The 114641-nt window shown below is 63.8% G+C and carries 104 protein-coding genes and 3 tRNA genes (1 of these 107 only partly in view); 75 read left to right on the top strand and 32 right to left on the bottom strand.

Features of this window, described 5'->3' with window-relative positions:
* The first annotated feature begins 71 nt into the window (after positions 1-71).
* From NYR54_RS09910 to recN, 7 genes are all read left to right on the top strand, one after another.
* Positions 72-998 carry a D-alanine--D-alanine ligase gene (locus NYR54_RS09910; RefSeq protein ID WP_261515481.1) on the top strand — a complete coding sequence of 309 codons (927 nt, stop codon included), beginning with the start codon at positions 72-74 and terminating at the stop codon, positions 996-998.
* Entirely contained in the window at positions 986-1885 is a 900-nt protein-coding gene (locus tag NYR54_RS09915; protein WP_261515482.1) for a cell division protein FtsQ/DivIB, read from the top strand. Before NYR54_RS09910 ends, NYR54_RS09915 begins: the two co-directional genes overlap by 13 nt.
* Positions 1882-3189, top strand: a complete 1308-nt coding sequence (ftsA, locus tag NYR54_RS09920; protein ID WP_261515483.1) for a cell division protein FtsA — start codon at positions 1882-1884, stop codon at positions 3187-3189. The genes NYR54_RS09915 and ftsA overlap by 4 nt, the downstream gene beginning before the upstream one ends.
* Before the next feature lie 53 nt (positions 3190-3242).
* Positions 3243-4976 (top strand): cell division protein FtsZ, encoded by a 1734-nt coding sequence (ftsZ, locus tag NYR54_RS09925; protein ID WP_261515484.1) that lies wholly within the window; start codon positions 3243-3245, stop codon positions 4974-4976.
* Positions 4977-5214: 238 nt separating this feature from the next.
* Positions 5215-6192: a UDP-3-O-acyl-N-acetylglucosamine deacetylase gene (lpxC, locus tag NYR54_RS09930; protein WP_261515631.1), complete on the top strand. Its 978-nt coding sequence runs from the start codon at positions 5215-5217 to the stop codon at positions 6190-6192.
* 137 nt (positions 6193-6329) lie between these two features.
* Entirely contained in the window at positions 6330-7205 is an 876-nt protein-coding gene (locus NYR54_RS09935; protein WP_261515485.1) for an outer membrane protein assembly factor BamD, read from the top strand.
* 6 nt (positions 7206-7211) lie between these two features.
* Entirely contained in the window at positions 7212-8885 is a 1674-nt protein-coding gene (recN, locus tag NYR54_RS09940) for a DNA repair protein RecN (RefSeq protein ID WP_261515486.1), read from the top strand.
* Positions 8886-8900: 15 nt separating this feature from the next.
* Here recN and NYR54_RS09945 read toward each other — a convergent pair whose 3' ends face one another.
* The 10 genes from NYR54_RS09945 to ehuB form a co-directional block, all read right to left on the bottom strand.
* On the bottom strand, positions 8901-10277 hold the full coding sequence (locus tag NYR54_RS09945; protein ID WP_261515487.1) for an aspartate aminotransferase family protein: 1377 nt from the start codon (positions 10275-10277) through the stop codon (positions 8901-8903).
* A gap of 9 nt (positions 10278-10286) precedes the next feature.
* Positions 10287-11501, bottom strand: a complete 1215-nt coding sequence (locus NYR54_RS09950; protein ID WP_261515488.1) for a M24 family metallopeptidase — start codon at positions 11499-11501, stop codon at positions 10287-10289.
* Between the two features lie 25 nt (positions 11502-11526).
* Positions 11527-13011: an NAD-dependent succinate-semialdehyde dehydrogenase gene (locus NYR54_RS09955; protein ID WP_261515489.1), complete on the bottom strand. Its 1485-nt coding sequence runs from the start codon at positions 13009-13011 to the stop codon at positions 11527-11529.
* Positions 13012-13141: 130 nt separating this feature from the next.
* Positions 13142-13642, bottom strand: a complete 501-nt coding sequence (locus NYR54_RS09960; protein ID WP_261515490.1) for an Lrp/AsnC family transcriptional regulator — start codon at positions 13640-13642, stop codon at positions 13142-13144.
* A 161-nt stretch (positions 13643-13803) separates the two neighbouring features.
* On the bottom strand, positions 13804-14793 hold the full coding sequence (locus NYR54_RS09965) for a cyclodeaminase (RefSeq protein WP_261515491.1): 990 nt from the start codon (positions 14791-14793) through the stop codon (positions 13804-13806).
* On the bottom strand, positions 14783-15796 hold the full coding sequence (gene eutB, locus NYR54_RS09970; RefSeq protein WP_261515492.1) for a hydroxyectoine utilization dehydratase EutB: 1014 nt from the start codon (positions 15794-15796) through the stop codon (positions 14783-14785). Before eutB ends, NYR54_RS09965 begins: the two co-directional genes overlap by 11 nt.
* Positions 15796-16572 (bottom strand): ectoine/hydroxyectoine ABC transporter ATP-binding protein EhuA, encoded by a 777-nt coding sequence (gene ehuA, locus NYR54_RS09975; RefSeq protein WP_279327481.1) that lies wholly within the window; start codon positions 16570-16572, stop codon positions 15796-15798. The genes eutB and ehuA overlap by 1 nt, the downstream gene beginning before the upstream one ends.
* The gene (ehuD, locus tag NYR54_RS09980; RefSeq protein ID WP_261515493.1) at positions 16569-17246 is read right to left on the bottom strand and encodes an ectoine/hydroxyectoine ABC transporter permease subunit EhuD; all 678 of its coding nucleotides are present in this window, start codon (positions 17244-17246) and stop codon (positions 16569-16571) included. Before ehuD ends, ehuA begins: the two co-directional genes overlap by 4 nt.
* 3 nt (positions 17247-17249) lie before the next feature.
* Entirely contained in the window at positions 17250-17972 is a 723-nt protein-coding gene (ehuC, locus tag NYR54_RS09985; protein ID WP_261515494.1) for an ectoine/hydroxyectoine ABC transporter permease subunit EhuC, read from the bottom strand.
* 82 nt (positions 17973-18054) lie between these two features.
* Positions 18055-18903 (bottom strand): ectoine/hydroxyectoine ABC transporter substrate-binding protein EhuB, encoded by an 849-nt coding sequence (ehuB, locus tag NYR54_RS09990; protein ID WP_261515495.1) that lies wholly within the window; start codon positions 18901-18903, stop codon positions 18055-18057.
* A 212-nt stretch (positions 18904-19115) separates the two neighbouring features.
* Between ehuB and doeA the strand changes: the two genes are divergently transcribed.
* Genes doeA through NYR54_RS10005 form a run of 3 tightly spaced genes read left to right on the top strand, consistent with a single transcriptional unit; the run spans position 19116 to position 22186 of the window.
* Positions 19116-20312 carry an ectoine hydrolase DoeA gene (gene doeA, locus NYR54_RS09995; protein WP_261515496.1) on the top strand — a complete coding sequence of 399 codons (1197 nt, stop codon included), beginning with the start codon at positions 19116-19118 and terminating at the stop codon, positions 20310-20312.
* Complete coding sequence (gene argE / locus NYR54_RS10000) at positions 20305-21462, top strand: acetylornithine deacetylase (RefSeq protein WP_261515497.1); 1158 nt, start codon at positions 20305-20307, stop codon at positions 21460-21462. The genes doeA and argE overlap by 8 nt, the downstream gene beginning before the upstream one ends.
* A 10-nt stretch (positions 21463-21472) precedes the next feature.
* A complete protein-coding gene (locus NYR54_RS10005; RefSeq protein ID WP_261515498.1) occupies positions 21473-22186 on the top strand; it encodes a GntR family transcriptional regulator in 714 nt (237 codons plus the stop codon).
* Positions 22187-22191: 5 nt separating this feature from the next.
* On the opposite strand, the gene NYR54_RS10010 is transcribed toward NYR54_RS10005, so the two are convergent.
* Both NYR54_RS10010 and deoC read right to left on the bottom strand, forming a co-directional pair.
* Complete coding sequence (locus NYR54_RS10010; RefSeq protein ID WP_261515499.1) at positions 22192-24561, bottom strand: aldehyde dehydrogenase family protein; 2370 nt, start codon at positions 24559-24561, stop codon at positions 22192-22194.
* A 299-nt stretch (positions 24562-24860) separates the two neighbouring features.
* Positions 24861-25919, bottom strand: a complete 1059-nt coding sequence (gene deoC / locus NYR54_RS10015; RefSeq protein WP_423738602.1) for a deoxyribose-phosphate aldolase — start codon at positions 25917-25919, stop codon at positions 24861-24863.
* A 290-nt stretch (positions 25920-26209) separates the two neighbouring features.
* Here deoC and NYR54_RS10020 point away from each other — a divergent pair, with 290 nt between their 5' ends.
* From NYR54_RS10020 to radC, 5 genes are all read left to right on the top strand, one after another.
* Positions 26210-26788, top strand: coding sequence for a sigma-70 family RNA polymerase sigma factor (locus tag NYR54_RS10020; RefSeq protein ID WP_261515500.1), 579 nt, complete (start codon positions 26210-26212; stop codon positions 26786-26788).
* A 105-nt stretch (positions 26789-26893) separates the two neighbouring features.
* Positions 26894-27406, top strand: coding sequence for a hydrolase (locus NYR54_RS10025; protein ID WP_261515501.1), 513 nt, complete (start codon positions 26894-26896; stop codon positions 27404-27406).
* A 155-nt stretch (positions 27407-27561) separates the two neighbouring features.
* A complete protein-coding gene (gene sfsA / locus NYR54_RS10030) occupies positions 27562-28263 on the top strand; it encodes a DNA/RNA nuclease SfsA (protein ID WP_261515502.1) in 702 nt (233 codons plus the stop codon).
* Positions 28264-29091: a type I methionyl aminopeptidase gene (gene map / locus NYR54_RS10035; protein ID WP_261515503.1), complete on the top strand. Its 828-nt coding sequence runs from the start codon at positions 28264-28266 to the stop codon at positions 29089-29091. It abuts the gene before it with no gap.
* 29 nt (positions 29092-29120) lie between these two features.
* A complete protein-coding gene (gene radC / locus NYR54_RS10040) occupies positions 29121-29882 on the top strand; it encodes a RadC family protein (protein WP_261515504.1) in 762 nt (253 codons plus the stop codon).
* Positions 29883-29962: 80 nt separating this feature from the next.
* Here radC and NYR54_RS10045 read toward each other — a convergent pair.
* From NYR54_RS10045 to NYR54_RS10055, 3 genes are all read right to left on the bottom strand, one after another.
* Positions 29963-30038 (bottom strand) — tRNA-Glu (locus tag NYR54_RS10045).
* Positions 30039-30173: 135 nt separating this feature from the next.
* The gene (locus NYR54_RS10050; RefSeq protein ID WP_261515505.1) at positions 30174-31226 is read right to left on the bottom strand and encodes a YcbK family protein; all 1053 of its coding nucleotides are present in this window, start codon (positions 31224-31226) and stop codon (positions 30174-30176) included.
* 429 nt (positions 31227-31655) lie between these two features.
* Positions 31656-33485, bottom strand: a complete 1830-nt coding sequence (locus NYR54_RS10055) for a PHA/PHB synthase family protein (RefSeq protein WP_261515506.1) — start codon at positions 33483-33485, stop codon at positions 31656-31658.
* Between the two features lie 72 nt (positions 33486-33557).
* Here NYR54_RS10055 and NYR54_RS10060 point away from each other — a divergent pair, with 72 nt between their 5' ends.
* The 6 genes from NYR54_RS10060 (at position 33558) to NYR54_RS10085 (ending at position 39937) form a co-directional block, all read left to right on the top strand.
* The gene (locus NYR54_RS10060; protein WP_261515507.1) at positions 33558-33887 is read left to right on the top strand and encodes a hypothetical protein; all 330 of its coding nucleotides are present in this window, start codon (positions 33558-33560) and stop codon (positions 33885-33887) included.
* Positions 33888-33969: 82 nt separating this feature from the next.
* Positions 33970-35187, top strand: coding sequence for an LL-diaminopimelate aminotransferase (locus NYR54_RS10065; protein ID WP_261515508.1), 1218 nt, complete (start codon positions 33970-33972; stop codon positions 35185-35187).
* Between the two features lie 108 nt (positions 35188-35295).
* Positions 35296-36606: a homoserine dehydrogenase gene (locus NYR54_RS10070; protein ID WP_261515509.1), complete on the top strand. Its 1311-nt coding sequence runs from the start codon at positions 35296-35298 to the stop codon at positions 36604-36606.
* A gap of 95 nt (positions 36607-36701) precedes the next feature.
* Complete coding sequence (gene ligA, locus NYR54_RS10075) at positions 36702-38813, top strand: NAD-dependent DNA ligase LigA (protein WP_261515510.1); 2112 nt, start codon at positions 36702-36704, stop codon at positions 38811-38813.
* 105 nt (positions 38814-38918) lie between these two features.
* The gene (locus NYR54_RS10080; RefSeq protein WP_261515512.1) at positions 38919-39644 is read left to right on the top strand and encodes an AzlC family ABC transporter permease; all 726 of its coding nucleotides are present in this window, start codon (positions 38919-38921) and stop codon (positions 39642-39644) included.
* Complete coding sequence (locus NYR54_RS10085; RefSeq protein WP_261515513.1) at positions 39641-39937, top strand: AzlD family protein; 297 nt, start codon at positions 39641-39643, stop codon at positions 39935-39937. The genes NYR54_RS10080 and NYR54_RS10085 overlap by 4 nt, the downstream gene beginning before the upstream one ends.
* On the opposite strand, the gene NYR54_RS10090 is transcribed toward NYR54_RS10085, so the two are convergent.
* Positions 39932-41755 (bottom strand): aminopeptidase P family protein, encoded by a 1824-nt coding sequence (locus NYR54_RS10090; RefSeq protein WP_261515515.1) that lies wholly within the window; start codon positions 41753-41755, stop codon positions 39932-39934. The two genes, NYR54_RS10085 and NYR54_RS10090, sit on opposite strands and share 6 nt — an antisense overlap.
* A 228-nt stretch (positions 41756-41983) precedes the next feature.
* On the opposite strand from NYR54_RS10090, the gene NYR54_RS10095 reads away from it, so the two are divergent.
* Positions 41984-42148, top strand: a complete 165-nt coding sequence (locus NYR54_RS10095) for a hypothetical protein (protein ID WP_261515516.1) — start codon at positions 41984-41986, stop codon at positions 42146-42148.
* A 116-nt stretch (positions 42149-42264) separates the two neighbouring features.
* On the opposite strand, the gene NYR54_RS10100 is transcribed toward NYR54_RS10095, so the two are convergent.
* Positions 42265-42573 carry a DUF1236 domain-containing protein gene (locus NYR54_RS10100; RefSeq protein ID WP_261515517.1) on the bottom strand — a complete coding sequence of 103 codons (309 nt, stop codon included), beginning with the start codon at positions 42571-42573 and terminating at the stop codon, positions 42265-42267.
* Positions 42574-42677: 104 nt separating this feature from the next.
* Positions 42678-43946, bottom strand: coding sequence for a winged helix-turn-helix domain-containing protein (locus tag NYR54_RS10105; protein ID WP_261515518.1), 1269 nt, complete (start codon positions 43944-43946; stop codon positions 42678-42680).
* A 357-nt stretch (positions 43947-44303) separates the two neighbouring features.
* Here NYR54_RS10105 and NYR54_RS10110 point away from each other — a divergent pair, with 357 nt between their 5' ends.
* The 22 genes from NYR54_RS10110 (at position 44304) to NYR54_RS10215 (ending at position 66769) form a co-directional block, all read left to right on the top strand.
* Positions 44304-44669 (top strand): NADH-quinone oxidoreductase subunit A, encoded by a 366-nt coding sequence (locus tag NYR54_RS10110; protein ID WP_261515519.1) that lies wholly within the window; start codon positions 44304-44306, stop codon positions 44667-44669.
* Positions 44660-45232: a NuoB/complex I 20 kDa subunit family protein gene (locus NYR54_RS10115; protein WP_261515520.1), complete on the top strand. Its 573-nt coding sequence runs from the start codon at positions 44660-44662 to the stop codon at positions 45230-45232. The genes NYR54_RS10110 and NYR54_RS10115 overlap by 10 nt, the downstream gene beginning before the upstream one ends.
* 10 nt (positions 45233-45242) lie before the next feature.
* A complete protein-coding gene (locus tag NYR54_RS10120; protein WP_261515521.1) occupies positions 45243-45845 on the top strand; it encodes an NADH-quinone oxidoreductase subunit C in 603 nt (200 codons plus the stop codon).
* Between the two features lie 14 nt (positions 45846-45859).
* Complete coding sequence (locus NYR54_RS10125) at positions 45860-46306, top strand: four helix bundle protein (RefSeq protein ID WP_261515522.1); 447 nt, start codon at positions 45860-45862, stop codon at positions 46304-46306.
* Positions 46307-46314: 8 nt separating this feature from the next.
* On the top strand, positions 46315-47505 hold the full coding sequence (locus NYR54_RS10130) for an NADH-quinone oxidoreductase subunit D (RefSeq protein ID WP_261515523.1): 1191 nt from the start codon (positions 46315-46317) through the stop codon (positions 47503-47505).
* The gene (locus NYR54_RS10135; protein ID WP_261515524.1) at positions 47505-48788 is read left to right on the top strand and encodes an NADH-quinone oxidoreductase subunit E; all 1284 of its coding nucleotides are present in this window, start codon (positions 47505-47507) and stop codon (positions 48786-48788) included. The genes NYR54_RS10130 and NYR54_RS10135 overlap by 1 nt, the downstream gene beginning before the upstream one ends.
* 10 nt (positions 48789-48798) lie before the next feature.
* Positions 48799-50103 carry an NADH-quinone oxidoreductase subunit NuoF gene (gene nuoF, locus NYR54_RS10140; protein WP_261515525.1) on the top strand — a complete coding sequence of 435 codons (1305 nt, stop codon included), beginning with the start codon at positions 48799-48801 and terminating at the stop codon, positions 50101-50103.
* A gap of 44 nt (positions 50104-50147) precedes the next feature.
* Positions 50148-52235, top strand: a complete 2088-nt coding sequence (gene nuoG, locus NYR54_RS10145; RefSeq protein WP_261515526.1) for an NADH-quinone oxidoreductase subunit NuoG — start codon at positions 50148-50150, stop codon at positions 52233-52235.
* A gap of 9 nt (positions 52236-52244) precedes the next feature.
* Entirely contained in the window at positions 52245-53288 is a 1044-nt protein-coding gene (gene nuoH, locus NYR54_RS10150; protein ID WP_261515527.1) for an NADH-quinone oxidoreductase subunit NuoH, read from the top strand.
* A 43-nt stretch (positions 53289-53331) separates the two neighbouring features.
* Positions 53332-53823: an NADH-quinone oxidoreductase subunit NuoI gene (nuoI, locus tag NYR54_RS10155; RefSeq protein ID WP_261515529.1), complete on the top strand. Its 492-nt coding sequence runs from the start codon at positions 53332-53334 to the stop codon at positions 53821-53823.
* A gap of 111 nt (positions 53824-53934) precedes the next feature.
* Positions 53935-54555, top strand: coding sequence for an NADH-quinone oxidoreductase subunit J (locus NYR54_RS10160; protein ID WP_261515530.1), 621 nt, complete (start codon positions 53935-53937; stop codon positions 54553-54555).
* 2 nt (positions 54556-54557) lie between these two features.
* Positions 54558-54866, top strand: coding sequence for an NADH-quinone oxidoreductase subunit NuoK (nuoK, locus tag NYR54_RS10165; protein ID WP_261515531.1), 309 nt, complete (start codon positions 54558-54560; stop codon positions 54864-54866).
* A gap of 12 nt (positions 54867-54878) precedes the next feature.
* The gene (gene nuoL / locus NYR54_RS10170) at positions 54879-56864 is read left to right on the top strand and encodes an NADH-quinone oxidoreductase subunit L (protein WP_261515532.1); all 1986 of its coding nucleotides are present in this window, start codon (positions 54879-54881) and stop codon (positions 56862-56864) included.
* 3 nt (positions 56865-56867) lie between these two features.
* Positions 56868-58373: an NADH-quinone oxidoreductase subunit M gene (locus tag NYR54_RS10175; protein WP_261515533.1), complete on the top strand. Its 1506-nt coding sequence runs from the start codon at positions 56868-56870 to the stop codon at positions 58371-58373.
* A gap of 15 nt (positions 58374-58388) precedes the next feature.
* Positions 58389-59825 (top strand): NADH-quinone oxidoreductase subunit NuoN, encoded by a 1437-nt coding sequence (nuoN, locus tag NYR54_RS10180; RefSeq protein ID WP_261515534.1) that lies wholly within the window; start codon positions 58389-58391, stop codon positions 59823-59825.
* Positions 59826-59829: 4 nt separating this feature from the next.
* Entirely contained in the window at positions 59830-60648 is an 819-nt protein-coding gene (locus tag NYR54_RS10185) for a biotin--[acetyl-CoA-carboxylase] ligase (protein ID WP_261515535.1), read from the top strand.
* Between the two features lie 75 nt (positions 60649-60723).
* Positions 60724-62331, top strand: a complete 1608-nt coding sequence (locus NYR54_RS10190) for a ribonuclease J (protein WP_261515634.1) — start codon at positions 60724-60726, stop codon at positions 62329-62331.
* Between the two features lie 5 nt (positions 62332-62336).
* A complete protein-coding gene (gene mce / locus NYR54_RS10195; protein ID WP_261515536.1) occupies positions 62337-62741 on the top strand; it encodes a methylmalonyl-CoA epimerase in 405 nt (134 codons plus the stop codon).
* Between the two features lie 78 nt (positions 62742-62819).
* A complete protein-coding gene (locus NYR54_RS10200) occupies positions 62820-63089 on the top strand; it encodes a DUF1467 family protein (RefSeq protein ID WP_261515537.1) in 270 nt (89 codons plus the stop codon).
* A 384-nt stretch (positions 63090-63473) separates the two neighbouring features.
* Complete coding sequence (gene proS / locus NYR54_RS10205) at positions 63474-64802, top strand: proline--tRNA ligase (protein WP_261515538.1); 1329 nt, start codon at positions 63474-63476, stop codon at positions 64800-64802.
* The gene (locus NYR54_RS10210; protein ID WP_261515539.1) at positions 64799-66082 is read left to right on the top strand and encodes a lipoprotein-releasing ABC transporter permease subunit; all 1284 of its coding nucleotides are present in this window, start codon (positions 64799-64801) and stop codon (positions 66080-66082) included. Before proS ends, NYR54_RS10210 begins: the two co-directional genes overlap by 4 nt.
* Entirely contained in the window at positions 66083-66769 is a 687-nt protein-coding gene (locus NYR54_RS10215; protein ID WP_261515540.1) for an ABC transporter ATP-binding protein, read from the top strand. It begins immediately after the preceding gene.
* A 30-nt stretch (positions 66770-66799) separates the two neighbouring features.
* On the opposite strand, the gene NYR54_RS10220 is transcribed toward NYR54_RS10215, so the two are convergent.
* Together NYR54_RS10220 and ald are read right to left on the bottom strand one after the other, a co-directional pair.
* Complete coding sequence (locus tag NYR54_RS10220; RefSeq protein ID WP_261515542.1) at positions 66800-67150, bottom strand: VOC family protein; 351 nt, start codon at positions 67148-67150, stop codon at positions 66800-66802.
* Positions 67151-67796: 646 nt separating this feature from the next.
* A complete protein-coding gene (ald, locus tag NYR54_RS10225) occupies positions 67797-68912 on the bottom strand; it encodes an alanine dehydrogenase (RefSeq protein WP_261515543.1) in 1116 nt (371 codons plus the stop codon).
* A gap of 142 nt (positions 68913-69054) precedes the next feature.
* Between ald and NYR54_RS10230 the strand changes: the two genes are divergently transcribed.
* Positions 69055-69528, top strand: coding sequence for an Lrp/AsnC family transcriptional regulator (locus NYR54_RS10230; protein WP_261515544.1), 474 nt, complete (start codon positions 69055-69057; stop codon positions 69526-69528).
* Between the two features lie 79 nt (positions 69529-69607).
* Positions 69608-69904: a Dabb family protein gene (locus tag NYR54_RS10235; protein WP_261515546.1), complete on the top strand. Its 297-nt coding sequence runs from the start codon at positions 69608-69610 to the stop codon at positions 69902-69904.
* 938 nt (positions 69905-70842) lie between these two features.
* Here NYR54_RS10235 and NYR54_RS10240 read toward each other — a convergent pair.
* A tRNA-Asn gene (locus tag NYR54_RS10240) sits at positions 70843-70917 on the bottom strand.
* Between the two features lie 172 nt (positions 70918-71089).
* Between NYR54_RS10240 and NYR54_RS10245 the strand changes: the two genes are divergently transcribed.
* The 4 genes from NYR54_RS10245 (at position 71090) to NYR54_RS10260 (ending at position 75790) form a co-directional block, all read left to right on the top strand.
* On the top strand, positions 71090-71437 hold the full coding sequence (locus NYR54_RS10245; protein ID WP_341484295.1) for a PGPGW domain-containing protein: 348 nt from the start codon (positions 71090-71092) through the stop codon (positions 71435-71437).
* Between the two features lie 886 nt (positions 71438-72323).
* On the top strand, positions 72324-74264 hold the full coding sequence (locus tag NYR54_RS10250) for an acyltransferase family protein (protein WP_261515547.1): 1941 nt from the start codon (positions 72324-72326) through the stop codon (positions 74262-74264).
* A gap of 72 nt (positions 74265-74336) precedes the next feature.
* Positions 74337-74603: a Rossmann-fold NAD(P)-binding domain-containing protein gene (locus NYR54_RS10255; RefSeq protein WP_261515548.1), complete on the top strand. Its 267-nt coding sequence runs from the start codon at positions 74337-74339 to the stop codon at positions 74601-74603.
* A 197-nt stretch (positions 74604-74800) separates the two neighbouring features.
* A complete protein-coding gene (locus tag NYR54_RS10260; RefSeq protein WP_261515549.1) occupies positions 74801-75790 on the top strand; it encodes a nucleoside recognition protein in 990 nt (329 codons plus the stop codon).
* A 353-nt stretch (positions 75791-76143) separates the two neighbouring features.
* On the opposite strand, the gene NYR54_RS10265 is transcribed toward NYR54_RS10260, so the two are convergent.
* The 7 genes from NYR54_RS10265 to NYR54_RS10295 all read right to left on the bottom strand — a co-directional run bounded on the left by NYR54_RS10265 (position 76144) and on the right by NYR54_RS10295 (position 83668).
* A complete protein-coding gene (locus tag NYR54_RS10265) occupies positions 76144-77154 on the bottom strand; it encodes an ABC transporter ATP-binding protein (protein WP_261515550.1) in 1011 nt (336 codons plus the stop codon).
* Entirely contained in the window at positions 77151-78239 is a 1089-nt protein-coding gene (locus NYR54_RS10270) for an ABC transporter ATP-binding protein (RefSeq protein ID WP_261515551.1), read from the bottom strand. Before NYR54_RS10270 ends, NYR54_RS10265 begins: the two co-directional genes overlap by 4 nt.
* The gene (locus NYR54_RS10275) at positions 78236-79003 is read right to left on the bottom strand and encodes an RraA family protein (RefSeq protein WP_261515552.1); all 768 of its coding nucleotides are present in this window, start codon (positions 79001-79003) and stop codon (positions 78236-78238) included. The genes NYR54_RS10270 and NYR54_RS10275 overlap by 4 nt, the downstream gene beginning before the upstream one ends.
* On the bottom strand, positions 79003-80208 hold the full coding sequence (locus NYR54_RS10280; RefSeq protein WP_261515553.1) for a mandelate racemase/muconate lactonizing enzyme family protein: 1206 nt from the start codon (positions 80206-80208) through the stop codon (positions 79003-79005). Before NYR54_RS10280 ends, NYR54_RS10275 begins: the two co-directional genes overlap by 1 nt.
* An 18-nt stretch (positions 80209-80226) precedes the next feature.
* Complete coding sequence (locus tag NYR54_RS10285) at positions 80227-81081, bottom strand: ABC transporter permease (RefSeq protein WP_261515554.1); 855 nt, start codon at positions 81079-81081, stop codon at positions 80227-80229.
* Positions 81074-82024 (bottom strand): ABC transporter permease, encoded by a 951-nt coding sequence (locus NYR54_RS10290; protein ID WP_261515555.1) that lies wholly within the window; start codon positions 82022-82024, stop codon positions 81074-81076. The genes NYR54_RS10285 and NYR54_RS10290 overlap by 8 nt, the downstream gene beginning before the upstream one ends.
* An 81-nt stretch (positions 82025-82105) precedes the next feature.
* Positions 82106-83668, bottom strand: a complete 1563-nt coding sequence (locus NYR54_RS10295; RefSeq protein ID WP_261515556.1) for an ABC transporter substrate-binding protein — start codon at positions 83666-83668, stop codon at positions 82106-82108.
* A gap of 110 nt (positions 83669-83778) precedes the next feature.
* Here NYR54_RS10295 and NYR54_RS10300 point away from each other — a divergent pair, with 110 nt between their 5' ends.
* The 4 genes from NYR54_RS10300 (at position 83779) to NYR54_RS10315 (ending at position 87711) form a co-directional block, all read left to right on the top strand.
* The gene (locus NYR54_RS10300) at positions 83779-85020 is read left to right on the top strand and encodes a citrate synthase (protein ID WP_261515557.1); all 1242 of its coding nucleotides are present in this window, start codon (positions 83779-83781) and stop codon (positions 85018-85020) included.
* 39 nt (positions 85021-85059) lie between these two features.
* The gene (locus tag NYR54_RS10305) at positions 85060-85782 is read left to right on the top strand and encodes a FadR/GntR family transcriptional regulator (RefSeq protein ID WP_261515558.1); all 723 of its coding nucleotides are present in this window, start codon (positions 85060-85062) and stop codon (positions 85780-85782) included.
* A 91-nt stretch (positions 85783-85873) separates the two neighbouring features.
* Positions 85874-87274, top strand: a complete 1401-nt coding sequence (locus tag NYR54_RS10310) for an FAD-dependent oxidoreductase (protein ID WP_261515559.1) — start codon at positions 85874-85876, stop codon at positions 87272-87274.
* A gap of 363 nt (positions 87275-87637) precedes the next feature.
* A tRNA-Cys gene (locus NYR54_RS10315) sits at positions 87638-87711 on the top strand.
* Between the two features lie 143 nt (positions 87712-87854).
* Here the strand turns inward: NYR54_RS10315 and NYR54_RS10320 are convergent.
* Positions 87855-88136, bottom strand: coding sequence for a DUF982 domain-containing protein (locus NYR54_RS10320; RefSeq protein WP_261515560.1), 282 nt, complete (start codon positions 88134-88136; stop codon positions 87855-87857).
* A gap of 282 nt (positions 88137-88418) precedes the next feature.
* Here NYR54_RS10320 and NYR54_RS10325 point away from each other — a divergent pair, with 282 nt between their 5' ends.
* The 7 genes from NYR54_RS10325 to NYR54_RS10360 all read left to right on the top strand — a co-directional run bounded on the left by NYR54_RS10325 (position 88419) and on the right by NYR54_RS10360 (position 98470).
* A complete protein-coding gene (locus NYR54_RS10325; protein ID WP_261515561.1) occupies positions 88419-89093 on the top strand; it encodes a protein-L-isoaspartate O-methyltransferase family protein in 675 nt (224 codons plus the stop codon).
* 203 nt (positions 89094-89296) lie between these two features.
* Positions 89297-90661: a TolC family outer membrane protein gene (locus NYR54_RS10330; RefSeq protein ID WP_261515562.1), complete on the top strand. Its 1365-nt coding sequence runs from the start codon at positions 89297-89299 to the stop codon at positions 90659-90661.
* A 135-nt stretch (positions 90662-90796) separates the two neighbouring features.
* The gene (locus NYR54_RS10340; protein ID WP_423738603.1) at positions 90797-91459 is read left to right on the top strand and encodes a PopZ family protein; all 663 of its coding nucleotides are present in this window, start codon (positions 90797-90799) and stop codon (positions 91457-91459) included.
* A 212-nt stretch (positions 91460-91671) separates the two neighbouring features.
* Entirely contained in the window at positions 91672-94452 is a 2781-nt protein-coding gene (locus tag NYR54_RS10345) for a valine--tRNA ligase (RefSeq protein WP_261515563.1), read from the top strand.
* Between the two features lie 258 nt (positions 94453-94710).
* Positions 94711-95820 (top strand): outer membrane protein transport protein, encoded by a 1110-nt coding sequence (locus NYR54_RS10350; protein ID WP_261515564.1) that lies wholly within the window; start codon positions 94711-94713, stop codon positions 95818-95820.
* Positions 95821-96050: 230 nt separating this feature from the next.
* Positions 96051-96986 (top strand): TerC family protein, encoded by a 936-nt coding sequence (locus NYR54_RS10355; RefSeq protein WP_261515565.1) that lies wholly within the window; start codon positions 96051-96053, stop codon positions 96984-96986.
* 686 nt (positions 96987-97672) lie between these two features.
* Positions 97673-98470: a tetratricopeptide repeat protein gene (locus tag NYR54_RS10360; protein WP_423738604.1), complete on the top strand. Its 798-nt coding sequence runs from the start codon at positions 97673-97675 to the stop codon at positions 98468-98470.
* Between the two features lie 50 nt (positions 98471-98520).
* Here the strand turns inward: NYR54_RS10360 and xth are convergent, their stop codons facing one another.
* Together xth and NYR54_RS10370 are read right to left on the bottom strand one after the other, a co-directional pair.
* Entirely contained in the window at positions 98521-99303 is a 783-nt protein-coding gene (xth, locus tag NYR54_RS10365; RefSeq protein ID WP_261515566.1) for an exodeoxyribonuclease III, read from the bottom strand.
* An 81-nt stretch (positions 99304-99384) separates the two neighbouring features.
* Positions 99385-100455: a polysaccharide deacetylase family protein gene (locus NYR54_RS10370; RefSeq protein ID WP_261515567.1), complete on the bottom strand. Its 1071-nt coding sequence runs from the start codon at positions 100453-100455 to the stop codon at positions 99385-99387.
* A gap of 202 nt (positions 100456-100657) precedes the next feature.
* Between NYR54_RS10370 and NYR54_RS10375 the strand changes: the two genes are divergently transcribed.
* From NYR54_RS10375 to NYR54_RS10390, 4 genes are all read left to right on the top strand, one after another.
* Entirely contained in the window at positions 100658-101038 is a 381-nt protein-coding gene (locus NYR54_RS10375) for a hypothetical protein (RefSeq protein ID WP_341484296.1), read from the top strand.
* A 7-nt stretch (positions 101039-101045) separates the two neighbouring features.
* Complete coding sequence (locus NYR54_RS10380; protein ID WP_261515568.1) at positions 101046-101255, top strand: hypothetical protein; 210 nt, start codon at positions 101046-101048, stop codon at positions 101253-101255.
* Between the two features lie 73 nt (positions 101256-101328).
* Entirely contained in the window at positions 101329-101637 is a 309-nt protein-coding gene (locus NYR54_RS10385) for a hypothetical protein (RefSeq protein ID WP_261515569.1), read from the top strand.
* Entirely contained in the window at positions 101634-102767 is a 1134-nt protein-coding gene (locus NYR54_RS10390) for an AI-2E family transporter (protein ID WP_261515570.1), read from the top strand. The genes NYR54_RS10385 and NYR54_RS10390 overlap by 4 nt, the downstream gene beginning before the upstream one ends.
* Positions 102768-102802: 35 nt before the next feature.
* On the opposite strand, the gene erpA is transcribed toward NYR54_RS10390, so the two are convergent.
* The gene (gene erpA / locus NYR54_RS10395) at positions 102803-103153 is read right to left on the bottom strand and encodes an iron-sulfur cluster insertion protein ErpA (protein WP_261515571.1); all 351 of its coding nucleotides are present in this window, start codon (positions 103151-103153) and stop codon (positions 102803-102805) included.
* A gap of 69 nt (positions 103154-103222) precedes the next feature.
* Between erpA and NYR54_RS10400 the strand changes: the two genes are divergently transcribed.
* The 10 genes from NYR54_RS10400 to tatC form a co-directional block, all read left to right on the top strand.
* Positions 103223-104443 carry a deoxyguanosinetriphosphate triphosphohydrolase gene (locus NYR54_RS10400; RefSeq protein ID WP_261515572.1) on the top strand — a complete coding sequence of 407 codons (1221 nt, stop codon included), beginning with the start codon at positions 103223-103225 and terminating at the stop codon, positions 104441-104443.
* A gap of 64 nt (positions 104444-104507) precedes the next feature.
* Entirely contained in the window at positions 104508-106265 is a 1758-nt protein-coding gene (argS, locus tag NYR54_RS10405) for an arginine--tRNA ligase (RefSeq protein ID WP_261515573.1), read from the top strand.
* 93 nt (positions 106266-106358) lie between these two features.
* On the top strand, positions 106359-109064 hold the full coding sequence (locus NYR54_RS10410; protein ID WP_261515575.1) for an SPOR domain-containing protein: 2706 nt from the start codon (positions 106359-106361) through the stop codon (positions 109062-109064).
* A 114-nt stretch (positions 109065-109178) separates the two neighbouring features.
* Positions 109179-110198, top strand: a complete 1020-nt coding sequence (nagZ, locus tag NYR54_RS10415) for a beta-N-acetylhexosaminidase (protein WP_261515576.1) — start codon at positions 109179-109181, stop codon at positions 110196-110198.
* Positions 110199-110271: 73 nt separating this feature from the next.
* Positions 110272-111072 carry a segregation and condensation protein A gene (locus tag NYR54_RS10420; protein WP_261515577.1) on the top strand — a complete coding sequence of 267 codons (801 nt, stop codon included), beginning with the start codon at positions 110272-110274 and terminating at the stop codon, positions 111070-111072.
* Positions 111069-111803 (top strand): SMC-Scp complex subunit ScpB, encoded by a 735-nt coding sequence (gene scpB / locus NYR54_RS10425; protein WP_261515578.1) that lies wholly within the window; start codon positions 111069-111071, stop codon positions 111801-111803. The genes NYR54_RS10420 and scpB overlap by 4 nt, the downstream gene beginning before the upstream one ends.
* A 49-nt stretch (positions 111804-111852) precedes the next feature.
* A complete protein-coding gene (locus tag NYR54_RS10430; RefSeq protein WP_261515579.1) occupies positions 111853-112956 on the top strand; it encodes an ABC transporter ATP-binding protein in 1104 nt (367 codons plus the stop codon).
* 40 nt (positions 112957-112996) lie between these two features.
* Positions 112997-113215, top strand: coding sequence for a twin-arginine translocase TatA/TatE family subunit (locus tag NYR54_RS10435; protein WP_261515580.1), 219 nt, complete (start codon positions 112997-112999; stop codon positions 113213-113215).
* A 36-nt stretch (positions 113216-113251) separates the two neighbouring features.
* Positions 113252-113821, top strand: a complete 570-nt coding sequence (gene tatB / locus NYR54_RS10440; RefSeq protein ID WP_261515581.1) for a Sec-independent protein translocase protein TatB — start codon at positions 113252-113254, stop codon at positions 113819-113821.
* A protein-coding gene (gene tatC / locus NYR54_RS10445) for a twin-arginine translocase subunit TatC (RefSeq protein WP_261515582.1) crosses the window boundary here: on the top strand, positions 113818-114641 show its 5' portion. 13 nt of this gene lie beyond the right edge of the window; 824 of the gene's 837 nt are visible here — the first part of the coding sequence; its start codon is at positions 113818-113820; its stop codon lies off the right edge, out of view. The genes tatB and tatC overlap by 4 nt, the downstream gene beginning before the upstream one ends.

The following is a 114641-nucleotide window of genomic DNA, read 5'->3' on the forward strand; positions in this document are numbered from 1 at the left end:
GCCTGAGTTCCCCTGCAGTAGTGATCGATGGTGAGGGCACCGCGCCAGATGCCGGAAAAGGGCACCGGTCAATGAAGGACAAACATGTAGCCGTGCTGATGGGCGGATTCTCGTCCGAGCGGCCGGTATCGCTCTCGTCCGGCAATGCCTGCGCCGATGCCCTGGAGGCGGAAGGCTATCGCGTCACGCGGGTGGATGTGGGCCGCGACATCGCGCAGGTTCTGGCGGAGCTAAGGCCCGACGTTGCTTTCAATGCGCTGCACGGCCCCTTCGGAGAGGATGGTGCCATCCAGGGCGTGCTCGAATATCTGGGTATTCCCTATACCCATTCCGGCGTGCTCGCTTCCGCGCTTGCCATGAACAAGGAGCTCGCCAAAACAGTGGCGGTCGCGGCCGGCGTGCCGGTGGCGCCTTCGCTGGTGATGAGCCGCTTCGACATCGGCGACGAGCATCCCATGGAGCCGCCCTATGTGATCAAGCCCGTGGCGGAAGGCTCCAGCTTTGGGGTCATCATCGTCCGGGAGGGGCAGTCGCATCCGCCGCAGATCCTGCGCTCGGAGGAATGGCGCTACGGCGACCGCGTCATGGTGGAGCGCTACATCGGTGGGCGGGAACTCACCTGCGCCGTCATGGGCGACCGAGTGCTGGGTGTATGCGAGATTGTGCCCGTTGGGCACGCCTTCTACGACTACGATTCGAAATACGTGCCGGGCGGATCAAAACACGTATGTCCGGCGCAAATTTCACCGAATATTTACCAAAAAACAGAGACACTGAGCCTTACGGCGCACCGAGCGATCGGCTGCCGGGGGGTCACCCGCTCGGACTTTCGCTATGACGAGCGGCTTCCGGGCGAGGAGGGACTCGTCTGGCTGGAGATCAACACGCAGCCCGGCATGACCCCGACGTCGCTTGTGCCCGATATCGCCGCCGCGGCCGGTATTCGGTTTGGGGAGCTGTTGAGTTGGATGGTGGAGGACGCGTCTTGTTCGCGCTGAGGTCGGATAGGGGCAGGGGCTCCGCCGATGGCGGTGTCGTGCTGCCGCGCTGGCTTCGCAAACCTGCGCGCATGCTGGGGCGTGTCCGGTTCGATGAGATAAGACCGCCGCGTTTCGCTGCGACCATGGCGACGGCTGCGCTTTTTGCGCTGACCGCCGTTTACGGTGTGGTGGAAGGCGGCCACAGCGAAGCTGTGCTTACGGCCGTAACGTCGCGGGTCGGCTTTGCGATCAACCATGTGGAGATCGCCGGCAACAACCACACGTCGGAAATCGACATCCTGCAGCAGATCGGCCTCGATGGCTGGACCTCCATGGTGGGCTTCGACGTGCGCTCGGCGCGCGAGCGCATTGCCGAGCTTCCCTGGGTGGAGAGCGTGGCCGTGCAGAAGGTCTATCCCGCCACGCTCGCCGTCACGATCGTGGAAAAGAAGCCCTTCGCGCTTTGGCAGCAGGGCAGCCAGTTGGCGGTGATCGAGGAAAACGGCGAGGTAATTGCGCCCTTCTCCGGCGGGCGGCTTGCCACCCTGCCTCTGGTGATCGGCATGGGTGCCAACGAGAAGGGACCAAAACTCGTCGCCCAGGTTCAGCAGGTGCGGGGGCTGCGCGGGCGCGTGAAGGCCTATATTCGCGTGGCCGATAGGCGCTGGGATTTGAGGCTGGACAATGGCCTGACGATCAAGCTGCCCGAGACGGATGTGGAGGCAGCGCTGGCCGAAGCCTCCCGGCTCGATGCCGAGTACCAGCTTTTCTCGCGCGACGTCACGTCCATCGACCTGCGCATTCCCGACCGGATGGCGGTGGCGCTCGGCCCGGACGCCATGAAGGCGCGAGAGGAAATGCTCAAAGAGATGAAGGCCGAACGCAGGAGGGGCGCCAGGATATGAGCTGGTTCCTCGGAAGCCGCAGCGTCGCCCAGCGTTCGGGCATCATGACCGTCCTCGACGTCGGGTCGAGCAAGGTGTGCTGCATCATCGCGCGCCTTCTGCCCAATGAGAACAGCCGGGCGCTTGCGCATCGCACCCACCGCATCAAGGTCATCGGTATCGGCCATCAGAAGTCCCAGGGCGTGAAGTCGGGCGTCATCGTCGATCTCGACGCGGCCGAGCAGGCAATCCGCCTGGCGGTGGATGCCGCAGAGCGGATGGCGGGGCTGACCGTCGACTCGCTGATCGTCAACGTTTCGGCCGGCAGGCTGAAGAGCGAGACCGCTTCCGCCACCATCAACCTCGGCGGGCACGAGGCGACCAAGGCGGACGTCAACCGCGTGCTGCTGGCCGGCGCGCGCCAGGCGCTGAAGGCCGAGCGCGAGGTGGTCCATTCCCTTGCCGTCGGCTTTTCGCTCGATCTGGAGCGGGGTATCCGCGACCCGCGGGGCATGGTGGGCGACACGCTTGGCGTGGACATGCACGTGGTGACGGCGGACGCCGTGCCGCTGAGAAATCTGGAGCTCACCATCAACCGCGCGCATCTGTCGGTCGAGCGCATGGTGGCGACCCCCTATGCCAGCGGGCTTGCCGCTCTCGTCGACGACGAGGCCGAGATGGGGGCGGCCTGCATCGATATGGGCGGCGGCACGACCACCATGTCCGTCTTCGTGGACGGCAAATTTGTGCATGCGGACGCGCTGCCGATCGGCGGCCGTCACGTGACCATGGACCTGGCGCGGGGATTGTCCACGCGGCTGGAAGATGCGGAGCGGCTCAAGGTGATGCACGGCTCGGCCCTGCCGGCCACGAGCGCCGACGAGCGCGATGTGGTCACGATCCAGCCCATGGGCGAGGAAGGCGAGCAGCCTTTACAGGTGCCGCGGGCGGTGATGACGCGTATCGTGCGTGCGCGAATCGAGGAGATTCTCGAGCTGGTGCGCGACCGGCTCAACCGCTCGGGCTATGGCAGCCTCGTGGGGCGCCGGGTCGTGCTGACGGGGGGCGCAAGCCAGCTTGCGGGGCTGCCCGAGGCCGCGCGGCGGCTGCTTGGCCGCAATGTGCGGCTCGGCCGGCCGCTGGGCGTGGCCGGATTGCCCGAAGCCGCCAAGGGGCCGGCATTCGCTGCGCCTGTCGGCCTGCTGATCTATCCGCAGGTGGCGGCATTCGAAAGCCGGGCAGCCAAGGGCGGCATTTTCACACGTGTCACGGGGACAGGCGGAAGATTCCAGCGTGTCGGCCAGTGGCTGAGAGACAGTTTTTGACCGGGGGATGGCCCCAGGCCGCGCGGCGGCGGAAAGGCGAAAGGACGAGGACCATGACCATCAATCTACAGAAGCCGGATATTACCGAGCTGAAGCCGAGGATCACGGTGTTCGGCGTCGGCGGCGGCGGGGGCAACGCCGTCAACAATATGATCACCGCAGGTCTGCGCGGTGTGGAGTTCGTCGTGGCGAACACCGACGCCCAGGCGCTCACCATGTCGAAGGCCGAGCGGCTGATCCAGCTCGGAGCCAACGTCACGGAGGGCCTTGGTGCGGGTTCGCAGCCTGAGGTGGGGCAGGCGGCGGCCGAGGAATGTATCGATGAGATCATGGACCACCTGTCTAACACGCATATGTGCTTCGTCACCGCCGGCATGGGCGGCGGCACGGGCACGGGTGCGGCGCCGGTCGTGGCCCGGGCGGCGCGCGAGAAGGGCATCCTGACGGTGGGGGTGGTCACCAAGCCGTTCCACTTCGAAGGCCAGCGGCGGATGAGAGTGGCCGATGCCGGTATCGAGGAACTGCAGAAGTGCGTCGATACGCTGATCGTCATTCCGAACCAGAACCTCTTCCGCATCGCCAACGAAAAAACCACCTTCGCCGACGCCTTCGCCATGGCCGACCAGGTGCTCTATTCGGGCGTGGCCTGCATCACGGACCTGATGGTGAAGGAGGGGCTGATCAACCTCGACTTCGCCGACGTGCGCTCGGTCATGCGCGAGATGGGCAAGGCCATGATGGGCACGGGCGAGGCTTCGGGTGAGGGCCGGGCGCTGGCCGCCGCGGAAGCCGCGATCGCCAATCCGCTGCTCGACGAGACCTCGATGAAGGGGGCCAAGGGCCTGCTCATTTCAATCACCGGCGGACGGGACCTGACGCTGTTCGAGGTGGACGAGGCTGCGACCCGCATCCGCGAAGAGGTCGATCCGGAGGCCAACATTATCCTTGGCGCGACCTTCGACGAGGAGCTCGAGGGCGTCATCCGCGTTTCCGTGGTTGCGACCGGCATCGACAAGTCGGCATCGGAAATCTCCGCGCCGCCGACGGCGATCCGGCAGCCGCTGCGGCCTGCCCAGCAGCAGCGGCCCGCCGCTGAAGCGCGTGTGCAGGCGCCGGCTGCGCCGGAAACCTCGGCCGGGGCTGCGCGCGCGGTCGAGCAGGACGCGGTTGCCGACGCCATTCGCGCCGCCGAGCATGATGCCGGGCAGCCCGCCGCATTCCAGCCGCAGAGCAAGCTCTTCCGGCCGGTGCCGGATCCCCAGCCGAGGCAGGTTGCCGTCGGCGGGGGGCTGCGTCCTCAGCCTCAGCCGCAGCTCCAGCAGCAGCCGCAGCCTCAGCTCCAGCAGCAGCCGCAGCCTCAGTTCCAGCAGCAGCCGCAGCCTCAGTTCCAGCAGCCGCAACAGCCGGTTCAGCAGGCGCCTGTTGAGCCTGCTCCTGCGCCTGCGCCGCGCATGCCGAAGGTGGAGGATTTTCCGCCGATCGTTCAGGCGGAGATTCAGGCCGGGGTAGCCGGGAAGTCCAGCGCCGAGCAGGAGGACCGTGGGCCGATGGGGCTTCTGAAGCGGCTTACGCATGGCCTTTCGCGCCGTGACGAGGAAAGCCATTCACAGCCGCCGGAACCGCGCCTGCGCCAGGCTGAACCGCGCCGTCTGGAAAGCGACGGGCAGCTCTACGCGCCGCGCCGCGGCCAGCTCGACGAGCATGGACGGGTGGTACAGCCCCCGCGGCAGATGCAGGAAGACGACCAACTGGAGATACCCGCCTTCCTGAGGCGGCAGGCGAACTAACCGTAACGCTTTGTAACGACTTGTTAATAAACGGGTGCTGCGGCACCCGTTTGTCATTCCGAAAAAACGCGTTAAAACAAGGCATTAATGTTTGGAGCTGAAATCGTTTATCGCGTAATGAGAGGTAAAAAAGCGTGATTTGGCGAGGGGCGGCTGGATCACTATCTTCGCTGGAGTTCGGGGGGAGTTATGGCGGGATTATCCCGCGCCGGTATCCAGAGCCGTCCGAATGAAACAGATGACACATGCCGAGCGGGCGGGCTTGTCGGGGGTTAAATTGTTCGAATATCAGTCGACGCTGAGGTCGCGCTGTTCGCTTGAAGGCGTGGGTGTGCACACGGGTGCTGCAGTTTCCATTCATTTCATGCCCGCCGAGCCCGATACGGGCATCGTGTTCCGGCGGGTGGATGAACAAGCGTCCGGCAAGGCGATCCGCGCTCTGGCGACCGAAGTCGGCGCCACAGACCTGTGCACCGGCCTTGGGAATCCCGCGGGCGATCATGTGGCGACCGTCGAGCATCTCATGGCCGCGCTCATGGCGATGGGCATCGACAATGTGGCGATCGAAATCGACGGGCCGGAAGTCCCAATCATGGACGGCAGCGCCAACGCTTTCGTGGAGGCGTTCAGGAATGCGGGCATCCGGCAGCTTTCCGAGAAGCGCCGCTATATCCGGATCGTCAAGCCCGTGCGCATCGACATCGGCAGTTCCTGGGCCGAGTTCCGCCCCTATGACGGCACGCGGTTTGAGATCGAGATCGATTTCGACAGCCCTGCGATCGGCCACCAGTTCCTCGCTGTTGACGTGACCCCCGAAAGCTTTGCGCGGGAGATCGGGCCTGCCCGCACATTCGGCTTCATCCGGGATGTGGAGCGGCTGTGGGCGGCCGGCTATGCGCTTGGCTCGTCGCTCGAGAATTCCGTGGTCATTGGTGACGATCACCGGGTCATCAATGCGGGCGGTTTACGTTTCGAAAACGAGTTCGTGCGTCACAAGATGCTCGACGCCGTGGGCGATCTGGCCTTGGCAGGTGCCCGCTTCATCGGCTGCTTCCGCTCGTATCGCGGCGGCCACAGGGTCAACGCCGCCGCCCTGCGCCATCTGCTTTCCGACCGTTCGGCCTTCGAGGTTGTCGAGACGACCCGGCGCGGTCCCGGCCGTGCGGCGGAGATGGTTGCCGTCAGTTCGGCGGTTCATGCCCCTTGGGTGATCTGAGGGCGGCGCATCGGCTGTCCTCCTGTTTGCCACAAAATTGCGCTAATAAGCCCGGATAGCGTTGCCGCGCGTTCGGTTTATAGATTATGACTGCCTGCGCATCTTCGTTTCGTCTTGCCAGGGGAAGCTTTCGCGAAATGCCTTTTTCCAGCGTTGCCAGCAATCCTCGCCGGGCACGGCCCCTGTTATTGGCGCTTACGGCTGTGGCCGTTTCCCTGCTGCTTGCCGGCTGCAATGCGGAGAAGGACATGGACCTGTCCGCGTTGACGGTGGAGGATCCGGAGCCGGCCGACGTTCTCTACAATCAGGGGTTGGCCAACCTGAACGCGGGCCGCATGAAGGAAGCAGTGGCGAAGTTCGAGGCCGTCGATCGGCAGCATCCCTATACGGAGTTTGCTCGCAAGGCGCTGCTGATGAAGACGTTCGCCCATTACCGGCGCGGCGAATACACCGAGGCGATCAGCGCTGGCCAGCGCTACCTGACGCTCTATCCTACGAGCGAGGACGCCGCCTATGCTCAGTATCTGATCGGGCTCAGCCACTTCAGGCAGATCAAGAACGTCACGCAGGACCAGAGGGACGCCCGGCTCACCATCGAGGCTATGCAGCAGCTGGTGGACCGATGGCCGGATTCGGAATATGTGGCCGACGCGGAAGCCAAGATACTCTTTGCCCGCGATCAGCTTGCCGGCAAGGAGATGCAGATCGGGCGCTATTATCTGGAGCGGCGTGAATATATCGCGGCGATTCGGCGCTTCCGCGGCGTGGTGGAGAATTACTCCGATACCCGGCATGTGGAGGAAGCTCTGGCGCGCCTCGTTGAGGCCTATTATGCCATGGGAATCGCATCGGAGGCGCAGACGGCGGCCGCCGTGCTGGGGCACAACTATCCCGATAGCCAGTGGTACAAGGATTCCTATGCGCTTCTGCAGTCGGGCGGGCTTGAACCGCGCGAGGACCGGGGCTCATGGATTTCCAAGGCCGCGAGCCTAATTACAGGGGCTGGCAGCTAGGCACCCATGCTGTCGCACCTTTCGATCCGCGATATCGTCCTGATCGAACGGCTCGACATCGACTTTTCCGCCGGGCTTTCCGTGCTGACGGGTGAGACCGGTGCGGGCAAGTCCATCCTGCTCGACGCGCTGTCGCTGGCGCTGGGCGCCAGGGGCGATGCGGCTCTGGTTCGCCACGGCGCTGCTCAGGGGCAGGTTACAGCCGTTTTCGATGTTCCCGCCGTGCATCCCGCACGGCGGATTCTGCGCGAAAACGCGCTGGATGACGACGGCGACATCATCCTGCGCCGCATACAGGCGGCCGACGGGCGAACCCGCGTGTTCATCAACGACCAGCCGGCCAGTGTCGCCCTGATGCGCGAGGTCGGCCGTGCGCTGGTGGAAATCCATGGGCAGCATGACGAGCGGGCGCTGGTGGACGTTGCCACGCACCGGAGCCTGCTCGATGCCTTTGGCGGGCTCAACGAACGGGTGGCCGGGGTGCGGCAGGCGTGGCGCGCCTGGCGCGACGCGGAGCTGGCGCTTTCCCGCCACAGGGCAAAGGTGGAGGCGGCTGCACGGGAGGCGGATTTCCTGCGCGCTTCCGTGGAGGAGCTCACAAAGCTCGATCCGCAGCCGGGCGAGGAAACGGCCCTTGCCGAGGAGCGCGCCGGGATGATGCGCGCCGAGAAGATCGCCGCGGACATCGCCGACGCGCAGGAAGTTCTTTCCGGTCATGCGTCGCCCGTGCCGCAGCTTGCGAGCCTTCTGCGGCGGTTGCAGCGCAAGGCGCAGGAGGCGCCGGGCCTTCTGGACGAGATCGTGACTTCGCTCGATGAGGCACTGATTTCCCTCGATGCAGCCCAGAGCGCCGTGGAGGCGGCGATGCGCGCGAGCGAATTCGACCCTGAGCGCCTGGAACAGACCGAGGAGCGGCTGTTTGCGCTGCGTGCGGCGGCACGCAAGCACAATGTCGCCGTCGATGATCTTGCCGCGCTGCGCGACAGGATGGATGCCGACCTTGCCGATCTCGATGCGGGCGAGGAAAGATTGGCCGCTTTGGAAAAGGAGGCTGCGGCGCTCCGCGCGGCCTATGACAGGGCGGCCAGCCTCTTGTCCGAAGAGCGGCGCCATGCCGCCGAGGCGCTGGTGAGCGCGGTGATGGCCGAACTTCCGGCGCTGAAGTTGGAGCGCGCCCAGTTCATCGTGAATGTGGACAGCGAGTCGGCGGACCGGTCCGAAGACGGGATCGACCGGGTGGAGTTCTGGGTCCAGACCAATCCGGGCACGCGGCCCGGGCCGATGATGAAGGTGGCTTCAGGCGGCGAGCTTTCCCGCTTTCTGCTGGCGCTCAAGGTGGCGCTTGCCGACCGGGGCTCGGCACCCACGCTTGTCTTTGACGAAATTGACACGGGTGTGGGCGGCGCGGTGGCCGATGCCATTGGCCATCGGCTGGCGCGGCTCGCGGAGCATATCCAGGTTCTGGCGGTCACCCACGCGCCTCAGGTGGCCGCGCGCGCGCATACCCATTACCTTATTGCCAAGAGCGGCCATGACCGGGTCACCACCGGCGTGACGGTGATGGATGCCGCGGCCCGTCAGGAGGAGATCGCAAGGATGCTTGCGGGCGCGACGATCACCGACGAGGCGCGCGCCGCCGCCCAGCGGCTTCTGAGCGGCAGCACGGTTATGGCGGGGTAGGGCGGCCGGCAGCCCTCAGGCGCCGAACACCTTTTGAACCGCCTTTACCGTCGCATCCACGATGCGGTCGGCTTCTTCACGTGTGAGGCAGAGCGGCGGAGCAAAGCCCAATATGTCGCCCTGCGGCATCGCGCGACCGATCACGCCTTCTTCGAGCAGGGCGGCAGCGATCTGCGGCCCGATTTTCTTGCCCGCGTCGAAGGCGCGGCGGCTTTCCTTGTCCTCCACGAATTCCAAGGCGCACAGCAGGCCTTCGCCGCGCACCTCGCCGACATGCCGGTGGCCGCCGACGGCTTCCTTCATAGCGTTCAGGAAGTGGCGTCCCGTCTCGGCGGCGTTCTTGACGAGCCCCAGACTGTCAACCAGCTTCAGATTGGCAACGCCCGCCGCCGCCCCGATGGGATGCGCCGAATAGGTCCAGCCATGGCCGATGGGGCCGTTCTCGTCCGTGCCGCGCTCCAGCACCTCCCAGACCTTCTTCGAGACGATCGATCCCGAAAGCGGCGCGTAGGCTGACGTCAGCCCCTTGGCGATGGTGATGATGTCCGGCTCGATCCCGTAATGGTCCGAACCGAACATGGAACCCAGCCGGCCGAAGCCGGTCACGACCTCGTCAGCGATCAGAAGGATGTCGTGCTTTTTCAGCACCTTCTGGATGGCATCCCAGTAGCCTGCCGGCGGCGGCACGATGCCGCCGGTTCCCAGTACCGGCTCGCCGATGAAGGCAGCGATGGTGTCGGCGCCCTCGCGCTCGATCAGCGCCTCCAGCTCTGCGGCGAGATAGGCGGTGAGATCCTCCTCGCTCATGGCTGAATCGGGCCGGCGGTAATAATAGGGCGCTTCGGTGTGCAGGATCGGCGCCAGCGGCAGGTCGAACTTGTTGTGGAACGTGGCGAGGCCGGTGAGCGACCCGGTCATCAGGCCCGAGCCGTGATAGCCGCGCCAGCGCGAGATGATCTTCTTCTTTTCGGGGCGGCCCAGGATGTTGTTGTAGTACCAGACGAGCTTGATGTTGGTTTCGTTGGCGTCAGAGCCGCCGAGGCCGAAATAGACCTTCGACATGTTTTTCGGCGCGCGCTCCAGGATCATCTTTGCGAGCGTGATGGACGCCTCGGTGCCGTGGCCGACATAGGCGTGGTAATAGGCGAGCTCCTTCGCCTGCGCGGCGATGGCCTCGGCAATCTCGGTGCGGCCGTAGCCGACATTGACGCAGTAGAGCCCGGCAAAGGCGTCGAGCAGCCGCCGCCCGTTGCGGTCCTCAATGTAGACGCCCGAGCCGCCGGTCACGATGCGATTGGGGCTTTCCCCGCGCGCATGCTGGGCGAGGTGGGTCGAGGGGTGGAAGAAGTATTCCCGGTCCCACTGGTCAAGCTGGTCGTTCTTCAAAAACATGGCAGTCTCCTATTTGATTGTGGGGCCGAGCGGCGTCTTCGTCAGCACTTCCGGGCCGTTAGGGCCGAGCAGAACCGCGTTGGAGACGAAGTAGTCGCCCTTGCCGGTGCCCATGAGCCAGGACAGGATGTGGAAGCTCATGCCCTCGCGGATTTCCATGTCGGAATCGTGCCGAAGGCCCGTGACGCGGTTGCCGCCCGTCCATGAGGGCGGGAAGCCGATGCCGACACAGTAGCCGCAATGATGGCGGCGGTAATGAGAAAGCCCCGCCTCATCCACGACGCCCTGCCAGGCGGCATAGACGTCCCGGGCGCGCGCGCCGCGCTTCAAGGCGCCAAGCACGGCGCGGAAGGCATTGGTGGCGACTTCGGCCATGCGCGCATCCTCGTCGCGGATCGAGCCGACATGGATGAGCCGCCCCAAGGGCGCATGATAGCGGCTCACGCAGCCCGAAAGCTCGATGAACACCGGCTCGCCGGCCCGGTAGGTGCCGTTTCCCCAGGTGGCATGCTCCTCGCCGAGCCGCTCGCCCGGGCGGATGAACGGGCCAAAACCGGGGGCATCGCCACCCGCGCGGATCATGGCGGCATGGCATTCCGCCACCACGTCACGTTCCGCCGCGCCGTCGCGGATGGCCTTGATGGCGGCCGCGGCCGCTGCGTCGGACACGATCGCCGCCTTGCGCATGAGCTGCTGCTCGGCGGGGGATTTCACGAGCCGCAGATCGTCCACAAGCCCGGTCACGTCCACCCAGTGGACGTTCGAGAGGCTTTCGCGCAACGCGTGGCCGAAACCGTAGGAATGGCCGGACGACCAGGTTTCCACGCCGATGCGCACGGCGCCTTCGGTGTGCTCCCCGATTTCGGCCACCACCTCCTTCAGAAGGGCGCGAGAGCGGTCCTTGGCGGCGAAGGAGTCTTTCAGGACGCGCACGGCGAGATCGGCCGCCGTCTCGTTGTCCTCATGGCCGCGGAAAAGGGCGTTGCGCACCTGCTTCTGGATGGAGACGCGCTCCATCTGGCGCGTGATGAGCAGCATGTCGCCGTCGCCCGGCACGATCAGCAGGTGGGGCGCGAAGTAGCCCCAGTGGTCGAGGCCGGTGAGATAGAAAATGTTTTCCGGCGTGGACAGGAGGATCATGTCCAGCCCGCGCGCGCTCATCACCTGCCGGACGGCTTCCAGCCTCCGGCCGAGTTCCTCATCGGTGAACGGGTTGTCGAACATTCGAGACTATCTTCAGCCCAGATTTTCAACGGGTATCGGCGCACACATATTTGACATTGGTGAATTCCTCCATGCCCATTCGCGATCCCTCGCGGCCAAGCCCCGCCTGCTTCGTGCCGCCGAAGGGGATGGGGGCACCGGTGATCTTGGTGCGGTTGACGGCCACCATGCCGAACTCCAGCAAACGAGTGAAACGGGCAATGCGCGCCGGGCTTTGCGTGTGCAGATAGGCGACCAGCCCGGTCTCGGTGTCGTTGGCCTGCTGCAGCACGTCGTCCTCACTGTCGAAGGGCGTGAAAGCCGCGATCGGCCCGAACGTCTCCTCGCGGAAAATCAGCGCATCCGGAGGCACGTCGGCGAGAACCGTGGGCAGGAAGAAATTGGGCCCGATGTTCGAGCGCTTGCCGCCGGTAAGGAGCCGCGCACCCCTCTTCAGCGCATCGGCCACATGCGCCTCCTGTTTCGCGACGGCGCGCGCATTGATGAGCGGGCCGATGTCGGGGTCTTCGAGACCCGGTCCGATCGAAAGCGCGCGCACCTTTTCGGCAAAGGCCTCCACAAAGGCGTCGTAGATCGGCTGCTCGATATAGAAGCGGTTTGCCGCGAGGCAGTCCTGGCCCGATGTGGCGAACTTCGCCGAAACTGCGCTTTCCACCGCGCGCTCAAAGTCGCAGTCGGCGAAGGCGATGAAGGGCGCATGCCCGCCGAGCTCCATGACCAGCTTTTTCACCGTCGGCGCGCACTGGCCATAGAGCAGCCGGCCGATCTCGGTCGAGCCCGTGAAGGAGAGCACGCGGACGTGAAGCGAAGCGGTCATGGCGCCGACCACCTCGGCTGCCTTGCCCGTCAGCACGTTAAGGACGCCGGCGGGGAAACCGGCGCGCTCGGCAAGCTCCGCCAGCGCGAGTGCGGAGAAGGGCGTTTCCGAAGAAGGGTGGGCCACGACTGTGCAGCCGGCGGCAAGCGCGGCCGCGGCCTTGCGCGTGAGCATGGCGGAGGGAAAATTCCACGGCGTGACAAGTCCCGCTACGCCTGCCGGTTCACGCGAGATCCGCATCTGCGCGTCGGGCAGGTGCGAGGTCACGCTTTCGATATTCAGCCGTTTTGCTTCCTCGGCATAGAATTCCACGAAGGAGGCGGCATAGTCGATCTCGCCGCACGCTTCCGAAAGCGGCTTGCCCTGTTCGATGACCATCAGCCGGGCGAGGTCTTCGCGCGCATTGACGATCAGGCCGTGCCAGCGGAGCAGGATCTGCGAGCGCTCCTGCGGCAGAAGCATGGACCATTCGCGAAAGGCGCGGTGGGCGGCGGAAATGGTCTCGTCCACCTGTGCGGCGCTCAGCGCGGGTACCGCGCCGACGCGCGTTCCGTCAGCCGGGTTTGTCACGTCGATCTCCGCTCCGTCGGGAGCAGCGATCCAGCGCCCGTCCGCATAGGCGTATTCGCGGAAGAGGCGCGGATCATGAAGGGCGGAAAGAGCGGTCTTTTCAAGTGCAGCAAGGGCTGACATCGGCTCACTCCCGGACTCGGATTTGCTCTTTGGGAACCTTGTGTCCGTTATGCTATGCGGGCAGCCAAAATTTCGTTGGGAAGCGCGCCGCGACCCCAAAGATTCTTCCGATTTTACGGGGGCTTGCCGCCTATTTTTTCTGCGTTCCGGCAGGTTCGGAAAGCAGGAGCTCGAGCGGCATGCCGCGCGGCTGCTTCACGGGTTTGGTGACGATGTAGGTGAAGTAGCGCTGCAGGCCGAGCCGCGCTTCAAGCAGGCCGTCCACGAGCCGCTGATAAGCATCGATGTCGCGGGTCACCACCTGCAGGATATAGTCGAAGCCGCCGCCGACGGCCCAGCAGCCGACGACCTCATCGATTTTCTGCACCGCACGCTCGAAGAGCTGGAAGTTCTCCGCCCGGTGCCCCTCGAGCTCGACGGCCATGAAGATGACCACATGCGGAGCGATGCGTGACAGCGCCACCTCCGCGCGGTAGCCGGTGATGACACCGGCTTCCTCGAGGCGCTTGAGGCGTTCCCAGCACGGCGCGGGCGTAAGGTTCACGCGCTCGGCCAGTGCCGTCTTGGAGATGCGGCCTTCCTTCTGCAGGATGGAGAGGATCCTCAGATCCCTGTCGTCGAGCTTGAGCATTCAGACATGTCCCTGCCGGGCAATCCACTTGCTTGCGGCTTCCGCCACCCGTATCGCAAATGCCGCGGGCCAAAGTGTCGAGACCGCTGCCTTTCCGCAAGAGGGAGACAAGCACTACCTTGGCGGAGGCTGCTTCCCTCTTGCTGGTAGGGTGCGCCCGCTTAGCTTTGGATGACCTTTCCTGCGCCCGCCTTCTTCGCTTCGCCCAGCGCAAAGGTGGCGATCGCTGTATCCTGCGCGCCGGTGCCCGTCAGATCGCAGATGGTTATCTGCTCCTCGCTCGTGCGGCCGGGCCTGCCATTCACGATCTCGCCGAGTTCCGGGGGTGTTCCGCCTTTCCACAGGCCGGCCGCTATGGCCGCGCGCAGCTCGCCCAGCCGCTCGCACTGGCTCACCCGGTCGGCCACATAGAGATCGGCCTTAATGAGAGCGCCTGGGGCGACCTCGTTCTTCTTCTCCTGGTCGGACCCCATAGCCGTGATGTGCAGGCCGGGATGCAGCCATTCGGCCTTGAGAACGGGCTCTTCGGCCGGCGTGGTCGTCACGACGAGCTGGCTTTCGGCCACGAGCCTAGCGGGATCGGCCTCCGCGCGCGCTTCGATCCCGAGCCTTTCGGCGATGTCCCGCGCACAGGCTTCGGCCTTGCTCGTGTCGCGGCCCCAGACGAGCACGCGGCGGAAGGGGCGAACCAGATGCGCCGCCTCGATCTGCAGGCGTGCCTGCACGCCGGTGCCCATGACGCCGGCCGTCCCCACTTCTCGCGGCGCAAGATGCTTCGCCGCCACCGCGCCGGCCGCGGCCGTGCGCACATCAGTCAGGTAACCGTTGTCGAGTAGCAGCGCCTCGACCAAACCGGTCTTCGCGGAAAACAGAATCATCAGGCCGTTGAGACTCGGCAGGCCCAGCTTCGGATTGTCGAAGAAGCCGGGGCTGACCTTGATGGCAAAGCCCTCGAAGCCCGGAATATAGGCCGTCTTCACGTCCACCTCGCCATGGGCCTCGGGAATGGCCATGGAGAGGATCGGTGGCATGATCACCTTGCCCGTGCCGAGCGCGGCGAAAGCCTGCTCGACCACGCGGACGGCGTTCATGTCGAGGCGGACCGATTTGCGCAGTTCCGCCTCGGTGAGGATGAAGATGTCATGCGGCATAGGGCGTCCCTTTGACGACAAGATCGCCGAGCTGCACATCCCGGCCGTTCACGATGTCGGTGAAGACCTTCATGTCCACGTTGCGGCCCGTCACGATGCTGGCAACGGGTCCTCTGACCCTGCCGAGCTTGCCTGCCATGAGCGCGGCCGCGCCCACGGCGCTCGCGCCCTCGCAGACGATGCGGTCCTCGAAATAATGAGCCTGCATGGCGCGGTAGATTTCCTCCTCCGAGACCAGCACCACATCGTCCAGGCAGTCCCGGCAGAGTGCGAAAGTGTGGCGGTTTTCGAGCCCGATGCCGCCGCCCAGGGAATCGGCAAGGCTCGGTACCTCCGTGATTCCCACCGGCCTGCCGGCCCGGAGTGCGGCGTGCATGGCCGCGCCGCGCTCCATGGTGATGCCGACGATGCGGATCGACGGCTTCAGCCTTTTGAGCGCAAAGGCGATGCCGCCGGCGAGCCCGCCGCCCGAGAGCGGGATGAGTAGGGTTTCGAGGTCTGGCCGCTGCTCGACGAGCTCAAGGCCGATGGTGCCCTGTCCGGCGATGACCGGCAGCGCGTCGAAGGGCGGGATTTCGGCGAGGCCTTCCTCGCGCGCCAGCCTTTCGCTTTCGGCCTGCGCCTCGTCCTGGCTGTTTCCGACGATGCGGACCTCGGCGCCGAGCGCTCGGATGCCCTCCACCTTGGCCTGCGGAACGAGGCTCGACATGCAGATGACGGCGCGCATTCCGCGTCCGGCGGCGGCGTAGGCTATGGCCCGGCCATGATTGCCGGTGGAGCAGCAGGTGACGCCGGCGTTGCCCTCCGGCAGGAGCGCGACCGCGTTAGCCGCGCCGCGCAGCTTGAAAGCCCCGGTCGGCTGGGCAAACTCCAGCTTCAGAAGCACCTCGCTGTCCGCAATGCGGCTCAGGAAAGGGGAGGGGACGAGCGGCGTATCAAGGGCGGCTATGCCTGCAATCCTCCGGCGCGCGGCGAGGATGTCGGCCAGCGAAAGCGCATTCACTAGCCAGCCTCCAGAACCGCGCTCAGGAACTGCCTGGTCCGCTCCTCCTTGGGATTGTTGAAGATTTCCTCGGGCGTGCCCTGTTCGGCAATCTTGCCGCCATAGAAGAAGCAGACGCGATCGGCGAATTCCTTCGCAAAACCCATCTGATGCGTGACCATCAGCATGGTCAGGTTATGCTCCTTGCCGAGCTTGCGGATGACGTTCAGCACCTCGCCGACCAGTTCCGGATCGAGCGCCGAGGTAACCTCGTCGAAGAGCATCACTTTGGGCCGCATCGCAAGCGCCCGGGCGATGGCCACGCGTTGCTGCTGGCCGCCCGAAAGCTGGTTCGGATAGTGATTCTTCTTGTCTGCGAGTCCCACCATGTCGAGCAGTTCGGCGGCGCGCTCCTCCGCCTCTTTCTTCGACAAGCCAAGCACATGGACCGGCGCCTCCATGCAGTTCTTCAGCGCCGTCATGTGCGGGAACAGGTTGAAGTGCTGGAATACCATGCCGATATTGCCGCGCACGCGGCGCAGGTGCTTCTCGTCCGCGGGCACCAGTTCGCCGTTCTTATGCATGTGGGTCAGCGGCTCACCGTCCACATAGATGACGCCGTCATTGATGCGCTCCAGCGTCATCAGCATGCGCAGCACTGTGGTTTTGCCGGAGCCGGAAGGCCCGATGATCGCGACCTTCTCGTTCGGCGCGATTTCCAGATTGAGAGAATCCAGAACGGTCAATGCGCCGTAACGCTTCGTCACGTTGTCGAATTTGACCATGGGCGTTGTCATCGGTCGCCTCCGGGGTTGCGCAGACTGCGGTTCAGCCATGTCTCCACCTGCCGGATCAGGGCCGCGGCGACGAGGCTCATGACGAGGAAGAAGGCGCCCACGAGCGTGATCGGCTCGATATAGCGGAAGCTCTGGGACCCCAGGATCTTTGCCGTCTGCATCAGTTCCAGGACGGCGATGGCCGAAAGGAGAGGGGTCTCCTTGAACAGCGCGACGAGATAGTTGCCGAGGGCGGGCACGATCGGCGGGATCGCCTGCGGAATGATGATGTCCCGGAAGGTGATGTAGGGGCTGAGGTTGAGCGCGGTCGAAGCCTCCCACTGGCCGCGCGGGACGTTTTCCAGTCCGGCCCTGTAAACCTCTGAACAGTAGGCTCCGTAGTGAAGGCCGAGCGCGATGACACCGGCCACCATGGCGGGCAGAACGATGCCGAACTCCGGAAAAACGAAGTAGATGAAGAAGATCTGGATCAGCACCGGCGTGGAGCGGATGAACTCGACGACGGCCGCGGTGGGCACCGAAATCCAACTCGTCTTCGACATGCGCAGGATGGCGAGCACCAGACCCAGAACGGCCGCCAGCAGGAAGCCCAGAAGCGTGGCCTCTATCGTGACCACCGAGGCCCGCAGAAGCTGGGGCATGATTTCCCAGACATAGTTCCAGTCCCAGAACATGGCCTATCTCCCCCTCGCCATGCCGCGCGCGGCCACCGTTTCAAGCGCCCGCATGCCGACGGTGATCAGGATGGAGATGGCCAGATACATGATCAGCACAATGGTGAAGATCTCGACGGTCCGGAACGTCGTCTGGTTCATCTGCTGGGCCTTGAAGGTCAGATCGGAGATGGTGATCAGCGACACCAGCGCCGTCGCCTTCAGAAGCTCAATGAAAAGATTGCCCCAGGGCGGGATCATCGCGATGAAGGCCTGCGGAAGGATGATGCGGCGCAGCGCGAGATTGCGCGGCATGTTGAGCGCCACCGAGGCTTCCCATTGGCCGCGCGGAACGGCGGCGACTGCGCCGCGCACCACCTCAGCGCCATAGGCACCCACATTGAGCCCGAGTGCAGCGATCGCCACCGTGAGCGGCTCGAGCAGGATGCCGAAATGCGGCAGCACGAAGAAAAGCCAGAAGAGCTGGACAAGCGCGGAGGTGCCTCGGAACACCTCGATATAGGCGATGGCCAGCCATCGCAGCGGCCAGGGGCCATACATCTTGGCTATCGCCGCCACCAGCGCCATGATCACGGCGAGGATGCAGCCGCCGATCGTGATCTGGATGGTGATCAGAGCGCCTTGCAGAAGGCCGGGGATGAATTCGCGGAAGCCTGCAAAGCTCGCAACCGCAAGGCCGGCCGTGAAGAACACGATCGCGCAGATCGTGAGCGACCGCAACTGCATCTCACCCCTCCGGCTGAATCGTGGTCCGGTAATTATTGTATAGCTGGGAAGCCGGCCGGAAAGGCCGGCATCCTTCGGCCGGTTACTGCCCGGCGGAGCAGAGCTCCTTGGTAGTGGCGGTGGGCAGGTAACCCTCGCCAAAGCCGAACTGGGAAACCAGTTCGATGTGCTCCGGCGTGCCGATAAACTCCTTCAGATGCTTGTTGAACTCGGCCAGAAGGTCCTCGTCCTCGGGGCGGAAGGCGAAACCGCCATGGCCCATGACGGACTCTCCGGCCACCTCGGCGAAGGGCGGAGTGGATTCGACACCCTCGTTGTTTTCGGCCATGCGCGCGATGGAAAGGGCCGTCAGCGCCGCGGCGTCCGCGCGGCCGGACTTCACGGCGCTCACAAGGCTTGCCTGGTCGGGCAGAACGACAAGCTGATCCTGCGGAATGCCGGCCTTGTCCGCATATTCGGCCTCGATGGCGCCGGCCATGACGGCAAGGGTGAGATCGCTGTTGTCGGCAATGCTGGAGTAGTCGACGATGTTCTTGGGATTGCCCTCGGCAACCAGCAGAGCCTGGCCGATGCCGTATGAGGGTTCGGAGAAGGCAACCTGCTGGCAGCGCTCCGGCGTGATGAACATGCCCGCCGCGATGATGTCGAAACGGCCGGCCTTCAGGCCCGGAATGAGGGAGCCGAATTCGGTGAGAACGCCGTCAACCTCCGGAATGCCCATGCGCGAGAGAATTTCCTTCGCGACCTCGGGGGATTCGCCGGTGAGCTCGCCGGCGGGCGTGGCGAAGCCGTAGGGAGCCTCATTGGCGAAGCCGACGCGGATGTAACCCTGCTCGCGCGCGCGTTCCAGCGTGCTCTGGGCAGCGGCTGCGCCGAGCGAGGCGGCGATGGCGACGAGCGCCACCATTCCCTTCAGAAAGCTTCGTCTCATGGTGTCTCCCCTTTAATAATTCAGATTGCCGGCTGATGAAGCCTGATGTACACATCATCACGTCGATCAAGCCCTTGTCAACGGTTTTGATCGCGAATCTCGGCCTTCCGAGGTTTCTGAGCATTTCAGTTCGTGATGAAATGTGCACAACTCGGGCCCATGCCGGAGAAACGCGTTGGGCAGCGAGGTTTGGCACGGCACCGGAGGTAGAATTGCCTGCGTCACACCTGCCCTTCAGTTTACAGGAATACGCCGATCGTCTTGAAAAGACCCGCCGTGCGATGGCGGAAAAGGGGATCGATGTTCTCTTTGTCGAGGACCCGTCCAACATGGCGTGGCTGACCGGTTACGACGGCTGGTCCTTCTACGTGCATCAGGGCGTGCTCGTGTTTCTCGACGAGGACCCCGTCTGGTGGGGCCGGCATCAGGACGGCAACGGCGCTCTGCGCACCTGCTACATGGCGGAGGATCGCGTGCTGCGCTATCCCGAGCACTACGTGCAGTCCACCGTCCGCCATCCCATGCAGCATCTGGCCGAAGTGCTCCGCAACCGCGGGTATGGCGGCAAGCGCATCGGAGTAGAGCTCGAGAACTACTATTTCTCCGCCAAAGCCTATCTGGTGCTGAAGGAGGAACTACCCAACGCCACCTTCGTGGATGCCACGGGCCTCGTGAACTGGCAGCGCGCCGTCAAATCCGCCGAGGAAATTGCATTCATGCGGCGCGCGGCGCGGATCACCGAAAAGATCATCGACGGCATCATCGAGCGCGTCGAGCCGGGCCTGAAGAAGAACGAGCTGGTGGCTGAGATTTATGCGGACGCCGTACGCGGCGTGGAGGAGGACTGGGGTGACTATCCGGCCATCGTGCCGCTTCTGCCTTCGGGCAAGGATGCCTCGGCGCCGCATCTGACCTGGGACGGCCGCCGCTTCGAGGAGGGCGAGGCGACCTTCTTCGAGATCGCCGGCTGCTATCGCCGCTATCACGTGCCGCTCTGCCGGACGGTTTTCCTCGGCACGCCGCCGCAATACATGCTCGACGCGGAGAAGGCGCTGGTCGAGGGGCTTGAGGCCGGCATGGAGGCCGCGCGGCCCGGCAACCGGGCAGGGGACGTGGCGGATGCGCTCTTCCGCTCCCTCGAAAAGGCCGGCATCAAGAAGGACGGGCGCTGCGGCTATCCGATCGGACTCTCCTATCCGCCGGACTGGGGCGAGCGCACCATCTCGTTCCGCCGCGAAGACGATACCATCCTGCAGCCGGGCATGACCTTCCATTTCATGCCGGGGCTGTGGATGGCCGACTGGGGGCTGGAAATAACGGAAAGCATCCTCATCAAGGAAAGCGGGCCTGCCGAGGCGCTGTGCAACCGCCCGCGCGAGCTGATCGTGAAGAACGGCCGCCATGCCTGACACTGCACGAACGCGGCAGATCCTCGCTCAGCTCGTCGCATTTCCCACCGTCTCAGCCGACTCCAATCTGGAGCTGATCGCCTATGCGGGCGAGCTCCTGAGCGAGGCGGGAGCGCGGCTGATGGTGAGCCGGGACGAAACCGGCACCAAGGCCAATCTTTTCGCCACGCTGGGGCCGGAAGGAGACGGCGGCATCGTGCTTTCCGGCCACACCGACGTTGTGCCGGTGGACGGGCAGGACTGGACGGGCGATCCCTTCACCCTGCGCGAGGCGGACGGGCGGCTTTACGGCCGCGGCACCTGCGACATGAAAGGCTTTATCGCCTGCTGCCTCGCCATGGCGCCGGTCTTCGCCGCCCGCGATCTGAAGCGGCCCTTGCACTTCGCCTTCACCTATGACGAAGAGGTGGGCTGTTTCGGCGCACGCGCGCTGATGGAGGAACTGAAGCGGGCGGATGTCCGCCCCTCCGCCGCCATCATCGGCGAGCCGACCATGATGCGGATCATCGAGGGGCATAAGGGCTGCTATGAATACACCACCGAGTTTCGCGGGCTGGAAGGGCACGGCTCGGAGCCGGAGAGGGGCGTCAACGCGGTCCACTATGCCGTGCGTTATGTGAGCCGGCTTCTGGAACTGGGCGAGGCGCTCAAGGCGCGGGCGCCGGAGGGAAGCCGCTTCCGGCCGCCGTGGACCACCCTTCAGGTCGGCCGCATCGAAGGCGGGGCCGCGCGGAACGTCATCGCCGGCCACTGCGCCGTGGAGTGGGAAATGCGGCCAGTGCAGACGGCGGACGCCGATTTCGTGAAGGAGCGCCTTGCGGCCTATGTGGACGAGGAACTGAAGCCCGCGATGCGCGCCCTCTCGCCCGACGCCGACATCGTGACCCATGTCGTCGGCGAGGTGGAGGGGCTGGAGCCGGTTGCAGAATCGGAAGCGCGGCGTATCGTGAGCGCTCTCACGGGGCTTGCGGAGGCGGAGGTGGTAGCTTTCGGCACGGAGGCGGGGCTGTTCCAGCGCGCGGGCATTTCCGCTGTCATTTGCGGGCCCGGTTCGATCGAACAGGCGCACAAGTCAGACGAGTTCGTTTCCATTGAGCAGCTTTCGGCATGTCTGGACATGCTGGACCGGCTTGCGGAGAAGCTCGAATGAAAGTGACGAGATGAGGGCAGGGGAGACTGCCGGCAGCGAGGCGCGCGCCCGCTACGAACGGATCTACCATACGCTGCGCGATCGCATCTGCCTGCTCGACTATCCGCCCGGGATGCGTTTGCGGGAGGAGGATCTGGCGGCCGAGTTCGCCACCAGCCGCACGCCCGTGCGCCGCGTGCTGGCGCGGCTGGAGGACGAGGGCCTGCTGCGCTCCGTGCATGGGGTGGGCACGATCGTCACCGACATCGAAATCGACGATCTGCAGCAAGTCTATCAGCTTCGCGTCGAGCTTGCCGAGCTGTTCGGAAGGGTTGCGCCGAACGTGCCGGGTCCGGAGGAGATGAGGCAGTACCGCAGCCTGCTTGCGCGCTGCGAGGAACTGGTGCGCAAGCCTGACGCGCGCGAGTTCGCCCGCCTCAACATGGAGTTCTTCCACCTCTTCACACAGCTCACCGCGAACGAGCCGCTACGGGCGATTTCCGAGCGGCTTTACTACCAGACCACGCGCATCTGGCTGAAGACCGCCTCGCGACTGGCCGCCTATGAGGACATGCTGCTGAACGAAATTCATGTCTTCCAGCGTGAGATGACGGACATCGTGGCGGCGATCGAGTGCGGCAATCTTCTGGCCGCCGGCCACATTCGTCGCGCGCACATCGCCATGAGCTTTGCACGGCTCTACGCGGCAGCACACCCCGAAGGGGCCTCTGCCGCTCCGATCTGACTTTCTCAGTCCCCGTACGGCACCCAGACGTTCTTGATCTCGACCGCACGGCGGAAGAAATCGTCCAGCAGGGCTGCATCGCCCGCCCAGTCCGGGGCAAGGCCGCCACTGGTCCACACCCGCTTGAGATTGGCGGCGGATTCACGCTCGACCGTTGCGCAGAGCTGGGTCTCGCCCACGCACCAGAGAGCGTCCACATCGTCGTGTTTCGCAAGCACCGCGGCGAGTTCCACGCTATCGCCCGTGACGATGTTGACGCTGCCTGCCGGCAGGTCCGAGGTTTCGATCACCTGATAGAGATCCGTGGCAACCAAGGGAAAGCGCGCCGAGGGCACGGCGACCACCGGATTACCCATGGCAAGGGCTGGGGCCATCATCGTCACCAGCGCAAGGAGCGGCGCATCGTCGGGCGACACGATCCCGAGCACGCCGACGGGCTCGTTGAGCGCAAGGGTGACCACGCGCGCGGGGGGCTGATGCACCCGGCCCTCATATTTGTCCGCGAGGCTGGCCGCCGCAAAAATCCGCTCGATGGACAGATCCACCTCGGCCGCGGCCTCCTTCGGCCTGATGCCCGTCAGGCTTGCAATGCGGCCGGTGAACTCCGCCGCGCGCACGGCCAGGTTCTCGGCCAGGAAATAGAGCACCTGCGCGCGGTTATAGGCTGTCGCCTGATGCCATTTGCTGGCGCGGGCGGTACTCACTGCGTCGCGGATGTCCTTGCGGTTGCCGGCGCCCACTTCGCCCATGATCCGGCCTTTGGGATCGGTGACGGGAAGGGCATAGTTGCCATCCGGTCGTACCTGTTTGCCGCCGATGAAGAGCTTGGGCGTGCGGTCGATGAGAGGCGTATTGCTGCCGGTATCGGGCTGCGGCTCTGGCCTCGGAGCGGGCTTGTAGACGGCCTTGCCGGCCGGCCGCTTCAGATATTCGTAGAGGCCTTCATGACCGCCCTCGCGCCCGAAGCCGCTCTCGCGATAGCCGCCAAAACCGGACGAGGCGTCGAATATGTTGGTGCCGTTGATCCAGACGACGCCCGCCTTGAGCTGCGGCGCCACATGGAGAGCGCGGCTGATGTTCTCGCTCCAGACGGAGGCCGCGAGCCCGTAGCGCGTGTTGTTGGCGAGCGCCACGCCTTCCTCCTGCGTGCGGAAGGTCATGGCGGCGAGCACTGGGCCGAAGACCTCCTCCTGAGCAAGAATGTTCGATGGCGCCACGGAGGTGGCCAGCGTCGGCAGATGGTAATAGCCCGTCTGCGGCAGGTCCGAGGCGGGCTGCCAGCATTCGGCACCCTGGCGCGCGCCCTCGGCGACCATGCTTTTCACGCGCTCGAGCTGAACCGGGGCGATCAGCGGGCCGATGTCCGTGTTCTTGTCGAGCGGGTCGCCGAGGCGCAGGTGTCCCATACGCGCCTTCACCTTGGCGAGCATGCGTTCGGCCACGCTTTCCTGAACGAGCAGGCGCGAGCCGGCGCAGCAGACCTGGCCCTGGTTGAACCAGATGCCGTCCACCAGGCCTTCCACGGCGCTGTCGAGGTCAGCATCCTCGAACACCATGAAAGCGGACTTTCCGCCGAGTTCCAGCGAAAGCTTCTTGCCGGTCCCGGCGGTTGCGCGGCGGATGATCTTGCCCACCTCCGAGGAGCCGGTGAAGGCGATCTTGTCGATGTCCGGATGCTCGACGATGGCAGCGCCCGTTTCGCCGCCACCCTGCACGATGTTGACCACACCCTTGGGTACGCCGGCGCGCGCGCAGATTTCGGCAAAGAGGATGGAGGTGAGCGGTGTGAATTCCGCCGGCTTCAGGACCACGGTGCAGCCTGCCGCGAGCGCCGGAGCGATCTTCCAGGCAAGCATCAGGAGCGGGAAGTTCCATGGGATGATCTGTCCGCAAACGCCCACGGGCTGGTGACCGGGATAGGCCTTCTCCAGCGTCTGCGCCCATCCCGCGTGATGGATGAAGTGGCGCACGGCGAGCGGCACGTCGATGTCGCGGCTTTCGCGGATCGGCTTGCCGTTGTCGATCGACTCCAGAACGGCAAAGAGGCGCCCATGCCGCTGCATCGCCCGCCCGATCGCGTAGAGGATGCGCGCGCGCTCATAGCCGCTGGTTTTCGACCAGGCGGGCAGGGCGCGGCGGGCGGCCCTCACGGCCGCGTTTACATCCTCGGGGCCAGCCTCCGACACCTCCGCCAGCGTCTCGCCGGTGGCGGGTTCGAGGACGGTGAAGGTCTTTCCCGACGCCGCCGCCTGCCACGTGCCGCCGATGAAAAGCGCTTTGGAGAAATCATGCGCGTTGAGCCACGCGTCGGCCTCCGTGCGCGATTCGGGCGCCGGGCCGTAGTCCATGGCCGCATAGCGTTCAAGGATAGTCACTAGGTTTCTCCGAAAATTACGGCGCGTTCATCTTCCATTGGAGCGCCCCCTCTCTTGTTCACTTGGCCTCCGTTTCACTGCGGCTGAGATGTTGAAATCGCGTTCTCCCCCACCAGGGGGAAGATGGGCGCTTATGCCGGCGTCTCTGCCAGCCACTAACCGGCGTGATTGACGACAAGGCCTATGCCGGTATCTCCCTCCTGGCGGGGGAGAAAGCAAATTCCTGGGTTTGGGCGGGAGCCCAAGTTCTTGGAATTTGCAAGAGAGGGGGTAGGAAATCCTGTCTGGCAAAACACTACCTAGGCCATGGCGTGATGATAGGCGGCGGAATAGCGCCCGGTCACGTGGTGCTCGAGCTGCCGCTCGATATCGGTGAGCAGACTCGACGCGCCGAAGCGGAAGAGGTCGGGCTCGAGCCAACGGCGTCCGAGTTCCTCGCGTATCAGGATCAGCCACTCAAGCGCCGCCTTGGCGGTGGAAATGCCTCCGGCGGGCTTGAAGCCGATGCGCACGCCCGTGCGTTCATGGTAGGCGCGGATGGCGCGTACCATGGCAAGGCCGACGGGCAGGGTGGCGTTGACGCTTTCCTTTCCCGTCGAGGTCTTGATGAAGTCGGCGCCGGCCATCATCGCCACCATGGAGGCGAGCGTGACGTTGCGCAGCGTGGAGAGGTCCCCCGTGCCGAGGATGACCTTTAGATGCGCATCGCCGCAGGCCTCGCGGAAACGAGCGATTTCGTCGTAAAGCTCCTCCCAGCGGGCGCCGAGCACCAGTCCGCGCGGGATCACGACGTCGATCTCGTCCGCGCCATCTTCGACCGAGGCATGGATTTCGCAGATGCGGGTCTCCAGCGGTGCAAGCCCATGCGGGAAGGCCGTCGAGACGGCGGCCACATGGATGCCCGTGCCCTTGAGCGCGTTCACGGCGGTCGAGACGAAGGGGTGGTAGACGCACACGGCAGCGGGGCGGATATCCGCGTCCTCGATGCCAAGCCCCTTCACCAGCTGAGGCGAGAGCGGGTTGCGCGCCTTGGCGCACAGCCGCCGCACCCTTTCATGCGTGTCGTCGCTCGAAAGGGTGGTAAGGTCCATGAGCGAGATGGCGCGCAGAAGCCATGCCGCCTGATTGTCCTTCTTGATGGAGCGGCGCTTCGTGAGCGTTGCCACGCGGCGCTCGATCGCGCTGCGGTTGACGTGGCGCATCGCCTCGAGCCAGCCGATGTCAAGCGGCATACCGGGATTGCGCGAAGCTGCAGCGGTTGCGGCCGAATCCGCCGGCCGCTGCCGGGCGAACGTGCCGGGCAGCGGATACACGCTGGCGCCGCCAGGAGAAAGGGTATCGCTGCTGTTGCTGGTCATCCGTATCGCTCAAAAGTGCCGCCACGGAGGGAGTAGCCGCGGAAAGGTCATCTGCGGCGTGCGCAGGGAACCGACCTTCGTTCTCCCCGTCGCCGAGCATATTCCATCAGATGGCGAGGCAAGACAAGCGGCCTGTGCACTCCGATGCCTTTCCGGCGCTTGCAGCCGCTTGGGAACTCCCTGAGCCATCGCGCATTAACCCGGCGAACCATCATTGGCGGACCGGCCTTACGAGCGGCGGCCGCCAATTCCCGACATGGGCTCAATACGGCAAAGGAAGGGATATCGGCATGGCACGATCCCAACGTCCGAAAGGCAGCGCCCCGCCGTCGCCCGGCTCCGAAATCGTCGAGCTCATTCCTGCGCTGCGCGCCTTTGCGAGGACCTTCTACCGTGACCCCAACGACGCCGACGATCTTGTGCAGGAGACGCTGACCAAGGGCCTCTCCCACCTGCATCAGTTCGAAGCAGGGACCAGCATGAAATCCTGGCTTTTCACCATCATGCGCAACACCTTCTACACCAAGATCAAGGTGTCGAAGCGCGAGGCGCCGGGCTCCGCCGATTGCGTGTCGGCCCGTCCGATGGTGGGGGCCACGCAGGAATGGTCCGCGCGCGGCCTGGAGATTCACAACGCCATCCAGCGCCTGCCCGAGCAGCAGCGCGAGGTGATGATGCTTATCGGCGTGCTGGGCATGAGCTACGAGGAGGCCGCGACGATCTGCAACTGCGCGATCGGAACGATCAAGAGCCGCCTCAACAGGGCGCGCCTGCGGCTTCTGGCCGAGCTCGGCGAAAAGTCCGGGGTCTCTGCGGTCGAGCGGGCGGATGCGAGTCCCGGCAACGACAACGGCATTTTCTACGCCTGATTGGGGTAGGCGACGCCGATTCTGCAGATGGCTGGCAGAGGCCATGCCGCCTGGTAACGATCGCATCGGCTTGCCCGGCGAGCATGAAAATTCTAGCCAGTCAGCATGATCTATTTCACCAGTGACACCCATTTCGGAGATCCGCGTGTCCTGCGGGTGGACCGGCGCCCCTTCCGTTCCGTGGCCGAGCATGACGAGGCGCTGATCCGTGCATGGAACGAGGTCGTCCTGCCTGAAGATACCGTCTGGCACCTTGGCGATTTCGCGCGCGGCGATGCGGAACGGGTAGAAGAACTGCTGTCCGCCCTGAACGGCGTCAAGCACCTCATCATCGGCAACAATGACGGCCCGGCGACGCTCGCAGCCGGCGGCTGGTCGAGCGTGCAGCACTATGCGGAGCTCGTTATCGCGGACCGGCTCCTGATCCTCTGCCACTTTCCGTTCCGGACCTGGAACCAGATGGGCAGGAAATCGATCAACCTGCACGGCCACTCCCACGGTCGCCTCACGCCCGCGCCGCGCCAGTTCGATGTCGGCGTGGATGCGCAAGAGCTGCGCCCGGTGACGCTGGAGCAAATCCTTGCCCGCAGGAGGCGAAGGGCAAGGAAAAGTGTGTGACAGGCCGAAGGAGCACGGACAACGGGCTGAACATGCGCTGACTGCGGGCAATTTGACGCAGGAGGGATTTCAGCGGTAAGCAGCCTTGTTGCCGGGCGATCGTTTCGCGCGGCGTTCCACCCCTTAGACGGCAGTTCCGAAGAACATTTCTCCGCATGAGATTTCCCGCTCCGCTGATCGAGGCGCGGCTAGTCCGCCGCTACAAGCGCTTCTTGGCCGATGTGGTGCTTGGCGACGGCACGGAGACCACCGTTTCGGTGCCGAACACTGGCTCAATGCTGGGGCTTACGGCGCCGGGATCACGCGTGCTGCTTTCGAGATGGGACGACGGCAAACGCAAATACCCTTACCGGCTCGAAATCGTGGAGGCGGACGGCACGCTGGTAGGGATCAACACCGGCCTGCCCAACCGGCTGGCCATCGAGGCGATCCGCGCCGGGCTGGTCGGCGACCTCGATACCTATCCCGTCATCAGGCCGGAGCAGCGCTATGGCGAACGCTCCCGCATAGATTTTCTTCTAGAACACCCCGAGCGCCCGCCCGCCTATGTGGAGGTGAAGAACGTCCACTTCATGCGCGAAAGCGGGGTGGCGGAGTTTCCCGATACGGCTACGGCGCGCGGCGCCCGGCATCTCGACGAGCTTGCCGCCATGTGCGCAGCCGGCGCGCGCGCCATCATGATCTATGTGGTGCAGCGGGGCGACTGCTCGCGCTTCCGGCTCTGCGCCGATCTCGACCCGGCCTATGTCACGGCCTTCGCCCGCGCCAGGCGTGCAGGGGTTGAAGCTTTTGTGATAGGGTGCCAAATCTCTGCCGATGCGATCGTTCCCGATCGCCTGATCGCGATGGATTTCTGAATGGTCACCTATCTCGACGCGGACACCGCTCCGCTCCGCAACACCGGGCAGATCCGCCTTTACGGTCCCGAGGCCTTCGAGGGCATGCGCAGGGCCTGCCGCCTCACGGCGCAGTGCCTCGATGAACTCGTCTCGATCGTGAAACCGGGGGTGACCACGAACGAGATCGACCGTTTCGTCTTCGAGTTCGGCATGGATCACGGTGCGATCCCCGCAACGCTCAACTATCGCGGCTACACCAAATCCACCTGCACTTCGATCAATCATGTGGTCTGCCACGGCGTTCCCGACGACAAACCGCTGCGGGAAGGGGACATCGTCAATATCGACGTGACCTATGTGCTGGACGGCTGGCACGGCGATTCGAGCCGCATGTATCCCGTCGGCCGGATCAAGCGCGCCGCCGAGCGGCTTCTCGAGGTCACGCATGAGTGCCTGATGCGCGGCGTGGCGGCGGTGAAGCCCGGGGCGCGCACCGGGGCCATCGGGGCGGCCATCCAGGCCCATGCGGAAAGCCAGCGCTGCTCCGTCGTGCGCGACTTCTGCGGCCACGGCGTCGGCCTTCTGTTCCACGATGCGCCGAACATCCTGCATTACGGCAGCCCTAACGAGGGGGTGGAGATGCGGCCGGGGATGATTTTCACCATCGAGCCGATGATCAATCTCGGGCGCCCCCATGTGAAGGTTCTGTCGGACGGCTGGACGGCGGTGACCCGCGACCGCTCGCTTTCGGCGCAGTACGAGCATTCCGTCGGAGTCACGGAGGACGGCTGCGAAATCTTCACCCTATCTCCCGCGGGACTCGACCGGCCGGGCCTTTCTTCATAAGATTCCGGCCTTGGGGGATTGGCGGGCCGATGATGAAGGAAGATCAGGGGGGCTTTTTCGCTGAGGGGCCGTTGCGGCCTGCGCCGGAACCGGCGGGCAAGGCCGCAAAGTCCCGGGTGAAGAAGCACTATGAGGGACACCGCGAGCGGCTGCGCGCGCGTTTCGACGAGGCCGGCGCCGACGCGCTCGCCGACTACGAGCTTCTCGAAATGCTGCTTTTCCGTTCCATTCCGCGGGCCGATACAAAGGGGCCTGCCAAGGAACTGCTCAGCCGTTTCGGCTCCATCGGCGAGGTTCTGGGCGCGCCTGAACACCGGCTGCGTGAGGTGCCGGGGATTGGAGAGACGGCCGCGCGCGACATCAAACTGGTCGCGGCGCTAACTCAGCGCATGCTGCGCGCGCAGGTGCAGGGCCGGCATGTCCTGTCGTCATGGACGCGGGTTCTCGACTATTGCCGCGCCGTCATGGCCTATGAGGATCGCGAACAGTTCCGCATTCTCTTCCTCGACAAGAAGAATGCGCTGATCCGCGACGAATGCCAGCAGGTGGGCACGGTGGACCACACGCCGGTCTATCCGCGCGAGGTGGTGCGCCGGGCGCTTGAACTTTCAGCCTGCGCCATCATCTTGGTGCACAACCACCCTTCCGGCGACCCTGCGCCTTCGCGCGCCGATATCGAGATGACCAAGACGATCATCGCCACGGCCGAGCCACTCGGGATCGTGGTCCATGATCACATCATCATCGGCAAGAACGGCCATGTCAGCATGAAGGGCATGCGGCTGATCTGAGCCAATGTACCTGCATGCGCAGAAACCTTGACGATGGCTCGTCAAACCTTCCGAAGGGTCAGCGAAGCTTTTGATCTTGATGGTACGCCCAAGGGGACTCGAACCCCTGTTTCCGCCGTGAAAGGGCGGCGTCCTAGACCGCTAGACGATGGGCGCGGAAGACGAGGGGCCTTATAGTGGCCTTCATCACAGGCGGCAAGCCGTCTTCGCAGGTGCGGCAAAAGATTTTTTCAGTGCCTGGGGATGATTGCAGAACCGGGAGCTCTGCAATCCGCAAATCAGGGCGACAAGCTAGCGCCGGCAGCGCCAATTCCAGTCGCGCTCCGGCCCGACGTCCACATGCACCGATTTCGTATGGCAGTAGGTGCCCACGCCGCCGCGGCCGGGGAGGGAGCGGACGAAGTTGGCCAGCTCCCACTTGCTCACGCCTTCCACCTGTATGTCGGCTGCCGCGCAGGCCATGTGCATGGATTTGGGCGCGCCATTCACGCGGCGGTTATGGGCGGGGCTGCGGTAGCCGGAGGTGACCAATATCCGCTTGCCGTATTTCCGTTCGATGACCTTCAGAAGTCGCACGAGCTGCGGCTTAAAGCAGGAAACGTTGACATCCTCGCGCTGCAACATCAGCCCGTGAGGCGCCAGGCGGGCGAGGCCGGCGGCGGAGGCGACCTGATAGCTGCCGTCCACCGATTCGTAGAGGTCGAGGCTCTCTTCGTCGATTTCAGTCCGACTCCTGATTTCGAAAAGCTGGTCGCGCTCGCGCACGCCCGGCAGAGCATCGGTGAACATCGCCGCCTGAGGCGCCGTGGCAGCGACCTTGATGACGGGCTTTTCGGGCTCGGTGGCGGCATCGTCGGCCGCTTCTTCTTCCGCGTCCGGCTCGCGGTCGGGGAAGGGTACCTTGGTCTGGGCGGGAGCAAAGAAGGCCGTAAGCAGGCCGCGCTTCTGCAAAGCGCCGGAGGCCTCGGGCGTGGCCGGCTGTGCTTCACTGGATGCGGCAGGAGATTGTCCGTCTGTCGTATCCGCGGCCGCTTTCTCCGCTGCCGGGGAAGCGGGCGTATCATGGGCTGACAGGCCCAAATCCGGAGCTGCCGCGGCCGCTTCCTCTTGGGCTTCTTTTGCAGGCGCTGAGGCTTGAGCCTCAGCCGGAGCGGCCGCAAAGAGGCCAGACAGGAGTGTGCGCTTTGGCTTGGCAGGTGCCGCGTCGCCTTCCGGCGCCGATTCGGTGGTCTCTGCCTGCTCGTCGCTGTCCTTGCGCGCCAGTATTTCCGTTTCGGCGGAACCGGATTCTGCCGTGGGAGCGGATTTCTCGGGAGGCTGCGGGGTGCCGCCCGATTCCGCCAAAAAGGCCTCATTGTCTCCTTGGGGGCGCAGAGCAGGCTCGGCGACTGGACCGCTTTCTTCCGTCAAGGCGGCTGATGCAACCGTGCTTTGCGTAACGGCAGGGCCGTCCGTCATGCCGGGGGCAAGGCTCAGCGAAGGTTCCGTTGCGGAGCAGGAAACCGCCAGGCCACATGCGAGCGAGACGCCGAGAAGCCGCCGCATCAAAGCATGATCAAATTCGGGTCTTCCGGCCGAGGCCGGGCCGCTGCGAGCCAACGAACGTCCTCTTCAGCAATCGTCGTGGAAATGTCCCCACGTGTGCGGCGCTCCTCGCTCCCCCGAGCAAGAAGCCTCATTCTCTGGTAACGAAAAAAAACCCATGTTACAAATGGATTATAGGTCCATTACAACAGACAATGTTTCAGTCTGTAAGAATTGTTGGGCGGGGTCTCAGGCCTGAATCAGCACATAGGTGCCCGGCGCATCACCGAGCATTTTTCTTCGCCGGTCGATCCTCCGCGCCGGCACCCGCGCGCTGTCCTGCCGCTCGATCCAGGCCTGCCAGTGCGGCCACCAGGAACCCGGGAAAATCTCTGCTTTGGCGAGCCACGCCTCCACGGTGTCGGCAAGGCCCTTTCCCGTCCAGTAGCGGTATTTGCCTGCCGAAGGCGGATTGATGACGCCCGCGATGTGACCGGAGCCCGCCAGCACAAATTCGACCGGACCGCCGAAGAGATGGCTGCCGAACAGAACGGATTGTGCCGGAGCGATGTGATCGTCCGCAGCGGCGAGATTATAGACCGGAATGCGGATGTCCGAGAGGCGGACGCGCTGCCCATGGATGATGGCGCACCCGCGCGCCAGATTGTTCTCCAGATAGCAGTTGCGCAGGTAGTAGGCGTGATTGGCCGCCGCCATGCGCGTGGAATCGGCGTTCCAGTAGAGCAGGTCGAAGGGCGGCGGCTCGCGGCCCAGAAGATAGTTGTTGACGACATAGGGCCACAGGAGATCGCGCGCCCGCAGCATGTTGAAGGCGGTCGCCATGCGGTTGCCTTCCAGAAAGCCCTTCTCGCGCATGGCTTTTTCCAGGGCGGCCACCTGCTCCTCGTCGGCGAAGACCTTCAGGTCGCCCGCATGGGTGAAGTCCACCTGCGTTGCGAGAAAGGTGGCCGAGGCCACCCGGTCGTCTCCATCCCGTGCCATTGCCGCAAGTGCGGCGGCAAGAAGCGTGCCGCCCACGCAATAGCCCACGGCGTTCACCTGCTTTTCGCCCGTGCGCCGGGCGGCAGTGTCGAGCGCAAGTTCGATGCCGTCACGGATGTAGTCGTCCCAACCCATCGCTGCGTGCCGCTCGTCGGGATTGACCCAGGAGATCACGAACACCGTATGCCCCTGTTCCACCGCCCAGCGGATGAAGGAGCGTTCGGGATTGAGGTCGAGCACGTAGAACTTGTTGATCCAGGGCGGCACGATGACGAGCGGTCTGCGCAGCACGGTTCTGGTCGTGGCCTGATACTGGATGATTTCGGCCAGATCGCTGCGCGCCACCACCTTGCCGGGCGTGGTGGCGATATTGCGGCCGAGTTCGAATCCGGACCGGTCGGTCTGGCGCAGGCGCAGCTCCCCGCCGCCGGCGGCGATGTCCTCGGCCAGCATGCGCATCCCGCGCATGAGATTCTCGCCATCCGAGCTGAAGGTTTCGCGCAGCGCCTGCGGATTGGTCATGAGGAAATTTGTCGGCGAAAGGGCTTCGCTGATCTGCCGGACGTAGAAGACCGCCTTGCGGCGCGTCTGTTCGTCTAGGCCTTCCGTATTCTCCACGAGCTCATTGGCCCAGCGGGCGGTGACGAGGAAGGCCTGCTTGAGGAAGTCAAAGAACGGGTTCTGCGACCATTCGGGATCGCTGAAGCGCTTGTCGCCCGGCTCCGGTGCGATCGGCTCGCTCTCGGGCTTTTCGCCCGTCATCCGGCGAATCGACCCGGCCCAGACCTCGATCAGGCCGGAGAGAAGCCGGGTCTGCGCTTCGAGCGAGCGGCCCGGATCAGAGAGCCAGTAGCCCGCGAGCTGCGAAAGCGTTTTGGCCATCTCCGCGTAAGGGGCAGGGATGTCGCGCCATTCGCCCGCCTCGCGCGGGCGCGCCCAGGCCGCGGCCGCCTTGCCGGCCTCCTCTATCGCGCGGGCGAGGTTGAGCGCGAAGCGCTCCGGATTCCTCACCACATAGGGGCCGGCCGCGTCGGGTTCGTTCCTCTTCTCTTTGTCGTGCTTGCCGGCGCCGGCCATCTTTCGCGCTGGCCTCCTCAAGATGCTGAATTATAATGGCGGGCATCGTAATATGATGTTTGAGCACTGCATATGAAAATCCCGGGCCGCTTACGACCGTTTTCGCCTGTTTTTCTTGCGGCCGCTTGTCTCACGCCGTGGCTTCTTGCGGCCTGCGCGAGCTCTTCGGAGCGGGCACCGGGCACGCAGCCTGACGGCTACCCTAATCTCAATATTTCGCCGGCGGCCGCCGCTCCTCAGCTGACCAATGAGGAGCGGCGCGCGCTCGTGCAGGAGCTTGCCAAGGGAAGGGAGTTGCCGAGCCAGGCTTCTCAGCCTTCCGCGGCTGAACTGGAGCGGCTGCGCCGGCTCGGCGAACTTCACGCCGAGGAGCGCCTGCGGGCGATCGAGGCAGGGGAGTAGGTCGATCCTCCGGCAATACTATCGACCCGCCCCGCGAACAGGTGTATGAGGGCGGCAGCCACCTCCTTCCCGGAAGATTGCCATGGAAGAATTTCACAAGGTCCGCCGGCTTCCGCCATATGTGTTCGAGCAGGTCAACAGGCTGAAGGCTTCGGCCCGAGCGCGCGGCGCGGATATCATCGATCTCGGCATGGGCAATCCGGACCTGCCGACGCCCAAGGCCATCGTGGACAAGCTGTGCGACGTGGTGCGTGATCCGCGAACCCATCGCTATTCGTCCTCGCGCGGCATTCCCGGGCTGCGCCGGGCGCAGGCCGCCTATTATGCGCGCCGCTTCGGCGTCAAGCTCGACCCTGAGACGCAGGTGATCGCCACGCTGGGCTCCAAAGAAGGCTTTGCCAATATGGCGCAGGCCATCACAGCGCCGGGCGACGTGGTGCTGTGTCCCAACCCGACATACCCGATCCACGCCTTCGGCTTCATCATGTCAGGCGGCGTGGTCCGCTCCATCCAGGCCGAGCCGGACGACAGGTTCATTCCGGCCCTGGAGCGGGCGGTGCGCCATTCGATCCCGAAGCCGCTGGCGCTGATTCTCAACTATCCGTCCAATCCGACGGCCTGCCTGGCCACGCTTGACTTCTACAAGGACGTGGTGGCGTTCGCCCGCAAGCACGAGATCATCATTCTGTCCGACCTGGCCTATGCGGAGATCTATTTCGACGGCAATCCGCCGCCCTCCGTGTTGCAGGTGCCGGGCGCGATGGATGTGACGGTGGAGTTCACATCCATGTCCAAGACGTTCTCCATGCCCGGCTGGCGCATGGGCTTCGCCGTCGGCAACGAGCGGCTGATCGCCGCCCTTTCCAGGGTGAAGTCCTATCTCGATTACGGCGCCTTCACACCCATCCAGGTGGCCGCCGCCGCCGCGCTCAATTCGGACGGCGCGGAGATCGAGGAGGTGCGCAGCGTCTATCGCCGCCGGCGCGACGTGCTGGTGGAGGCGTTCGGGCGTGCCGGCTGGGATGTGCCGCCGCCGCCTGCCACCATGTTCGCCTGGGCGCCCATTCCCGAGCCGTTCCGCAGCCTCGGTTCGCTGGAATTTTCCAAGCTGCTGGTCGAGAAGGCGGAGGTGGCGGTGGCGCCCGGCGTCGGCTTCGGCGAGCATGGCGACGATTATGTGCGCATCGCGCTGGTGGAGAACGAGCACCGCATCCGGCAAGCCGCGCGCAACATCAAGCGTTTCCTTTCGACGGCGCCGCAGATGCTCGACAACGTCATTCCGATGACCGCGCGGCGCTGACCGGAAGACGAGGGGCTGGGCGGAAATCGCGCCGCCCGGCGCTGTTCCGCCTCTCGTCGCTTCAGTAACAGTCGTCCGAATCTGATCAATTCTGGAGATGGCATAGTCATGGCCGAACCCTTGCGCATTGGAATTGCCGGTCTTGGAACCGTGGGAGCGAGCGTCGTCAGGATGCTCGGCCAGAAGGGGACGGAGCTGACTCGCCAGTGCGGCCGCGAGATCGTGCCGGTGGCCGTCTGCGCGCGCGATCGCAACCGGGATCGGGGCATCGATCTCGGCAATGCGCACTGGTTCGATGATCCGGTGGAGCTTGCGCGGTCTCCGGGGATCGACGTGTTCGTGGAGCTCATGGGCGGGGAGGGGGATCCGGCCTTGAGCTCCGTTCGTGCCGCTCTCGAATCGGGCCGCCATGTCGTGACGGCCAACAAGGCGCTGCTTTCGAGGCACGGCGTCGAGCTTGCCGCGATCGCGGAGAAGAAGGGCGTGCTGCTCAATTACGAGGCGGCAGTGGCCGGCGGCATCCCCGTCATTAAGACCCTGCGCGAGGCGCTGGTGGGGAACACGGTTTCCCGCGTCTTCGGCATCATGAACGGCACGGCCAACTATATCCTGACGCGCATGGAAGCCGAGGGCCTCAGCTTCGAGGAATGCCTGAAGGAGGCGCAGCGGCTCGGCTATGCCGAGGCAGACCCCACCTTCGACATCGAGGGCCATGACACGGCGCACAAGCTGTCGATCCTGACAAGCCTCGCCTTTGGGTGCCGCATCTCGGCGGACGACATCTATATGGAGGGAATCTCCAACATCACCCAAGCGGATATCCGCGCGGCCGCGGAGCTTGGCTATCGCATCAAGCTTCTCGGCGTGGCTCAGAAGACGGAAAGCGGCATCGAGCAGCGCGTGCATCCGACCATGGTGCCCACCAGCTCCGTGATCGCGCAGGTGCACGGGGTGACCAATGCCGTCGCCATCGAAACCGATATGCTGGGCGAGCTTCTGCTTTCCGGCCCCGGCGCCGGGGGCAACGCGACCGCATCGGCCGTCATCGGCGACATCGCGGACATTGCCAAGAGCAGGCCTGGCTTTCAGCACGGCCCCGTTTTCGGCCGGCCGGCGAAGGAGCTGCAGCCCTACAGGCGCGCGCGCATGCGGGCGCACGCAGGCGGCTACTTCATCCGCTTCACGGTGCACGACCGCATCGGCGTCTTCGCGGCAATCGCCAAGCGCATGGCCGACAACGACATTTCTCTGGAATCCATCGTCCAGCACGGTGAGGCGACGGATGACGCGCAAAAGACCGTGATCCTCGTCACCCACGAGACGACGGAGGCCGCCGTGCACAAGGCCGTGGAAGGGGTCACCCGGGACGGGCATCTGACCTCGCGGCCGCAGGTGATCCGCATCGAGCGCGCCGCATGAAGACAGGCTGTGGCAGCAGCCGCTCAGTCCGGTCTTGAGGCGGAAGGCCGAAAAGCCATATCTTGGCGGCCCGACCGAATCCGGAATTGTCACGCATGAGCACAGCGAACATCCCCGTCGAGGATCTGACGGAGGACCAGGCCCGCGAGGAGCTTGCGCGGCTTGCGCGGGAGATCGCCGAGCATGACCGGCGCTATTATTCGGAAGACGCGCCTACCATTTCGGACGCCGAATATGACGCGCTGCGCCGGCGCAATCTCGCTATCGAGCAGGCCTTCCCGCATCTCGTGCGCGAGGATTCGCCCTCGAAGCGCGTGGGCGCGCCGCCGGTCGAAAAGTTCGAGAAGGTGCGCCACCGCGTGCCTATGCTCTCGCTCGACAATGCCTTTTCGGACGAGGACGTTATCGATTTCGTGGCGCGCGTGCGCCGCTATCTCAAGATGGAGCCGCACGCGCCGATCGCCATGACGGCGGAGCCGAAGATCGACGGCCTGTCCCTGTCGCTGCGCTACGAGGGAGGGCGGCTGGTCTCGGCGGCAACGCGCGGCGACGGGCAGGTGGGCGAGAACGTGACCGCTAATGCGCGTGTCGTGGCCGACATTCCGCAGGTTCTTGCCGGCAATTTCCCGGACGTGCTGGAGGTGCGCGGCGAAATCTACATGACGCACCGCGACTTTCTGGCCCTGAACGAGCGCCAGAAGGCAGAAGGCAAACCCACTTACGTCAATCCGCGCAACACGGCGGCAGGTTCCCTGCGCCAGCTCGACCCCGCGCTGACGGCCTCCCGCCCGCTCCGGTTCTTCGCCTATGCCCTGGGTGAGGTGAGCGAGATGCCGGCCGATACGCAGATGGGCGTGGTGGAGGCGCTGAAGAGCTACGGCTTCCGGACCAACGAGATGATGTGCCTGTGCGAGACTGCGCGCGAACTGCTCGAGCACTATCGCGCCATTGAGGAGCAGCGGGCCACGCTCGGCTATGACATCGACGGCGTTGTCTACAAGGTGAATGACCTTAGTCTTCAGCAGCGCCTCGGCTTTGTCTCGCGCACGCCGCGGTGGGCGATCGCGCACAAGTTCCCTGCAGAAAAAGCCTTCACCATCCTGCGCGACATCGACATCCAGGTGGGCCGCACGGGCGCGCTGACGCCTGTGGCGCGGCTTGAGCCGGTCACGGTGGGCGGCGTGGTGGTCACCAATGCGACGCTGCACAACGCGGAGGAAATCGAACGCCTCGGCATCAAGCTCGGCGATACGGTGATCGTGCAGCGAGCGGGCGATGTCATCCCGCAGATTCTGGGTTATGTGGAGGAGCGCCGTCCTGCCGATGCGCGCGACTTTGAGTTTCCCACCGTTTGCCCCTGCGAGCTGAAAACCCCGGTCGTGCGCGATTCGACCGCTTCGGGCGGGGCGGGTGTGGTGCGCCGCTGTTCCGGCGAGTTCGCGTGTCCCTTCCAGCGCATCGAGCATCTGCGCCACTTCGTTTCGCGCCGAGCTTTCGACATAGAGGGGCTGGGCGAGAAGCAGATCGAATTCTTCTTCCACGATCCCGATCTTCCCGTCAAAAGTCCGGGCGACATCTTCACGCTGGCCGAGCGTGATGCGAAAAATCTCAAGAAACTCAAGGACAAGGAGGGATGGGGCGAAGTTTCGGTAACGAATCTTTTCGCCGCCATCGAGGCGCGTCGGACCATCCCGCTTGACCGAATGATCTATGGTCTTGGCATCCGCCATGTGGGCGAGCGCACGGCGGTGACGCTGGCGCGCGCCTATGGCACGTGGCAGGAGTTCCACGACGCGGCTCTCGCCATCGCCAACGGCGATCTTGCCGCGCGCGAGGAAATGGACGCGCTGGAGGACATCGGTGACGCCGTGATCGACTCGGTGGCGAACTATTTCGCCGAGGAGCATAACCGCAGGCTGGTGGAGGAACTGGCGGCCCAGGTGAATGTTCTGGAGGCGGAGCGTCCGGCGGCGGATTCGCCCGTGGCAGGTAAGACGGTCGTATTCACCGGCGCGCTGGAGCGCATGTCGCGCGACGAGGCCAAGGATATGGCGGAGCGGCTCGGCGCCAAGGTCGCCGGCTCCGTTTCCTCGAAAACGGATCTGGTGGTCGCCGGTCCCGGCGCGGGCTCTAAGCTGAAAAAAGCGAAGGAACTCGGGATCGAGGTGATCGACGAGGAGGCCTGGTTCCGCCGCATCGGGAAGTAGCCGCATGGGCGGATTCATCATCTCCGTTCAAGCCAGGCTTCAGCCGAATTGATATGACAGGTCAGCGTTGCTGACCTATTCTTCCCATTTGTTGTCGGAGGTTTCATGACGGCTGACACCTATGCTGAGGCGCATCCGGCCAGCGAATTCTTGTCCGGGGTGCGCGCAAGCATCCCTGTCATTGTCGCTGCCGCGCCCTTTGGCGTTCTGTTCGGTGCGCTTGCCGTGGAGAACGGCTTTTCCGCATCCGAAGCGATGCTGATGAGCGCTGCGATCTTCGGCGGGGCTAGCCAGATGGTGGGCATCGACCTGTTTGGCGCCCGTGTGGCGCCGTGGCTCATCGTCTTTTCCATATTCGCGGTGAATTTCCGCCACGTGCTCTATTCGGCCACCATCGGCCGCTACATAGCCCACTGGACGCCGCTTCAGCGCTTCGTCGGCTTCTTCTTTCTCGTGGACCCGCAATTCGCGGAGGCAGAGCAGCGGGTGGAAAAGGGCCGGTCCCTCGGGTTTGCCTGGTATATGGGCGTGGCGCTGCCGCTCTATGTCTTCTGGATTGCCGAATCGGGATTAGGCGCGGTGTTCGGCCGCCTGATTCCCAACACGCAGGCGCTGGGCCTCGATTTTCTTCTGCCCATCTACTTCCTGGGCCTGGTGATGAGCTTTCGCAAGCGCGCCATGTGGCTGCCGGTCGTTGGTGTGAGCGCATTCGTCTCCGTGGTGGCCTATCACACGATCGGTTCGCCCTGGCATGTCTCCATCGGCGCCGTGGCCGGCGTCCTCGTCGGCGCGCTGTTTGCGCCCAAAGCTTTCAGGGAGAAGAGGCCGTGAGCACAATCTTCTGGATCACCCTCGCCGGTGCGGTGCTCACCTATCTGACCCGGATCGGCGGACATCTGGTGCTGTCGCGCTTCGAGCGCATCCACCCGCGTGTGGAAGCGGGCCTCGACGCGGTGCCTGCGGCGGTGCTCACCACGCTGGTCGCTCCCGCGGCGATGGAGGGTGGGCCGGCGGAGGTCGCAGCCCTTGTAACCGGCGTTCTCATCGCGCTTGCGGGCGGAGGAATGATGCCGCTGTTCCTTTCCTCCGCCGCGGTGCTCATTCTCCTGCGCAACATCCTATAGCGGAGCGGTGACCTCACGCAGCCAGGCCGCGACGTCGTCTTCGACCAGCGGAGATATCTCCTCGAACACCCGCCGGTGATAGGCGTTCAGCCATTCGCGTTCTTCGGGCGACAGAAGGGCGGGGTCGATCAGCCTGCGGTCGATGGGCGCCAGCGTCAGCGTCTCGAAGGCGTGCATGTCAACCTCGCCGCCCGGTACCGGCTCGGGCGCCGTCACCGCGACCAGGTTCTCGATCCGGATGCCGTAGTGGCCCTGCCGGTAATAGCCCGGCTCGTTGGAAAGGATCATGCCGGTGCGCAGCTCTTCCTTTCCCGTCTTGGCGATGCGCTGCGGCCCTTCATGCACCGAAAGATAGGAGCCGACGCCGTGACCGGTGCCGTGATTGTAGTTGAGGCCGTTCTTCCAGAGGGCGACGCGGGCGAGCGCGTCTATGTCCATGCCACGCGTGCCGGCCGGAAAGCGCAGCGTGGAAATCGCGATCATGCCCTTCAGCACCAGCGTGAAGCGGGTGCGCATTTCCTCTGTCGGCTCTCCGAGAGCGACGGTGCGTGTCACGTCGGTCGTGCCGTCGTCGAACTGGGCGCCTGAATCGACCAGGAGAAGCTCTCCCGGCGCGAGTTTCCTGTTGGTCCGTTGCGTGACGCGATAGTGCACGATCGCGCCGTTTGGCCCGGCTCCGCAGATCGTGTCGAAGGAGATGTCACGCATCGGCATCTGCAATTCCTCGCCCGTGCGGCGGCGGAATTCCTCAAGCCGCGTAACGACGGTGATTTCGTCCAGCGTGTCGGGCCGCTGACGGTCCAGCCAGGCGAGAAAGCGCGCGAGGGCGGCTCCGTCCCGCACATGCGCCGCGCGGGCGCCCTTCAGCTCCGTCTCGTTCTTCATGGCGCGCGGGACGGCGGCGGGGTCGGAAAAGTCCACCACCGTACCCCCGGCCTCCTCGACGGCAAGGCGCAGCCTTTCGGCTGCAAGTGACGGGTCGAGGCCGATCTTCGCGTCCCTCGCGGCCGATGAGAGCTCCGGCAGGAGGTCGCCCGGCGCGTGGATGTCCGCCAGCGCGCGCAGATGCGTTTCGGCCTCGCCGCTGATCTTCCACGAGTCCATGAAGAGGCGCGGCCGGCCCTCCGCCGAAATAATCGCGAAGCCCAGTGCCAGCGGCGTGTGCGGCACGTCGTTGCCGCGGATGTTGAAGGTCCAGGCAAGGGAGGCCGGATCAGTCAGCACCGTGTGATCGATGCCCTCGGCGGCAAGCTTTTCCGAAAGCTTCGCAAGCTTGGCCTCGGCCGGTTCCCCAGCAAGCGACAGGGGATGGACGCGCACCGGCTCTGCCGGCGGGGCAGGGCGGTCGTCCCAGATGGCATCGACAAGGTTGCGATCCAGCGCCACCGCCTCCGCTCCGGGCTTTTTCAGCGCCTTGCGCAGGGCGCGGATTTCGCCCACCGTGTGCAGCCAGGGGTCGAAGCCGATCTGCGCTCCCTGGCTCAGATTGGCTTTCATCCAGTCGCGCGGCGGGTTGTCGACAAGGCTCTCGATCTCGAAGAGGCCAGGGTCCGTCTGCTCCCGCGCCTGAAGCGTATAGCGCCCGTCGACGAACAGAATCGCCTTGCTGCGCAGGATGAGCGCGACCCCGGCGGACCCTGTGAAGCCCGTCAGCCACGCCAGCCGCTCGGCACAGGCCGGCACATATTCGCCCTGATGCTCGTCCGCCCGAGGGACCAGCACCCCGTCGAGCCCGCTTTCCTCCATCAGCAGGCGCAGACGCTCCAGCCTTGGTCTTGCCTGAGCGGGATCGGCGGTCGTTTCGAACGATTGAAACATGAGCTTTCTCCGGATGCGCGGCCACGCGGCCACAAGGATGGACTCTGACCGTAGTTGGGTGCGCTGAGCCCTGCAACGGGGATTGAAGATGCACGAAGTGTGCACTGCATCATTTTCCTTCGCATATGCAAAAAAGCATGGCAGACGTGCATGAATTGCGCTGGTAAATGGGTCAGCCCTGCTTACCTTTATGGTGCGGGAGGAAGAGGTGGTGCAAGGAGACTTGATATGGCTCGGGTTAGGCGCAGCTTCTTTCGCAATGCTCTGGACGCGATCATCACAGCGCGTCAGCGGCAGGCGGACCGTTATGTCCGCGAGGCGCTTCTGACGTTCGATGACGAGACGCTGAGGACCTATGGCTACAACCCCGACGAACTGCGGGGCAGGCGGTGAGGCGGTAAGTACAGCCGCTGGAAGAGAACAGCCGCGGCGAATGGAATAGATCAGAGGGCGAAGGAGGAAGGATGGAGTTTCCGTCCTCCTCCGCTCGAGGCGCTTACGCGGCGTCCTTACTGGATGATGTGCACGATCCGGCGGGTTTGCGGCTCCACTAGAACGGTGCGGTCATCGACTATCACATACTGGTAGGTGACTTCGGCTTCGGGCACCTCCAGAGCGTAAAGCTCAACGGTCTCGGGAAGCGTTGAGCCCACCTCAATCGTCACGTCTGAAGGTATCTCGACCGGATGGACCTCCTGCGTGACGACGTATTCTCGAATGACCGTCTCCTGCTCGGGCGTGATTACCACCGATTGCGCGCTCGCCGCACCGGCAATGAAGAGGAGCCCCGACACGGCAGCGGAAAGTTGAATTTTCATAGCCATCTCCAGAAAGGTTGGGATGGCACCCGAACCTGCAAGCGGCGGACCTGTTCCAATCGGGTTCGCGGGCGGCATTCGCCCCATGTCGGCAAAGTCAGGGTTCAAGCCTCGTCCATGGAAAAGCGCTCCGCGGCCTGAACGGCCGCGGCGGGCTGTACCGGCCTTGTCCTCCCGGCAGCGGCCAGCGCGGCGGCGAGATCGCCCGCTTCGGCGACTTCCACCTCTCCAAGCCCAAGCCACAGCGCCATTTCCTCAAGCGCCTGCCAGAGCTCGCTCGCCGTTTCCGCCGGTGCGTGAGGCTCGCCATAGGCGGCCTGGACCCTGAGGACGCCCCTCAGCCGGTCGGCCTTCAGATCGACGCGCGCGACGATTCTTTCCCCAAGGAGGAAAGGGAAGACGTAGTAGCCGTAGACCCTCTTGCTCGCCGGCGTGTAGATCTCGATCCGGTAGCGGAAATCGAACAGGCGCTCGGCGCGCGAGCGCTCCCACACCAGCGGATCGAAGGGTGCAAGCAACGCCCGCGCGCGCACCTTTCGCGGCAAGCGCGCCTCGGCGTGCATATAGGCCTTCTTCTGCCAGCCCTTCACCGTGACGGGAATGAGCGTGCCCTGCTCGACAAGTTCCTCAATCCGCGGATAGGCCTCCTGCGGCGAAAGCCGGAAATAGTCGCGCAGATCCCCCGCGGTCGCCACGCCGAGCGCCCTTGCCGAAATCTCCACGAGCGCTCGCTGCGCATCTTCGGTGCTCGGCGTCGGCGCGTTGAGGATTGCGGACGGCAGAACGCGCTCCGGCAGGTCATACAGGCGCTCGAAGCTCGGCCTGCGCGAATGGGTGGTGACCAGCCCGGCCCAGAAAAGCCACTCCAGTGCGTGCTTAGCGTCACTCCACCCCCACCAGCTGGAGGTGCCTTTGTGACCTTCGATGTCGGAAGCAGCGATGGGCCCGCGTGCGCGGACTTCCGCAAGCATGTCTTGGATAAAGCCCGCCTGCTCCGCGCCAAAGCGCATCAGCCGACGGTAGATGCCCTTGCCCTCTCTGGCCTCAGCCATGCGCCAGCGCAGAAGCGGCTGCGTTTCGACCGGCAGGAGAGAGGCCTCGTGCGCCCAGTATTCGAAGACGGCGCGCGGCTTTTTCGATGCGACGCGTTCGAGAAGGCCGGCGGGGTAGGGGCCGACGCGTGAGAAGAGCGGCATCGTATGGGCGCGCGTGACCACATTGACCGAGTCGATTTGGAAAAGCCCCGTGCGTGCCAGCACCCGGTTCAGATGCCGCCGTTCGACCGCCCCTTCCGGGCGCCGGTCCGTGAAACCCTGTGCGGCAAGCGCGATTCGCCGCACCTGTCCGATTGTCAGTTTCTCTCTTTCGCGCAAATCGAGCTCCCTCATGCAGACCGGAAATTATCCGTTCGCATGCAGTGAGGCCACCCGTTCCGGCGTCTGGCCGCATGACTCCTGACATTTCGCCGGGATTTGCGGGCGGCCACTTAAAATCCTCAGCATTTATTCCTAGGTATGGGCCAAGGCTATTGGCAGCCGGAGAACTGCGTCTTCGAAATGAGCTTGCCGATAAGGCAACCTCAAGCTTTGACTTGCTTCCCCCGAACGGCTGCGCTAACCCTCGCCGCGTCGCAACAAGGGCTTTGCCGCGCGGCCGATCCTCAAAGCCGTCAGCGCATCGCAGCTCGCACGTACGAAGCCCCGCTTCGGCAGGCAACGGAAAGTCGGACTATGGACGCTCTCTTGAGTTCGTATCTGCCCATCGTCATCTTCATCGGGGTGGCCCTGGGCCTGTGTCTTGTGCTGGTGATCGCGCCCTTCATCGTGGCGTTCCGCAATCCGGACCCCGAAAAGCTGTCGGCCTACGAGTGCGGCTTCAACGCTTTCGATGACGCCAGGATGAAGTTCGATGTGCGTTTCTATCTGGTGGCCATCCTCTTCATCATCTTCGACCTGGAAGTGGCCTTCCTCTTCCCCTGGGCCGTTTCCTTCAGCGACCTCGGCTGGTTCGGGTTCTGGTCGATGATGGTCTTCCTGGGCGTGCTGACCATCGGCTTCATCTATGAATGGAAGAAGGGAGCGCTGGAATGGGATTGAACAACACCCTGGTGGCGCCGGAACCGCGTGGCATCATCGACCCCAAGACGGGAAAGCCGGTCGGGTCGGACGATCCGTTCTTCACTTCGATCAATGACGAGCTGACCGACAAGGGATTTCTGGTCACTTCGTCGGAGGCCCTGATCACCTGGGCACGGACCGGCTCGCTGATGTTCATGACCTTCGGTCTTGCCTGCTGCGCGGTGGAGATGATCCACACCTCCATGCCGCGCTACGACAGCGAGCGCTTCGGCGTGGCGCCGCGTGCAAGCCCGCGCCAATCCGACATCATGATCGTGGCGGGCACGCTCACCAACAAGATGGCGCCTGCGCTGCGCAAGGTCTACGACCAGATGCCGGAGCCGCGCTACGTCATCTCAATGGGCTCGTGCGCCAATGGCGGCGGCTACTATCACTATTCCTATTCGGTAGTGCGCGGCTGCGACCGCATCGTGCCGGTGGACATCTACATTCCCGGCTGTCCGCCCACGGCCGAAGCGCTGCTCTACGGCATTCTCCTTCTTCAGAAGAAGATCCGCCGCACCGGTACGATCGAGCGATAGGAACGACGACATGACCGAAGCGCTGAAGGACCTTGCGGCCTATATCGGCGAGAAGCTCGGCGGGCGGATCAAGGATACGATCATCGCCTATGGTGAGCTGACGTTGGTCGTGGAGCCGGACGACATTGTCGAGGTGCTGTCGTTCCTGAAGACGGACGTGCAGTGCCAGTTCTTCGCTTTCATCGACATCTCGGGGGCCGACTATCCGGCACGCGAAAAGCGCTTCGAGGTCGTCTACCACCTGCTGTCGCCGCGCCAGAACCAGCGCATCCGCGTGAAGATCTCGACGGACGAGGACACGCCGGTGCCCTCCGTGGTGGACGTCTTCCCGGGGGCGAACTGGTATGAGCGCGAGGTCTACGACCTTTACGGTGTGCTCTTTTCCGGTCACCCGGATTTGCGGCGCATCCTGACGGATTACGGCTTCGAGGGGCACCCGCTCAGGAAGGACTTCCCGCTCACCGGTTTCGTGGAGGTGCGCTATGACGACGAGGCCAAGCGCGTGGTCTACGAGCCGGTCAATCTCAGGCAGGAGTTCAGGAATTTCGACTTCCTCTCGCCGTGGGAAGGGACGGATTATGTGTTGCCGGGGGATGAGAAGGCGAAACAGTGAATGGTGAATAGTGAATGGATGAGGCGGGGGCAGAACGCGCAGAGATTCGCGATTACCGCGGCCTGACCGTTTGGAAGGATTCGATGGATATGGCAGCCGACATTTACACCATGACGCGCGCATTTCCGCGCGAAGAGATGTTTGGATTGTCGGCACAGATGCGGCGTGAAGCCAGCTCGATTCCAGCGAATATTGCCGAGGGTTTCGGTCGCGCACAGAGAAAGTCGTTCATCCAATTTCTGCGTTTTGCACAGGGCTCGTTGAAGGAACTGGAGACGCACACCATGCTGTCGGTCGGTCTGCTGGATAAGGAGCAGGCCAGCACGTTGAAACGAGGTTCGTCAGACTGGGTAAGATGCTTGTCTCCTTTATCCGGTCGTTGGAGCGGGGCGGAGACGAAAGAAAATGACCATTCACCATTCACTATTCACCATTCACCCCCGCACGCCGCTGCCGTGTAGAGTGTGACATGACCGAACATTCTGTCCGCAACTTCAACATCAATTTCGGCCCGCAGCATCCTGCCGCGCACGGCGTTTTGCGCCTTGTGCTGGAGCTGGACGGCGAGGTGGTCGAGCGTGTCGATCCTCATATCGGGCTTCTGCACCGCGGCACCGAGAAGCTGATCGAGTACAAGACCTACCTGCAGGCGATCCCCTATTTCGACCGGCTCGATTACGCCGCGCCGATGTGCCAGGAGCATGCCTTCGCGCTGGCCGTGGAGCGGCTGCTCGGGATCGACGTGCCGATCCGCGGCCAGCTCATCCGCGTGCTCTATGCGGAGCTCACCCGCATCATGAACCACCTGCTCAACGTCACGACGCAGGCGATGGACGTCGGTGCGCTCACGCCGCCGCTCTGGGGTTTCGAGGAACGCGAGAAGCTCATGGTCTTCTACGAGCGCGCTTCCGGCGCGCGCATGCATGCGGCCTATTTCCGGCCGGGCGGCGTGCACCAGGACCTGCCAGAGAAGCTGGTCGAGGACATCGGCAAGTGGATCGATCCGTTCCTGAAGGCGCTCGACGATCTCGACGAACTTCTGACGGACAACCGCATCTTCAAGCAGCGCAACGTCGATATCGGCGTGGTCAAGCTCGAGGACGCCTGGGCCTGGGGCTTTTCCGGCGTGATGGTACGCGGCTCCGGTGCGCCTTGGGACCTGCGCAAGGCACAGCCGTACGAATGCTATCCGGAGATGGAGTTCGACATCCCGGTGGGCAAGAACGGCGACTGTTACGACCGCTACTTGATCCGTATGGAAGAGATGCGCCAGTCGGCCAGGATCATGCGCCAGTGCGTGGAGCGGCTGCTCGGCAAGGAGCGCGTCGGGCCCGTTTCCAACACCGACGGCAAGATCGTGCCGCCCAAGCGGGCGGCGATGAAGCGCTCGATGGAAGCGCTCATCCATCACTTCAAGCTCTACACGGAAGGCTATCACGTGCCGGCCGGCGAGGTTTACGCCGCCGTGGAGGCGCCGAAGGGCGAGTTCGGCGTCTATCTCGTGGCCGACGGCACCAACAAGCCGTACCGCTGCAAGCTGCGCGCGCCGGGCTTCGCCCACCTTCAGGCGATGGACTTCCTTTGCCGCGGCCACCTTCTGGCCGACGTTGCCGCCGTGCTTGGCTCCCTCGATATCGTGTTCGGTGAGGTGGATCGATAATGGCAGTACGCCGTCTCGCAGACGAAGCCGTCCAGCCTCAGGGCTTTGCCTTTACGCCCGAGAATGAAGCCTGGGCGAGGCAGACCATCAAGAAATACCCCGAGGGCCGTCAGTATTCGGCGGTGATCCCGCTGCTCATGCGCGCTCAGGAGCAGGAAGGCTGGGTCACGCGCGCAGCGATCGAATATGTGGCTGAGATGCTCAGCATGCCGCTGATCCGCGTGCTCGAGGTAGCGACCTTCTACACCCAGTTCCAGCTTGCCCCGGTGGGCACGCGTGCGCATGTGCAGGTGTGCGGCACCACGCCCTGCATGCTGCGCGGGGCGGGCGACCTGATCGAGGTCTGCAAGCGGAAGATTCACCCGGAGCCGTTCAAGACCAACGAGGCGGGCACACTCTCCTGGGAGGAGGTGGAGTGCCAGGGCGCCTGCGTAAACGCGCCGATGGTCATGATCTTCAAGGACACCTATGAGGATCTGACGCCACAGCGGCTGGAAGAGATCATCGATGCTTTCGAGGCAGGCAGGGGACATGAGATCAAGCCCGGCCCGCAGATCGACCGGTTCAATTCCGCTCCCGCTTCGGGCTTTACGACGCTCACCGACGAGGCGGCGATTCTGAAATTCCCGCCGTCCGGCGGCGGGAAGAGCAGGCGGAAGCCGGGCGAAGCCGAGGCTGCCAGCGTGCCGCCTTCGCGGGCCGGCCGGCCGCGCACCGGGGCGATGGAGACCGACGAGGCGATCAGGTCGCCCTCTCCGGTCAAGGTGAGCAGCAATGGTGAGAAACGCGCCAGCGTAAAGCCGCCGAAGGAGAATGAGGCTGAGGCCGATCGCGTTGCCGAGGAGGTGGAGGGCTCCTCGCGTACGCGTCGGCACAGCGAGGCGCCCGACACGCAGAACGCTGCCCTGCGTTCGCCGGAGTTGAAGAAAGCCAAGGCGCCGCGCAAGCAGACGCTCGGCCCCGAATCACCGGAGCGGGAGGCTGCCGCTGCCGCGCCTGCTGGCAACGAGGCAAGGCCGAAGGGGATAGAGCGCCCGGAACGGCCGGACGACCTGAAGATGATCTCCGGCGTGGGCCCGAGGATCGAGGGCATCCTCAACGATCTCGGCATCTACACCTACGCCCAGATCGCATCCTGGACCAAGGTCGAGCGGGAATGGGTGGATTCCTATCTGCGCTTTAAGGGACGGATCGAGCGCGAGGACTGGGTGAAGCAGGCCGAGGCGCTGGCCAAGGGCGGTGTCGCCGAATATGAGCGCGTCTTCGGCAAGAAGCCGCGCTGAGGAGAGAAAGATGCTGCAGGACAAGGACCGCATCTTCACCAATATATACGGCCATTTCGACCGCTCGCTTAAGGGCGCGATGGCGCGCGGCCATTGGGACGGCACCAAGGCGCTCCTGGAAAAGGGGCGCGACTGGATCATCAACGAGATGAAGGCCTCCGGCCTGCGCGGGCGCGGGGGAGCGGGCTTTCCCACGGGGCTGAAATGGTCGTTCATGCCCAAGGAAAGCGACGGCCGGCCGCATTATCTCGTGGTGAATGCCGACGAATCGGAGCCCGGTACCTGCAAGGACCGGGACATCATGCGCCATGACCCGCATACGCTGGTCGAGGGCTGCCTGATCGCCGGTTTCGCCATGGGCGCGCATACCGCCTACATCTATGTGCGCGGCGAGTTCATCCGCGAGCGCGAGGCGCTGCAGCGGGCGATCGACGAGTGCTATGAGGCCGGGTTCCTCGGCAAGAACAACAAGCACGGCTGGGACATGGACGTGATCGTCCATCACGGGGCCGGCGCCTATATCTGCGGCGAGGAGACGGCGCTGCTGGAAAGCCTGGAGGGCAAGAAGGGTCAGCCGCGGCTCAAGCCGCCGTTCCCGGCCAATATGGGCCTTTATGGCTGCCCGACGACGGTGAACAATGTGGAGTCGATCGCGGTGGCGCCGACCATCCTGCGTCGGGGGGCCGCCTGGTTCTCCTCCTTCGGGCGGCCGAACAATGCCGGCACGAAGCTGTTCTGCATCTCCGGGCACGTGAACAATCCGTGCACGGTGGAGGAGGAGATGTCGATCCCCTTCCGCGAGCTGATCGAGCGCCATTGCGGCGGTGTGCGCGGCGGCTGGGACAATCTGCTGGCCGTCATTCCCGGCGGTTCCTCGGTGCCGCTGGTGCCGGCCGAGCAGATCATCGATGCCCCGATGGACTTCGATTCGCTGCGCGAGCTGAAATCGGGCCTCGGCACCGCGGCGGTGATCGTCATGGACAAGTCCACAGACATCGTGAAGGCGATCGCGCGGCTTTCCTACTTCTACAAGCACGAAAGCTGCGGCCAGTGCACGCCCTGCCGCGAGGGCACGGGCTGGATGTGGCGCGTCATGGAACGGCTCGTGCGCGGCGAGGCGCACAAGCACGAGATCGACATGCTGCTCGACGTCACCAAGCAGGTGGAAGGCCACACGATCTGCGCCCTCGGCGACGCGGCCGCGTGGCCGATCCAAGGGCTCATCCGGCACTTCCGGCCGGAGATCGAGCGGCGCATCGATGAATTCACCCGCAACGCACACCGGGCGGAGCCCGCGCTGATAGCGGCGGAGTAGACAAGAAAATGCTGGTTGGGGCGGATACTTAGCGGACGGCGATAATGGCAAGGTTGAAAGTCGACGGCATAGAGGTCGAGGTTCCCGATCACTACACGCTGCTGCAGGCGGCGGAGGAGGCGGGTGCCGAGATCCCGCGCTTCTGCTTCCACGAGCGTCTTTCCATCGCCGGCAACTGCCGCATGTGCCTGGTCGAGGTGAAGGGCGGCCCGCCCAAGCCCCAGGCTTCCTGCGCCATGGGCGTGCGCGATCTGCGTCCCGGCCCGAACGGCGAAGTGCCGGAAATCTTCACCAAGTCGCCCATGGTGAAGAAGGCGCGCGAGGGGGTGATGGAGTTCCTGCTCATCAACCACCCGCTCGACTGCCCCATCTGCGACCAGGGCGGCGAGTGCGATCTGCAGGACCAGGCCATGGCCTATGGCGTGGACTCCTCGCGTTTCCACGAGAACAAGCGCGCCGTGGAGGACAAGTATATCGGCCCGCTGGTGAAGACGATCATGACGCGCTGCATCCACTGCACGCGCTGCATCCGCTTCACCACGGAGGTGGCCGGCATTTCCGAGCTTGGCGCCACGGGCCGCGGCGAGGACATGGAGATCACCACCTATCTGGAGCGGGCGATGACGTCCGAGCTCCAGGGCAATGTGATCGACCTCTGTCCGGTCGGGGCCCTGACCTCGAAGCCCTATGCCTTCCAGGCGCGCCCCTGGGAGCTCACCAAGACCCAATCCATCGACGTGATGGATGCGGTGGGCTCCGCGATCCGCGTCGATACGCGCGGGCGCGAGGTGATGCGCATCCTGCCGATCGTCAACGAGGCGGTGAACGAGGAGTGGATCTCTGACAAGACCCGCTTCGTGTGGGACGGCCTCAGGACCCAGCGTCTCGACCGGCCCTATGTGCGCAAGGGCAAGCGCCTGCAGCAGGCAAGCTGGGGCGAGGCCTTCCACGCCATCGCGAAGGCGGTGAAGAAGGCCGCGCCCGAGAAAATCGGCGCCATCGCGGGCGATCTTGCGGGCGTCGAGGAGATGTATGCACTCAAGCTGCTGATGCAGTCCCTGGGCTCGGGCAATATCGATTGCCGGCAGGACGGCACCGTGCTCGATCCCGCGTTGGGTCGCGCAAGCTACATCTTCAACCCCACCATCGAAGGCATCGAGCAGGCCGACGCGCTGCTCATCGTCGGCTCGAACCCGCGTTTCGAGGCGTCCGTGCTCAACGCGCGCATCCGCAAGCGCTGGCGCATGGGCGAGTTCCCCATTGGCGTCATCGGCGAGGCGGCGGACCTGCGCTACGACTACCAGCATCTTGGCGCGGGGCCGGAGACCTTGAAACAGCTTGCCGACGGCAGGGGCGACTTCCTCGCCGTCCTGAAGCAGGCGCAGCGCCCCATGATTCTGATCGGGCAGGGAGCGCTCGCGCGTCCGGACGGCCTGTCCGTGCTTGGCACCGCGGCCCGCCTTGCGGATGCGGTGGGCACCGTCACGCCCGACTGGAACGGCTTTGCCGTGCTTCACACGGCGGCCGCGCGCGTGGGCGGGCTCGACCTTGGCTTCGTGCCGGGCAAGGGCGGCAAGGATGTGGCCGGCATGATGGGCGGCGCGATGGACGTGCTCTTCCTTCTGGGCGCTGACGAGATCGACATGAGCGCCATCGGCGATGCCACCTTCACGGTCTATATCGGCACGCATGGCGATGCGGGCGCCCACCGCGCCGATGTCATCCTGCCCGGCGCGGCCTATACGGAAAAGTCCGCGACCTATGTGAACACGGAAGGCCGGGTGCAGATGACGAACCGCGCCGGTTTCGCCCCGGGCGACGCCCGCGAGGACTGGGCGATCCTGCGCGCTCTTTCCGAGGTGCTGGGGCACAGACTGCCCTTCGACTCGCTTGCGCAGCTCCGCTCCCGGCTTTATGCGGATCATCCGCATTTCGCCGCGCTGGATGCGATAGAGGAGGGCGCGCCGGCGGACGTTCTGCAGCTTGCGAAACTGGCTGGATCTTTGGAGAGCGCCCCATTCGTGTCGCCCATCAGGGATTTCTATCTGACCAACCCGGTTGCGCGCGCGTCCGCGGTGATGGCGGAGTGCTCCGCGCTTGCCCAGGGCGATCTCAGGCAGGCGGCTGAATAGGACGGGATCATGGACGCATTCATCTCCACCTACGTTCTTCCGGGCCTGCTGATCCTCGCCCAGTCGCTGGCGCTGATCGTCATCCTGTTGATCGGCGTGGCCTATATTCTTTATGCAGACCGCAAGATCTGGGCCGCTGTGCAGCTTCGCCGCGGGCCGAACGTCGTCGGCCCGTGGGGACTGCTGCAGGCCTTCGCGGACCTGCTGAAGTTCGTCTTCAAGGAGCCGGTGATCCCCTCCGGCGCCAACAAGGGCATCTTCCTCCTGGCGCCTCTGGTCGCCGCCACGCTGGCGATCGCCGCCTGGGCGGTAATCCCGGTCAACGAAGGCTGGGCCATTGCCGACATCAATGTCGGCATCCTCTATGTCTTCGCCATCGCCTCGCTCGAGGTCTATGGCGTGATCATGGGCGGCTGGGCCTCGAACTCGAAATATCCCTTCCTCGGCGCGCTGCGCTCGGCCGCGCAGATGGTCTCCTACGAGGTTTCCATCGGCTTCGTGATCGTGACGGTGCTGCTTGCCGTGGGCTCGCTCAACCTGACCGACATCGTGCTGTCGCAGCGCGACGGGCTCGGAACGATGCTGGGGCTGCCGAACTCCTTCCTCGACTGGCACTGGCTGGCGCTGTTCCCGATGTTCATCATCTTCTTCATCTCCGCGCTTGCGGAGACGAACAGGCCGCCATTCGACCTGGTGGAGGCCGAATCGGAGCTCGTCGCCGGCCACATGATCGAGTACTCCTCGACGCCGTTCCTGCTCTTCTTCCTGGGCGAATATGTCGCCATCGTGCTGATGTGCTCGCTCACCACCATCCTGTTCCTGGGCGGATGGCTGCCGCCGTTCGACTTCGCGCCGTTCACCTGGGTGCCGGGCGTGATCTGGTTCGTGCTGAAGGTGGTGGCGGTCTTCTTCATGTTCGCCCTGGTGAAGGCCTTCGTGCCGCGCTACCGCTACGACCAGCTCATGCGGCTCGGCTGGAAGGTCTTCCTGCCGATCTCGCTCTTCATGGTCGTGGCGACGGCGGCATTTCTGAAATTCACGGGGCTTGCCTGAGACATCCCATGACAGGCCCTTCCACCCTTACCGGAGAATGACGATGTCCGTTCTCGCACAAGCCGCAAAGTCGCTGCTTCTGAAGGAGTTCGTGGCCGCGGTGATTCTGTCCATGCGGCAGTTCTTTGCGCCCAAGGCGACGCTGAACTACCCGCATGAGAAGGGGCCGCTCAGCCCACGCTTCCGCGGCGAGCACGCGCTGCGCCGCTATCCCAATGGCGAGGAGCGCTGCATCGCCTGCAAGCTCTGCGAGGCGATCTGCCCGGCGCAGGCGATCACCATCGAGGCGGGACCCCGCCGCAATGACGGAACGCGGCGCACGGTGCGCTACGACATCGATATGGTGAAGTGCATCTATTGCGGTTTCTGCCAGGAGGCGTGCCCGGTGGATGCGATCGTCGAGGGGCCGAATTTCGAGTTCGCGACCGAAACGCGCGAGGAGCTTTACTACGACAAGGCAAAGCTGCTTGAGAACGGCGATCGCTGGGAGCGGGAGCTGGCGCGCAACATAGCGTTGGATGCGCCGTATCGCTGACGCCGGCGGGAGTGGACGCGGGCGGGGCGCTCGTTTAAGAGGGCCGGCAATCGGACAGGGAAAAGTCATGGGTTCGCGCGTCTGTGCGGACTGGAACAACCGAGGGAAACGATGCTGACAGGGCTCGAGGCGATCTTCTTTTATCTTTTCGCCTTTGTCGGGGTGGCGGCGGCCTTCATGGTCATTTCCGCCCGCAATCCCGTACACTCGGTTCTCTACCTGATCGTCGTCTTCTTCAACGCGGCGGCTCTGTTCCTGCTTACCGGGGCTGAGTTCCTGGCGATGATCCTGCTCATCGTCTATGTGGGCGCGGTCGCCGTCCTGTTCCTTTTCGTGGTGATGATGCTCGACGTCGATTTCGCCGAATTGAAGCAGGGCGCGCTGCAATACGCGCCGATTGGCGCGCTTGTGGGCATCATCCTGGCGGTGGAGCTGATCGTTGTGCTGGGCGGCTACGCATTCTCGCCGGAGATCGCGGCGCAGACGGCCAAGCCCGCGCCCGATGTCGCCGTGCGGCACAACACGGCGGCCCTCGGCGACATCATCTACACGGATTACTTTTTCTTTTTTCAGGTGGCTGGCCTGATCCTGCTGGTGGCCATGGTGGGCGCGATCGTGCTGACGCTGCGTCACAAGCCTAATGTGAAGCGCCAGAGCATTGCCGCGCAGGTGGCGCGCACGCCTGCCACCGCCATCGAGATCCGCAAGGTGGAAACGGGCGAGGGAATCTGAGAATGGAAGTCGGCATCGCACATTATCTCACCGTCTCCGCCATCCTTTTCACGCTCGGCGTCTTCGGCATTTTCCTCAATCGCAAGAACGTCATCATCATTCTGATGTCGATCGAACTCATCCTGCTTTCCGTGAACCTGAACCTCATCGCCTTCTCCTCGGTGCTGGGCGATCTGGTCGGCCAGGTCTTCGCGCTTTTCGTGCTCACCGTCGCGGCGGCCGAAGCGGCGATCGGCCTTGCCATCCTGGTAGCCTTCTTCCGCAACCGCGGCTCCATCGCGGTGGAAGACATCAACATGATGAAGGGCTGAGGAGGCATCGTCATGTATCAGGCAATCGTCTTCCTTCCGCTCGCGGGCTTCCTCATTGCCGGGCTTTTCGGCCGCTCCATCGGCGCGCGCGGCGCGGAGCTGATCACCTCCGGCCTCCTCGTCATCTCGGCCTTCCTGTCCTGGATCGCCTTTTTCTCGGTGGCGCTCGGGGATAGCGGGGCCTTCACGGTTCCCGTCCTGCGCTTCATTTCGTCCGGCGCGCTGGACGTGGCCTGGGCGCTGCGGATCGACACGCTCACCGCCGTCATGCTGGTGGTGGTCACCAGTGTGTCCGCGCTGGTGCACATCTATTCGATCGGCTACATGCACCACGACCCGCACCGACCCCGCTTCTTTGCCTATCTGTCGCTGTTCACCTTCGCCATGCTGATGCTGGTCACCAGCGACAATCTGGTCCAGATGTTCTTCGGTTGGGAGGGCGTCGGCCTCGCTTCCTACCTGCTGATCGGCTTCTGGTACAAGAAGCCCTCGGCAAACGCCGCCGCCATGAAGGCCTTCATCGTCAACCGGGTCGGCGATTTCGGCTTCATCCTCGGCATCTTCGGCGTGTTCATGCTTTTCGGCTCGGTCAATTTCGACACCATCTTTGCCAATACGGCGAGCTTCATGCCGGGGGCGGGCGGTGAGGCCGCCGAGCCGATGCTCGTCTTCCTCGGCCGCGCGCTTGATCCGCAGGCGGCTCTCACCGTGGTCTGCCTGCTTCTCTTCCTGGGCGCCATGGGCAAGTCGGCGCAGGTGCCGCTGCACACCTGGCTGCCGGACGCAATGGAAGGTCCCACGCCGGTTTCCGCCCTCATTCACGCTGCAACGATGGTGACGGCGGGTGTCTTCATGGTGGCGCGTCTATCGCCGATCTTCGAGCTCTCCTCGACCGCGCTCACGGTCGTGACCGCGGTTGGCGCCTTCACCGCGTTCTTCGCCGCGACCGTCGGCCTCGTGCAGAACGACATCAAGCGCGTGATCGCCTATTCCACCTGTTCGCAGCTTGGCTACATGTTCGTCGCGCTTGGCACGGGCTTCTATGGCGCAGCCATCTTTCACCTGTTCACGCACGCCTTCTTCAAGGCACTTCTGTTCCTGGGTTCCGGCTCGGTTATCCACGCCGTCTCGGACGAGCAGGACATGCGCAAGATGGGTGGGCTGCGCAAGCTGATCCCGCAGACCTACTGGATGATGATCATCGGCACGCTGGCGCTTACCGGCGTGGGCATACCGGGCACGATCCTGGGCACGGCGGGCTTCTTCTCCAAGGATGCCATCATTGAAGGCGCCTTCGTCGCGCACAACCCGGCTGCGCCCTTCGCCTTCATCCTACTGGTCGTGGCGGCCGTCTTCACCAGCTTCTATTCCTGGAGGCTGATCTTCATGACCTTCCACGGCAAGCCGCGGGCCTCCGCCGACGTCATGCACCACGTGCACGAGTCGCCCTATGTCATGCTCGTGCCGCTCTTTCTGCTCGCCATTGGCGCGGTTTTCGCCGGCGTCGTCTTCAACGAGTTCTTCGTCGGTCACGAATACGATCCGTTCTGGAAGGGCGCGTTGTTCACCCTTCCCGACAACGCCATCCTCGAGGAGTTCCACCACGTTCCGCTGTGGGTGAAACTCTCGCCCTTCGTGGCGATGTTGATCGGCCTCCTGGTGGCGTGGCAGTTCTACATCCGCTCGCCGGAAAGCCCGAAGGAACTGGCGAGCAGGCACCGCGTGCTTTACGCCTTCCTGCTCAACAAGTGGTACTTCGACGAGCTATATGACTTCCTCTTCGTGAGGCCAGCCCAGAGGCTTGGGCGGTTCCTCTGGAAGAAGGGCGACGGCTGGCTGATTGACGGCTTCGGCCCCGATGGAATATCGGCGCGTGTCATCGACGTGACCAGCCGCGTCGTCAAGCTGCAGAGCGGTTATCTCTACCATTACGCCTTCGCTATGCTGATCGGCGTGGCGGCCTTCGTGACCTGGATGATGCTCGGGAGTTCGTTCTAGACCATGACCGATTGGCCCATTCTTTCCACGGTCACCTTCCTGCCGCTGGTCGGCGCCTTCCTCATCCTGCTGATCAGGGACGAGGGAGCGGCCGCACGCCGCAATATCCGCAATGTCGCGCTGCTGACGACGGTCTTCACCTTCGTCCTGTCGCTCTTCATCTGGATCGGCTTCGATTATTCGGTGCCCGGCTTCCAGATGGTTGAGAAGCGGGAGTGGCTGGATTCCGGCATCTCCTACCACATGGGGGTGGACGGCATTTCGATGCTGTTCGTCATCCTTACCACCTTCCTGATGCCGTTCTGCATCCTAGCGAGCTGGGAGACGATCGACAGCCGCGTGAAGGAGTACATGATCGCGTTTCTGATCCTGGAAACGCTGATGATTGGCGTCTTCTGCGCGCTCGACATCGTGCTCTTCTACGTCTTCTTCGAGGGCGGCCTCATTCCGATGTTCATCATTATCGGTGTCTGGGGCGGCCCGCGGCGCGTCTATGCGAGCTTCAAGTTCTTCCTCTATACGCTCGCAGGCTCCGTCCTGATGCTGCTCGCCATGATGGCGATCTTCTGGGAGGCGGGCACCACGGATATTCCGACGCTGCTCACCCATTCTTTCCCGCTTCACATGCAGTACTGGCTGTGGCTGGCTTTCTTCGCCTCCTTCGCAGTGAAGATGCCCATGTGGCCGGTGCATACCTGGCTGCCCGACGCCCATGTGGAGGCGCCGACGGCGGGCTCCGTCATCCTGGCGGGAATTCTCCTAAAGATGGGCGGCTACGGCTTCCTGCGCTTCTCCGTGCCGATGTTCCCGGCCGCTTCCATGGACCTCGCGCCCCTCGTTTTCACGCTTTCGGTCGTGGCCATCATCTACACCTCGCTGGTGGCGATGATGCAGGAGGACATGAAGAAGCTCATCGCCTACTCGTCGGTGGCGCATATGGGCTTCGTCACCATGGGCATCTTCGCGCTGAACGAGCAGGGGATTCAGGGCGCCATCTTCCAGATGCTCAGCCATGGTCTGGTCTCGTCCGCGCTGTTCCTGTGCGTCGGCGTGATCTATGACCGCATGCACACGCGTGAGATCGCGGCCTATGGCGGCCTGGTCAACAACATGCCGAAATATGCCGTGGCCTTCATGGTCTTCACCATGGCCAATGTGGGCCTGCCGGGCACCAGCGGTTTCGTGGGCGAGTTCCTGACGCTGCTTTCGGTCTTCCGGGTCAACACCTGGGTGGCACTCTTCGCCGCGACGGGTGTAATCCTTTCGGCGGCCTATGCGCTGTGGCTCTACCGGCGCGTCATCTTCGGCGCGCTCACCAAGGAGAGCCTGAAGGCCCTATCGGACCTTTCGGGTCGCGAGAAGGCCATCCTCTATCCGCTTGTCGTGCTTGTCATTTTCTTCGGTATCTATCCGGCACCGCTGCTCGACGCGACCACGGCTTCGGTCGGCGCGCTTCTGGATCAGTTGAGCGCGTCGATCGAACTGGCGCAGACTGGGGTTGGGAATTGAACGGGAACGCATCGCATGACGTTTGATCTGACATCCAGCCTGGTCCTTGCCGTTCCCGAGCTGGCGCTCGCTCTGGGCGCCATGGCGCTCTTGATGGTCGGCGTTTTCTCCGGCGAGCGTGCAAGCAGCACGGTGAACGGGCTTGCCATGGCGCTGTTCCTGGCCGTCATCGCGTGGATCATCCTTTTCCCGGCCGATGGGTCCGCCTTCGGCGGAGCTTTCGTCAGCGATCCATTTTCGCGGCTGATGAAGATCCTCACCCTCGTAGGCGCCGCCGTCACGCTCGTCATGTCGGTGGGCTTCGCGAAGGCGGAGAAGTTCGACAAGTTCGAATATCCCGTCCTCATCATGCTCTCCACGCTCGGCATGATGCTGATGGTGTCGGCCAACGACATGATCTCGCTCTATCTCGGGCTCGAACTGCAGTCGCTGGCCCTTTATGTGGTCGCCGCTATCAACCGGGACAGCGTGCGCGCCACCGAGGCAGGGCTGAAGTACTTCGTGCTTGGCGCGCTTTCCTCCGGCATGCTGCTTTACGGCGTGTCGCTGGTCTACGGCTTTACCGGCAACACCGGCTTCGAGGCGATCGCGGCCACTCTTGCGGATGGTGAGCGCCAGCTTGGCCTCGTCTTCGGGCTTGTCTTCGTGCTCGCGGGACTTGCCTTCAAAATCTCCGCCGTGCCGTTCCACATGTGGACGCCCGATGTTTACGAGGGCGCGCCAACGCCGGTGACGGCATTCTTCGCTGCAGCCCCCAAAATGGCGGCGATGGCTCTGTTCGTGCGGGTGACCATGGAGGCGTTCGCGCCGATTGCGGCCGACTGGCAGCAGATCATCGTCTTCATCTCCGTAGCCTCGATGCTGCTCGGCTCCTTCGGTGCGATCGGCCAGCGCAACATCAAGCGGCTGATGGCCTATTCGTCCATCGGCCATATGGGCTTCGCGCTGGTGGGTCTTGCCGCCAATTCGCCGACGGGCGTGCGCGGCGTGATCCTCTACATGCTGATCTATCTCGCCATGACGCTCGGCACCTTTGCCGTCATCCTGGCCATGCGGCGAAACGACACCAATGTCGAGCAGATCGACGATCTGGCCGGCATTTCGGCGACCAACCCCACGATGGCGACCATCATGACCATCATGATGTTCTCGCTGGCGGGCATTCCACCGCTCGCCGGCTTCTGGGCCAAGTGGTATGTCTTCCTCGCCGCGATCGACGCGCAGCTCTACTGGCTGGCCGTCATAGGTGTTCTCACCTCGGTGGTCGGCGCCTTCTACTATCTGCGGATCATCAAGGTGATGTGGTTCGACGAGGCCGTGGGCGCCTTCCAGCCCATGGCGGGCGAGCTGCGCTTCGTGCTGTGGGCCTCCGGCGCCTTCGTTCTCTTCTACGTCTTCATCGGCGGCCCGGTCGGTCAGCTGGCGGAAGCCGCGGCCAGGACGTTCTTCTGAGGCGATGTTTGTTCTGGCGCCTCCTGCCGTTGCGGCAGGCTACCGGCTGGAGGCGCATCAGAGCGTCACGTCCACCAACGCGCTGGCGCTGGAGCGCGCGCGCGAGGGCGATCCGGGCAGGCTCTGGGTGGTAGCCACCGAGCAGCGGGGCGGGCGAGGCAGGCGAGGGCGGCCCTGGGCCACGCCGCGCGGCAATCTGGCCGCTACACTTCTTCTGGTGGATGCCTTCGACCCGGCGACCGCTGCGACGCTCGGCTTCGTGGCAGGGCTCGCGCTTGGCGACGCCCTTGCCGGGGTGGTGCCCGAGGCGACGGTCTCGCTGGGCGTGGATGGCGCCGGGTCGCACCGCAACCGGTTTGAGCTCAAATGGCCGAACGACGTGCTGGCCGACGGGGAGAAGCTTGCCGGCATTCTCCTGGAATCCTCCACGCTCGAGGGCAACCGTCTCGCCCTTGCCGTCGGCATTGGCGTGAATGTGGTCGCCCATCCCGAGGACGTGCCCTATCCGGCCACCTCCCTTGTGCGGCTGGGCTCGCGCGCGGACGCCGAGACCCTGTTTCTTGCCCTGTCGGATGCCTGGATGGACAATATCCGCCTGTGGAACGGCGGGCGCGGGATCGCGACCATTCGCGAGCGCTGGCTTGCGCGCGCGGCGGGCCTGGGCAGCCGCGTTGCCGTGCAGGTCGACGGCAGGATCGTGCGGGGTATGTTCGAAACGATCGACGAATCATGCCGTTTCGTCATTCGCGAGGATGACGGATCGCGCCTGAGGATCGCGGCGGGCGACGTGCATTTCGGAGCGGTCGCTTCCGTACGCGACTAAGAAAGAGGAGAAAGCGTGGCATCGAGTCAGGCGGAGCTGGTCTTTTGCCCCTTGGGGGGCGTCGGCGAAATCGGCATGAATCTGGCGCTTTACGGTTATGGACCGCCGGACCGGCGCACCTGGATCATGGTGGATTGCGGCGTCACCTTTCCTGGCCTGGAGTTGCCCGGGGTTGATCTCGTTCTGCCCGACATCCGCTTCATCGAGGAACAGGCGGGCGATCTGGCCGGTATCGTGATCACCCATGCCCACGAGGACCATTACGGCGCACTGCTGGAGCTGTGGCCGCGGCTTAAATGTCCGGTATGGATGACGCCCTTTACCGCGGGCCTTCTGGAGGCGAAGCGGGCGGGCGAGGCCACCGCACCGGAGGTGCCGGTTACGATCTTCCGCGCGGGCGATGTCTTCACCGTAGGGCCGTTTTCGATCGAGGCGGTTGCCGTCAGCCACTCCATTCCCGAGCCGGTATCGCTCGCCATCACCACGCCCCTGGGGACGGTGGTCCATACGGGCGACTGGAAGATCGACGCCGCGCCCGTGCTCGGTCCGCAGACCAACGAGGAGCGTTTCCGGGAACTCGGCAAAAAGGGCGTTCTGGCGCTCATCTGCGATTCCACCAACGCCCTGCGCGAAGGAATTTCCCCATCCGAGCAGGCGGTGGGGGAGGGCCTCAGGGAGATCATCGAAAAGGCGCCTGCCCGGGTTGCCGTCACCACCTTCTCCTCGCATGTGGGCCGCATCCGTGCGGTCGCCGAGGCCGCGCGGAACGCAGGCCGGCAGGTGCTGGTGCTCGGCCGTTCGCTGCAGCGCGTGATCGAGGTAGCCGAGGAACTCGGCTATCTCGAGGGCCTGCCGCCCTTTTTGTCGGAAGAGGATTTCGGCTACATCCCGCGTGAAAACGCCGTCATCCTCTGCACGGGCAGCCAGGGCGAGCCGCGCGCGGCCCTTGCCAAGCTGGCGCGTGACGAGATGCGCAATGTGGCGCTTTCGCCGGGTGATACGGTCGTCTATTCCTCGCGGGTCATTCCCGGCAATGAGAAGGCGATTCTGGCCACCAAGAACCTGCTCATCGAGAAGGGTATCCGGGTGGTCGAGGATGGCGATGCGCTCGTCCATGTGTCGGGCCATCCGCGCCGGAACGAACTGAAGCAGATGTATGACTGGGTGAAGCCACAGATTCTGGTGCCCGTGCATGGAGAGGCCGCCCATCTCGTCGCCCAGGGCTCGCTTGCGGCCATGGCCGGCATTCCAGAAGTGCCCCACGTCAGAAACGGTGACCTGCTGCGGCTTGCCCCGGGACCGGCCGAGATCATCGATCAGGTTCCTTTCGGGCGCATTTACAAGGACGGCAAGGTGATCGGAACGGACGAGGAGGTGGGCGTGCGCGACCGGCGCCGGCTCTCCTTCGCCGGCCATGTGGCGGTCAATGTTGTGCTCGATGAACGGTTCGAGCTCGCGGGCGAGCCGGATATGGTCGCCATCGGCCTGCCGAAGACGGATGGCGCGGGCGAACTCTTCGAGGACATCATGATGGAGGCTGCCCTGAGCGCGGTGCACAGCATACCCCGAGCCAACCGCCGCGATCTCGATCTGGTCGGCGAGGCCGTACGCCGCGCCGTCCGCTCGGCCGCGGCCGAGGCCTGGGGCAAGAAGCCGATCGTCACCGTCTTCGTAACGCGGTAGCGGCTATGCTGGGCAAGCTCAACCATGTGGCGATCGCGGTGCCGGATCTGGCGGCGGCTGCCGCAACCTATGGTGACGTGCTCGGCGCAAAGGTTTCCGAGCCTCAGCCGCTGCCCGATCATGGCGTCACCGTGGTCTTCATCGACTTGGGCAACAGCAAGGTTGAACTGCTGGAGCCCCTGGGGGAGGATTCTCCGATCGCCGCCTTTCTGGAAAAGAACCCGGCCGGCGGCATGCATCATGTCTGTTACGAAGTGGCCGACATTCTGGCCGCGCGTGACCGGCTCGTGGCGGCGGGTGCCCGCGTGCTCGGCGACGGACAGCCGAAGACGGGCGCTCACGGCAAACCGGTGCTCTTCCTTCATCCCAAGGACTTTTTCGGCACACTCATCGAGCTTGAGCAGGTGTGACGGCGCGTCGCGCCGCGGGCGTTTCAAAAGTTTCCGAGCAACGGCTATCTTGCGGGCGCAGCAGGAACGGGCTTTCCCATGGAATGGATCTCGCTGTCGGCGGTTTTCTTCATCATCTGGTGGCTGGTGCTGTTCGTATCGCTGCCTATCGGCTTGCGCACCCAGGACGATGAGAACGACGTGGTGCTCGGCACACCCGCAAGCGCACCGCGCGGGCCGCACATGCTGCGAGCCTTTATTCGCACGACCGTACTGACGGCCATAATCTTTGCTGGCTATTATGTGGTGACGCGGGTCTTGGGCTACTCGTTTGACGATATTCCGCGCCTGGTGCCCAACTTCTACTAAAGTCCTGACCGTCCAAAAAAAAAGCAAGGCAGGTACGCCTTGCAACTAAACGCGTCCGACCCGTTTCCGTTTTTCAAACGGCGGCAGCGAACATGCGCGCCAGGATCGTATCCTCCCAAGACTTTGACCGCGTAAGTGAGAGCGGATTTAAGGTTCCACCCTCTTATTTTATAGCAGCTACCTTAGACCAACTTTTATCTCAATGTCACGAAAAATTTTGGCCCAGGGCGGGCCGTTATCCGGCCGATTTGAGAAGCGTTTTGCGCGCCCGGCCTGCCGCCTGGCGCGCTTGGGTTTGCAACCTGCCACGAAATGGCTAAGAAGCCTGTCGATACAGGCTGGCGGCGTGATTCCGCCTCTTTCCACTGCATAACGGGTAGCTTCATGCGACTGTCGCGTTACTTCCTGCCCATCCTGAAGGAAAACCCCCGGGAGGCCGAGATCGTCTCGCACCGGCTCATGCTGCGGGCGGGCATGATCCGCCAGCAGGCTGCCGGCAGCTTTTCCTGGCTGCCGCTCGGCAAGCGGGTGCTCGACAAGGTCTGCCAGATCATCCGCGAGGAGCAGGACCGCGCCGGCGCGCTGGAGATCCTGATGCCGACCATCCAGTCGGCGGACTTGTGGATCGAGAGCGGGCGCTACAACGATTACGGCAAAGAAATGCTGCGCATCCGCGACCGGCAGGATCGCCCGATGCTCTATGGCCCCACCAATGAGGAAATGGTGACGGACATTTTCCGCGCCTATGTGAAGTCCTACAAGGATCTGCCGCTCAACCTCTATCACATCCAGTGGAAGTTCCGCGACGAGGTGAGGCCGCGCTTCGGGGTGATGCGGTCGCGCGAATTTCTGATGAAGGACGCCTATTCCTTCGATCTGGACTATGAAGGCGCGAAGGCGGCTTACAACCGTATGTTCGTTGCCTACCTGAGGACCTTCTCCCGCCTAGGGCTCAAGGCAATTCCCATGCGGGCGGATACCGGGCCGATCGGCGGCGATTTGAGCCATGAGTTCATCATTCTGGCCTCGACGGGTGAAAGCGCCGTCTTCTGCCACAAGGACTTTCTGGATCTGCCCGTGCCTTCGGCCGACGTGGATTTTTCCAACGACGAGGAGATTGCCGGCATTGTCGAGCAGTGGACCAAGCCTTACGCGGCCACCGACGAAATGCACGACGAGGCCGCCTGGGCACAGGTGCCGGAAGACAAGCGCCTTGCCGCGCGCGGCATCGAAGTCGGCCACATTTTCCACTTCGGCACCAAATATTCCAAGCCCATGAAGGCCACGGTGATGGGACCGGACGGGAAGGAACACTTCGTTTCGATGGGCTCCTACGGCATCGGCCCGACGCGCCTGGCGGCGGCGATCATCGAGGCGAGCCACGACGAAGCCGGCATCATCTGGCCCGAGGCGGTCACCCCATTCGAGATCGCGCTGATCAATATGAAGGCGGGTGACGCGGAGTGCGACCGCGTCTGCGAGCAGATCTATGCCGCGCTTTCGGCTTCTGGTCGCGAGGTGCTTTATGATGACACCGATCAGCGGCCCGGCGCCAAATTCGCCACCGCCGACCTCATCGGCCTGCCGTGGCAGGTGATTGTCGGTCCGCGCGGTGTGGCTGCGGGCGAGGTGGAGGTGAAGAGCCGGGCCACTGGCGAAAGAGAGACCCTTCCCATAGAGGCGGTCGCAAACCGGTTCAGCGTGCGCCGATGACCGAAACCACGGGGGGCAACGGAGGAGCTCCGCCCTTCTCCCATTTCGAGCGTCTTGTCGCTTGGCGCTATCTGCGCTCGCGGCGCAAGGAGGCCGTGGTCTCTGTCATCGCCAGCATCTCCTTTCTCGGCATCATGCTTGGCGTGGCGACCCTCATCATCGTCATGGCGGTGATGAACGGGTTCCGCGCCGAGCTGCTCACGCGCATTCTGGGCGTCAACGGGCATATCGTCGTGCAGCCCGTGGATATGCCCATGAACGATTACGAGGATGTCAGCACCCGCGTCGCCAGGATACCGGGCGTGCGGCTCGCAGCCCCGCTTGTGGAGGGGCAGGTGCTTGCCTCCGGTCGCGAGGGTAGGGGGACCGGCGCGCTCATCCGCGGCGTCCGTACCGACGATCTTGCGGAAATGAGGCTCGTTGCGCAGAACATCCGCCAAGGCTCGCTCGTAGGCTTCGCCACGGGCGGAGGTGTGGCCGTGGGCGCGCGCATGGCGCAGGCGCTGGGACTTGCGCTTGGCGACCAGGTAACCCTTTTCTCGCCGGAAGGCGACGTCACGCCCTTCGGCACTACTCCGCGCGTGAAGGCCTATCCCGTAAGCGCGATCTTCGAGATCGGCATGTCGGAATACGACTCCTCGATCATCTACATGCCGCTTGAGGAGGCGCAGCTTTTCCTGAATGCCGAAGGGCTGGCGCAATATATCGAGGTCTTTGTGGACGACCCCGACAATGTCGACAGCTTCCGTCCGCTGGTCGAAGAGGCGGCTCAGCGCCCCGTCATCATCACCGATTGGCGCCAGCGCAACCAGACCTTCTTTTCCGCGCTCGAGGTCGAGCGGAACGTCATGTTCATGATCCTCACCATGATCGTGCTGGTGGCCGCGCTCAACATCATCTCCGGCATGATCATGCTGGTGAAGGACAAGGGGCACGATATCGCCATTCTCCGCACCATGGGGGCCACTAGCGGCGCCATTATGCGGATCTTCATGATGGCCGGCGCGGCGATCGGCGTGGCCGGCACGCTCGCCGGCTTCGTTCTGGGGACGGTCCTGTGCCTCAATGTGGAATCCATCCGCCAGTTCTTCTCCTGGCTTTCGGGTACGACCATCTTCAATCCGGAAGTCTATTTCCTGAGCCAGCTTCCGGCCGATATGGAGACGGGCGAGACCGTTTCGGTGGTGCTGATGGCGCTGCTGCTCTCCTTCCTCGCAACCCTCTTTCCTGCCTGGCGCGCCTCGCGCCTCGATCCCGTGGAAGCGTTGAGATACGAATAGATGGCCGAAAACGTTCTGGAACTGAGGTCGATCGACCGACGCTTCGTCCAGGGGACGAAGACGCTGACCATTCTCGAACAGGCCGATTTCGCGCTCCGGCCCGGCGAGATGGTGGCGCTCGTTGCGCCGTCGGGTACCGGAAAGTCGACGCTTCTGCACATTGCCGGTCTGCTCGAATATCCCGATGGAGGCGACGTGGTCGTCAACGGCCAGCCCTGCGCGGCGCTGTCCGACGACCGGCGCACGGCGATCCGCCGCAGCGAGATCGGCTTCGTCTATCAGTTCCATCACCTGCTGCCGGAATTCACCGCACTCGAAAATGTGATGATGCCGCAGCTCATCGCCGGTCTTGATGCGCGCGAGGCGAAGGAGCGGGCGGCACAGCTTCTGAACTACATGAAGCTTGGTGAGCGGATGGACCACCGCCCGAACGAGCTTTCCGGCGGCGAGCAGCAGCGTGTGGCGATCGCCCGGGCGGTGGCGAATGCGCCGCTCGTGCTTCTGGCCGACGAGCCGACAGGCAATCTCGATCCCGCGACCGCGGCCTATGTCTTCGATGCGCTGGAGGCGCTGGTGCGCCATTCCGGGCTTGCCGCACTCATCGCCACCCACAATGAGGAGCTGGCTGCGCGCATGGACAGGCGCGTCACCCTCTCGCAGGGCAAGGTGGTGGAACTTCCGGCTTGAGCGGAGGGCGGATAGGGCGGCACGGTATCGTCATGTGTGCTCGAGGATGTTTATGAGCTTGCCGAACGGATCACGCACATAGAAACGGCGTACGCCCCAGGGCTCGTCCGCCGGCCCGTACTCGATCGCGATCCCCGCATTCCGCACGCGCTCAAGCGCTTCCTCAAGATCGTCCACTTCAATGGAAAGGTCGGGCACAGGCGTGCCGGAGCCGCCCTCGGCCGCGAAGCTGACCTGCACGGCCGCTCTCTCCCGCGCGCCATAGGTGGCGATCCAGCCGTGGTCCATCAGCAATTCGAGACCCAGAACCTCGCCATAGAAGGAGCGCGCGGCCGCCAGCTCGCGCGTCTCCACATTGGCCACGATACGCTTCACTTGCATAACTCACTCCTGACCACGCAGCCCGCCGGGCGCCAAATCAGACGGCATGCCTCAGGCCGCCGTCCTCCTCAAACGAACGTTCCCACCCGCTGGGGCGGTTGCAGTCCTGTTGACAGGAACATTTTTAGAACATATAAGAAACATATCAAGATCAATATGACTTTTCCACAGGAGGACCCCATGTCCGGTCTCGTTCAGGATGTCTTGTCGCTGGTGGCCGTCAGCTCCTTCCTCGTCGTCGCGGCGACGTGGATCGGCGCTCTCTGAGCGGCGTGCGCCTCCGGGCACCACAAGGAGCGGGTTTGCTAACGAACGGGCAGGGCTTTTGCGGGGGTTAGGGCGCCGGCCTCTCCCAAAATTCCGCTCGGATGGAGACTGTTGTTTTGAGCGAGCCTCAGCGGGGGAGGCTCCAGCAAGATGAGGCATGGAAGGATGGGCTGACAGGCAAACAGGCGGCCGGCCGTAAGCTGTTATCGCTCCTCGATTGGTGCGGGCGCTGCCGGCGCCCTATCAGGTGCCTCTTGGCAGGCGGGCGCATGTCGTTCCGTCGCGATTGAAATGAGCACGGCGACCAGGGTGCCCGCCGCACGGCCGGAGCAGGGCGGAAAGATCGCGCCTTCTGCGTCGTCGCGGAGAGATCGCGCCGTCAGGCGGCGAGGGCGGCCGTGGGTTCGGTGACCTCGCAGCCAAGCGATTCAGCCACCGCCCGGTTGGTGACCCTGCCCTTATGGACGTTCAGCCCGTTGCGTAGATGCGGATCGTCCAGCAGCGCCTGCAGCCCCTTGTCCGCAAGCTGCAGGCCGTGGTGCAGAGTGGCGTTGTTGAGCGCGTGGGTGGAGGTGACGGGAAGGGCGCCCGGCATGTTTGCCACGCAGTAATGTATGATGCCGTCCACCTCGAAGATCGGGTTGGAGTGGGTGGTGGGACGGGAGGTTTCGAAGCAGCCGCCCTGATCAATCGCCACATCGACGAGCACCGCTCCCTTCTTCATGCCGGCCAGCATTTCGCGGGTGACGAGCTTGGGGGCCGCCGCGCCAGGAATGAGAACGACGCCGATGATGAGATCCGCCCGAAAGCACTCCTCCTCCACCGCCTCGGCCGTCGCGTAGCGGGTACGCGCCCGGCCGGCGAAGATGTCGTCGAGCTGGCGCAGGCGGGGGATCGAACGGTCGAGCACCGTGACGTCCGCACCGAGGCCGATCGCCATCTTGGCCGCGTTCAGGCCAACCACGCCGCCGCCAATGATGGTGACCTTTCCGGGCAAGACGCCTGGCACGCCGCCGAGCAGCACGCCGCGACCGCCATTCGCCTTCTGCAGGGCCGTCGCGCCCGCCTGAACCGCCAGCCGCCCGGCCACCTCCGACATCGGCGCCAGAAGCGGCAGCCCGCCATGCGCGTCCGTGACGGTTTCGTAGGCGACCGCCGTCACGCCGCTTTCAAGCAGACCCTTCGTCTGTTCGGGATCCGGGGCGAGATGCAGATAGGCGTAGAGGATCTGCCCCTCGCGAAGCCGCGCCCACTCGGCAGGTTGCGGCTCCTTCACCTTCACGATCATGTCGGACCTGGCAAACACCTCCTCGGCCGTTTCGGCTATGGCCGCGCCCGCTTCGCGGTAGGCGTCGTCCCCGGCGCCAATTCCGGCGCCTGCGCCGGTCTCCACCAGCACCTGGTGGCCGTGGGCGACATATTCGCGTGCCGCACCCGGTGTAAGCCCCACGCGGTATTCGTGATCCTTGATTTCCTTCGGGCAGCCCACGCGCATCCTGCAACTCCGCAAAAGCCGGTCCAACATCCCAAGAAAATCACAAACCGCCTCGAAGGTGTTTGCGAAGTGATGCGCCCTGCGGTAAAGCGTTCGTATTTTCTTGCAGCCGATTTCGATAACGAGAAAGGAAATGCGAAGAATGTCGCTGGACAGGATCGATATTGCCATACTTGAAGCGCTGCAGCAGGACGGGCGCATGCCCAACGCGGCCCTGGCCGAAAAGGTAGGGCTGTCGCAATCGGCCTGTTCCCGGCGCCTTGACAATCTGGAGAAGGCCGGGGTCATCAAGGGCTACCACGCCCGCCTGTCGAATGCCGCGCTCGGTCACCACATGACGGTGATCGTGCACATCTCGCTTTCGGGGCAGTTCGAAAAGACGCTTTCGGAGTTCGAGGGGGCGGTGAAGCGATGCCCCAACGTGCTGTCCTGCCATCTGATTTCGGGCGAGTATGACTACATTCTGAGGATTTCCGCCCGCGACCTGGAGGATTACGAACGCATTCACAAGGAATGGCTGACGGCGATGCCGCACGTCACCAAGATCAACTCCTCCTTCGCCCTGCGCGAGGTGATCGACCGCACGGCGATTGGAATCCGGCCCTCGATGGCTTGAGATGGCTGGCTGGGGGCAGCAAACCGATTGACATTCCCGGAGCCAGCGCGAATTTGACTTGATTTTCTGGAGGCTGGCCGTGATTCGCCACATCGTTTTTTTCAGCGCCAAGAAAGCGGAGGACATCCCGCTGATCGCTGAAAGGCTCGGCATGCTGGGACGCATTCCGCACTCGGATTTCTTCGAGGTCGGCATCAACCGCAAGGTCGACCAGCTCGGGGGCGAGGTCGATGTGGTGGTCTATGCCGAATTCCGCGACGAGGCGGCGCTCGCGGCCTACAAGGCTGACCCGATCTACAAGGAGTGCATCGCCCTGGTGCGTCCGCTGCGCGAGCTGCGGCTTGCCGCAGACTATGTGTCCAAGGCAGGGACCTGAACGGCCATGCGGCCGCGTCTGCCTTCCGGAACGCCTGTTTGACGGCCGGAACAGGCTTTTGAGGCTTCCTACAGCAGGCAATCGCCTTGTCCTCGCCCTCCTTGCCTTCTGCGTGCCGCTGCCTGCCGGGCACGCTGAAGCACCTCCGCCTCATCAGCACGAATATTGCGAGGTATGGGCGCTATTTGCCGAAGACGCGATGAATGAGAGGCGGCGTGGCGTCCCACTTGCTGAGCAGCTCCGGCGCCACTGGGACGACATGCGCCGTATCGCCACCAAAAGACCGAGACCGTGGCGATCAGGGAGGGGATCATGGCTTCCAGACCGGCAACGCCAGTCCCTCGCTCGAGGGCGCACCACATGACATGGACAGCGCCCCTGCCGATCTTCGTGTTCAGATGCTCCGCATCGGCGTGAACTACCACTTCTAGATTAAGCTCCGGTTCGGCAGCGTCTTCATATTAGGAGGCCACCCTGCCGTCCTTACTTACTCACCGGCCTCTTCTAGGGCTTGTAAAGCCCCGTAGGGAGCCTCCATGGTCCCCCCTCTGGCCCTGAGAATAGCGGATGCGGCATCGGCTCCGCGATTCGGCCAAATCGAGGAAACACAGGGGGAAGCTGTCGCTAGCCGCCTCCGGGCCTTTCTGCTGTCTCCAGTGCCTCTGCGATCAGCGGCACCTTTCGCGCCAAACCGGCGTTCTTGAGGCGTCTGTGAGGGTGCGGGATGAGGTTGATGTGGGGAATGTCTGCGGCGAGCAAGAGATCAGAGAGCCGCAGCCCCGTGACTTCTCCAAGAAGGCAACCGGTATTCTCGATAATCTGTCGTATCTGCCGGGCTTCGCGCGACCTTCAATCAGTTTCCGAACCTCCTCCGGAGGGCCGGAGGGAGCGCCTTACCATCGAAATTATTGAGAAATAAGGGCTTTCCGAAAGGAGAATGGCTCCCCGGGCCGGATTCGAACCAGCGACCAACCGGTTAACAGCCGGTTGCTCTACCGCTGAGCTACCGGGGAACGCCCTCTGCCGTAGCAGTCGGCGTGCCCTATAGCAAACCATCGAAGGCTTTGCAAAGCGGGCACAGCAAATTTTTCACCGAAGCGGGATGCGAGGCTCGCATTTTCCGCCAATGTTCCACATATCCACATATGGAGAGCGAATCGGCGTGTGACAATCCCGCAAGCCGGCATGGATGAAGGGCCAGTGGCCATGGAAAAGCGCGCTGCCGGCGCGGAAATGTCCGCGGCAGAAGAGGCGAAGGAAGCAGGAAGCGAAAGGGCGAAGCGCCCGCATGTGTCCATTGGCGGCAAGCGCATGCCGATGCCGCGCTCGCGCCTCGCGCGGATCGTAAGCGGCGTAGCCCTGGTCCTGCTTGGAATCGTTGGGTTCCTGCCCGTGGTCGGCTTCTGGATGATTCCCTTAGGCCTCGTCGTCCTCTCCTACGACGTTCCGGCGGTGCGGCGCCTGCGCCGCCGCATGGAAGTCTGGTGGCACCGCCGGCGGCGGAAGGATGGCCGCAGGCCTGATGCGCGGTAAGTACGCCCGAACCTTGGCATCCGGGCCGTCGACCGGCCGATGGCTTGTGCGAAGCGGCCTGAAGCGACCGGCTCAGTGCGTCCTATCGTGCTGCGAACCACGACCATCGCTTGCGAAAGGGCAAGTGTTCAGCCGTTCTGCCGCAGGCAGGCGAGGGCAGCCGTCCTGGATGGGAATTTGGCTGCCCGGTCCTATTGCATCGATCCTTCCATTTTGCCCGCAAGAAGCCGGTAATCGCTTCTGTCAGAAGCGATTCAGGAGGTTCCTGGGCCTTATCCTTTGCGCTCTCGCTCTCCCCGCAGCACTGGGGCCGCTCCGCCCGGCGATACTTTCTCTCATCGGGGATAGGCGGGCGGAATACCACGATATGTCGTCGTCGATCGCCTATATGAGCTTCTGGATACTTATGCTGGCGGCATGTTTTGGCGGTGGCGGTGGGTGATGAATGCTTTCCACCTTCGCCTTGTATTCGGCGTTCTCTGTCTTGCCGCGCCCGCCAACTTCTTGCGGGCGTATGGGGCTAGGCGGCTCGCCCTTTTCCTGCCATAGCTAATAATAGCCATGCATCGATACCCAAAGAAGATTGCGGGCACAATGACGCTGGCAAGCCCCCTGACGCTGGCATTTCTGCCCTACACCTTTCTGTTGTGGGCCTACTGGGTGAGGCTCCACATGTGGTTGGATGATCCGTCTCCCACCTTTGCTCCGTAGGCCTTCATAGCTTGTCCGCCGCCATCCACATTGTGTCGATCTGCTCGGGCGTAAGGTTGAGAGCAGCGCCGTCGGCGTCCTCAAAGGATAGCTACTGCCAGAACCCCCAGTCAACCGTTGTCGGCGGCACTTACCTAGTCTAAGTGGTAGCGAGAGGGGTTCTAACGGGGCAGTCATGCGATTTCACCACGTAGACGGCCTGCGCGCCGTGGCCGTTCTTTCCGTTCTCTTTTTCCACGTAGGAGCCGCAGCATTCAGCGGCGGGTTCGTTGGCGTCGATGTTTTCTTCGTGATTTCAGGGTTCGTGATCACGCGGCAGATCCTGAACCTCATGGATGACGGCAAATTCAGCCTTTTTCGCTTCTACGAACGCAGGCTCAACCGCCTTTATCCAGCCCTTATCGTGACGATTGCGCTGTCTCTGGTGGCGGGCTTTCTTGTCTTGCCGCCGAGTCTTTTGTCTGATTTCAGCTTCTCAGCCTTGGCGTCTCTCACCGCCTGGTCGAATATTTTCTTCTGGGACAGCGTTGGCTACTTCGACACCGCGTCCGATCTAAAGCCCCTCCTTCACACCTGGACGCTCTCGCTGGAGTGGCAGTATTATCTCGTCACGCCGGTATTCCTCTGGCTTGTCCCTCGTCGCTATCTGCCTCACAGCATCTTCGCTGTTTCTCTGGCTTCCCTCGCGCTCAGTTCCTTCTGGTGGCGCGATCCTGCGACCCCCTTCTACTGGATGCCGTTCAGGATATTTGAGTTCGGGCTAGGCGCTCTTCTGCTTTGGATGCCAGAGCCGCGGAGAGCCGTAGGTGACTTGACGGTAGCCGGTGGGCTCGCGCTCACCGCATATGCAGTGTTCTCCTTCACCGGACAGACGCCGTTCCCGTCCTATTTTGCGCTTTTACCCGCATTGGGTGCGGCCATGGTCATATGGGGCGGGAAGACTGGCTTCCTCTCAGGAGCACTGCGGCTGGCGCCAATTACCTACCTCGGCCGCATCAGCTATTCGACCTATCTAGTGCACTGGCCCTTGATCGTCTTTACGGTCTGTTACACCGCGCAAGATCTTACGACGACAGCAGCCGCGATCATTTGCACGCTTTCCATCGTGCTTGGGGCACTGCTCTACCACAGCGTTGAAAAGCCATTCTGGCATGGTCGCTTAGCGTCTCGCGCGAAAGTGACGGTTTTTGCGACTACGGTTCCCTTGGCCGCCTTGCTCTACATATCGTCAGGCGGCTTGTGGTGGCGTATTCCGCCACCCTGGAACACGCCTTATCCGAGCGGTTTGGATTTTCACTATGCCAACTTCGGTGGGGCTGGATATCCTTCAAACAAGCTCGTCAGAATCGGTTCCGATAATGCTCCGATACTCTTTCACGTCATGGGCGACAGCTTCGCCCATCAGCTGTTTTGGGGCCTCGATGAGGAATTGACCTCGCGTGGTCTTGCTGCTGATGCGATCAATGACAATGGGTGCCCGATGATGGCCGGTACAGCGAGGCTGATAAAAGGCAGAGAAGACACGTCGTGTACCGAATCCATCAATACAGCGTTGTCCATCTTTAATGACGGTTTGCCGATTCTTTTTGCTCTTAGCTGGAACGGCTATCGTTACTCGCTGCTGTCGGAAGGTAAGCATGTTACTTTTGACAGTCTGGACCAATATTACGACTTCATCCTGGATCGCATCTCGGCAACGAAGGAGGCTACGAAGACACCGCAGATGATCATCTTCGGTGATGTCCCGCGCTCTGCATCTGTGAAGCTGACGCCTTTTGAGTGCACCACCAGCCCTCGCTATCTCAGTGATACCCCACCATGCCAGGCGCTGATGTACGCGAGATTGACCAATGAGTTGTTGTCGCAACGCTTCCGGGAACTGATGGAGCGCGACGAATCAATTGTCGTCTTAGACCCCCGTGATTACCTATGCTCTGACACCAATGATTGCCCTGTATTTGAGGACGGGAACCTCATTTACAGTGATGGCGGCCACCTCTCGAAATTTGGCTCCAGGATGATAGCTCGTCGTCTTCTGGATGATGTCCTCGCGGCTATTGCGAATCCAGGTTCTGGAGCGTCAGAGAACGGCATCGCCACCCAAAATGGCCATTAGAGTTCCGCGGTGAGGATCAGCCCAAAAGCTTAACGGTTACGCTGACACATACCGCGTTATTTGATCGGGCCTGTGGAGGATTTCCTCTACGGACAGTCAGGACGCCAGGCGGGCGATCCCGACAAGGCGGCGGCATTGATGATCGACGCAGTGGACAGTCCAAATCCTCCGGGGCGCCTGATGATGGGCAAGGATGCCTTCGACCTTTACGACCGCCTGATCGCGGCACGGCAAAAGGAATATGACGAATGGCGCTCACGCGGCGAAGCGACCGCTTTTGACGGCGCAAAGGCACTTCCGATTCATTTTCAACGTGGTCAAGCGGAGCAACATCCGTGATCCCGGGCGAGCGAAGCGAGACCCGGGACCCAGGAAGGCGGTGGAGATGGCGCCACTGGGTCCCGGACAACCTCTGCGCGGCTTCCGGAATGACGGGGTGAAGCTTTCCCCGAATGAAAAAGCACGAAGCGGCAATTTGCCCGAGAAGTGCGAACGGAATCGGAGTAGAGCTGGCGGCGAGAACGTGGGGCCTAGGAATGTCCATTCTTGAACTTGCCGCCCGGAAGACGCGTGACACGCTCCGGATTTATTGGGAGCTCGTGCGCATCATCGTTCCCGTGACGGTTCTGACCGAGGCGATGGCACGGGCGGGGATAATCGAAGCCATGTCTCCGGCACTGGCGCCGGTCATGCAACTGTTCGGCCTGCCGCCGGAATTCGCATTGGTCTGGATGACCGGCATGCTGGTGGGCATCTGGGGCGCAGTTCCGGTGATCTTCACGCTCGTGCCGCCTGCGGAACTCACCGTCGCCGACATTACGGTAATCTCCGCACTTCTGCTTTTTGCGCATGCCCTGCCGATCGAACAGAAGATCATCCAGAAGGCAGGGCCGGGCTTCGTCCTCACCACGGCCTTACGAATTGCTGGGGGAATGATCTATGCGTTGATCCTCCACCATATCTTCGCCGCTACTGGCTGGCTTTCACAGCCGCTCAATCCCGCCTGGATCCCGATGGCGGCCGCTTCGGACTGGCTCGGCTTCTTCGTGGGGCTCGTGGAGGCCCTCATCGCCATGTTCCTCATCCTCCTGTTTCTTGCCTGGGGGCTGGAGCTTTTAAAGTGGCTGGGGATCATGGACCGCATCATCCGGATGATCGCCCCGCTGCTGCGCCTGGCAGGAATCAGAGCCGAGGCTGCGCAGTTCACCATGGTCGGGCTGCTTCTTGGCATTTCCTATGGCGGAGGCCTGCTCATTCGCGAGGCGCGCTCCGGAAGCCTGTCGCCGCGTCAGATCTTCATTTCATGCGTTTTCATGGGATTTGCCCATGCCGTGATCGAGGACACGCTGGTCGTCATGGCCATAGGCGCGGATGCCGTCAGCGTACTCGTTGGCCGGGTCATATTCGCGGTTGCCGCAACCGCCTTGATCGCGTGGTTCGTCCGCGCGCTTCCGGACAGCGTTTTCTTCGCATGGGCCTTCAATCGGCCGGACCGTCAGACGGCAGTCGGCGCGGTGAACGGCTGAGATCCCGTCAACGGCACTACCACCCGTCGCCTGCCCGGCCCGAAAGGCTCTGCAGGATGAAGTCCGCACGTTCCGCCACGCTTGTCTTCGGCAGGGTGACCAGCTCGTAGTCCAATTGGGAAAAGGCTGAAAGGAGGCGGCCAGCAGGGCCGATTTGCCGCCTCCGGAACATCCTGAAATCGTGACGAACCGTTTCACTGCATTGCTCCTTTGTGCGTGCTGGGATGATCCAGCCGGCAGCAATGCTTTTGAACCGCAGCCTCTCGCGGTGTGGGAACCGCCACAAGTGTCATGCGACACCTTCACTTTGCGCGCCAGAGCAGGGATCGCCAAAACCGATTCCCAGCACCAGCTTACGCGCGTGCGGCCTCGTCGGTCATTCTGGGTTGGTGGTGCTGATGCTTCACCTCGCCGGCGAAATGGCATGCAGCGGCCTGTCCCGGCGCGATCTCGAGCAGTGGCGGGACAGTCTTGCCGCAGATTTCCGGTTTGCCGAGAGCAGCATGCAGCGGACAACGGCTGCGGAAAGGGCAGCCCGAAGGCAGCCGACCCGGGCTCGGCAGCTCACCGCTGAGGATTTCGCGCCGGCGGCGTGCCTCGACCGCCGGGTCGGGTACCGGCACCGCCGACAGCAGCGCACGCGTATAGGGGTGGGCGGGCATGCCGTAGAGCCGGTCCCGATCGGCGAGTTCCACCACGCGGCCCAGATACATCACCGCGACGCGGTCCGAGATGTGCCGCACTACCGCGAGGTCGTGTGCGATGAAGAGCATCGACAGATTGAGCTGCGCGCGCAGCTTTACAAGAAGATTGATGATCTGCGCCTGGATCGACACGTCGAGCGCGGAGACCGGCTCGTCGGCGATGATCAGTTCCGGCTCGAGGATCAGCGCCCGTGCAATGGCGATGCGTTGCGCCTGCCCGCCGGAGAACTCGTGCGGGTAGCGGCTGGCCACGGCCGGGTCGAGACCCACCAGGTGAAGCATCTCGGCCACCTTGGCCTTGCGCGAAGCGCGGTCGCCGATGCGGAAGATGACGAGAGGTTCTTCGAGCAGGGCGCCCACTGTCATGCGCGGGTCGAGCGACGACCGCGGATCCTGGAACACCATCTGCATGCGCTTCCGCAGTGCCTTGAGGCTGGCGCCGCTCGCCGAGACCAGGTCCTCGCCGCAAAAGCGCACCTCGCCCGAACTCGGCCGGTTGATCTGCAGGATGGCGCGGCTCGCCGAGGATTTGCCCGAGCCGCTTTCGCCCACGAGCCCGAGCGTTTCGCCGCGGCGCAGGGTGAAGCTGACATCGTTCACCGCGGCGATCTGGCCGAAGCGCACAGTAAGATTGCGTACCTCGAGGATGGTCTCGGTCATGATCTGCCACACGGGACCTTTGCGGCCGCTGCGCTGATTTCTGCCATAGTCGCGGGATCGCCGAGGTCCTTTTTCCAGTCGGTATCGCGCAGCCAGCCGATTTCGGGGTCGAAGCCCCAGCAACGGGTGAGGTGCCCCTCGGCGCCATCCGGAGCCGGCGCCAGCGGCGGTTCAGATTGGCCGCAGATGGCGCGGCGATAGGCGCAGCGCGGCCGAAAACGGCAGCCGCCATCGAGCTGGGCGATGTTGGGCGGCAGGCCTTCGATCGGCACCAGCGGTTCGTCGACCGGGCGTTCCAGCGAGGGGATCGAGCGCAGCAGGCCCCAGGTGTAGGGCATTGCGGGGCGTGCGAAGAGATCGGCCGTAGCGGCCGTTTCGACCACGGTGCCCGCGTACATCACATAGACCCGCTCGGCTGCCCCCGCGACAATGCCCATGTCGTGTGTGATCATCACCACCGCCGTGCCGGTGCTGGACACGAGCGATTTCAAAAGATCCATGATCTGCGCCTGGATGGTCACGTCGAGCGCGGTGGTAATTTCGTCGGCGAGGATCACGCGCGGATTGCACGAGAGCGCCATCGCGATCATCACGCGCTGGCGCATGCCGCCGGAGAATTCGTGCGGATAGGCGTTGAGCCGCGTCTCCGGTGCAGGAATGCCCACCCGGCGCAGGAGTTCGATTGTCCGTTCGGCGATCTGCCGGCGGTTGCCGCCCTGGTGGCGCTTGATCGCCTCGCCGATCTGCTGGCCGATGGTCAGCACGGGATTGAGACTCGACATCGGGTCCTGAAAGATCAGCGCAATCTCGCGGCCGCGTATCTTCTGCATCGCCTTGTCGTCGAGGCCGAGCAGATCCTTGCCGTCGAGCGTGATAGAGCCCGCCTCGTAGCGCGCGGTCCGCTCCGGCAGCAGCTTCATCACCGAGCGGACGGCGACCGACTTGCCGCATCCAGATTCCCCGACCAGCGCGATGATCTCTCCCTTCTCGAGCCTGAACGACAGCCCGTCCACGGCTTTCACCCGACCGCGATGGGTCTCGAAAGCGACTTCGAGGTCGCGGACTTCGAGCAGCGGCGGACTCACCCTTCCGCCCCCTGGCTGCGGGCGCGGCGCGCCTCGTGCATTGCGAAGGTGCTTTCGTTGAACGGATAGAAACGCGAAGGGGAGGCGTTCTCCTCGAGCATGTTGGCAAGGATCGATTGCTCGATCGCCTCGTGCTCTCGCCCGGCCCGTGCGATCTCCTCGGCAAAGGCCGCCGCGATCACCACCACGCCGTCATCGTCGCCAAGCACCACGTCTCCAGGCCGCACCAGCACGCCGCCGCACTGGATCGGGCAGTTGTACTCGTAGGGCAGTATCCTGGTCTCGCCCACCATGGTGGCCCGGCCGCCGGCAAAAACCGGCCAGCCCAGATCGATCGTAGATTGCGCGTCGCGTATGGCGCCGTCAGTGACGATGCCAGCGGCACCCCGCTGGAACAGCCGACCGTAGACAATCTCGCCGCCGGTGGAGATGTCGCTCTGTCCCATCGCATCGGAAACGAGGACGTCTCCCGGGCCGCAGGTCTCGATCACGCGCCAGCGCGGCGTCACATTCATGCCGTCGGCGCTGGCACTGGTGGCGATTTCGCGCTGCAAATCCTCGCGCGACGGCAGATATCTCAGGGTCACCGCGCGGCCTACCAGCTTGCGGCCCGGGGCCAGCGAGGCAACGCCTTTCATGGCGATGGGGCCGGAGCCGTATTTGCGGCCGACGCCGCGCATGTGCAGCAGGTAGTAGACCGTTGCGGCGCTCAGCTTGCCGATCTCGGCCAGAACCTCGTCGGATACCCGGGGCGTGTCGGTCATCATTCCTCTCCGTCCGTGGGCAGCGCGCCGATGCGGCGCTCCTCCTCGGTGGCCGGCACCTCCCAAAGGCCGGCGCCGGCGCGGCGCCCGGCCCAGCCCGCACCCGAGCGGCGGCCACGAGGCTGGTCGACCGCATGGGCGGCTAGGACGTCGTAGTCGATCGTAAGGCCGAGGCCCGGGCTCTCGCCGAGCACGACATGGCCGTCCTCGATCCAGTTGTCGGCCTTTATCATCGGCTCCTCGATCTCATCGTCATGGCATTCGAGGATCATGTGGTTGGGCAGCGCGGCCGCGACATGGGCGAAGATTCTGCCTTCGGAATCGGAGCCGGCGCAGGGGAGGCCGTTGGCGTAAGCGAGATTGGCGACCTGCATGGCGCCCGTCAGACCGCTCATGAGGCGTCCGACCTGAACGATGTCGACCGAACCGTGCTCGATGTAAGTCTGGAACTCGAGAACGTTTTTGAGGTTTTCGCCGGCGCAGACCGGAGCCCTGATGTGGCTCGACACTTTGGCGAGCCCCCGATAGTCTGCCCGCTGCACCGGCTCTTCTACCCAGGTGAGATCGAACTCCTCTTCCAGTCGGGCGATGCGCCGCACGGCCTGCTTGGCGTGCCAATATTCACTGGCGTCGACCATCAGCGCCGGCGGTTTGCCGTCCACGGTCATTGCGTCGCGGACGAGGGCGAGGCGCCGTGCATCCTCCTCGATATCGAGGCCGATCTTCAGCTTTGCGGCACGGAACCCGCGGCTCGCCATGTGGCTGTAGAAGGCGACGAGCTGTTCGTCATTCAGCGGCATGTCGCCGCCGCTGGCATAGGCCATCACGCGGTTGGTTCCGGCGCCGAGCAGCCGCCATAAAGGCTCGCCGTAGATCTTCGCCTTGAGGTCCCAAAGGGCGACGTCGAGGACGGACAGCGCCTCGTTCAAAATACCATTGTTGCCGCTCTTGAAGATCAGGTTGACCATGGCCAGCCAAAGACCGGCATTCTGACGGGGGTCGGCTCCGATAAGGACCCGCTGGAGACGTCCGATGCCGTAGACGGCGTTGATCGACCCGATCGCGATGCCCCGATGCTCGGTGTCGGTAAGGATTTCTACCACTGCGCCGTGCTGATGGGTCCGACCGCTGGGCGCATGGGCGTCGCCGCGCCGCCGCCGCAGTCGGTACTCGTATGTTTGCGTGCGTATCTCGGTGATCTTCATTGTCGCGGACCTATGGGGTTAACGGCGGGATTCGCCGCGCGGATCGAGCCGGTCGCGCAAGGCGTCGCCGGCCAGATTGAGGGCGAGAACTGTGAGGAGGATGGCAAGGCCCGTAAAGGCCGAGAGCCACGGGGCGCGTTCCATGTAGGAGAAGCCGTTGCGCATCATGGCGCCCCAACTGGCGGTGGGCGGCTGGATGCCGAGCCCGAGGAAGGAGAGGGCGGCCTCGGTGAGGATGGCATGACCAACCTGGATGGTTGCCATCACCGCCACGGGGCCGGTGACGTGAGGCACGATGTGGCGGAAGATGATGCGTAGCGGCCCGGCGCCGAGCGCGCGCGTGGCGACCACGAAATCGCGCTCGCGCACGGTCAGCACCTGCGAGCGGGTGATGCGGGCGAACATGGGCATGTCGGCAAGCGCAATGGCGATTATGATGGTGGTGACGCCTGGCCCCAGCGCAGCCATGATGCCGAGCGCCAGCAGAACCGAGGGAAAGGACAACAGCGCGTCCATGACGCGCATGATTCCTTCGTCCACGAGGCCGCGGGTGTAGCCGGCAACAAGCCCGAGCAGGCCGCCGAGCAGCACCGCCAGGCCGATGGCGGTGAAACCGATGCCGAACGCGATGCGGGTGCCGAAGATCAGGCGGGACAGCATGTCGCGGCCGGTGTGGTCGGTGCCCAGCCAATGGGCGGCCGAAGGTGCCTGAAGCACGGCGCGATAGTCCTGTGCGTTGGGATCATAGGGAGCGATCCATGGCGCGAAGGCCGAGCAGATGGCGAGCAGCGCCAGCAGGCCGAAGCCGAGTACGGCGAAGCCGTCGATGCGCCGGCGCGGCCGTACGGGAGAGGATGCCACTGCTTCACCCACGACGGATCCTCGGATCGATGCGCGAATAGATGAGGTCGGTCAAAAGGCTCGCCGTCAGCACGGTAAGCGCGAGCACCAGCATCAGCGCCTGGATCATGGTGAAATCCCGGAAGAAGATGGAATCGACGGCGAGGCGCCCGAGCCCGGGGATGGAGAACACCGTTTCCACCGTTGCGGCGCCACCGAACAGCGCGCCCAGCTGCAGGCCAACAAGTGTCACGACCGGCAGCAACGCGTTGCGCAGCGCATGTCTGAAGAGCACGGTTGTCGGCGACAACCCCTTGCTGCGCGCCGTGGTGATGTAGTCCTCGTTGAGCACTTCAAGGACAGAAGAACGCACCTGCCGGATCAGCACGCCGGTGAATCCGGTGGCAAGTGCCAGCGACGGCATCAGCATCAACTGCAGCGAGCCCAGCGGATCCTGGAAAAAGGGCAGATAGCCCGATGGCGGAAGCCAGCGCAGCGTGACGCTGAACAGGATGATCAGCATGATGCCGAACCAGAAGCCGGGTGTCGCGATGGCGGTCAGCGCGAACAGCGTGCCCAGGTGATCGGGGAGACGCCGGTAGTAGACGGCGGACACGACGCCGATGGGAATGGCGATCGTCACCGAAATCAGGAGAGCCATGATCGCGAGCTGAACCGTGGGCACGGCGCGCGCAAGAATGGCCGGACCGATAGCCTCGCCCGTGCGCAGCGACCTGCCGAGGTCGCCGGTCACGACCTGGGCCACCCAATTGCCGTAACGTACGAGAATAGGCTGATCGAGCCCCAGTTCCTGTCGCAGCGCCTCATAGCGCTCGGCGTTGCGCGCGCCTTCCTCGCCCAACAGGGCGGCCGCGGTGTCGCCGGGAAGCACCGACACGATGATGAACGCAATAACGCTTACGAGAACGACGACCACGGCCGCGGAGGCCAGCCGACGCATCAGATAGCCAAGCATTTGCTGTCCCAGTTGCGATTCGCGGGAGCTGAATCCCGCGGGTGAGGGGCCGCGGCACTGCGGCCCCTCCACGAACCCACGCTACGAAGCAAGCCACGCGTAGCGGAGGTTATAGTCGGAATCGATGCCTCCGATCCCGGGCGCCATGGCCAGCATCTTCGGCGCACGGAACGCGATGAAGTGGTAGGCATCCTCGTAGAGAATCCGCTGGATGTTCTTGTAGATCTCAGCGCGGGCCGCGGTGTCGCCGGTCCTCGAAGCCTCGGCCCAAAGAGCATCCACCTTGGGATTGGAGTAACCCGCCCAGTTCGCGTCCGATCCCGTCATCGTTTCGCGGCGGAACAGTGGATCGACCAGAGCGGTGTTGCCGTGCGACAGCGCCTCGAAATTGCCCGTCCGGCCCGACTCCACCCAGGGCGTGCGGTCCATCGTCTCGATGTTGAGCGTGATGCCGACCTCGCCGAGCATGGCCTGCATGATTTCGAGCGGTTGCAGGTCCTTGGGCCTGTTGATGACTTTGACCGTCAGGGAAACGCCGTCGGCATATCCCGCATCGGCAAGCAGCTGGCGCGCCTTTTCCGGGTTGTATTCGTAACGCGGCAGGCTTTCGTCATAGCCCGGCACGCCCGGATACCAGCCCCAGTAATAATGCGGCTTGCCGCGGCCGAAAGTGAGCGCTGCCGCCATAGCCTCGCGGTCCACCGCATGCTGCAGCGCTTGACGCAACCGGACATCATGCGCGAATGGGGTCGAGGCGTCTTCCTTGGAGCTGATGTAGAAGCTCGGCTGGCCGGTGTCTCGGCCCGGCTGCGCGTAGATCTGGATGCCTGCCGCTTCGAGGCTGTCGAGGTCCTGCTCCAGCGGGTCCATGATGTGCACATTGCCGGCGCGCAGTTCGAGCGCTGACACGGATTGATCCGGCATCTGCCGGATCGTGAAGCGATCCGCATAGGGCAGGGGCTTGCCGTCGAGGCCCGATTCCCAGTGACCGGAGAAGGCCACCAGCTCGACGCGATCATCCACCAGCCAGTTCTCCACCGCATAGGGACCGCTGCCCACCGGCTTGTGCGCGAACGCCTCGTCGCCCATGGATTCGACGGCCTGCTTGGAGACGATGTAGACATTGGTGGCGTTGGCCGCCGTCATGGTCAGGCGGAACAACGGCTGCGGCGACTTGAATTCGAGATCCAGCGTGTGGTCGTCCACGACGGTCACATTGACAAGTTCGCTCACCGAGGTCTGCACCGCCGATTTCTCATGGTCGCGGGCGCGCTCGAGATTCCATTTCACCACTTCGGCGGTGAGATCCGAGCCGTCGTGGAATTTGACGCCCTGGCGCAGCGTCATGCGCGCCGTGGTTTCGCTGGTTTCCTCGAAACCGGTGGCCAGTTCGTAGCCAAGCTCGAACTCGTCCGTCGTACCGGGCTTCAGACGGTAGCTGAAGAGCGAGTCGAACATCAGCGACATGATGCGCGTCCGCGCATTGGCGAGATGCGGATCAAGGCTGTCGATCGCCAACAGCTCAGCGAGCACGATCGTGCCGCCGCGGCTCACTGAGTTTGCGGCGAAGGCGGGCAGGCCGGTCTGCGCCAAAACCGCAGATGCAGCCGTTCCGACCAGGAGCTGCCTTCGAGAAATTTTCATCACGCTATCCTCCCTTTGTCTGCAGTGAAGAACAATCATGTTGTTCAGTCAATACTTGATTAGTAATCAAGACATGGTACTTTGATCACCCGCTTCACACAGGAACGGCCATGCACAAGGAACTGCCAAGCAACACGAGGCCGACGTTGCTGCTCACGGCATCCGAAGCCGCCGCTCGGCTCGGGGTTAAGAAAGACACGGTCTATGCCTATGTCTCGCGAGGCCTTCTGCGTCGCCGCGAGGTGACCGGCACGAACGAAAGCCTCTACGATCCGGCAGAGGTCGAGGCTCTGGCCGCGCGGGCGCGCAAGGCGGCGCCTCAGGCCGTGGCGCCGGTGTTCCGCTCGGCGCTCACCACCATTGCCAACGGAGAGCCTTATTTTCGTGGGCTGCCGGCGTGCCGGCTGGCTGTGGAAGGCCGCTTTGAAGACGTCGTGCGGCTGCTCTGGCAGGGGCATTTTGAAGCCGGCGCCGAGACGCTGTTCCCGCCGCGCCGTGCCGAGCCCGCCCTCGCAGCCATCGGTGCGCAGATCGGGAAGGATGCGCTTCCGCTCGAACGCATGCGCTGTCTCGTCCCGTTCGTCGCCGCCGAAGACCCGTTGCGCCACGACCACGGCCATGAGCAGGTGATGGGCAAGGCGGCGCATCTGATGGTCCGCCTGCTTTGTGCCATGGAGGAACTGTCTGCGCCAGTCGACGAGAGCATCGCCGCACTGGTCTGGAGCCGTCTGTCGCCAAAAGCTGCAACGCCGGGGTTGCTGCGCGCGCTCGATGCGACGCTCGTGCTGGCGGCGGATCACGACCTGGGCGCTCCATCGACCGCCGCCGTGCGGCTGGCCGCGGCCGTGCGGGCGGATATCTACGCGGTGGTCACTGTCGGGCTCAACAGCGGCGGCGGTGTCGTGCAAAGCGCTTCGACGCTTTCCATCGAAAACGATCTCTCTGAGCTGAACGTGCAGGACAATGTCGGCCGATTTGTCGGCGATCAGCTTCGCCACGGCCGCGAGATGCGGGGATTTGGCCATCGCGCATACCCCGACGGCGATCCGCGGGCCCGGCTGATACTCGACCTGCTGCGGCAATGCGGCGAGGCGGCAGATGATGTCGCTCGCCTTGACGAAATCGTCGATATCCAGCTCAGGCGCGGACGTGAGCCGCCCAATATCGGCTTCGCGATCGCCGCCGTCGTGCACTGCGCCGGAATGCGGCGCGGTGCCGGTGAGCTTATTTTCAACTATGCCCGCATGGCCGGCTGGGTTGCTCACGCCATGGAGGAATATGATGCACCGACAAGTCTGCCGCGTCTGAAATCGATCTATGTCGGCCCGAACCCAACCCGTGCCGCAGGCTAGTGCTGTCCCAACGACCTCAAATTTCGGAACCAGCGTCTCATGTCCAACTCTAACGTCTCCGCTACCTTCCGTCCGGTCGCCGTGCCGCGGCTGTACGTTGTCGTGGCCCGGCAGATCGCCAATTACATCCGTGACACACCGCTCGAGCCGGGCGCTCAGCTGCCGCCCGAACGCGACCTGGCCCAGCAGCTCCAGGTGAGCCGCACCACGGTGCGGGAGGCCATGATCGCGCTCGAAACGATGGGCATCGTTGAAGTACTGGTGGGAGACGGCACCTATGTGCGCGCCCGCCTTGCCTCCGGCACGCTGCCGTGGGACCGCGAGGGCGATCCCGGCCCGGGTCCGCACGAGCAGTTCCGCATGCGGATGCTGGTGGAGTGCGCTGCCGCGGAAGACGCGGCGCGAAACATCACCCCCGAGGAGCTTGCGCGACTGCGGGAACTGGTGGCGGCCATGGAGGCGGACATAGACGGCCCCACTGCGGAGATGAATCGGCAAGCTTTCCACGACGTGATCGCCGTAGCCTCGCGCAACAGCATCTTCGTCGACACCATACGCGACCTCTGGCGTCTGCGTGGCGGCGCGATGTGGAAGAAGATCGCCGCGCGCGTGGTGCAGCCTGAGCATCACGTCCTTGCCCTCGCTCATCGCAAGGAGATTCTTGCCGCGCTTGAGAAGCACGACCCGGACGCAGCGGCGGCGGGCATGCGGCGGCTGCTGGATCGCATCAGGCAGCGGTATTTCGACGACATCTCTGACTGACCTCTCATAAACGTCGCCAGGCAAATTGACCCCGCTGGGGCAAAGGTATAATGGTCCAACCATTGTACGTTTGCAAGTGGAGGACAATGAAATGGCGCAGCGGCTGAATCAGGTGGATTATGACGTCGTGGTCGTGGGCGGCGGGGCTGCCGGCGTCGCTGCGGCAGTGGCCTCCGCCAAAAACGGCGCACGCACGCTCCTGGTTGAGGCCGGTCCCATGCTTGGCGGCGAAATGTTGAGCGGCCTGCCTATCGACGGCTGCATCTCGACGCGCGGAGAATGGGTGGTGGGCGGCGTGGCACGCGAAATCTTCGCCGAAGCCGAGCGGCTCGGCGGTTATGTCGGCCACTTCTATGATTGGCGCACCATATGGGTGGTCTGCGTCGACCCCGAGGTTATGAAGATCGCCGTGATGAACGTGGTGCGGCGAGCCAATGTCGATGTCCTGCTTTATACGTTCGCCGAGGACGTCGTGGTGCAGAACGGCACCGTTACGGGCCTTGTAGTGCTCAACAAGAACCAGCGTACGCTGATCCGCGCCCAGGTGTTCATCGACGCTTCGGGCGATGGCGACGTGGCGGTGATGGCTGGCGCGCAGTACGAGAAGGGCGGCAGGGACGGGACCGAATTCCAGCCGGTCAGCCTTGTGTTCCGCATGGCGGGCGTGGATGTCGGCCGCTTGATGAACTTCGTGGCCGAACATCCCGAGAATGTGGCTGTCGGCGAAAACCCCTACTACGCCGACATTCCGCGGGATGAGCAGGTCCGCCGCCTGGTCGAGCAGGGCTTTCCCAAAGTCTTCTTCGTCGCCAACGGCCCCTTGATCCAGGACGCCATCTCAAAAGGACTGCTGCACGAGACGGCGCTCATCGGCATCGGTCCGGTATCGATGGCGCGGCGCGAGATTTACTGCAACACGACCCGCATAGCCAATGTCGACGCCACGCGCACCGATCAGCTCTCGAAGGCTCTGCCCGATCTGATGGATCAGGTGTGGACCTGTGCCGCTTTTCTTAAGACCGCCGTGCCGGGCTTCGAGGAAGCGGTCTATTCAGGCATCGCGCCGCGGATCGGGATACGCGAAACCCGGCGAATCATCGGTGACGAGGTGCTGACGGCAGAAGACGTCATGTCGGCCCGCAAGCGGGAGGATGGCGTCGCCAAGGGCTGCCATCACATCGACATTCACGGTGCCGGCCGCGATCAGCTGCGCAGGCCCATTCCTGACGGAGGCTCATACGATATTCCCTTCGGCTCGCTCGTCGCCAAGGGGCTCGAAAACGTCATGATGGCCGGCCGCTGCCTTTCCGCCACGCGTGAGGCACACGGGTCGGCCCGCGTGATGGGAACCTGCATGGCGATGGGGCAGGCGGCGGGCACCGCCGCCGCCATGACGAGCATCGCCGGCTCGGGTCGTATCCGCGACCTGCCGATTGCCGACCTTCGCGCGCGTCTCAAGGAACAGGGCGCTGTGCTCGACGGGACGTATTAGAACGTCGGATTCTCAAGCTGAATTGAAAGGATCGCCTTCACCTGGGGGAACATCCTGGATATGTAATTCAAACCGAGCTGAGCGCACGGTGGCGCTGCGTTGTGACGGCGCACTGCCGCAACGGCAGTCGACGCAGGCTGCGGCAATGCCGCGGCGACAGTTTCTGCCGCGCAGCGACTATACGGAGGTCAGCGCCGAATCGGTCGGCCTCGACGGCGGAACCCGCAACACGGCGCCGTTGAGCCGCCTGACGCACGCGCACTGGCGATTTTCGGAACGGTTGGACGACGGGAATTCTTTCAGAAGGGGCGCTGCCGCCTTGACGTGCCTCTGGCGCTAACCTATGGAGATTGCGACGTTCGGGGCCTCGTGGCGGAGTGGTTACGCAGAGGACTGCAAATCCTTGTACCCCGGTTCGATTCCGGGCGAGGCCTCCAAAAATTCCATTGGAAATTCAATAGGTTCCTATTTTTGGGTGCGGCGCTGCTGCCGCCGCTTATGCTCCCGCTTGGCGTGGGCTCAAAGCGGGTATCGGTGTTCCGCCCGGAATTGGGCGGAAACAATAAGCTGGATCCGGCGCTCAATTCTCCGGTTGAGCGTCAGCCAGGTTATCGGCCGACAGGAGCCCGTGCGATTTGGCATAGGCGACGAGACCCTTGCGCGCTTCCTCGCAATGGGCCGGGTCCATGGTAGCGGCGAAGCAGGCTTCCAGAGCGCTTTCGTAGATCGGGCCCTCCTGGACCGGGGATGCGAAAAGCGCCGCCATCGCCTCCGTGGGCGTATAGACCTCGGTTACGGGTTCGCCGGGCCGAAGGACGAGGCGTACAGGCATGTCGAACTGCTCGACGGCGAAGCGGTGCATGACTTCCTCCCTTTTTCGCCCTCAAACGCTCTTGCGGCGCCGAGGTTCCGCGTCGGAAGATGTGTGCGGACGCGGGCCGGCCCATGTGCCTGGTAAAGCGTTCGCTTCCCGTTTTGCGCTTGGTGAATGCAAAGCCGCGCGTCAGGATTCATTGACGCTGCGGCCGTTTTTTGCCACATGACCGGACGGGAAAAGGCGCCGGCGGCGATGCGGGGGTGCGGCCGGGCCAGGTCATGGCATCTGATGCAAGCGCGCATGCCGCGCGGGATTCGAGAAATGGAAATGAGCGCCGACTTTGCCGTGCAGCGCGCAATGATGATCGAAGGACAGCTGCGCACGCGGGATGTCAATTACGTGCCGCTTCTGGAGGCGATGAGAGACATTCCGCGTGAAGCTTTCGTGCCCGGGCCGCGAAAGAGCCTGGCCTATATGGACGAGGATCTTGCGATCCGGCTAGCGGACGGCGGGCGGCCCGCCCGTTTCCTCATGGAGCCTGCGCAATTCGCGCGTCTGGTGCAGCTTGCGCGTGTGAAATCTTCCGATCTCGTGCTTGATGTGGGCTGCGCCACCGGCTACTCGGCGGCCGTTCTTTCCAGAATGGCGAGCTTCGTGGTGGCGCTCGAATGCGATCCGGATCTGGCGGAGACCGCTTCTGCCACGCTTGCCCAGCTGGATTGCCTGAATGTCACCGTCGTCACCGGCGATCTGGAGAAGGGGCATCCGGACGAGGGGCCCTATGACGTTGTCATGCTTGGCGGGGCGGTCGATTACGTGCCCGATGCTCTGTTGCAGCAGCTTGCCGAAGGTGGCAGGTTGGTGGCGGTCATCGGCGAGGGCAATGCGGCGCGTGCGCATCTCTTCATCAAGGAGAACGGCTTCGTCTCCTCCCGGCCGGACTTCAATGCGGCGGTCAAGCGGTTGCCGGGCTTCCGCGAGGAAGCGGGTTTTGTTTTCTGAGTGTCGGGTTCCGAGTATTTTTGTCCTACGTTCTGTTGCCGATGCGCAACGGATTTGATCGCATGGATGTTGTAACGTCCCGCTTGCACGGATGGTTGCAGTTGCAACCCGTGTTGAGGGGAGGGCGCATCCGCGGCCGAATCGGCTGAAAATCGTTTGAAGCGGAGCTTCCCTCGGGGGTCCGCGCAAGGGTGAGGTGGATCGTGTCGTTTTTACGAAGTCGCATCCTGGCGGCGCTTGCGGTTTCTGCGCTGATTCTCTCGCCGGTGCAGTCGGGCGCCGAGACGATTCAGGGGGCGCTTGCCAAAGCCTATCGCAACAATTCCAGTCTGAACTCCTCGCGCGCCGGCGTGCGGGTAACGGATGAGAATGTGGCGATCGCGAAATCGGGAATGCGACCGCGAATCGCCGCAACGGGAAGCGCATCCCTCGCGACCAGAGGCAGCACTGAAATCCGGGCCGGCGAGTTCGGGATTACGCTACAGCAGCCGATTTTCGACGGTTTTCAGACACGCAACAATGTGCGCGCCAGCGAGGCGCAGGTGCGGGCGGCGGTCGAATCGCTGCACAATGACGAGCTGAACATACTTTTCGACGCGGCCAGCGCCTATATGAACGTGATTCGTGATCGCCAGATCGCGGCCCTCAGGACTGAGAATCTTCAATTCCTGGAAGAGCAGGTCCGTTCCGCGCGTTCACGCCTGGAAGTGGGGGAGGGCACGCGCACCGACGTTGCCCAGGCGGAGGCGAATCGTCAGCTCGCTTTGGCTCAACTGGCAGCAGCGCGCGCCCAGGCGGCGGCTAGCGCCGCGCTCTACCAGCAGATCGTGGGCGACGCGCCCGATTCGCTGCAGATGCCGAGCCCGCTTACCAATCTGCTGCCGGCAAGCCTGGATCAGGCCGTGGCCATCGCCCTCTCTGAGCATCCTGCTATCGCGGCCACGCAGCATCTGGTGGATGCGGCGGCGTTCTCCGTCAAGGCGGCGGAAGGCTCGCTTCTGCCTCAACTTTCGGCAACCGCCGGGCTCAGCCGGTCGTTTCAGGACAGCAGCCCTGCGCTTCAGCAGGATGGAACCCAGAATTCGGCTTCCATCGGCCTCAGCCTCACCATCCCCATCTACCAGGGCGGCGAAGCCTCCGCGCGCGTGCGCCAGTCCAAGGAATCGCTTGGTCGGGCGCGCATCGATGTGGATGTGAGCCGGGATCAGGTGCGTCAGGCCGTGACATCCGCGTGGGTGCAGTATCAGGCGGCGCGCGAGGCGGTGGCCGCCAACCGTGAGCAGGTGAATGCCGCCCAGCTTGCCTTGAGCGGCGTGATCGAGGAGCGGGATGTCGGCCAGCGCACCACGCTGGACGTGCTCAACGCGCAGGCAGACGTGATCAACGCACGTATCGACCTCGTCAATGCCGAGCATGATGTGGTCGTGGCGAGCTATGCGATCGTTTCCGCCATGGGACGCCTTTCGCCCTCGCGGCTCGGGCTCAACGTGGCGCGATACGATCCCAACGAGCATTACCGCGCCATCAAGGACAAGTGGTACGGGCTGAGCACGCCTGACGGTAGGTGATCCTTTTCGCCTCGCTCTCTTGTGCAATGTTTGCGTTGGGGATTCTCAGCGTCTGTCCGCTTCGCTAGGCTATGTCCATGATTCGCAATGTCGTCGGCCCGAGGGCGGCGATAGGACATAGGCAGCGGCGACACGATGGCTCAGGCAAGCAGCGTACAGCGCGAACCCTCCATGGAAGAGATTCTGGCGTCCATCCGGCGCATCATCGAAGATGGTGAGAGCGGCCGGAAAGAGGCGCCGGCCGAAGCCTCCGCCGTGGAGGAGGACAAGGAAGTCGAAAGCTTCCGGGCTGGGCTGAAACCGATAGCGCCCAGAGAGACTTCGGACGCGGCGGAAGCGCCCGCCAAAGGCCGGACAGGCCCGAGCGCTCTTGACCGCCTGCGCGAATCCCTCCGTGAGGAGGAGGAACGCGGCATGAGCGATACCGGACCGGCGGTAGCGAATGACGAGGGCTGCAATGCGGCACGCCCGGCAATCACTCCGCGTCTGCAGCCAGTCGCCTCCGGTGGCGGGGAAGAGCCCGCAAACGCGCTCCCGCGCGTGCCGGCTGCGGTGGAACGGCAGGAGACGGGTGAGGCGACGCGCCGCCCGATTCTTTCGGAAGCCTCCGGGCGCAAGGTGGCTGCCGCTTTCGGGGAACTGAACGAAGCCCTCATGGAAAGTAGGCGCCAGAGCCTCGATCAAATGGCCGAGGAGATGCTGCGGCCCATGCTGCAGGAGTGGCTAGACAACAACCTTCCGCAGCTCGTGGAGCGGCTGGTGCGCGAAGAGATCGAGCGTATCGCGCGCGGCACGTGATCTCAAAGACATCCTGCCAACTTGCCGGAGCGGCTCGGGCAGCCTAAGACGCCAGGGGTACCGGAGAGTTGAGCTGCGGTATGCGCGTTTGGCTGCTCCTCTGCGGGTAAAGTGGGAACGGGGCGCTGCGGCGCGCGTTGCCGTGGTTGACTTGCCTTGACCCTTCGGCTTTACACCCTCCCACGTGACGTGCCGGCTAGCGGACCACATGGATGCTTGAAAAGACCTATGACGCGGCAAGCGTCGAAAAGAAGATTGCCGAAAAATGGGAGGCGGAAGGCGCCTTTCGCGCTGGCGCGGGTGCCGAACCCGGCGCCGAACCCTTCACGATCGTCATCCCGCCGCCCAATGTTACCGGCTCCTTGCATATGGGCCACGCGCTTAACAACACGCTGCAGGACATTATGGTGCGCTTCGAGCGCATGCGCGGCAAGAACGTGCTGTGGCAGCCGGGCATGGACCATGCCGGCATCGCGACGCAGATGGTGGTCGAGCGCCAGCTCATGGAGCGACAGATTCACCGCCGGCAGCTTGGGCGCGAAAAATTCGTCGAGAAGGTCTGGGAGTGGAAGGAGCAGTCCGGCGGCGCCATCATCAATCAGTTGAAGCGCCTCGGCGCCTCCTGCGACTGGTCACGCGAACGTTTCACCATGGACGAGGGGCTGTCGAAGGCCGTCGTCAAGGTCTTCGTCCAGCTTTACAAGGAAGGGCTCATCTACCGCGACAAGCGGCTGGTCAACTGGGACCCGAAGCTACTGACCGCCATCTCCGACCTGGAGGTGGAGCAGATCGAGATCGACGGCCATCTGTGGCATTTCCGCTATCCGATCGAGGGCGAGCGCTTTGATCCGGACAATCCGGCCACCTTCATCACCGTCGCCACGACAAGGCCCGAGACCATGCTTGGCGACACGGGCGTGGCGGTCCACCCAGAGGACGAGCGCTACAGGCACCTGATCGGCCGGCATGTGATCCTGCCCATCGTGGGCCGCCGCATCCCGATCGTGGGCGACGAGTATTCCGATCCCGAGAAGGGTACCGGCGCGGTGAAGATCACGCCGGCGCACGACTTCAACGACTTCGAGGTCGGCAAGCGGCACGGGCTCAGGGCCATCAACGTCATGACGACGGAGGCGGCCATCACCCTCCTCGAAAACGAGGATTTCCTCGACGGTCTCGAGCCGACCGAGGATCAGCGCACCCTCTGGCGGGAGCTTGACGGTCTCGACCGCTTCGAGGCGCGCAAGCGGATCGTGCGGATCATGGAGGAGCGCGGCCTGCTCGCCAAGGTCGAGCCGCACCGCCACGTCGTGCCCCACGGCGACCGCGGCGGCGTGCCCATCGAGCCGTTCCTCACCGACCAGTGGTATGTGGACGCGAAGACGCTGGCAAAGCCGGCAATCGCCTCCGTGCGCGAGGGACGCACCGTCTTCGTCCCGAAAAACTGGGAGAAAACCTATTTCGACTGGATGGAGAACATCCAGCCGTGGTGCATCTCGCGCCAGCTCTGGTGGGGGCATCAGATCCCAGCATGGTACGGGCCGGACGGCCATGTCTTCGTCGAGGAGGACGAGGAGACGGCGCTCGAAGCCGCCATCCAGCACTACATAGCGCTCGAAGGACCGTGGAAGGCCTGGGTCGAGGACAAGCTGGAGAATTTCAAGCCGGGCGAAATCCTTACGCGCGACGAGGACGTGCTCGACACCTGGTTCTCCTCGGCGCTCTGGCCCTTCTCCACCCTCGGCTGGCCGGACCAGACGAAGGAGCTCGCCACCTACTACCCGACCTCGGTTCTGGTGACCGGTTTCGACATCATCTTCTTCTGGGTCGCCCGGATGATGATGATGGGCCTCCATTTCACGGGCAAGGAGCCCTTCCACACAGTCTACGTCCACGCGCTCGTGCGCGACAAGCACGGCGCCAAGATGTCGAAGTCCAAGGGCAACGTCATCGACCCGCTGGAACTGATCGACCAGTACGGCGCCGACGCGCTACGCTTCACGCTCGCCATCATGGCCGCCCAGGGCCGCGACGTGAAGCTCGACCCGCAGCGAGTAGCGGGCTACCGCAATTTCGGCACCAAGCTCTGGAACGCCACGCGCTTCGCGCAGATGAACGGGGTGGCGCATGATCCTGCCTTCCGGGCGGAAAATGCCAGGCTCACCCTCAATCGCTGGATACTTACCGAGCTGACCCGGGCCGCGCGCGCCATTACGGAAGGCATAACGTCATACCGCTTCAACGAGGCGGCTGGCAGCGCCTACCGTTTCGTCTGGAGCCTGTTCTGCGACTGGTATCTGGAGCTCCTGAAGCCCGTTTTTGCGGGAGACGACGAGGCTGCCAAGGCCGAATCGCGCGCCTGTGCCGCCCTTGTGCTCGACGAAATCTACAAGCTGCTGCATCCCATGATGCCATTCATGACGGAGGAGTTATGGGCGCTGACGGCAGGTGAGGGCGGCCGTGACGATCTTCTGGCGCTCACCCGCTGGCCCAACCCGACCTTCGAGGACGAGCAAGCGGCAGCCGACATAAACTGGCTCATCGACCTTGTTTCGGGCATCCGCTCGGTGCGCTCCGAGATGAACGTGCCGCCCTCCGCGACGGCGCCGCTGATCGCGGTCGGCGCGGAAGCGGAAACGCGCGAACGTATCGCCCGCCACGAGCCCGCCATCCGGCGGCTGGCGCGCGTGGGCGAGGTGGGTTTTGCGGCGGAGGTTCCGAAGGGCTCCGCGCAGATCGTGCTGGGCGAGGCCACCTTCTGCCTGCCGCTTGGGGATTTGATCGATCTTCAGGCGGAGATCGCGCGGCTGGAGAAGGAACTGGCCCGGAACGGCGCCGAAATCCAAAGGCTGGAAAAGAAGCTGGGCAACGAGAAATTCGTCGCCAGCGCGCCGGAGGAGATTGTGGCCGCCGAGCGCGAGAAGCTTGCCGAATATACTGAGGCGCGGACGCGGCTCGAGGCGGCGCTGGCCCGGGTGCGCGAGGCGGGGTAGCTTCACCGCTGAGGATCGAGGACGGACCAGTGGCAACGCGCCTTTCAACGGGCTGCCGTTTTGCCCGCAACAATGGCATCCGTGTTGGGTGGATGCCATTGCCCATGGCTTTCAAAAACATTTCGCAGGATTGGCACTCCCGCCGCTCCGGCGAAGCCGGAGTGGCGCAGCGTTCCGCAAAATTATGTTATTGTAAAGAATTGGTTGCTACCCTCCATACCGTCGCTTTGTGGGGGTAAAACTATGCGCTGTGGGGGGGTGGCAGGTTCCCTGCTCGGTGCTGCACTGGTCGTCACCGACGCCTATGGGGGAGGGTTTTCACGTGGCACGGCCGACACGGATATTCTGTTCGAGCCGGGAGACTTCAATTTGCGCGCCGGTACGAGCGTGGTTGTTCCTAGCCAGAAATTCTCGGCGGGAACGGACCCAGCCCTAATCGGTACGAACTATCTTGGCACCTATGTCATCCCTTCGACCGCGGTAAAGTTCGCGATTGGCGAGAACCTTGCCTGCGCCGGTACCTATACCGAACCTTTCGGCGCAAAGTCCGAATATGAAAGCGCCTTTGGGCTCGCGGGAAAGGTTTCGGAGGATTTGAGGCTCAGTGAGTTCGGCGCCACTTGTGCCGTCTTCTTCGACGCCGGACCTGGCCGGTTTGCTGTGTTGGGCGGCGCCTTTGTCGAGCAGGTCCATTACGACCTGGACGCACTGCCGGTTCCAATGGGCGGCCTCCCGCTGAACGTGTCGCTCGAAGGCAGAGATGAAGGCTGGCGCGCGGGCCTCGCCTATGAGATTCCGGAGATCGCCTTCCGCGCGCAGCTCCTTTACCGGTCCGGCACGAGCTACGGCGCCGCTGGGACGGCAAGCTCGCCGGCTTTCATGATTCCGGGAAACACGCTGCCTGCCATCGGGATGGGCGAACTGCCGCAGAGCGTGGAGCTGAAGGTTCAATCCGGCATTGCGCCGGGCTGGCTCGCCTTCGGCTCGGTCAAGTGGATGGACTGGTCGGTCAACGAGACGCTGACGGTCAGCGTGCCGCTGGCAGGAATCGATACGCCAAACGAGTATTACTGGCGCGACGGCTGGACGGTCACGGCCGGCATCGGCCACGCGTTCAACGAGCAGGTCTCGGGCGCCATAAGCTTGCAGTGGGACCGCGGCGTGAGCACCGGATTTGATTTCAGGACCGACAAATGGCTCCTGGCTGGCGGTGCGAACATAAAGGACGCGCGCGGCGGAGAACTACGCCTGGGAGCGGGCCTGGGTTACATGACCTCGGCGGACGTAACGAAGGGGCAGAACGCCGGTATATCCGTCGATGCGGGCTGGGCAGGCATCCTGTCGGCCACCTACAGCATCACCTGGTAGCTCTCCCACCAGTTGCTATAGCATTACTCGGATCGGCATCGATTGCCTCCGATGCCGGTCCGCGACATCTTGCTCCCGCGCCCGAATGCCTCAAAGGGCTTGAAACGTGGGCTGACCTGACGCAGATATGGGTGGTCACCCGGGCCGGGCCCCTCTGGCAGGCGAGGCGTCGCCTGTGATGTCGGTCCGATCGACAACGCGCGAACGCGGCGCAAATTTCAACCTTTCTCATGACATTGCACGACTGGCTGTGGCCCGGCTTCCTGGCATTCGTTGCCATTGTCCTCTTTGTCGATCTGTTCATTCTGCATCGCCGGGATCATCTGATCTCAACCCGCGAAGCTCTACGAACGGTCGCAGGCTATGTTACGCTTGCGATGCTCTTTGCCGCGGGCGTCTTTTTCTTCGCGGGCGTCGACCGGGGCGCCGAATTCCTTACCGGCTATCTCATCGAGCAGTCTCTGTCGCTCGACAATATCTTCGTGATCGCCCTGATCTTCACCTACTTCAAGGTGCCGGGGGAGGCGCAGTACCGCGTCCTGTTTTACGGCATTGTCGGCGCGATCGTGATGCGCCTGTCGCTGATCGTTCCTGGCGTGAAACTGGTGGATCAGTTTCATGTCATCGCGATGGCGCTGGGCGCCCTGCTGGTCTACTCCGGCTTCAGGATGATGACCTCGGGAGATGACGCCATCGACCCGGGCGAAAGCCGCATCGTCAAGTTCCTCATGCGCACGGGCCGTGTCACCAGCGAGTATGAGGGGTCGAAGTTTCTTACGCGCCGCAACGGCCTCCTCTACATGACGCCGCTTTTCGTGGTGCTGGCCACGGTGGAGTTCACCGATCTCGTATTCGCGATCGACTCCATTCCGGCTGTGCTAGCGGTCTCCAACGATGCCTTCATCGTGTTCTCCTCCAACGTTTTCGCCGTTCTCGGCCTGCGTGCGCTCTTCTTCGTCCTTTCCGGGATGCTGCGCAGCTTCTGCTATCTGAAGGTGGGTCTGTCGCTGGTGCTCATCTTCATCGGACTGAAGATGTTCTTCAGCGAGTACATCGAAATACCCTCGCTCGTGGCGCTTGCCGTTACCGTGGCGATCATCGGCATGTCTGTGCTCGTCTCGATCCTTCATCCGGAGAAGAAGAGCTCCGAAGAACCCGAGATGTAGGACAGAGCGCCCGGCTGGCCCGGTTGACGGCCATGTGGGTGAGCTTATTTGGCGGGGGCATTGCGGGCAACCGACCTCCCTGCGACAGTTCCTGTATCCGCAGCCCTATAATTTAGGCTGTCTTGGACAAATTCTTTTTTAGATGAACAAGATAGACCGGTTCGCTGACGTGTTGAATCAGCGGCCGGTGCCCCTCTCATCTTCACAGACTGCACGGCGGCGAGGGGCTTGATTTCTGCATAAATGAATCCACAAGTTCTGTTGCGCGACGGCAACACACTCTCAGGATGTGATGCGCTAGAAGGGCGGCGGGGATGGGCGCCAATTTCCCGCCATAAAGCGGGCGCACCGACGGTGCTGCGTTCATGGGAAAAGCGTGCCCGGGTATGATTGGCTTTGATGGCGGGCCAGGGGGAGTATGGTTGTTCGCGTGAGTGCCATGGCAAAGCTGCCCGATTGGCAGGTGACCGTTGAGCCGGTGCAGGCTTGCGGGCACGGCACAGGCGGTACGGAATCTTCCCTTACGAACGGGCGATTTTCAGGCGCGGGAGGGCGCGCCGCGGACCGAAAGGGGCCGCGGAAGACAGGTTTTCGATCCGGCGTGGTCCGGAACCATGCGCAGACCGTGTGGTCTGTCCGCCGGAGGGCGGTGAGGCATCCGGATGCCGAGAAGGAAGTGCAGTGCTATGCGGATATCTGAGCACATGGCGGGCGGGCTCCTTGCCGGAGCCGTTCTTCTGTTGAGTACGATGGGGCCTGCGGCCGCGCTTGACGAAAAGCGCGTGGTGCAGCCCCCCGAGCGAAATCCGCTGGCGGTGTTCCGGTTCGGTTTTTCCGCCTATAAGCGCGGCGAAAAGGGTGAGGCTGTCGAAGCCTACCGTTATGCGGCGGAAAACGGCCAGGTGGGCGCGCGCTGGAAGCTGGCGCGCATGTATGCGGAAGGCGACGGCGTTCCGCAGGACGATTACGAGGCGTTCAAGTTCTTCTCTGCCGTCGCACAACAGGAGGTGTCTCCCGGAAGCCGGGACGAAAGCTATGTCTCCGATGCGCTGGTAGCGATCGCCAGCTATCTGAAATCAGGCATTCCGGGCACGCCGGTGAAGGCCAATCCCGCCCTGGCGCAGGAATATTACATGCGGGCGGCGGCCGCCTACCGCAATGCGACCGCGCAGTATGAGCTTGGCCGCATGCTCCTGACCGGCGAGGGCGGCACCAAGAGCGTGCAGCAGGCCGCCCGCTGGCTGCAGCTTGCGGCTGAAAAGGGCCATGCCGGCGCCCAGGCCACTTTGGGCAATCTCCTGTTCCAGAGCGGCAAGGTGGTTCGCGGGTTGGCGCTGATGACGGCGGCCCTGGAACAGGCCGGACCCGCCGATGTCGGCTGGATTCGCAGCATGCAGGAAGAGGCTTTCGCCCTAGCTGGGGAGTCCGACCGCCGCACCGCGATCGCCTTGTCCGAAAGTTATCTAGGGACGGGGCTGGAATAATCAGTCCCCAAGGGTTTCTACGTCCTTTACCGGGGCGGAGGCTCGGGAACCTAAACCAATAGTTCGACCATCACTGGCACGTGGTCGGACGGCTTCTCCCACGCCCGTGTGTGCTTGTGCACCGAAGCCGAGGCCAGCCGGTCCGCCGCTTCCGGCGACAGCATCAGATGGTCGATGCGGATGCCGTTGTTCTTCTGCCAAGCGCCCGCCTGATAGTCCCAGAAGGTGTAGGTGTCCGGTGAATCGGTCACCGCGCGCAGTGCGTCGGTCATTCCGAGATAGGAGAGCCGGCGGAAGGCCTGGCGGCTTTCGGGCTGGAACAGGGCATCATCCAGCCAGTTCTCGGGATTCTTCGCGTCCTGAGGCTCGGGAATGACGTTGTAGTCGCCGGCCAGAATCAGCGGCTCCTCAAGCTTGAGGCGGTCCTTCGTCCAGCGTTCCAGCCGTTCCATCCAACTCAGCTTGTAGGTGAACTTTTCGCTCGCCACCGGATTGCCGTTGGGCAGGTAAAGCGAGACCACCCGCAAGGCGCCCCGCGTCGTCGAGAAGACGCCTTCCATGAAGCGCGCCTGCTCGTCGCCGTCATTGCCGGGAAGCCCGCGCGTCACCTCATCGAAGGGCAGCCGGGAGAGGATCGCCACGCCGTTGAAGCCTTTCTGGCCGTGCGTTTCCACGTGATAGCCCAGCGCCTCGATCGGCTCGCGCGGAAACTGCTCATCGACCGACTTGATCTCCTGCAGGCACAGTATGTCGGGCTTCGCCTCCTCCAGCCAGTGCACGACATTTTCGATGCGTGCCTTGATACCGTTGATGTTCCAGGTGGCGATTTTCATCGGCGTGATCCGGGTTGTTTGGGTCGTGTGTACCGCAAAGCCTCCCCACGGGAAACCCGCCACGAAATCGCGCGATGCGGTTCAGAACAAGCCCAAGCCGCGTGCCTGGGCCAGCCGGAAGGGAATGCCCGAGATGAGCGCACCCACGTAGCGCTTGCGCTGGTAGCTTCCGTTCAGGGAAACGCGGTTAAGACCGGTCGGGCAGGCAAAAGGGCCGTCCTTAAGTAGCCCCGGCATCGTAGTGACGGCGACGGCATAGCCGGCCTGCCGCGCGGCCTGAACTTCACGCTCTCCCACCGCAGAGGCATATCCATAGGGGTAGGCGAAGGCGCCGGGCCGGTAGCCGACGTAACGCTCTACCGCCGCGGCCGAGCCTTCCAGCTCCTGCTTCAGCCGAGGCGTCGGCACCCGCTTGAGATTGACATGCGTGAGCGAATGGGCGCCGATGCGCGCCAGAGGATCGCGCGCCACCTCCGCAAGCCCGGCTTCGTCAAGCGTCAGTTCGTCAACCAGCGCAAGCGGATCGATGCCGCTGTCGCGCGCCAGGACGTCGATGGAGGCCACTGCCTCATCTTCATCCTGCGTCTCAACATATTCGGCGAATCGATTGTAGGCGATAAGCTTTTTGCCGGTGGTCTCCGTTCCAAGCCGGCGCGTGCCCTGTCCGAAGTCGAATTCCACGGCCCGGCTACGTGCCAACAGCGCCTCCACCGTCTCCCACCATATGGAGCGGGTGCGCTCCACGAACCCAGCAGTGGCGAAGATTGTGTAGGGAACCTGATATTTGCGGAAGACCGGCGCGGCGAAGAGGGCATTGTCGCGATAGCCGTCATCCAGCGTGAAGCAGACATAGGCGCGCTTGTCCTTTGGGTCCGCAAGCCGCTCCGGCAGGTCTTCGAGCGCCAGCGGCACCAGCCCCGCTTCGAGGCTGACCTTGATCGCCTGTTCCAGAAAAGCGGGTGTGATGCTCAGGATCGCGTTCGGCTGGAAAGGTCTAGCGGGGGTGGGGCGCACATGATGCAGCGTGAAGATAATGCCGCGGCCGCCCGCGCCGCACCACAGCCTGCCGGCGCGTGCGAGCGAAACACCCTCGAGCCCCGCGCGAATGAGCGCGTGGCGCAGGTAACGCTTCACCGTTGTCGTATGCAGCATCGTGCGGCAGCCCCCGTTTCGCACGCGATCATCAATACGTACCGCAGGTATACGGAGCGTCAACGCCGCACGGAAATCTCATCACGTCCGTGACCAATGGTGCCCGTTGCGCCCTGATGGACGGAACATGCGGAGGCAACCGGTGTTGGAGCGGTGGCCGGCCCGTTTTGACAGGCGCCGCCCGACAACAGGGAGAAACGTCATGCGTTTCCTTTTGGCTGTGCTTGCTGCATTCGGCCTTTACCATTTCCTGCGGCCGCAGCGGACGGGCGGCCCCAAGGCGCTTCTGCGGGATATGCGCCGCTCGCCCGAAGAAGATGCGCAGGAGGACGTTGTCTACAAGGTGGTGGAGCACGACGGTGGCTGGGCCTACCGAGTGGGTGACGTGTTTTCGGAAGCCTTCGTCACGAGAGAGGAAGCCACGGCTGCCGCGGAACAGGCCGCAGCCGCGCACAGGAGCAGGGGGGCAGAGGAAGAGCTGATCCAGTATCAGGATCGGCGCGGCCGCTGGCACGAAGAAGTCGAGCGGGGTGACGACCGTCCGCGCACCCATGTCGAGCCGCCCCCGGCAGCCGGTGCGTGAGGAAACAATGCCCGACAGGAAAAGAGAACTTAGGGGAAAGTCGACCGACCGGCGCGTGCTGATGGTCGCGGCGATTGTCGTGGCGGCGGTTCTGGTGCTGTTCCTGCTGTTCGACCTGAGATTCCGGACCGCCTCAGACAATACGGCCGGCGGTCCCGATCCAAACTTCAGCGCGCCGCAAGAGACGGAGGAGACGGCGCCGACGACGCAGAACTGATCAGCGCTTTCCTTTGCGCGGCCTGGAACAGACTGCCCGTTCGTCCGTTGGTGAGGCGACCGGAGGAAGGGCAGTGCAGATCGTCGACGCAATCGTTTCCCGCGAGGGAGCCAATAACGCATGGGCAAAAGTCGTATTCTTGGGCGATCGCGGTGAGTCTGTATCCGTCCGTCTTCCCTATCCCGTTCCCTCCGGCGGCCCCATCGGGCGGGTAAGGCTCATAAAGCGCGCGGCGAGCCTGTTGCGCGGCCTCGTGGAAGAGGATGCGTTCGGCAGGTTGGTCGATCAGGCATGGCCGGTTCCGGCAGGACGATTTGGCATTTCCGATGTGGCCGGCATGCCGGAGCAGTGGAAAGGCCGTTCCGCCTCCGGCGATGAATGACTGGTGCCGGTGCCATGCCGCCGGTTCCCGAAAACCAGCTTGACGATACACAGCGTCGCTGTGGGGAGAGTTCACGCCTCGCACTATGGTTGCTCGCCATCATCGCCATGGTTCTCATCGTCGCTGCCTTGCGTGCGACGGCCTGGATTTCGGGTACGCTCGCCTTCGCATTCTTCGCCGCGCTCGCGCTCCAGCCCGTCCAGAGCTGGATCGGCGCGCGGGTTCCCCGCGCGATGGGCTGGCTTGGGCATCTGGCCGCTCTCCTCATCATGCTTCTTATCTTCGTGCTGTTCACGGCAGGTCTGCTTTTCGTGGTCCAGCAGCTCGCGGCGGGCATCGTCCGCTATCGGGAGCCGCTTGAAAGGCTGGCGGCGCGCATAAGCGCCCGGATCGATATCGCCGCAGGGCAACCTTCCGGGGACGGGACGGCGCCCTTGGCGGAGAGGCTGATCGATCCCGTCATGTCGCTGGCGACGGGTGTTGCCCAGTCCATGTGGAGCTTCGGCGGCGTGCTCACCCTGCTGTTCTTTCTCGTATGGCTGATGCTGCTCGAGGCGCCGTCCTATTCCGCCAAGCTTTCGGGGATCGCCTCCCGCCGGGACGGCGCGGCCCTGCATGACATTGTCGATGCGACCGCATCGCGCTTCCGCCGCTATCTGCTCATGCGGGCGCTTCTGGGCCTCGCGACTGGGCTGCTCTACATGGCCTGGACCTGGTGGTGGGGTCTCGACTTCGTGCTCGTCTGGGGGCTGCTCGCCTTCCTCCTCAACTTCATTCCTACCATCGGCTCGATCATCGCTGGAGTGCTGCCGGTGGCGCTCGCTTTTCTCCAGCGCGATCCGGTCTCGGCGCTCATCATTGGTGGCGGCTTGCTGGTGATCGAGCAGGTGATGGGCAACTACGTGGACCCGTTGCTGCAGGGGCGGCAGCTTTCCCTTTCGCCGCTCGCCGTTTTGCTGGCGCTCGCGTTCTGGACGTGGATGTGGGGGCTTGTCGGCGCGCTTCTGGCGGTGCCCATGACGCTGGTCCTCACCATAGCCTGCGCGCATGTGGAGGCGCTCAAGCCCATCGCCCTGGCGCTATCGAACGCGACAAATCTCGAGGAACTGGAAGAGGCGACCGCGCCCTGAAGCTTCGCGCGGCGGGCCTTCACGCCCGGGCCGGTTCAGATCGAGAAGCTGGTTCCGCAGCCGCAGGAAGCGACGGCATTCGGATTGCGCACCTGGAAGGATTGGCCGATCAGATCGTCAACGAAGTCGATCACCGACCCTCCCATATAGACCAGCGACAGATCGTCGATCAGGACGACCGCTCCGTCCTTCTCGATGGCGATGTCATCCTCGTTGCGGGAGTCGGCAAGGTCGAACCTGTAGGAGAAACCGGAGCATCCGCCGCCCTCGACGGATACCCGCAGCGCAATCTTGCCCGGTTCTTCCCGCAGGATCTTCGCGATGCGTTTTGCCGCCGCATCGGTGAGTTCGACGCCCCTCATCTCGGTTTTGGCATCTACGCCCATGGGATCACCTTGCCTAGATCATTGGCGAATAGGTATGAACGCGCAGGCGGCAAGTCAACAGCGGTACACATGACAGGCCCGGCACATCTCCAAGGCATCGGCTTCGGCTACCGGCCGCGCGCGCCCTATGCGTCTGACCCGGCACGCACGCGCGGGCGCTTTCAGCAGGAGGAGGAAAGCCCCACCCGCACGCCTTTTCAGCGCGACCGTGACCGCATCATCCACTCAACGGCCTTCCGCAGACTCAAGCACAAGACTCAGGTGTTCATCGCCCACGAGGGCGACCATTACCGGACCCGGCTCACCCATTCGATCGAGGTGGCGCAGATCGCCCGCGCGCTGGCCCGCGCGCTCTGTTGCGACGAGGATCTGGCCGAGGCCGTCGCGCTGGTACATGATTTCGGCCACACGCCCTTCGGCCACACGGGCGAGGAGGCGCTGAACGACAAGATGGCCCGGTGGGGCGGCTTCGACCACAATGCGCAGTCCCTACGCGTGGTCACCCGGCTCGAGCGACGCTATGCGGAGTTTGACGGCCTCAACCTCACCTGGGAGACGCTTGAAGGCCTCGTCAAGCACAACGGCCCTTTGACGGACAGGAACGGCAACGGCATCGCCGGCCCGGTTCCTCACGCGATCAGCGCCTATAACGAGCTGCACGATCTGGAGCTGCACCGCTTTGCGGGGCTGGAGGCGCAGTGCGCCGCGATCGCGGACGACATCGCCTACGATGCCCACGACATCGACGACGGGCTGCGGGCAGGCCTCCTCACGATCGACATGCTGCGGGAGGTGGGTCTGCCCGGCCGTATTCTGAGAGCGGTGGACGAACGCTATCCGCATCTCGACCCTGTCCGCCAGGGACATGAGCTGATGCGCCGCCAGATCACGCTGATGGTGGAGGACGTCATCGCAACCGCCAGGGCCAATATCGATGCGCTCAAACCGGGATCGGCGGACGATGTGCGTGACTGCGGGCGGGCGCTCGTGACCTTCTCGGCTGAAATGGCAAAGGAAGAGAAGGAGCTGAAGGCCTTCCTTTACAAGAACCTTTACCGTCATCCGTCCGTGCTCGAAGTGCGGCGCAGGGCCGATCGCATCGTGCGCGACCTGTTCGACGCCTATTTTGCCGAGCCGCGAGAGATGCCAGAAGGCTGGCGCGAAGGGCTCGACCGCGCCGACGACCGGATCAAGGCGCGTGACGTGGCGGACTTCCTGGCGGGGATGACCGATACTTATGCGCTAAAGGAACATGAACGCCTGTTTGACCGCACCCCCGATTTGCGTTAGGCCGCTGGCAACTCGCGGCGGGCGCTAGCCTGCGGCGACCTTTTCTCGTGTCCGGAATGCATCCATGAACATATTTGCCGATTTCATTGATCGGGTCATGAAGGCCGTCGAGTCCCTTGATCTCAGGGCGAAAGATGGCGGCGCGCTCGATTTCTCGCGCATCACCGTCGAGCCGCCGCGCGATTCCAGCCACGGCGATCTCGCAACCAACGCCGCCATGGTGCTTTCCAAGGCTGCGGGGGAGAATCCGCGCGCCCTCGGCGAACGGCTTGCCAAGGTTCTGGCGGAGGATCCCGATGTGGCCGAGGCCACCGTGGCGGGCCCCGGCTTCGTCAATTTGCGGCTCGGCAACGCCTTCTGGCACGCGCGGCTTGGCGAAATGCTGGAGCTCGCCGGAGATTACGGCCGCTCGACCATCGGCGCTGGGCACAAGGTGAATGTGGAATATGTCTCCGCGAATCCGACCGGCCCCATGCATGTGGGCCACTGCCGCGGCGCGGTGGTGGGCGATGCGCTTGCCAATCTGCTCGCTTTCGCCGGCTATGACGTAACGCGCGAATATTACATCAATGACGCCGGCGTGCAGATCGACGTGCTGGGCCGTTCCGTGCTGCTGCGGTACCGCGAGGCGCTGGGCGAGGATATCGGCACGATTCCGGAGGGGCTTTATCCGGGCGATTATCTCAAGCCGGTCGGACAGGCACTGGTGGACGAGTTCGGCACGAAGCTGCTGGAGATGCCGGAAACGGATGCATTGGCCATCGCCAAGGACCGCGCGGTCGACGCTATGATGGCGATGATCCGGGACGATCTCGCCGCGCTGAACGTTCATCACGACGTCTTTTTCTCAGAGCGTTCACTTCACGCCGGCAATGGCGGCGCGATCCGCTCCGCGATCAATGATCTGACCATGAAGGGGCATGTCTACAAGGGCAAGCTGCCGCCCCCCAAGGGGCAGCTTCCGGAAGATTGGGAAGACCGGGAACAGACCTTGTTCCGCTCCACGCAGGTGGGGGACGACATTGACCGGCCGCTGATCAAGTCGGACGGCTCCTTCACCTATTTCGCCGCCGACGTTGCCTACATGAAGGACAAATACGCCCGCGGCTTCGAGCACCTGATCTATGTGCTGGGAGCCGACCACGGCGGCTATGTGAAGCGGCTGGAGGCGCTCGCCCGTGCCATATCGGACGGCAAGCTGAAGCTCACGGTGCTTCTGTGCCAGCTCGTGCGGCTCTTTCGCGGCGGGGAGCCCGTGCGTATGTCGAAGCGCGCGGGAGAATTCATCACCCTGCGCGATGTGATCGACGAGGTGGGGCGCGATCCCGTGCGTTTCATGATGCTTTACCGCAAGCCCGATGCGCCGCTGGATTTCGATTTCGCCAAGGTGACCGAGCAGTCGAAGGACAACCCGGTCTTTTATGTGCAATACGCGTCTGCCCGTTGCCATTCGGTCTTCCGTCAGGCGAAAGAGCAACTCGGGGTGGAAAGCTTTGATCGGGCGACCATGCGCGCGGCGCTCCATCGTCTGGAAGACGAGGGGGAACTGGCGCTGATCCGCAAGCTCGCCGAGTTCCCGAGGCTGATTGAAAGCGCGGCTCAGGCCATGGAGCCGCATCGGATCGCTTTTTATCTGTACGATCTGGCCAGCCAGTTCCACCAGCAGTGGAATCGCGGCACGGAGTCTGATAGCTTACGATTTGTTAAAGTTAACGATCAAGAGTTGACGCATGCCAGGCTGGGCCTGGTGCAGGCTGTTTGCGACGTGGTGGGCAGCGGGCTTGCGCTGGTAGGTGCCGATGCGCCGGTGGAGATGCGCTGATCGCAGGCGGACTTGTCACCTTTTGCCCACAAAGCGCTGGTAGGGTCAATTTTCAGAGTGTGACGTCGCCGGCGTCCGATCGGGTGTGGGAACATGGCTGACAGCAACGATCGCAACAAGGCAGTTCAGTACGAGCTTGCGCAGGACGACCCGTTTGCGGAGCTGACCCGGATCATGGGACACGACCCGCGCGGGGTGCTGCCGTTGAAGCCCGTGGCCCCGGAGCCTGCGGACGATCTGGCGCTTGACCTCGAGAATGAGCTTATGGGCCATCTGAACGGTGAGGGCGATACCGGCGATGCCGGTCAGGACCCCGAGATGGCATCCTGGCAGCAGGAGTTTGCCGAACCGCAATTCGAGCCTGCGGAAGCGGGCGCGCCGGATGGGCAGCCGGAGTTCGAGAGCGCTCTTGAAGCTCTGCTGCAGGAAACCGTCAGCGAAAGCGAGCAGCTGGGCGGCTATCCTGATCACCCTGCCGCCGACGAGCGCGATTACTTTACCGCCGGTGAGCCCGTTCATCCAGAAGTCAATCACGATGAAGCGGACGATTTCGCTGATAGCGCCTTCGCTCCGCAGGGGGAGAAAGCGCCGGCAGACTCCGACTTTAGCGCGCAGCCGGGCGATTATTCCGATTACTCCGCCGCCGATAAGCCTGATTACTTTACCGCCGGTGAGCCCGACTATTCTGCCGCCGGTGAAAATGAAGCGGAAGGCTTTGCTGATCCCTCCTTCGCCTCGCAAGCAGAGGGAGCCGCGCAAGACACCGATTTCTCCGGCTACGAAGCCCCTTCTGAGCTGGAATTTGCAGAGCCGGAGTTTTCCGGTTTCGAGCACGAGGCGACTGGGGCCATTCCCGAGCCTGTGGAGTTGTCGGAACCCGATGCGCTTCCGGAACCTGTCGAGTTTGCAGCGCCTGAGGACGCGGGGAATGATCCCTTTGCGGAGGAACAGCAGGCCTATCAGCCCGAGCTCGAGGACTTTGCAATTCCGGAAGAAGCCTTCGAGTTTCCGGAAGATGTTTCCCTAGCCCGGGAAAATGAAGCCGCCGCTGCTTCTTCGGATGACTTTGCCGGCGAGCCGCAGGAGCTGGAAGGCTCCGCCGGCGGGGAATGGGCGTTCACCGACTGGCCGGAGGTACCCTCGAATAGCCAGGATGCGTTTGGCACGCAATCGCACCAGCCGTGGAACCACGCGCAGGACGAGCCCGTGCAGAGCCAGTCTCCGGAAGAGGCTTCCAGCCCGGCGGTACCCGAGCAGCACTACGAGGAGGCGTGGCCGCCGATTATCGACACCGTGGAGGTGCCGGAAGATACCGTCGCCATTGCCGACAATCTGGACATTCCGGAGGTCTCCTACCGGGAGGAGGTGAAGCCGGCGGCTCAGTTCGACGAGATCGAGGAGATCCTTGCCGGCGCCTTCGGTGAAACGGATCTTTCGGGAGATGTGTGGGCGGAGACCGCGCCTATCGACGAACAGGCCGCGAACGAAGAGCCGCCCGCCCGCGAAGATGACTTTGTGGATGACTATCTTGCCGCGGGCATAGCAGCAGCTGCGGGCTTCGGCACGGCAGCGGCTGCGTATGCGCGGGCCGAAGACAGCCTTGGCGAGTACAATACGGGCGAACGCTGGGCGTCTCCCGAAGGCGCCATTCCGCCGCTTGCGCCGCAGCCCGGCACGGAGCCGCCTCCTGGCCCCCGCAGCCGGTTTTTCGGCAGCCCCATGCTCATGGCGGTCGGCGTATTGGCGGCGGTCGTGCTCCTGGGCGGCGGCGCGACGCTGCTGGCGTTCTCTCTCAGTGGAGACGATGCAGAGCCCGTCGTGATTGCCGCGGATAATTCGCCGATAAAGGTCAGGCCGGAGAACCCGGGCGGCATCCAGATCCCCAATCAGGACAATCAGGTCTACAGGCGCGTCTCCGGCGAGGAAGTGCCGGATGCGCGTCCGGCACAGGCCGAATTGATCGAGACCACCGAGGAGCCTGTTGAGCTCACGCCGCCTCCGGGCGTGCGGGAGGCGAATTTGAGGTTTCCTTCCGAGGAGGAGCAGCAGGAAGCGCCCCAAATGTCTGAGGAGGCGCAAGTGCCTGAGGCGCCAACATCGCAGGGTGCCAAGATCGCCGAACGTCTGACCCCTGACGCTGGGGTCGAGGAATCCGCGCCGCAGCAGGACATCACAGCGCTTGCGCCGCGCCGGGTCCGCTCGATGGTGGTGCGGCCTGACGGCACCATTGTGCCGCGCGAGATGCCGGAGCCGGCGGAAGCCGCCGCCGCTGCCGAAGATATGGGTGCCGCCGGTGCCGATGCGCAGGCGGACGGAGGGCAGCAGGTGGCAGCCGCCGCCGCTGGCGCGCGGGATTCCGCTGAGCCCGCGGAAAGCGCCGCCGCGACCGTTCCCGCGCAGGGTCCGATCCCGCCCTCAAGGCCCGGCATTGCCACCGCGCCCAGCCAGCAGCGCGCACCGCAGGCGGCTGATGCGGGTAGGCAGACCCAGCAGCAGGCGAGCCAGCAGGTCGCGGCCGTTGCCAATCCGCCCGCGCAAGTCACCGCCGCGCCTTCCTCCGAGTGGTCGGTGCAGATCGCTTCCCAGCCGACCGTCGAGGGCGCGCAGCAGTCCTATCAACAGCTTGCGCAGCGCTTCGGCAGCATGCTGCAGGGCAGGGGCGTCAACATCGTCCAGGCCGAGATCGAGGGCAGGGGCACCTACTATCGCGTGCGCATCCCGTCCTCTTCCAAGGAGGATGCAATCGCGCTCTGCGAGCAGCTCAAGTCTGCCGGTGGAAACTGTTTCGTTTCCCAATAGGCGGCCTGTTCAGGGCCGCGGCCTGAGGGCAATCCGCTCGAATAGCTGCCTTTGCGCCGGGAAAAGAATTCCCCGCGCCGTGCCTAATCCCCTGCTTATGGCTATGCTCGCGTCATGAGCGAATCAAAAGCCATGATCCTCGGCGTGGCCGGGCAGCAGCTTTCGCCTGATGAAGCGGCCTTCTTCCGCAACGAGCGGCCCTGGGGCTTCATCCTGTTTGCGCGCAACATCGCCGAAAGCGGGCAGGTTTCGGACCTGATCGCCGCCCTGCGCGACAGTGTGGACCGGCCGGAGGCACCCGTCTTTGTCGATCAGGAGGGGGGGCGCGTGCAGCGGTTGCGCCCGCCGATTGCCCCAAACTATCCTGCCGCGGCCACGCTCGGCGAGGTCTACCGCAGCGATCCCGAGGCGGGGCTGCGGGCGGCCTGGCTGATGGCGCGGCTGATCGCCTTCGATCTCGCCCGTCTCGGATTTTCCGCCGACTGCCTGCCGGTGCTGGACGTGCCCGTGGCAGGCGCGCACGATGTCATCGGCAACCGCGCCTATTCGGATGATCCGCAGGCTGTTGCGGCCCTCGGCAGGGCGGCGGCGGATGGATTGATGGCGGGCGGTATTCTGCCCGTGATGAAGCACGTCCCCGGCCATGGAAGGGCTGGAGCTGACAGCCACCAGACGCTGCCGCGCGTGGACGCTTCGCTGGAAGAGCTGCGCTCGCGCGACTTCGCGCCCTTCCGCGCACTCGCCCATCTGCCGATGGCGATGACGGCGCATGTGGTCTACACGGCCATCGACCCTGAAAATCCCTCCACCACATCGGCCCCCGTGATCGAGGAGATCGTCCGCGGCGAGATCGGGTTCGACGGCCTTCTGATCAGCGATGACGTGTCCATGAAGGCGCTTTCTGGGGATTATTCGGCCCGCGCAGCGGCAATCCTTGCGGCGGGCTGCGATCTCGTTCTTCATTGCAACGGCTCGATGGACGAGATGCGCGCGGTCGCCAAAGGAACGCCGGAATTGTCGGGCAAGTCTTTGGCACGTGCCGCGCAAGCGCTCTCGGCTCGGCATGCGGCGGACACCACCGAGGAAGAGGTGGCGCGCGCGACGTTCGAGCGGTTGGTGGCGATCGCGGCCTGAAGAATGGGGCAAGACGGCAGTGGCTCAGGGACAGCATACAGCGCAGGCGAAGGGGGCGGGAAAACCCATTCCCATGGACCGGCTGTGGTCCGACGAGGGGCCCGAGCGAGGCCTCTCCGAGCCCGTACTTGCCGTCGATGTCGAAGGTTTTGAAGGCCCGCTCGATCTTCTGCTGCATCTGGCGCGCAACCAGAAGGTGGACCTTGCGCGCATCTCGGTGCTTGCGCTTGCCGAGCAGTATCTGGCCTTCATCGAGCGGGTGCGCCGCATGCGGCTGGAACTTGCGGCCGACTATCTGGTCATGGCCGCGTGGCTTGCCTACCTGAAGTCGCGTCTCCTCATCCCCAAGCAGCAGGGGGATGAGGAGCCCACCGGCGAGGAGATGGCGGCCCTACTCCAGTTCCGCCTCAAGCGGCTGGAAGCCATGCGCGATGCCGCAGCCCGCCTGGTTAACCGCAACCGGCTGGGCCGCGATGTCTTCCCCCGGGGGGCGCCCGAGCCCATCGTAATCGAGAAAAGAAGCGCGTATTCGGCCACGCTCTACGATCTGCTGACTGCCTACGCCAGCCAGCGCCAGCGCCGCGCCATCACGAACGTCCAGATCGCCAAACGGGGTGTCTGGTCGCTCAAGCAGGCGCGCGAAATCCTGGTGCGCATGGTGGGGCGGCTTTCCGACTGGACCGCGCTCGACAGTTTCCTTCTTGCCTATCTAGCAAGCCCGGAGGAGCGCGCGACGGCGACGGCCAGCACATTCGCCGCCACGCTGGAACTGGTACGCGAGGGCGCGCTGGAAATCCGCCAGCAGGAGCCCTTCGCACCCATTTACATGCGACTGGGGCCGAAGAGCGTCGAAGAAGCTGGAAACCTGCCATGAACGAGTCCGGCAGCGTCGTTCCCTTCATCATCGAGGACAAGGATCAGGCCGAGGCTGAGCGTTCCGGTGGCCGCGGCATCGCCTTCGCCGAGGCCAAGCGCATGGCGGAGGCGCTGGTTTTCGCCAGCGCTGCTCCCGTCTCCTCCAAGGCGCTCGCGGAGCGGCTGCCCGATGGGGTGGATGTCCGCGCGGTGATGGAGGAGCTGAGGGAAGATTACGCGAACCGCGGCGTCAATCTCGTCCGGGTGGACGATCATTGGGCCTTCAGGACGGCCGGCGACCTATCCTTCCTCATGAGCCGAGACCAGGTGCAGCAGAAGAAGCTCTCTCGCGCCGCACTCGAGATGCTTGCCGTTATCGCCTATCACCAGCCTGTGACCCGTGCCGAGATCGAGGAAATCCGCGGCGTGGAAACCTCCAAGGGCACGCTCGACCTGCTTCTGGAAACGGGCTGGGTCAAGATGCGCGGCCGCCGACGCACGCCCGGACGCCCGGTGACCTATGGCACGACGCTCGAATTTCTAGACCATTTCGGGCTTGAGGAGCTGCGCGATCTTCCGGGTCTCGACGAACTCAAGGGCGCGGGTCTGCTTTCGCCGCGCATGCCGTCGAACTTCTCCGTTCCGACGCCCCCGGTCGATCCCGACGCCCTTGCGGACGATGAGGACCCGCTGACGGATATCGATTTGGAAGAGCTCGGCCTGTTGACACCGAGAGTCGAGGATGATTGACCCTTGCCGCGGGGCCTGACCCCGGCTGAAAGGGTGAGCGCGCTGGAGAATGAGCGAAACTGTCGAAAAGCCGGCACGTGTAACCGCCGGAGTGACATTTGCCGCGCGCCTCGTGCTCGAACGCATCAGCCATCGTTTCGCGCCGGGGGCGCTAACGCTTGACGATGTGACGCTCGCCGCCGAGCCCGGCGAGGTGCTGTGCCTTCTCGGGCCGTCGGGTTCCGGCAAGACGACGCTTTTGCGCATTGCCGCCGGGATCGAGAGCCAAGAAACGGGCCGCGTGCTCCTCAATGACCGGGAGATCGCCGGCCCCAACGTCTTCCTGCCGCCCGAACAGCGCTCCATCGGCCTCGTCTTCCAGGATTTTGCGCTCTTTCCCCACCTGACCATCCTGGACAATGTGCGCTTCGGCCTCACCGCCCTTTCCCGGGAGGAGGCGCGGCGAGAGGCGCTGATCGCGCTTTCGCGCGTGGGGCTTGAGCGCTATGCATCCTCCTATCCCCATGTGCTTTCGGGCGGCGAGCAGCAGCGCGTGGCGCTGGCGCGGGCTCTGGCGCCGCGCCCGGCCGTGCTGCTCATGGACGAGCCCTTTTCCGGCCTCGATTCCCGGCTGAAGGACACCGTTCGGGCCGAAACGCTGGCCATTCTCCGGCAAAGCCGCGCGACGGCGATCGTCGTCACCCACGACGCGGAAGAGGCGATGCGGCTTGGGGACCGCATCGCGCTCCTCAACAAGGGAAAGCTCGTGCAGGCGGGCACGGCGGAAGAACTCTACCTCAAGCCCGCCAATCTCTTCGTGGCCGGCTTCTTCTCTGAATTGAACGTGTTCGACGCGCGTGTTGCATCGGGCGCCGCCGACACGCCCGTGGGCCGATTTGCCGCACCAGGCCGGGCCGACGGCGAGCCGGTGACCGTGGCCGTGCGCCTGTCAGGTTTCGACGTTTCCGAAGAGAGCGGCGATGTGGAAGCCCGGATTGTCTCGCGCCGCTTCCTGGGCGTGGTGGAGCTTCTGGAACTCGCCGTTCCCGGCAATGACGAGCATGTGCGCGCCCGCGTGCGTGCGGGCCAGTTGCAGCCTGGTGTCCGCGACGTCTGGCTGAAAGTGCGCCCCGCAGACGTACTAGTGTTTGAAAGACGGCGCGAAAGCGCATAAATCAGGATAACGACCGCGCAATCAGGCAAAGAGATCTGTCATGGGTTCCTTCTCGATCTGGCACTGGCTCATCGTGCTTGTGGTGGTGTTGCTCCTCTTCGGACGGGGCAAGATCCCTGAATTGATGGGCGATATGGCCAAGGGCATCAAGAACTTCCGCAAGGGCATGAGCGACGACGACGGCGAAGAGACGAAGACCGTCGAGCATCGCGTGGACGAGCCGGTGGGCGAGACCAAGCAGAAGGCCAGCAAGTCCTGAGTGCCCCTTATCTCGGCTTCGTTCGGATATTAGAGAATGTTTGAGCTCGGCTGGTCCGAAATCCTTGTCATTGCGATCGTGCTGATCGTTGTGGTCGGACCGAAGGATCTTCCGCGCGTCCTGCGCACCTTTGGCCGCACGACGAGCAAGATGCGCGCGATGGCGAACGATTTCCGCCGCCAGTTCGACGAGGCCATGCGAGAGGCGGAACTCGACGAGGTCAAGACCCTCGTCCAGGACGTCAAGAAGCTAGACCCGCGCAACGAGATCAAAAAGCACCTGAGCCCTCTGGAGAAGGCCGGTCACGATATTCGCAGGGAGCTCGATCAGGCTGGAAAGCCGAAAACGCCCAATTCGCCCGTGCCGAAGCAGGATGCTGCGGGCGAATCGGCGAAGTCTGTTCAGCCGGCGGCGCCCGATGCGGTGACCACAGTGGAGAAGGCCCCCAAACCAGCGGCGGACAATGCTTCCTCTGTCGGGGCAAAGCCTGCCGCTGCCAAGAAGGCTGAGACATCCATCGCCAGTAAGCCGGCGGCCAAACCTGCCACGGCAAAGCCGGCGGAGCGCGGCAGCGATAACAAGAAGACAGCGGGAACCGCGACGTGAGTTCCAAAGACGAAGAAGATGAGATCGAAAAGTCGTCCGCGCCGCTCATAGAGCATTTGATCGAGCTGCGCTCCCGCTTGATTTGGGCCATCGCGGCCTTTTTCGTCGCCTTCCTCGTCTGCTTCTTCTTCGCCCGGGAGATCTTCAATCTTCTGGTGATCCCCTTCCAGTGGGCGACGGACTGGGCGGGGCTCGACTCGGAGAAGGTGGATCTCATCTACACCGCGCCGCAGGAATTTTTCTTCACCCAGATCAAGCTGGCGATGTTCGGCGGCATCGTGCTCGCCTTTCCGGTGATCGCCACGCAGATCTACAAATTCGTGGCCCCGGGCCTTTACCGCAACGAAAGGCGCGCCTTCCTGCCTTTCCTCATTGCCTCACCCATCCTGTTTCTTATCGGCGGCGCGCTGGTCTATTTCTTCTTCACCCCCATGGTGATGTGGTTCTTCCTGTCCATGCAGCAGGTGGGGCCCGACAACGAAATCCAGATTTCGCTGCTTCCGCGCGTCTCCGAATATCTCGGCCTCATCATGACGCTGATTCTGTCCTTCGGGCTGGTCTTCCAGCTGCCCGTGGTCACGACGCTGATGGCTCGCGTGGGGCTGCTCAGCGCCGACGGTCTTGTGGACAAGCGTAAATACGCCATCGTGGCGGCCTTCGTGGTTGCCGCCGTTCTCACGCCGCCCGATCCGGTCAGTCAGATCGGTCTTGCGCTGCCCACCATCCTTCTCTACGAGGTCTCCATCTGGAGCGCCCGGATGGTGGAGCGCAAGCGCGAGGAAGAACGGCGCGCCGCCGAGGAGGCGGAGACGAGCGCGGG

This window comes from Chelativorans petroleitrophicus, from assembly GCF_025398195.1.
In the GTDB taxonomy this organism is placed as follows: Bacteria; Pseudomonadota; Alphaproteobacteria; order Rhizobiales; family Rhizobiaceae; genus Chelativorans; species Chelativorans petroleitrophicus.

Coding starts and splice junctions, on each gene's coding strand:
- NYR54_RS09910 (WP_261515481.1), top strand. CDS start 72: ATGAAGGACAAACATGTAGCCGTGCTGATGGGCGGATTCTCGTCCGAG.
- ftsA (WP_261515483.1), top strand. CDS start 1,882: ATGAGCTGGTTCCTCGGAAGCCGCAGCGTCGCCCAGCGTTCGGGCATC.
- ftsZ (WP_261515484.1), top strand. CDS start 3,243: ATGACCATCAATCTACAGAAGCCGGATATTACCGAGCTGAAGCCGAGG.
- lpxC (WP_261515631.1), top strand. CDS start 5,215: ATGACACATGCCGAGCGGGCGGGCTTGTCGGGGGTTAAATTGTTCGAA.
- NYR54_RS09935 (WP_261515485.1), top strand. CDS start 6,330: ATGCCTTTTTCCAGCGTTGCCAGCAATCCTCGCCGGGCACGGCCCCTG.
- recN (WP_261515486.1), top strand. CDS start 7,212: ATGCTGTCGCACCTTTCGATCCGCGATATCGTCCTGATCGAACGGCTC.
- NYR54_RS09945 (WP_261515487.1), bottom strand. CDS start 10,277: ATGTTTTTGAAGAACGACCAGCTTGACCAGTGGGACCGGGAATACTTC.
- NYR54_RS09950 (WP_261515488.1), bottom strand. CDS start 11,501: ATGTTCGACAACCCGTTCACCGATGAGGAACTCGGCCGGAGGCTGGAA.
- NYR54_RS09955 (WP_261515489.1), bottom strand. CDS start 13,011: ATGTCAGCCCTTGCTGCACTTGAAAAGACCGCTCTTTCCGCCCTTCAT.
- NYR54_RS09960 (WP_261515490.1), bottom strand. CDS start 13,642: ATGCTCAAGCTCGACGACAGGGATCTGAGGATCCTCTCCATCCTGCAG.
- NYR54_RS09965 (WP_261515491.1), bottom strand. CDS start 14,793: ATGCCGCATGACATCTTCATCCTCACCGAGGCGGAACTGCGCAAATCG.
- ehuA (WP_279327481.1), bottom strand. CDS start 16,572: ATGACAACGCCCATGGTCAAATTCGACAACGTGACGAAGCGTTACGGC.
- ehuD (WP_261515493.1), bottom strand. CDS start 17,246: ATGTTCTGGGACTGGAACTATGTCTGGGAAATCATGCCCCAGCTTCTG.
- ehuC (WP_261515494.1), bottom strand. CDS start 17,972: ATGCAGTTGCGGTCGCTCACGATCTGCGCGATCGTGTTCTTCACGGCC.
- ehuB (WP_261515495.1), bottom strand. CDS start 18,903: ATGAGACGAAGCTTTCTGAAGGGAATGGTGGCGCTCGTCGCCATCGCC.
- argE (WP_261515497.1), top strand. CDS start 20,305: ATGCCTGACACTGCACGAACGCGGCAGATCCTCGCTCAGCTCGTCGCA.
- NYR54_RS10005 (WP_261515498.1), top strand. CDS start 21,473: ATGAGGGCAGGGGAGACTGCCGGCAGCGAGGCGCGCGCCCGCTACGAA.
- deoC (WP_423738602.1), bottom strand. CDS start 25,919: ATGACCAGCAACAGCAGCGATACCCTTTCTCCTGGCGGCGCCAGCGTG.
- NYR54_RS10020 (WP_261515500.1), top strand. CDS start 26,210: ATGGCACGATCCCAACGTCCGAAAGGCAGCGCCCCGCCGTCGCCCGGC.
- NYR54_RS10025 (WP_261515501.1), top strand. CDS start 26,894: ATGATCTATTTCACCAGTGACACCCATTTCGGAGATCCGCGTGTCCTG.
- sfsA (WP_261515502.1), top strand. CDS start 27,562: ATGAGATTTCCCGCTCCGCTGATCGAGGCGCGGCTAGTCCGCCGCTAC.
- map (WP_261515503.1), top strand. CDS start 28,264: ATGGTCACCTATCTCGACGCGGACACCGCTCCGCTCCGCAACACCGGG.
- radC (WP_261515504.1), top strand. CDS start 29,121: ATGATGAAGGAAGATCAGGGGGGCTTTTTCGCTGAGGGGCCGTTGCGG.
- NYR54_RS10055 (WP_261515506.1), bottom strand. CDS start 33,485: ATGGCCGGCGCCGGCAAGCACGACAAAGAGAAGAGGAACGAACCCGAC.
- NYR54_RS10060 (WP_261515507.1), top strand. CDS start 33,558: ATGAAAATCCCGGGCCGCTTACGACCGTTTTCGCCTGTTTTTCTTGCG.
- NYR54_RS10065 (WP_261515508.1), top strand. CDS start 33,970: ATGGAAGAATTTCACAAGGTCCGCCGGCTTCCGCCATATGTGTTCGAG.
- NYR54_RS10070 (WP_261515509.1), top strand. CDS start 35,296: ATGGCCGAACCCTTGCGCATTGGAATTGCCGGTCTTGGAACCGTGGGA.
- ligA (WP_261515510.1), top strand. CDS start 36,702: ATGAGCACAGCGAACATCCCCGTCGAGGATCTGACGGAGGACCAGGCC.
- NYR54_RS10080 (WP_261515512.1), top strand. CDS start 38,919: ATGACGGCTGACACCTATGCTGAGGCGCATCCGGCCAGCGAATTCTTG.
- NYR54_RS10090 (WP_261515515.1), bottom strand. CDS start 41,755: ATGTTTCAATCGTTCGAAACGACCGCCGATCCCGCTCAGGCAAGACCA.
- NYR54_RS10095 (WP_261515516.1), top strand. CDS start 41,984: ATGGCTCGGGTTAGGCGCAGCTTCTTTCGCAATGCTCTGGACGCGATC.
- NYR54_RS10100 (WP_261515517.1), bottom strand. CDS start 42,573: ATGAAAATTCAACTTTCCGCTGCCGTGTCGGGGCTCCTCTTCATTGCC.
- NYR54_RS10110 (WP_261515519.1), top strand. CDS start 44,304: ATGGACGCTCTCTTGAGTTCGTATCTGCCCATCGTCATCTTCATCGGG.
- NYR54_RS10115 (WP_261515520.1), top strand. CDS start 44,660: ATGGGATTGAACAACACCCTGGTGGCGCCGGAACCGCGTGGCATCATC.
- NYR54_RS10120 (WP_261515521.1), top strand. CDS start 45,243: ATGACCGAAGCGCTGAAGGACCTTGCGGCCTATATCGGCGAGAAGCTC.
- NYR54_RS10125 (WP_261515522.1), top strand. CDS start 45,860: ATGGATGAGGCGGGGGCAGAACGCGCAGAGATTCGCGATTACCGCGGC.
- NYR54_RS10130 (WP_261515523.1), top strand. CDS start 46,315: ATGACCGAACATTCTGTCCGCAACTTCAACATCAATTTCGGCCCGCAG.
- NYR54_RS10135 (WP_261515524.1), top strand. CDS start 47,505: ATGGCAGTACGCCGTCTCGCAGACGAAGCCGTCCAGCCTCAGGGCTTT.
- nuoF (WP_261515525.1), top strand. CDS start 48,799: ATGCTGCAGGACAAGGACCGCATCTTCACCAATATATACGGCCATTTC.
- nuoG (WP_261515526.1), top strand. CDS start 50,148: ATGGCAAGGTTGAAAGTCGACGGCATAGAGGTCGAGGTTCCCGATCAC.
- nuoH (WP_261515527.1), top strand. CDS start 52,245: ATGGACGCATTCATCTCCACCTACGTTCTTCCGGGCCTGCTGATCCTC.
- nuoI (WP_261515529.1), top strand. CDS start 53,332: ATGTCCGTTCTCGCACAAGCCGCAAAGTCGCTGCTTCTGAAGGAGTTC.
- NYR54_RS10160 (WP_261515530.1), top strand. CDS start 53,935: ATGCTGACAGGGCTCGAGGCGATCTTCTTTTATCTTTTCGCCTTTGTC.
- nuoK (WP_261515531.1), top strand. CDS start 54,558: ATGGAAGTCGGCATCGCACATTATCTCACCGTCTCCGCCATCCTTTTC.
- nuoL (WP_261515532.1), top strand. CDS start 54,879: ATGTATCAGGCAATCGTCTTCCTTCCGCTCGCGGGCTTCCTCATTGCC.
- NYR54_RS10175 (WP_261515533.1), top strand. CDS start 56,868: ATGACCGATTGGCCCATTCTTTCCACGGTCACCTTCCTGCCGCTGGTC.
- nuoN (WP_261515534.1), top strand. CDS start 58,389: ATGACGTTTGATCTGACATCCAGCCTGGTCCTTGCCGTTCCCGAGCTG.
- NYR54_RS10185 (WP_261515535.1), top strand. CDS start 59,830: ATGTTTGTTCTGGCGCCTCCTGCCGTTGCGGCAGGCTACCGGCTGGAG.
- NYR54_RS10190 (WP_261515634.1), top strand. CDS start 60,724: ATGAATCTGGCGCTTTACGGTTATGGACCGCCGGACCGGCGCACCTGG.
- mce (WP_261515536.1), top strand. CDS start 62,337: ATGCTGGGCAAGCTCAACCATGTGGCGATCGCGGTGCCGGATCTGGCG.
- NYR54_RS10200 (WP_261515537.1), top strand. CDS start 62,820: ATGGAATGGATCTCGCTGTCGGCGGTTTTCTTCATCATCTGGTGGCTG.
- proS (WP_261515538.1), top strand. CDS start 63,474: ATGCGACTGTCGCGTTACTTCCTGCCCATCCTGAAGGAAAACCCCCGG.
- NYR54_RS10210 (WP_261515539.1), top strand. CDS start 64,799: ATGACCGAAACCACGGGGGGCAACGGAGGAGCTCCGCCCTTCTCCCAT.
- NYR54_RS10215 (WP_261515540.1), top strand. CDS start 66,083: ATGGCCGAAAACGTTCTGGAACTGAGGTCGATCGACCGACGCTTCGTC.
- NYR54_RS10220 (WP_261515542.1), bottom strand. CDS start 67,150: ATGCAAGTGAAGCGTATCGTGGCCAATGTGGAGACGCGCGAGCTGGCG.
- ald (WP_261515543.1), bottom strand. CDS start 68,912: ATGCGCGTGGGCTGCCCGAAGGAAATCAAGGATCACGAATACCGCGTG.
- NYR54_RS10230 (WP_261515544.1), top strand. CDS start 69,055: ATGTCGCTGGACAGGATCGATATTGCCATACTTGAAGCGCTGCAGCAG.
- NYR54_RS10245 (WP_341484295.1), top strand. CDS start 71,090: ATGGATGAAGGGCCAGTGGCCATGGAAAAGCGCGCTGCCGGCGCGGAA.
- NYR54_RS10250 (WP_261515547.1), top strand. CDS start 72,324: ATGCGATTTCACCACGTAGACGGCCTGCGCGCCGTGGCCGTTCTTTCC.
- NYR54_RS10260 (WP_261515549.1), top strand. CDS start 74,801: ATGTCCATTCTTGAACTTGCCGCCCGGAAGACGCGTGACACGCTCCGG.
- NYR54_RS10265 (WP_261515550.1), bottom strand. CDS start 77,154: ATGACCGAGACCATCCTCGAGGTACGCAATCTTACTGTGCGCTTCGGC.
- NYR54_RS10275 (WP_261515552.1), bottom strand. CDS start 79,003: ATGACCGACACGCCCCGGGTATCCGACGAGGTTCTGGCCGAGATCGGC.
- NYR54_RS10280 (WP_261515553.1), bottom strand. CDS start 80,208: ATGAAGATCACCGAGATACGCACGCAAACATACGAGTACCGACTGCGG.
- NYR54_RS10290 (WP_261515555.1), bottom strand. CDS start 82,024: ATGCTTGGCTATCTGATGCGTCGGCTGGCCTCCGCGGCCGTGGTCGTC.
- NYR54_RS10295 (WP_261515556.1), bottom strand. CDS start 83,668: ATGAAAATTTCTCGAAGGCAGCTCCTGGTCGGAACGGCTGCATCTGCG.
- NYR54_RS10300 (WP_261515557.1), top strand. CDS start 83,779: ATGCACAAGGAACTGCCAAGCAACACGAGGCCGACGTTGCTGCTCACG.
- NYR54_RS10305 (WP_261515558.1), top strand. CDS start 85,060: ATGTCCAACTCTAACGTCTCCGCTACCTTCCGTCCGGTCGCCGTGCCG.
- NYR54_RS10310 (WP_261515559.1), top strand. CDS start 85,874: ATGGCGCAGCGGCTGAATCAGGTGGATTATGACGTCGTGGTCGTGGGC.
- NYR54_RS10320 (WP_261515560.1), bottom strand. CDS start 88,136: ATGCACCGCTTCGCCGTCGAGCAGTTCGACATGCCTGTACGCCTCGTC.
- NYR54_RS10325 (WP_261515561.1), top strand. CDS start 88,419: ATGAGCGCCGACTTTGCCGTGCAGCGCGCAATGATGATCGAAGGACAG.
- NYR54_RS10340 (WP_423738603.1), top strand. CDS start 90,797: ATGGCTCAGGCAAGCAGCGTACAGCGCGAACCCTCCATGGAAGAGATT.
- NYR54_RS10345 (WP_261515563.1), top strand. CDS start 91,672: ATGCTTGAAAAGACCTATGACGCGGCAAGCGTCGAAAAGAAGATTGCC.
- NYR54_RS10355 (WP_261515565.1), top strand. CDS start 96,051: ATGACATTGCACGACTGGCTGTGGCCCGGCTTCCTGGCATTCGTTGCC.
- NYR54_RS10360 (WP_423738604.1), top strand. CDS start 97,673: ATGCGGATATCTGAGCACATGGCGGGCGGGCTCCTTGCCGGAGCCGTT.
- xth (WP_261515566.1), bottom strand. CDS start 99,303: ATGAAAATCGCCACCTGGAACATCAACGGTATCAAGGCACGCATCGAA.
- NYR54_RS10370 (WP_261515567.1), bottom strand. CDS start 100,455: ATGCTGCATACGACAACGGTGAAGCGTTACCTGCGCCACGCGCTCATT.
- NYR54_RS10375 (WP_341484296.1), top strand. CDS start 100,658: ATGCGTTTCCTTTTGGCTGTGCTTGCTGCATTCGGCCTTTACCATTTC.
- NYR54_RS10380 (WP_261515568.1), top strand. CDS start 101,046: ATGCCCGACAGGAAAAGAGAACTTAGGGGAAAGTCGACCGACCGGCGC.
- NYR54_RS10390 (WP_261515570.1), top strand. CDS start 101,634: ATGACTGGTGCCGGTGCCATGCCGCCGGTTCCCGAAAACCAGCTTGAC.
- erpA (WP_261515571.1), bottom strand. CDS start 103,153: ATGGGCGTAGATGCCAAAACCGAGATGAGGGGCGTCGAACTCACCGAT.
- NYR54_RS10400 (WP_261515572.1), top strand. CDS start 103,223: ATGACAGGCCCGGCACATCTCCAAGGCATCGGCTTCGGCTACCGGCCG.
- argS (WP_261515573.1), top strand. CDS start 104,508: ATGAACATATTTGCCGATTTCATTGATCGGGTCATGAAGGCCGTCGAG.
- NYR54_RS10410 (WP_261515575.1), top strand. CDS start 106,359: ATGGCTGACAGCAACGATCGCAACAAGGCAGTTCAGTACGAGCTTGCG.
- nagZ (WP_261515576.1), top strand. CDS start 109,179: ATGAGCGAATCAAAAGCCATGATCCTCGGCGTGGCCGGGCAGCAGCTT.
- NYR54_RS10420 (WP_261515577.1), top strand. CDS start 110,272: ATGGACCGGCTGTGGTCCGACGAGGGGCCCGAGCGAGGCCTCTCCGAG.
- scpB (WP_261515578.1), top strand. CDS start 111,069: ATGAACGAGTCCGGCAGCGTCGTTCCCTTCATCATCGAGGACAAGGAT.
- NYR54_RS10430 (WP_261515579.1), top strand. CDS start 111,853: ATGAGCGAAACTGTCGAAAAGCCGGCACGTGTAACCGCCGGAGTGACA.
- NYR54_RS10435 (WP_261515580.1), top strand. CDS start 112,997: ATGGGTTCCTTCTCGATCTGGCACTGGCTCATCGTGCTTGTGGTGGTG.
- tatB (WP_261515581.1), top strand. CDS start 113,252: ATGTTTGAGCTCGGCTGGTCCGAAATCCTTGTCATTGCGATCGTGCTG.